The sequence below is a fragment of the Rhodococcus sp. C3V genome (assembly GCF_029269915.1).
In the GTDB taxonomy this organism is placed as follows: Bacteria; Actinomycetota; Actinomycetes; order Mycobacteriales; family Mycobacteriaceae; genus Rhodococcus_F; species Rhodococcus_F qingshengii.
Window position 1 is genome coordinate 1 of sequence record NZ_JARJBE010000012.1, and the last position, 115343, is coordinate 115343.

Annotated in this window: 87 protein-coding genes and 2 riboswitches (1 of these 89 running past the window's edge); of the genes, 40 read left to right on the top strand and 47 right to left on the bottom strand. The window is 60.5% G+C overall.

Annotated elements, in window-relative coordinates; all coding sequences use genetic code 11:
• The first annotated feature begins 558 nt into the window (after positions 1-558).
• Complete coding sequence (locus P3G66_RS25770) at positions 559-1848, top strand: plasmid pRiA4b ORF-3 family protein (RefSeq protein ID WP_276117303.1); 1290 nt, start codon at positions 559-561, stop codon at positions 1846-1848.
• A gap of 81 nt (positions 1849-1929) precedes the next feature.
• On the opposite strand, the gene P3G66_RS25775 is transcribed toward P3G66_RS25770, so the two are convergent.
• Together P3G66_RS25775 and P3G66_RS25780 are read right to left on the bottom strand one after the other, a co-directional pair.
• Positions 1930-2505: a TerD family protein gene (locus P3G66_RS25775; protein ID WP_003940660.1), complete on the bottom strand. Its 576-nt coding sequence runs from the start codon at positions 2503-2505 to the stop codon at positions 1930-1932.
• A gap of 113 nt (positions 2506-2618) precedes the next feature.
• Entirely contained in the window at positions 2619-5801 is a 3183-nt protein-coding gene (locus P3G66_RS25780; protein WP_276117304.1) for a DEAD/DEAH box helicase, read from the bottom strand.
• Positions 5802-5913: 112 nt separating this feature from the next.
• On the opposite strand from P3G66_RS25780, the gene P3G66_RS25785 reads away from it, so the two are divergent.
• Positions 5914-7032, top strand: a complete 1119-nt coding sequence (locus P3G66_RS25785) for an alpha/beta hydrolase family protein (RefSeq protein ID WP_007729245.1) — start codon at positions 5914-5916, stop codon at positions 7030-7032.
• 52 nt (positions 7033-7084) lie between these two features.
• Here the strand turns inward: P3G66_RS25785 and P3G66_RS25790 are convergent, their stop codons facing one another.
• Together P3G66_RS25790 and P3G66_RS25795 are read right to left on the bottom strand one after the other, a co-directional pair.
• Positions 7085-7444, bottom strand: coding sequence for an excalibur calcium-binding domain-containing protein (locus P3G66_RS25790; protein ID WP_003940648.1), 360 nt, complete (start codon positions 7442-7444; stop codon positions 7085-7087).
• 172 nt (positions 7445-7616) lie between these two features.
• Positions 7617-8990, bottom strand: a complete 1374-nt coding sequence (locus P3G66_RS25795; protein WP_003940669.1) for a dicarboxylate/amino acid:cation symporter — start codon at positions 8988-8990, stop codon at positions 7617-7619.
• 339 nt (positions 8991-9329) lie between these two features.
• Between P3G66_RS25795 and P3G66_RS25800 the strand changes: the two genes are divergently transcribed.
• The 3 genes from P3G66_RS25800 to P3G66_RS25810 all read left to right on the top strand — a co-directional run bounded on the left by P3G66_RS25800 (position 9330) and on the right by P3G66_RS25810 (position 13144).
• Complete coding sequence (locus P3G66_RS25800; RefSeq protein ID WP_276117305.1) at positions 9330-10235, top strand: phosphodiesterase; 906 nt, start codon at positions 9330-9332, stop codon at positions 10233-10235.
• Between the two features lie 78 nt (positions 10236-10313).
• Positions 10314-10427: riboswitch (SAM riboswitch) on the top strand.
• On the top strand, positions 10410-11756 hold the full coding sequence (locus tag P3G66_RS25805; protein ID WP_276117306.1) for an LLM class flavin-dependent oxidoreductase: 1347 nt from the start codon (positions 10410-10412) through the stop codon (positions 11754-11756). It overlaps the preceding riboswitch by 18 nt.
• Before the next feature lie 20 nt (positions 11757-11776).
• Positions 11777-13144 (top strand): NtaA/DmoA family FMN-dependent monooxygenase, encoded by a 1368-nt coding sequence (locus P3G66_RS25810; RefSeq protein WP_058227731.1) that lies wholly within the window; start codon positions 11777-11779, stop codon positions 13142-13144.
• A 51-nt stretch (positions 13145-13195) separates the two neighbouring features.
• Here the strand turns inward: P3G66_RS25810 and P3G66_RS25815 are convergent, their stop codons facing one another.
• Positions 13196-14689 (bottom strand): stealth family protein, encoded by a 1494-nt coding sequence (locus P3G66_RS25815; protein ID WP_020970156.1) that lies wholly within the window; start codon positions 14687-14689, stop codon positions 13196-13198.
• A gap of 279 nt (positions 14690-14968) precedes the next feature.
• On the opposite strand from P3G66_RS25815, the gene P3G66_RS25820 reads away from it, so the two are divergent.
• Entirely contained in the window at positions 14969-15202 is a 234-nt protein-coding gene (locus P3G66_RS25820) for a hypothetical protein (RefSeq protein WP_007729258.1), read from the top strand.
• 3 nt (positions 15203-15205) lie between these two features.
• Here the strand turns inward: P3G66_RS25820 and P3G66_RS25825 are convergent, their stop codons facing one another.
• Positions 15206-15631, bottom strand: a complete 426-nt coding sequence (locus P3G66_RS25825; RefSeq protein WP_031333638.1) for a nuclear transport factor 2 family protein — start codon at positions 15629-15631, stop codon at positions 15206-15208.
• A 234-nt stretch (positions 15632-15865) separates the two neighbouring features.
• On the opposite strand from P3G66_RS25825, the gene P3G66_RS25830 reads away from it, so the two are divergent.
• Positions 15866-16840: a TauD/TfdA family dioxygenase gene (locus P3G66_RS25830; RefSeq protein ID WP_134999875.1), complete on the top strand. Its 975-nt coding sequence runs from the start codon at positions 15866-15868 to the stop codon at positions 16838-16840.
• Here the strand turns inward: P3G66_RS25830 and P3G66_RS25835 are convergent, their stop codons facing one another.
• Together P3G66_RS25835 and P3G66_RS25840 are read right to left on the bottom strand one after the other, a co-directional pair.
• Positions 16841-17683 (bottom strand): hypothetical protein, encoded by an 843-nt coding sequence (locus P3G66_RS25835; protein WP_276117307.1) that lies wholly within the window; start codon positions 17681-17683, stop codon positions 16841-16843. It lies immediately after the preceding gene.
• Positions 17684-17714: 31 nt separating this feature from the next.
• Positions 17715-19508 (bottom strand): alanine racemase, encoded by a 1794-nt coding sequence (locus P3G66_RS25840; RefSeq protein WP_276117308.1) that lies wholly within the window; start codon positions 19506-19508, stop codon positions 17715-17717.
• Positions 19509-19668: 160 nt separating this feature from the next.
• On the opposite strand from P3G66_RS25840, the gene P3G66_RS25845 reads away from it, so the two are divergent.
• Together P3G66_RS25845 and P3G66_RS25850 are read left to right on the top strand one after the other, a co-directional pair.
• Entirely contained in the window at positions 19669-21114 is a 1446-nt protein-coding gene (locus P3G66_RS25845) for an amino acid permease (protein ID WP_042447958.1), read from the top strand.
• Positions 21111-22031 carry a universal stress protein gene (locus P3G66_RS25850; RefSeq protein WP_276117309.1) on the top strand — a complete coding sequence of 307 codons (921 nt, stop codon included), beginning with the start codon at positions 21111-21113 and terminating at the stop codon, positions 22029-22031. The genes P3G66_RS25845 and P3G66_RS25850 overlap by 4 nt, the downstream gene beginning before the upstream one ends.
• Before the next feature lie 42 nt (positions 22032-22073).
• On the opposite strand, the gene P3G66_RS25855 is transcribed toward P3G66_RS25850, so the two are convergent.
• On the bottom strand, positions 22074-23075 hold the full coding sequence (locus tag P3G66_RS25855) for an MBL fold metallo-hydrolase (protein WP_276117310.1): 1002 nt from the start codon (positions 23073-23075) through the stop codon (positions 22074-22076).
• 296 nt (positions 23076-23371) lie between these two features.
• On the opposite strand from P3G66_RS25855, the gene P3G66_RS25860 reads away from it, so the two are divergent.
• Together P3G66_RS25860 and P3G66_RS25865 are read left to right on the top strand one after the other, a co-directional pair.
• Positions 23372-24472, top strand: a complete 1101-nt coding sequence (locus P3G66_RS25860; protein WP_276117311.1) for an LLM class flavin-dependent oxidoreductase — start codon at positions 23372-23374, stop codon at positions 24470-24472.
• A 460-nt stretch (positions 24473-24932) separates the two neighbouring features.
• Positions 24933-26849, top strand: coding sequence for a TerD family protein (locus P3G66_RS25865; protein WP_276117312.1), 1917 nt, complete (start codon positions 24933-24935; stop codon positions 26847-26849).
• On the opposite strand, the gene P3G66_RS25870 is transcribed toward P3G66_RS25865, so the two are convergent.
• From P3G66_RS25870 to P3G66_RS25900, 7 genes are all read right to left on the bottom strand, one after another.
• Complete coding sequence (locus P3G66_RS25870) at positions 26825-29968, bottom strand: helicase-related protein (RefSeq protein WP_276117313.1); 3144 nt, start codon at positions 29966-29968, stop codon at positions 26825-26827. The genes P3G66_RS25865 and P3G66_RS25870 overlap by 25 nt on opposite strands.
• Positions 29965-31731 carry a phospholipase D family protein gene (locus P3G66_RS25875; protein WP_276117314.1) on the bottom strand — a complete coding sequence of 589 codons (1767 nt, stop codon included), beginning with the start codon at positions 31729-31731 and terminating at the stop codon, positions 29965-29967. The genes P3G66_RS25870 and P3G66_RS25875 overlap by 4 nt, the downstream gene beginning before the upstream one ends.
• Positions 31718-32896: a DUF6361 family protein gene (locus P3G66_RS25880; RefSeq protein WP_276117315.1), complete on the bottom strand. Its 1179-nt coding sequence runs from the start codon at positions 32894-32896 to the stop codon at positions 31718-31720. Before P3G66_RS25880 ends, P3G66_RS25875 begins: the two co-directional genes overlap by 14 nt.
• Positions 32897-33457: 561 nt before the next feature.
• A complete protein-coding gene (locus tag P3G66_RS25885) occupies positions 33458-35698 on the bottom strand; it encodes a 3'-5' exonuclease (RefSeq protein ID WP_276117316.1) in 2241 nt (746 codons plus the stop codon).
• A 1-nt stretch (position 35699) separates the two neighbouring features.
• Complete coding sequence (locus P3G66_RS25890; protein ID WP_276117317.1) at positions 35700-42161, bottom strand: DEAD/DEAH box helicase; 6462 nt, start codon at positions 42159-42161, stop codon at positions 35700-35702.
• Between the two features lie 50 nt (positions 42162-42211).
• Positions 42212-46789, bottom strand: coding sequence for a DNA methyltransferase (locus P3G66_RS25895; RefSeq protein ID WP_276117318.1), 4578 nt, complete (start codon positions 46787-46789; stop codon positions 42212-42214).
• 2 nt (positions 46790-46791) lie between these two features.
• Positions 46792-49689 (bottom strand): SNF2-related protein, encoded by a 2898-nt coding sequence (locus P3G66_RS25900; protein WP_276117319.1) that lies wholly within the window; start codon positions 49687-49689, stop codon positions 46792-46794.
• Positions 49690-49939: 250 nt separating this feature from the next.
• Between P3G66_RS25900 and P3G66_RS25905 the strand changes: the two genes are divergently transcribed.
• Positions 49940-53356: a hypothetical protein gene (locus P3G66_RS25905; RefSeq protein WP_276117320.1), complete on the top strand. Its 3417-nt coding sequence runs from the start codon at positions 49940-49942 to the stop codon at positions 53354-53356.
• A complete protein-coding gene (locus P3G66_RS25910) occupies positions 53349-58283 on the top strand; it encodes a DEAD/DEAH box helicase (RefSeq protein ID WP_276117321.1) in 4935 nt (1644 codons plus the stop codon). Before P3G66_RS25905 ends, P3G66_RS25910 begins: the two co-directional genes overlap by 8 nt.
• On the opposite strand, the gene P3G66_RS25915 is transcribed toward P3G66_RS25910, so the two are convergent.
• Complete coding sequence (locus tag P3G66_RS25915) at positions 58280-58621, bottom strand: hypothetical protein (RefSeq protein ID WP_033236017.1); 342 nt, start codon at positions 58619-58621, stop codon at positions 58280-58282. The genes P3G66_RS25910 and P3G66_RS25915 overlap by 4 nt on opposite strands.
• Before the next feature lie 1188 nt (positions 58622-59809).
• Between P3G66_RS25915 and P3G66_RS25920 the strand changes: the two genes are divergently transcribed.
• Positions 59810-61633: an alpha/beta hydrolase gene (locus tag P3G66_RS25920; protein ID WP_197494226.1), complete on the top strand. Its 1824-nt coding sequence runs from the start codon at positions 59810-59812 to the stop codon at positions 61631-61633.
• Positions 61634-62968: 1335 nt separating this feature from the next.
• Complete coding sequence (locus P3G66_RS25925; protein WP_275232596.1) at positions 62969-63967, top strand: hypothetical protein; 999 nt, start codon at positions 62969-62971, stop codon at positions 63965-63967.
• A 756-nt stretch (positions 63968-64723) separates the two neighbouring features.
• Here P3G66_RS25925 and P3G66_RS25930 read toward each other — a convergent pair.
• Positions 64724-65326 carry a hypothetical protein gene (locus tag P3G66_RS25930; protein WP_275232597.1) on the bottom strand — a complete coding sequence of 201 codons (603 nt, stop codon included), beginning with the start codon at positions 65324-65326 and terminating at the stop codon, positions 64724-64726.
• Between the two features lie 203 nt (positions 65327-65529).
• Here P3G66_RS25930 and P3G66_RS25935 point away from each other — a divergent pair, with 203 nt between their 5' ends.
• On the top strand, positions 65530-65973 hold the full coding sequence (locus P3G66_RS25935) for a MarR family winged helix-turn-helix transcriptional regulator (RefSeq protein WP_020970117.1): 444 nt from the start codon (positions 65530-65532) through the stop codon (positions 65971-65973).
• Positions 65970-67763, top strand: a complete 1794-nt coding sequence (locus tag P3G66_RS25940) for a long-chain fatty acid--CoA ligase (RefSeq protein WP_276117322.1) — start codon at positions 65970-65972, stop codon at positions 67761-67763. The genes P3G66_RS25935 and P3G66_RS25940 overlap by 4 nt, the downstream gene beginning before the upstream one ends.
• Here P3G66_RS25940 and P3G66_RS25945 read toward each other — a convergent pair.
• A complete protein-coding gene (locus P3G66_RS25945; RefSeq protein ID WP_003941392.1) occupies positions 67760-68140 on the bottom strand; it encodes a helix-turn-helix domain-containing protein in 381 nt (126 codons plus the stop codon). The two genes, P3G66_RS25940 and P3G66_RS25945, sit on opposite strands and share 4 nt — an antisense overlap.
• A gap of 223 nt (positions 68141-68363) precedes the next feature.
• Between P3G66_RS25945 and P3G66_RS25950 the strand changes: the two genes are divergently transcribed.
• The 3 genes from P3G66_RS25950 (at position 68364) to P3G66_RS25960 (ending at position 70643) form a co-directional block, all read left to right on the top strand.
• Positions 68364-68609: a hypothetical protein gene (locus tag P3G66_RS25950; RefSeq protein ID WP_223257939.1), complete on the top strand. Its 246-nt coding sequence runs from the start codon at positions 68364-68366 to the stop codon at positions 68607-68609.
• A 124-nt stretch (positions 68610-68733) separates the two neighbouring features.
• The gene (locus P3G66_RS25955) at positions 68734-70323 is read left to right on the top strand and encodes an FAD-binding protein (RefSeq protein ID WP_161121644.1); all 1590 of its coding nucleotides are present in this window, start codon (positions 68734-68736) and stop codon (positions 70321-70323) included.
• Positions 70320-70643 (top strand): ferredoxin family protein, encoded by a 324-nt coding sequence (locus P3G66_RS25960; protein WP_007726052.1) that lies wholly within the window; start codon positions 70320-70322, stop codon positions 70641-70643. Before P3G66_RS25955 ends, P3G66_RS25960 begins: the two co-directional genes overlap by 4 nt.
• Here the strand turns inward: P3G66_RS25960 and P3G66_RS25965 are convergent.
• The gene (locus P3G66_RS25965) at positions 70633-71688 is read right to left on the bottom strand and encodes a 2,3-butanediol dehydrogenase (protein ID WP_276117323.1); all 1056 of its coding nucleotides are present in this window, start codon (positions 71686-71688) and stop codon (positions 70633-70635) included. The two genes, P3G66_RS25960 and P3G66_RS25965, sit on opposite strands and share 11 nt — an antisense overlap.
• 175 nt (positions 71689-71863) lie before the next feature.
• On the opposite strand from P3G66_RS25965, the gene P3G66_RS25970 reads away from it, so the two are divergent.
• From P3G66_RS25970 to P3G66_RS25985, 4 genes are all read left to right on the top strand, one after another.
• Entirely contained in the window at positions 71864-72358 is a 495-nt protein-coding gene (locus P3G66_RS25970; protein ID WP_065455820.1) for a DUF3558 domain-containing protein, read from the top strand.
• A 30-nt stretch (positions 72359-72388) separates the two neighbouring features.
• A complete protein-coding gene (locus P3G66_RS25975; RefSeq protein ID WP_232816907.1) occupies positions 72389-72742 on the top strand; it encodes a hypothetical protein in 354 nt (117 codons plus the stop codon).
• A gap of 68 nt (positions 72743-72810) precedes the next feature.
• Positions 72811-73302 carry a DUF3558 domain-containing protein gene (locus tag P3G66_RS25980; protein WP_257216585.1) on the top strand — a complete coding sequence of 164 codons (492 nt, stop codon included), beginning with the start codon at positions 72811-72813 and terminating at the stop codon, positions 73300-73302.
• 43 nt (positions 73303-73345) lie between these two features.
• A complete protein-coding gene (locus P3G66_RS25985) occupies positions 73346-73672 on the top strand; it encodes a hypothetical protein (protein ID WP_054827361.1) in 327 nt (108 codons plus the stop codon).
• A gap of 1 nt (position 73673) precedes the next feature.
• Here P3G66_RS25985 and P3G66_RS25990 read toward each other — a convergent pair whose 3' ends face one another.
• The 3 genes from P3G66_RS25990 to P3G66_RS26000 all read right to left on the bottom strand — a co-directional run bounded on the left by P3G66_RS25990 (position 73674) and on the right by P3G66_RS26000 (position 77219).
• Positions 73674-74027, bottom strand: coding sequence for a UBP-type zinc finger domain-containing protein (locus P3G66_RS25990; RefSeq protein ID WP_003941317.1), 354 nt, complete (start codon positions 74025-74027; stop codon positions 73674-73676).
• Between the two features lie 69 nt (positions 74028-74096).
• On the bottom strand, positions 74097-75533 hold the full coding sequence (locus P3G66_RS25995) for an ATP-binding protein (RefSeq protein ID WP_003941311.1): 1437 nt from the start codon (positions 75531-75533) through the stop codon (positions 74097-74099).
• Positions 75534-75542: 9 nt separating this feature from the next.
• The gene (locus P3G66_RS26000; protein ID WP_007726067.1) at positions 75543-77219 is read right to left on the bottom strand and encodes an FAD-dependent oxidoreductase; all 1677 of its coding nucleotides are present in this window, start codon (positions 77217-77219) and stop codon (positions 75543-75545) included.
• Positions 77220-77432: 213 nt separating this feature from the next.
• Here P3G66_RS26000 and P3G66_RS26005 point away from each other — a divergent pair, with 213 nt between their 5' ends.
• Both P3G66_RS26005 and P3G66_RS26010 read left to right on the top strand, forming a co-directional pair.
• The gene (locus tag P3G66_RS26005) at positions 77433-77927 is read left to right on the top strand and encodes a DUF3558 domain-containing protein (RefSeq protein ID WP_128637981.1); all 495 of its coding nucleotides are present in this window, start codon (positions 77433-77435) and stop codon (positions 77925-77927) included.
• A gap of 212 nt (positions 77928-78139) precedes the next feature.
• Positions 78140-78319, top strand: a complete 180-nt coding sequence (locus tag P3G66_RS26010; protein WP_238704732.1) for a hypothetical protein — start codon at positions 78140-78142, stop codon at positions 78317-78319.
• Positions 78320-78375: 56 nt separating this feature from the next.
• On the opposite strand, the gene P3G66_RS26015 is transcribed toward P3G66_RS26010, so the two are convergent.
• Entirely contained in the window at positions 78376-78837 is a 462-nt protein-coding gene (locus P3G66_RS26015) for a 6,7-dimethyl-8-ribityllumazine synthase (RefSeq protein WP_007726074.1), read from the bottom strand.
• A gap of 46 nt (positions 78838-78883) precedes the next feature.
• Positions 78884-79396, bottom strand: a complete 513-nt coding sequence (locus P3G66_RS26020) for an Lrp/AsnC family transcriptional regulator (protein WP_003941343.1) — start codon at positions 79394-79396, stop codon at positions 78884-78886.
• A 219-nt stretch (positions 79397-79615) separates the two neighbouring features.
• Between P3G66_RS26020 and P3G66_RS26025 the strand changes: the two genes are divergently transcribed.
• The 3 genes from P3G66_RS26025 (at position 79616) to P3G66_RS26035 (ending at position 83460) form a co-directional block, all read left to right on the top strand.
• Positions 79616-80731, top strand: a complete 1116-nt coding sequence (locus P3G66_RS26025; protein WP_276117324.1) for a Glu/Leu/Phe/Val dehydrogenase dimerization domain-containing protein — start codon at positions 79616-79618, stop codon at positions 80729-80731.
• 129 nt (positions 80732-80860) lie between these two features.
• Positions 80861-81979 carry a class I SAM-dependent methyltransferase gene (locus P3G66_RS26030; protein WP_042923118.1) on the top strand — a complete coding sequence of 373 codons (1119 nt, stop codon included), beginning with the start codon at positions 80861-80863 and terminating at the stop codon, positions 81977-81979.
• A 113-nt stretch (positions 81980-82092) separates the two neighbouring features.
• Positions 82093-83460: an acetamidase/formamidase family protein gene (locus P3G66_RS26035; RefSeq protein ID WP_215516006.1), complete on the top strand. Its 1368-nt coding sequence runs from the start codon at positions 82093-82095 to the stop codon at positions 83458-83460.
• Positions 83461-83481: 21 nt separating this feature from the next.
• Here the strand turns inward: P3G66_RS26035 and P3G66_RS26040 are convergent, their stop codons facing one another.
• The 7 genes from P3G66_RS26040 to P3G66_RS26070 form a co-directional block, all read right to left on the bottom strand.
• On the bottom strand, positions 83482-84828 hold the full coding sequence (locus P3G66_RS26040; RefSeq protein ID WP_003941353.1) for a hypothetical protein: 1347 nt from the start codon (positions 84826-84828) through the stop codon (positions 83482-83484).
• A 212-nt stretch (positions 84829-85040) separates the two neighbouring features.
• Positions 85041-85523: a hypothetical protein gene (locus tag P3G66_RS26045; protein WP_003941346.1), complete on the bottom strand. Its 483-nt coding sequence runs from the start codon at positions 85521-85523 to the stop codon at positions 85041-85043.
• A 165-nt stretch (positions 85524-85688) separates the two neighbouring features.
• Positions 85689-86246, bottom strand: coding sequence for a LysM peptidoglycan-binding domain-containing protein (locus P3G66_RS26050; RefSeq protein WP_030536825.1), 558 nt, complete (start codon positions 86244-86246; stop codon positions 85689-85691).
• 288 nt (positions 86247-86534) lie between these two features.
• Complete coding sequence (locus tag P3G66_RS26055) at positions 86535-87329, bottom strand: ABC transporter ATP-binding protein (RefSeq protein ID WP_030536826.1); 795 nt, start codon at positions 87327-87329, stop codon at positions 86535-86537.
• A gap of 8 nt (positions 87330-87337) precedes the next feature.
• Positions 87338-88141 carry an ABC transporter permease gene (locus P3G66_RS26060; RefSeq protein WP_003941393.1) on the bottom strand — a complete coding sequence of 268 codons (804 nt, stop codon included), beginning with the start codon at positions 88139-88141 and terminating at the stop codon, positions 87338-87340.
• A complete protein-coding gene (locus P3G66_RS26065; RefSeq protein ID WP_215516003.1) occupies positions 88119-89147 on the bottom strand; it encodes an ABC transporter substrate-binding protein in 1029 nt (342 codons plus the stop codon). The genes P3G66_RS26060 and P3G66_RS26065 overlap by 23 nt, the downstream gene beginning before the upstream one ends.
• A complete protein-coding gene (locus tag P3G66_RS26070; protein ID WP_275232604.1) occupies positions 89147-89890 on the bottom strand; it encodes a TenA family protein in 744 nt (247 codons plus the stop codon). The genes P3G66_RS26065 and P3G66_RS26070 overlap by 1 nt, the downstream gene beginning before the upstream one ends.
• Positions 89878-89973, bottom strand: a riboswitch (TPP riboswitch). Its footprint overlaps the gene before it by 13 nt.
• A gap of 104 nt (positions 89974-90077) precedes the next feature.
• Between P3G66_RS26070 and P3G66_RS26075 the strand changes: the two genes are divergently transcribed.
• The gene (locus P3G66_RS26075) at positions 90078-91646 is read left to right on the top strand and encodes a carboxylesterase/lipase family protein (RefSeq protein ID WP_030536828.1); all 1569 of its coding nucleotides are present in this window, start codon (positions 90078-90080) and stop codon (positions 91644-91646) included.
• Here the strand turns inward: P3G66_RS26075 and P3G66_RS26080 are convergent.
• Both P3G66_RS26080 and P3G66_RS26085 read right to left on the bottom strand, forming a co-directional pair.
• A complete protein-coding gene (locus P3G66_RS26080; protein WP_039972654.1) occupies positions 91639-92865 on the bottom strand; it encodes an MFS transporter in 1227 nt (408 codons plus the stop codon). The two genes, P3G66_RS26075 and P3G66_RS26080, sit on opposite strands and share 8 nt — an antisense overlap.
• A gap of 161 nt (positions 92866-93026) precedes the next feature.
• Entirely contained in the window at positions 93027-93296 is a 270-nt protein-coding gene (locus P3G66_RS26085) for a GNAT family N-acetyltransferase (RefSeq protein WP_007726096.1), read from the bottom strand.
• 574 nt (positions 93297-93870) lie between these two features.
• On the opposite strand from P3G66_RS26085, the gene P3G66_RS26090 reads away from it, so the two are divergent.
• Entirely contained in the window at positions 93871-94197 is a 327-nt protein-coding gene (locus P3G66_RS26090; protein ID WP_003941297.1) for a hypothetical protein, read from the top strand.
• A 57-nt stretch (positions 94198-94254) separates the two neighbouring features.
• Here P3G66_RS26090 and P3G66_RS26095 read toward each other — a convergent pair whose 3' ends face one another.
• Together P3G66_RS26095 and P3G66_RS26100 are read right to left on the bottom strand one after the other, a co-directional pair.
• The gene (locus P3G66_RS26095; RefSeq protein ID WP_050657071.1) at positions 94255-94878 is read right to left on the bottom strand and encodes a Type 1 glutamine amidotransferase-like domain-containing protein; all 624 of its coding nucleotides are present in this window, start codon (positions 94876-94878) and stop codon (positions 94255-94257) included.
• Positions 94879-94912: 34 nt separating this feature from the next.
• Entirely contained in the window at positions 94913-95731 is an 819-nt protein-coding gene (locus P3G66_RS26100) for a maleylpyruvate isomerase family mycothiol-dependent enzyme (protein WP_003941328.1), read from the bottom strand.
• Between the two features lie 191 nt (positions 95732-95922).
• Between P3G66_RS26100 and P3G66_RS26105 the strand changes: the two genes are divergently transcribed.
• The 4 genes from P3G66_RS26105 (at position 95923) to P3G66_RS26120 (ending at position 100851) form a co-directional block, all read left to right on the top strand.
• Positions 95923-97461, top strand: a complete 1539-nt coding sequence (locus P3G66_RS26105) for an AMP-binding protein (protein WP_276117325.1) — start codon at positions 95923-95925, stop codon at positions 97459-97461.
• A gap of 527 nt (positions 97462-97988) precedes the next feature.
• On the top strand, positions 97989-99098 hold the full coding sequence (locus P3G66_RS26110) for a Re/Si-specific NAD(P)(+) transhydrogenase subunit alpha (protein ID WP_003941381.1): 1110 nt from the start codon (positions 97989-97991) through the stop codon (positions 99096-99098).
• The gene (locus tag P3G66_RS26115) at positions 99098-99421 is read left to right on the top strand and encodes an NAD(P) transhydrogenase subunit alpha (RefSeq protein WP_003941319.1); all 324 of its coding nucleotides are present in this window, start codon (positions 99098-99100) and stop codon (positions 99419-99421) included. Before P3G66_RS26110 ends, P3G66_RS26115 begins: the two co-directional genes overlap by 1 nt.
• Positions 99421-100851, top strand: coding sequence for an NAD(P)(+) transhydrogenase (Re/Si-specific) subunit beta (locus tag P3G66_RS26120; RefSeq protein ID WP_003941368.1), 1431 nt, complete (start codon positions 99421-99423; stop codon positions 100849-100851). The genes P3G66_RS26115 and P3G66_RS26120 overlap by 1 nt, the downstream gene beginning before the upstream one ends.
• 389 nt (positions 100852-101240) lie before the next feature.
• Here the strand turns inward: P3G66_RS26120 and P3G66_RS26125 are convergent, their stop codons facing one another.
• Genes P3G66_RS26125 through pdhA form a run of 5 tightly spaced genes read right to left on the bottom strand, consistent with a single transcriptional unit; the run spans position 101241 to position 106407 of the window.
• Entirely contained in the window at positions 101241-101882 is a 642-nt protein-coding gene (locus P3G66_RS26125; RefSeq protein ID WP_003941332.1) for a hypothetical protein, read from the bottom strand.
• A 41-nt stretch (positions 101883-101923) separates the two neighbouring features.
• Positions 101924-103129 (bottom strand): MFS transporter, encoded by a 1206-nt coding sequence (locus P3G66_RS26130; protein WP_042447902.1) that lies wholly within the window; start codon positions 103127-103129, stop codon positions 101924-101926.
• 10 nt (positions 103130-103139) lie between these two features.
• Positions 103140-104348 (bottom strand): dihydrolipoamide acetyltransferase family protein, encoded by a 1209-nt coding sequence (locus P3G66_RS26135; protein ID WP_276117326.1) that lies wholly within the window; start codon positions 104346-104348, stop codon positions 103140-103142.
• Positions 104345-105322, bottom strand: a complete 978-nt coding sequence (locus P3G66_RS26140) for an alpha-ketoacid dehydrogenase subunit beta (protein WP_050655237.1) — start codon at positions 105320-105322, stop codon at positions 104345-104347. Before P3G66_RS26140 ends, P3G66_RS26135 begins: the two co-directional genes overlap by 4 nt.
• Positions 105319-106407 (bottom strand): pyruvate dehydrogenase (acetyl-transferring) E1 component subunit alpha, encoded by a 1089-nt coding sequence (pdhA, locus tag P3G66_RS26145; protein ID WP_276117327.1) that lies wholly within the window; start codon positions 106405-106407, stop codon positions 105319-105321. The genes P3G66_RS26140 and pdhA overlap by 4 nt, the downstream gene beginning before the upstream one ends.
• Before the next feature lie 221 nt (positions 106408-106628).
• On the opposite strand from pdhA, the gene P3G66_RS26150 reads away from it, so the two are divergent.
• Positions 106629-107657 carry a phosphotransferase family protein gene (locus P3G66_RS26150; protein ID WP_003941376.1) on the top strand — a complete coding sequence of 343 codons (1029 nt, stop codon included), beginning with the start codon at positions 106629-106631 and terminating at the stop codon, positions 107655-107657.
• Here the strand turns inward: P3G66_RS26150 and P3G66_RS26155 are convergent.
• Genes P3G66_RS26155 through P3G66_RS26165 form a run of 3 tightly spaced genes read right to left on the bottom strand, consistent with a single transcriptional unit; the run spans position 107654 to position 109848 of the window.
• On the bottom strand, positions 107654-108103 hold the full coding sequence (locus P3G66_RS26155; protein WP_007726113.1) for a thioesterase family protein: 450 nt from the start codon (positions 108101-108103) through the stop codon (positions 107654-107656). The genes P3G66_RS26150 and P3G66_RS26155 overlap by 4 nt on opposite strands.
• The gene (locus tag P3G66_RS26160; RefSeq protein ID WP_003941402.1) at positions 108100-109338 is read right to left on the bottom strand and encodes a benzoate/H(+) symporter BenE family transporter; all 1239 of its coding nucleotides are present in this window, start codon (positions 109336-109338) and stop codon (positions 108100-108102) included. Before P3G66_RS26160 ends, P3G66_RS26155 begins: the two co-directional genes overlap by 4 nt.
• A gap of 36 nt (positions 109339-109374) precedes the next feature.
• Entirely contained in the window at positions 109375-109848 is a 474-nt protein-coding gene (locus tag P3G66_RS26165; protein WP_003941284.1) for an Lrp/AsnC family transcriptional regulator, read from the bottom strand.
• Positions 109849-109950: 102 nt separating this feature from the next.
• Between P3G66_RS26165 and P3G66_RS26170 the strand changes: the two genes are divergently transcribed.
• On the top strand, positions 109951-110574 hold the full coding sequence (locus tag P3G66_RS26170; RefSeq protein WP_003941342.1) for a LysE family translocator: 624 nt from the start codon (positions 109951-109953) through the stop codon (positions 110572-110574).
• A gap of 22 nt (positions 110575-110596) precedes the next feature.
• Positions 110597-111433, top strand: coding sequence for a sulfurtransferase (locus tag P3G66_RS26175; protein ID WP_070160843.1), 837 nt, complete (start codon positions 110597-110599; stop codon positions 111431-111433).
• Position 111434: 1 nt separating this feature from the next.
• On the opposite strand, the gene P3G66_RS26180 is transcribed toward P3G66_RS26175, so the two are convergent.
• Together P3G66_RS26180 and P3G66_RS26185 are read right to left on the bottom strand one after the other, a co-directional pair.
• Complete coding sequence (locus tag P3G66_RS26180) at positions 111435-111896, bottom strand: DUF6328 family protein (protein ID WP_003941357.1); 462 nt, start codon at positions 111894-111896, stop codon at positions 111435-111437.
• Positions 111897-111909: 13 nt separating this feature from the next.
• A complete protein-coding gene (locus tag P3G66_RS26185) occupies positions 111910-112728 on the bottom strand; it encodes a shikimate 5-dehydrogenase (protein ID WP_042447990.1) in 819 nt (272 codons plus the stop codon).
• 127 nt (positions 112729-112855) lie between these two features.
• Between P3G66_RS26185 and P3G66_RS26190 the strand changes: the two genes are divergently transcribed.
• A complete protein-coding gene (locus tag P3G66_RS26190; protein WP_042447877.1) occupies positions 112856-114430 on the top strand; it encodes a molybdopterin-dependent oxidoreductase in 1575 nt (524 codons plus the stop codon).
• On the opposite strand, the gene P3G66_RS26195 is transcribed toward P3G66_RS26190, so the two are convergent.
• Positions 114417-115052, bottom strand: coding sequence for a TetR/AcrR family transcriptional regulator C-terminal domain-containing protein (locus tag P3G66_RS26195; protein ID WP_054187324.1), 636 nt, complete (start codon positions 115050-115052; stop codon positions 114417-114419). The two genes, P3G66_RS26190 and P3G66_RS26195, sit on opposite strands and share 14 nt — an antisense overlap.
• A 158-nt stretch (positions 115053-115210) precedes the next feature.
• Here P3G66_RS26195 and P3G66_RS26200 point away from each other — a divergent pair, with 158 nt between their 5' ends.
• Positions 115211-115343, top strand: the 5' end (the start) of a protein-coding gene (locus P3G66_RS26200; RefSeq protein WP_054187325.1) for an amidohydrolase family protein. It continues 1100 nt past the right edge of the window; 133 of the gene's 1233 nt are visible here — the first part of the coding sequence; its start codon is at positions 115211-115213; the stop codon falls past the right edge of the window.

Consider the following 115343-nt stretch of genomic DNA (forward strand, 5'->3'; position numbering starts at 1 on the left):
ACTCGACAGGGTGTGGGAGAGTAGGACACCGCCGAACACACATTAGAGAAGCCCCCCAACCAGTACTGGTTGGGGGGCTTTCTCGTACCCAAAACACCCCACCACCACCAACACCCGAAAGCACCGCCGCCGGCACCCCCGACTTCGAGCGAACAGCACTTTCGTCGCCTCAGATCGACCCAACGTACCGTTCGCACCATCAAGGGCGGGCACGCCGCCGGCACCCCGGCATGGAGTGAACGGCACTCTCACCCTCCTCAACGAGGGGAACGGTACGTTCACTCCATCAGGGCAGGGATTGGGCGAGGACGATGCCGTCGCCGACGCACATAGCGACTTGTTAGCCAAGGTATAGATTGTGAACCGTCTCATAAGTCCGAAGTACTCTCCGATTTTGTGCCTTCGTCCCTAGCACTTTGGCCTAGGCTGAGTCTCATGGTGGGGTTGAGCAGCTCGAGGGTGTCGCATTTGCGACTCGTTCCGACGGAACCTGAAGAACTGCAAAGGTTTGTACAAGAAGCTGGCGGAGGGCGTGGGGGCATTCAGATTGCGCGATCGTTGCGTTCGAAGAGGCGCGCGGTACCGGCGCAATACGCGATACGTATCAGTGTCGACAATGTTTCCACTCAGATCTGGCGACGAATCCTCGTCGCGTCGGATCTGAATCTGGATGACCTGCATTCGGTGGTTCAACGGGCAATGGGGTGGAGTGACCGTCAATCGCACGCGTGGTCCAAGTCCGGCAGCCGATTTCCCGGCGAGGTCGAAGAGTACGTAGCTTCCGGGAGCAACGCCGAGCAGCGTCGGGCCGGCCGAGCGGCGATCGTAGAGTCCGCGGTACGCCTGGACGAGGTCATGGTCTCGCCTGGCGATGAAATCAGTTATCGCTACGGACGCTTCGGGAACTGGCGCCACACGCTGACACTTGAATCTTCCGAAGTACTGCCCGAAGGGTTCCAAGTTGTGTGTGCCGCGGGTCGCGGTGCTTGTCCGCCGGAGGAATGCGTCGGACCTGACGAGTACGAGCAACTCCTCGGTGTTCTCGCTTCGGAGAAGCTGCGCTCCCATGAATGGACCCTCGAATGGCCACAAACTGATTTCGAGCCGACACGATTCGAGATCGCTGAGGTCAATAATCGACTGCATAGTCCTAGACCGGACGAGATCGCTGCGTCGTACGACATTGCGAAGCTCGTCGAATGCCTGGGACCTTCGCGAGTCCCGGAACTGCATGCGGTCCTCGCCCGCGCTGGCATTGACGATCAGTCGGCAATCGGGGAGTTGGTCCACGTCGAGGCGGGCCAACGCATTCAAGCGGTTCTGGCTCTGATCGGTGTCGAAGGGATCGGTGCCGATGATTTCTTCACGACGGTCGACGCGATGCTCGACGAACCTGAACTGGGACCTGTAAACCTTCCCCAAGGGCGATCACTCTTCGCAGTGCTCAAGAAGTTCGGCCTGGTGCGAAAGCACAAAGGGCAGATTGTTCTGACGAAGCGGGGACAGTCGGCAGAGCGGGACACGTCAATGACGTGGTCGGTGATCGTCGAGGGAGTTCCGGTTGCGCCCGGCGGCTCGCAGAGGGCGGTGGAACTCCTTGTCCTCCTTGCCGTAGCCGCCGGCATGTCGCCGGCGGATCGTCATCGTTTCGTCGCGGGAGCGCTGGAGTCGATTCGGTCGTCGAGCATCCTGATGGCTGGAGCTCAGACTTCCAGACGTGACACGTCCGGGAGCACCGTAGAGGTGCTCGGATTGATCGGCGCTACGGGGTACGAGCTGGGGAAGTTCGGCAGCAAAGCGGACTCGCCCTGGGCTGTTCACCTCGCGAGGGCGATCTTGCGGCGTTAACTCGCGCGTCGACACAGACAACCGAAACGGGATTCGATCCGGCAATGCCGAATCGAACCCCGTTTCGTGTACCGGTAGAGATCAGATGTTCACGCCGTAGTCGCGGGCGATTCCGGCGAGTCCGGATGCGTATCCCTGTCCGACTGCACGGAACTTCCATTCGCCATTGTGGCGGTAGAGCTCACCGAAAAGCATGGCTGTCTCGGTGGATGCATCTTCGGAGAGGTCGTAGCGTGCCAGTTCGGAGCCGTTCGACAGATCTACGACGCGGATGTAGGCGTTGGTGACCTGTCCGAAGGACTGGAGTCGCGCATCGGCGTCGTGAATCGAGACGGGGAAGAAGATGTTGGTGACGTTGGGCGGTACAGCCGGGAGGTCGACGTTGATGACCTCGTCGTCGCCGTCACCTTCACCGGTGAGGTTGTCGCCGGTGTGCTCGATGGATCCGTCGGGCGAGCGAAGGTTGTTGTAGAAGACGAAGTGAAGGTCGGAAAGGACCTTGCGTTCCGGGCCGGTGACCAACGCGCTGGCGTCGAGGTCGAAGTCGGCACCACTGGTGCTGCGTGCATCCCAGCCGAGACCGACTGCGACCTTGGTCAGATTGGGTGCGGCCTTCGACAGAGATACGTTGCCGCCCTTGGCAAGTGTGACGCCCATTCAGGTTCCTCTCGTTCGAACGAAGTGGATTTCTTCGTTCGGGAGTTCTGTGTTGTCCGTTCGCGACTCACATTACCGTGAGCGGGTAGGTGCGGTTCGACCGAATAGGCACCTCACTCGAACAGCGCGCGAAGATCCTCGGCGTCGAGTCCGGTGCCCAGTGTGCCTTCGGCGTCCATGACATTCGAGAACAATGCCGACTTCTTGGCTTTGAGTGCCATGACCTTCTCTTCGATGGTGTCTTTGGCAATGAGGCGGTAGACCATGACGTTTCGTGTCTGCCCGATGCGGTGAGTACGGTCGACCGCTTGTGCCTCGGCGGCCGGGTTCCACCAGGGGTCGAGAATGAAGCAGTAGTCGGCCTCGGTGAGATTGAGGCCGAAGCCACCAGCCTTGAGGCTGATCAGGAAGACGGGGACTGCACCAGACTTGAACTCCTCCAACACTTCACCGCGATTGCGCGTCGAACCGTCGAGATAGCTGTACGCAGTTTTTTCCGCGTCGAGTCGGTTGCGGACAGAACCAAGGAACCCGGTGAATTGGCTGAAGATCAACGCGCGGTGTCCGCCCGCAACGACGTCGTCCAGTTGCTCGACGAGAGCGTCGACCTTGGCCGATGGGACGGGTCCGCTTTCCTCGTCGACCAGCGAGACGTCGAGACTGAGTTGGCGTAGTAGCGTCAGCGATTGCAGGATCGTGAACCGATTCTTGTCGACGTCGTCGAGCAGTCCGAGAATCTTCTGCCGTTCGCGTTGCAGGTGGGTGTCGTAGATCGCGCGATGGCTCGGATGCAACTCGATCTCGAGTACCTGCTCCTGCTTGGGCGGCAAGTCCGCAGCCACCTGTTCCTTGGTGCGCCGCACCATCAGCGGTTTGACGCGTCGTCGCAGTTGCGCCAATCGTTCTGCATCACCGTCTTTTTCGATGGGAGTGCGGTAGAAATCGGTGAAGGTGGTGGGGCTGGGAAACAGTCCTGGTGCAGTGATCGCGAGCAGCGACCACAACTCCAGAAGATTGTTCTCCATGGGTGTTCCGGTGATCGCGAGTTTGAACGGTGCGTTCACCGCCCTCGCACACTGGTGGACCTTGGACTTGTGGTTCTTGGCGAATTGGGCTTCGTCGAGTACCAGTCCGGACCAGCGGCCGGCGGAATACGCATCGGTGTCGAGGCGAAAGAGAGCGTACGACGTCACGACGATGTCCGCCCCGCCGACGAGTGCGGCCAGATCGGTTTTTCTGCGGCGCAGCGTGTCCGTGATGACAGCAGTGTGGAGGGTCGGTGCGAACTTCGCCACTTCGGACTTCCAGTTGGATACGACGCTGGTGGGTGCGACGATCAGAAAGGGAGGCGCGGCTGGATTCGATTGCCTTGCAGCGCAGATCATTGCGAGGGTCTGCAGGGTCTTGCCCAGGCCCATGTCGTCGGCGAGTATGCCGCCCAAGTTGTGCAGTCGGAGGAAATTGAGCCAACGGAATCCGTCGACCTGATAGGGACGTAGCGTTGCCGTCAACGTGTCCGGGACTTCGACGGGATCGATGCCCGAACTGCCGAGCAATCCTGCGATCTGCTTCTTCCAAGCTGCTGCTTGATGTTCGACCCTTCCGAGCGCCGTCAATTCTTCCCACAGTCCGGCCTGAAATTTGCTGATCCCGAGTTTGCCGGTAGGCCGATCGAGTAGCGACCGCGCTTCGGTGATGAGACGGTGCAGGCCGAGTAGTTCAGGTGCGTCGAGCCGAAAGAAGGCGCCGTCCGGTAGCAGTATGTGAGTCTCGCCCTTGCTCAGAGCAGAGAACAGTGTTGTGAACGGAACGCTTTGTCCCGCAACATCGACGGTGACATCGAGGTCGAACCAGTCGGATCCGCTGTCCCCGTCGGGGGCTGATGTGCTGAGGCCGATCACGACAGCGTCGTCTGCAGGCCGGTAGTCGGCGGGGGTTCCTGCAACCGTGAGGTCGATGGCGTCGTGCGCTTCGAGTTGGGGCAGGAGGTCGAGTGTGAACTGCATGGAATCGAGGCCGGTCAAAGTTCCCGCGAGAGTGGCCTTCGCCGCGGCCGCACCGAGGCTCTTGGCAATGGCATCTTCGGCAACGTGGTTGCGGATCTCGGACTCGTCGGTGGTTGTGTCTGCGGTAGAAATGATCAGTTCGTCGGCATCGACGGTGTACTTCCATGCCGATTCGATGTCGATGCGGTGGTTGTCCGCGTAAGTGGCCATCAGTTGTAGCCGAGGACCGGACACAGTCGGTGGGTTGTAAGCACCGTCGGAAGATATGACGGGAGCGAGGTTTCCGAGTTTGAACACGAACCGCGACGTGAATGCATCCCGATGCTCGGCGGGTATGTCGACCGATTTTCCGGAGTCGATCAACTGCCTCAATTGGTGAGTTATCGGCGTGTGCAGTGGTGCGAGAGTGATCGCGTTGGCGGCGTCGAGCGCGAAGACGCCATGTGCCGGCGTGCCGACCAGTCCCCAGTCGGAATGAGTCACGATGTGCCCATCGGTCTGAATTCGGGGAGTGAGACGGAGGTTGTTGTCTTCCGCTCCGTGGACGTCGAGGCAGATGTTGGCGTCGTAGAGTAGGGAGATGTTGCCGAGGCCGGCTTTCGAGTGAACGAGTGAAACGCCGACGCTGATGGCCTCACGAAGAAGCGACCAGAGTTGCGGGCTCGCGAACCCGGCAAGATCGATTTCCGCGGCATTTTGATTTCGGTAGTAGTTGCCGGCGCTGTGGAGGAGATGTATGTCGCGTAGAACCCGGAGGTGATCTGCGGGGAACTGAAAAGTGCTTCCGAGTTTGTTCCAGGCGAGCCCGCCGGAGATCCACCCTCTCGCTCCTGGTTGTACGGGTTTGATGATGAGCCTTGTCGATGCGCCCTTGGTTCGGGTGGTGAATTGAATGCCAAGTCCACGTGTAGTGCGGCCGGCCAGGTCTGGTCGGAGCAACTCCTCGAGCGCGCGGTCCCATCCGAGTTGTCGTGGCGTCGTGTTCGCCTCGGCCACCGCTGCGAGTACCAACGCGGCCACGTGTTTGCAGTTCATCCGCACGGGGCACGTGCAGATGCCACGCGTGAATGTGGCAGCACCGGCCGCGCTGTGACTTATCGAGATTGTGCAGGTGTACGGCTCCCGCGCGGTCCCCGCCACGGCGCCGGTCAAGGTGTCAGGGGTGTCGTTCCATGCGATGGATTCGACTGCATTCTGCCGCAGGTAGGTAAGTCCGCGTTCGTAGGTGGTTGTGCCCACGACAGCGCGAATTCGGTCGAGGTCGAGGGCCCTGACTGAATCCGGTTGCACGGGGGCCAGCCTAGTAGCGGCGACCGACAGATCTTGTCGTGGTCGTTTGTCCAAGAAAGTCCGAACTGCACGGTATGTTCACGGAATCATCTTTGACTGGTTTGGGAGTTTCATGAGGACTGAGCGGCGTGCGTGGATTCGATCTGCGCGCACAGGTGCGGTGTGTTTGGCCGTCTGTGCACTTTCTTTGCAATTGGGCGGACTGTCGACGGCAGCGCCGAGTTCCGGAAGCTCGGGTAGTTCGGGAAGTCTGGGCAGCGTCGAGGGAAGCGTGAGCTCGGGGTCGACGATCCCGGGACCACTTCAGGAGGATCCGGGCCCCAAACCGGACCTGCGCGACGACATCGTCGTCCCGGCCATCGTCGGCGAGAAGGTGACCGCACCACAGGCGATCAGGCTGACGGTGGCGTCGCCTGCACTTCGACGCGAGGTCGGCGTCGAGATTTTGCTACCCGCTGACAATTCGGTTCCGCGCCCAGCGCTGTACATGCTCGAGGGTGTCGACGCCGGAGAGAAAAGCAGCGGATGGATGACGATCGGCGGCGCCCCGGCGTTCTTCGCCGACAAGAACGTCAACGTCGTGATGCTCAATGGCGGAATCGCGAGCCTGTACTCGGACTGGGAGAATCCGGATCCGCGGCTGGGACTGCACAAGTGGGAAACCTTCATCACCGAGGAGTTGCCACCGCTGATCGACGCGCGACTCGAGACCAACGGAATCAACGCGATTGCCGGCAATTCCATGGGCGCGATGGGCGCAATGATGCTCGCCCAACGCTTTCCGGACATGTACCGCGGCGTTGCCGTATTCAGCGGCTGCTATTCCACGATGGATCCGCTCGGCCGAACTGCCGTCCAGGCCACGATATCGTCTCGAAGCGGAGATCCGGCCAACATCTGGGGTGTGCCAGGGGGACCGGAGTGGGAGGCACACGATTCGTTGATCAACGCAGAGAAGTTGCGTGGCAAGGAAATCTACGTGTCGACTGCAAACGGTCGTCCCGGGTCCGACGAGACGCTGCAGACTCCTGAACTGCTCGAGCGTCTGGTGATCGGCGGCGGCATCGAGGTTGCCGCCCACGCCTGCACCAAGATGTTCGACGCGCGGTTGCAGGAGCTGAAGATTCCGGCGCAGGTGGATTACGAGCCGAACGGCACGCACGCGTGGGCGTATTGGCGTGAACGACTGCCGAAGGCGTGGCCGACTCTGTCCCGAGCATTGGGCGTCTGACGGTTCGACAACAGTGCTCGGGTTGTGGATGCACCACAACCCGAGCGTTGGATCACTCGCAGGCGATGCCGTCGTTGTCGCGGTCGAGATGCGGGGCGTATCCGTTCTGGCCCCGGTACAACGGAGCTGCGCCGGCATTACGAACGGCTGTGCAGTTCTGGTAGTACCGCGCTGGTGCGGGAGTGTTCTGCGGCGCCGGCTGGTTCTGGGGCGCTTGCGGAGCGGGCGGCGCCGGCGGTGCGAAGACCGGGGGAAGGAACGGCTGGACTGCGTCGGCAGAGCCAGTCGGAATCATGCGTGCGATCTCGATCGGTAGGAAATCGAAAACCGTGGATGCCTGAGCGGCGGGCGCGGCAACCAGAGTGATTGCGGCGCAACCTGCGACGCTGAATGCCAGACGGCGGAGCTTCATGTGACCTCGTGTTCAACTGGGCAGCCCTTCCACTTCGGAGGGCTGTGCCGGCTGAGCATACTGGTCATAACGACCAAATGGTTTATTTCGGTAAGGGTGAAATCTGGGGTGAAAAGCAGCGTCCCCGCACCGTATTGCTCAGGTGCGAGGACGCTGCTGTAGTCATCGAGGGTTACGCGTCGACAAGTTCCTCGGCGAAGGGGTCACCGTTGCGGGGAGCGTCGAAGCGCTCCTTGTCGAGGATTCCCTCACGCTTTGCGACGATGACCGGGACCAGTGCCTGGCCGGTGACGTTGACTGCGGTACGGCCCATGTCGACGATCGGTTCGACTGCGAGGAGCAGTCCGACGCCGGCCAGGGGAAGACCAAGGGTGGAGAGTGTGAGTGTGAGCATGACTGTCGCACCGGTGGTTCCGGCCGTTGCCGCTGAGCCGATGACCGAGACGACGACGATCAACAGGTAGTCGGTGAAGGTCAGCGGAACGTCGTAGAAGCCTGCGACGAAAATCGCCGCGATCGCGGGATAGATTGCGGCGCAACCGTCCATCTTCGTGGTGGCACCGAGCGGAACGGCGAACGAGGCGTACTCACGCGGAACGCCGAGGTTGCGTTCGGTGACGCGTTCGGTCAACGGCAGGGTGCCGATCGACGAGCGCGAGACGAATCCGAGCTGAGTTGCGGGCCAGACGCCGGAGAAGAAGCTTCGAACCGAGAGGCCGTGTGCGGCAATCAGGATGGGGTAGACCACGAAGAACACGATCGCCAGACCGATGTAGATGGCGGCGGTGAAGACGCCCAGCGACCCGATCGCATCCCATCCGTAGGTGGCGACAGCGTTGGCGATCAGCGCAGCGGTGCCGATCGGGGCAAGGCGGATGATCCACCACAGGACCTTCTGGACGATCGCGAGCAGCGACGCGTTGAACTCGAGGAACGGCGCAGCCTTGGGGCCGATCTTCAGTGCAGCAATGCCGATTGCGCCGGCGATGACGAGCAGCTGCAGGACGTTGAAGCTCAGCGATGTAGTCGCCACGCCTTCGGCGACGGAAGTCTTTGCGCCCAGCCCCAGGAAGTTGTTCGGAACCAGTCCGGTGATGAACGCCCACCACGAGCCGGAGCTCTTGGGTTCCTTTGCTGCTTCGGCGGCGACATCGGTCCGTGAACCGGGATCGGTGATCAGGCCGACGATGATGCCGATGATCACAGCAATGAAAGCGGTGATCGCGAACCAGAGCAAGGTCTGCACGGCCAGGCGAGCTGCATTGGCGACCTGGCGCAGGTTGGCGATGGAGCTGACAATGGCGGTGAACACCAGCGGGATAACCGCAACGGTGAGCAGCTTGACGTAACTCGAACCGATGGTCTGCACGGTGCCGACCAACCAGTTGACGTTGCCGTCGGCTGCATCAGGCATTGCCCGGGCGACGAGACCGATGATGACACCGAGTACGAGACCGGCGACGATCTGCGGTCCGAATGCCGTCGCCCAGGACGGAAAACGGGACGTGGACTTTTCCGGCACGCCGGTGGAGGTGGAGCTGGGCATGACTATGCCTTTCGAAAATCAAGGGAGCGAAACGCAGCGCGGCACCAGAGGCCGGGCAGATTCGAAGAAATGTTTCCTGGTACGCGTCAGGTCAGAGCGAGCGCGTACACATTGCGCTCGCCTGCAGGCGAAGGTCGACGTAACGCCGACTGGTCAGGAACAACACTGTCCACACACTACTCGCAGCTTCAACTACTCGATCCCGAGGGTCGCCGCGGGAGTTCGCTTCGTGTTCGTCGGGTGTGCCCCGATCAGTCACTGTTGGTCGGTTGACTAGTCTCGACGATCAGTAGGTGCCGCACCGGCGCCTACGCGTCGGCAAGCGGAAGCGAGAGACCGATGAGCGTTCGGAATGCCGAGTACCCGCGTCCGAAGCATTTCCTGGTGCACCTCAGTGACACGCATCTGGTGGCTCAGGGGGAGTTGTACGACGCCGTGGATGCGTCGACGAGATTGCGGGAAGTGCTCAGCGGGATCGTGGCCTCGGGCGCACGCCCGGATGGACTGATATTCACCGGCGACCTGACCGACCAGGGACACCCCGACGCATACGCGGAATTGAAAGCCATCGTGGAACCCGTGGCGGCCGAGATCGATGCGCAGGTCGTCTGGGCGATGGGCAACCACGACGACCGCCCTACGTTCAGATCTCTGCTGTTGGGCGAGGACGCCACCGATCATCCCGTCGACAACGTCTACGACCTTGACGGACTGCGGGTGATCACCCTGGATTCGTCGGTTCCCGGTCATCACTACGGTGAGATCTCGGATCGTCAATTAGACTGGCTACGAACAGAATTGACGGTGCCGGCGCCCGACGGAACAATTCTGGCGCTGCATCATCCGCCGGTTCCGTGCATTCAGGATCTCGCGGTTCTGGTGGAGTTGCGCGATCAGTCCCGGTTGGCAGACGTCTTGCGTGGCAGCGACGTCCGGGCGATTCTTGCCGGGCACCTGCACTATTCGACGACGGCGACGTTCGCCGGCATTCCGGTTTCCGTGGCGTCGTCGACGTGTTACACCCAGGACTTGAACGTGGAAGTCGGTGGTCAGCGTGGTCGTGACGGGGCTCAGGGGTGCAATCTGGTGCACGTGTACGACGAGACAATTGTTCATTCGGTCGTTCCACTCGGTGCGCACGTGACGGTCGGTGAGCCCGTCGACGCGGCCGAGGGTGCCCGGAGGCTCAGTGCTGCCGGCATTCGAATCCTCGAGAGCGAAAAGGCGGCACGCTCGATCATCTGAGGTCGCAGGCGGTTTCCGGCACCCACGCGCAGTTCCGGGTGATTGCCGGGCGGTCGCGTACTCACTACCGTCGAGGTAGGTGCAGAGCTCCAGCAACAAGGACCGGCTAGCTGGACGGCAACCCTTCATGCCGATGGGGTGCCCCGGAATCACACCTGGCGATACGCGCGGTGCGTGTCGCAAGCGGCAGTCGCCACGAGAACCGTCAGTCGGGTGCTGACGGTTTCTGCGGTCGGCACTGTGCGCTCCCGAGTAGTTCTCGAACAGGAGTATGCGCCGATGACCTCCACCCCTTCTTCTCATCTTGCTCCGTTGCATCTCGCCGTAGCGCTGGACGGTACCGGTTGGCACCCAGCGGCCTGGCGAGAGCCGCACTCGCGCCCGAGTGAGCTGTTCAGCGCGTCGTATTGGACTGACGTGGTGACGATCGCCGAGCGTGGTCTGCTCGATTTCGTCACCATCGAGGACAGTCTCTCGGTGCCGGCCAACCCACTCGAGCCTGTCGACGACGCGGTTGACCGGGTGCGCGCTCGGCTCGACGCACATCTCGTGGCCGCCCGACTGGCACCGATCACGAGCAACATCGGCTTGATCCCGACCATCACCACCATTCACACTGAGCCGTTTCACGTGTCCAAAGCCGTTGCCACGCTGGACTACACCTCGCGCGGTCGCGCCGGATGGCAGGTGAAGGTTTCGGCGTCGGAATCCGAGGCAGCACAGTTCGGGCGCCGCGACATCCCAGCGCTCACCGATGCCGACCGTCAGTCGATCGTTTCAGGCGTCCTCCCGGACTTCGTGCGCGCGCTGTTCGACGAAGCTGCGGAGGCAGCCGACGTCGTCCGGAGACTCTGGGACAGTTGGGAGGACGACGCCGAGATCCGTGATGTGGAGCAGCGCCGATTCATCGACCGGGACAAGCTGCACTACATCGACTTCGAGGGAAAGTACCTCTCGGTCCGTGGACCGTCGGTGACTCCGCGCCCGCCGCAGGGGCATCCCGTCGTCACCGCATTGGCTCATCAGCGGGTCGCGTACGAGCTGGCGGCGCGGACGGCCGATCTGGTGTTCGTGACGCCGTTCGACGACGAGCAGGTCACGGCAATCCTGGGTGAAGTGCGAGCAGCCGAAGAACACGTGCAGCGCACCGGCGAACCGCTTCGGGTCTTCACCGACATCGTCGTATTCTTCGATGCTCCGGAAGAAACCGGAAAGGAACGGCTCGCTCGCCTCGACGCGCAGGCCGGCGCCGAATACCGTTCGGACGCGCTGACCTTCACCGGCACCGCGGCTGAGTTGGCAGATCTTCTGCTCCGGTGGCAGCAGTTGGGAATCGACGGCTTCCGGTTGCGGCCGGGCGTCGTCGTGGACGACCTCGACGCCATCGCCGGTGAGCTGGTGCCTGAATTGCAGCGACGCAACGTATTCCGCACCGAATATCCGCAGACGAATCTTCGCGGACTCCTTGGCCTACCCATCGACGTTCCCAACCGCTACGCCGCCGGTACTCCGGCCGCCTGACAGACGAGGAATACATTTTCATGAGTTCTCAGAAGCGTAAGCAGGTCATCCTGGGTGCCTACCTCGGCGGCGTCAACCATCACACTGCATGGTGGGATCCGCAGGCGGGCAGCCAGATCGAGTTCGATTCCTTCGAACACACCGCTCGAACCGCCGAGCGTGGGAAGTTCGACTTCTTCTTCCTCGCCGAAGGCCTTGCCCTTCGTGAGCGTGCAGGACAGATTTTCGATCAGGACATCATCGGTAGGCCGGACACCTTCACCGTGCTCGCATCGTTGGCGGCAGTGACCGAACACCTCGGTTTGGCAGGCACCATCAACGCCACGTTCAACGAGCCTTACGAGCTGGCAAGACAATTCGCGACGCTCGATCAGTTGTCCGGAGGACGTGCCGCCTGGAACGTCGTCACCTCGTTCGACGCATTCACCGGCCAGAACTTTCGTCGCGGCGGATACCTGGATCGTGCGCAACGATACGAGCGTGCGGAGGAGACCGTAGCGCTGGTGCGTCAACTCTGGGATTCGTGGCGCAATGACGACATCGTGGCCGACAAGGCATCAGGGCGCTTTCTCGCGCGACCGGATGCCGGTGAATTCGCTTTTCATGGATCGCATTTCGACGTGAACGGCCGATTCACAGTGCCGCGTAGCCCGCAAGGGCGCCCGGTTATTCTGCAGGCCGGGGTGTCGCCGCAGGGGCGCGATTTTGCTGCCGGCAATGCCGACGCGATCTTCTCACCGTACGGTCAGTTGCCCGAGGCGGCCGATTTCTATCGCGATATCAAAGCACGTGCCGTTGCGGCCGGACGTGACCCGGGTGACATCAAGATCCTGCCGTCGGCGAGTTTTGTTCTCGGCACCTCGGAGGCAGATGCGATCGAGAAGTACCGAGAGATTCGCGACCAGCAGGTCACCGGCCAGACCGCTTTGGTTCTGCTCGAACAGATCTGGAATCTCGATCTGTCGAAGTACGACCCCGAAGGACCACTACCCGATATCGCTCCGGATCCCGAGGCTCCGCCGATCATCCAGGGCCGCGCCTTCATTCACCAAGATCGTTTCGCGACCGTCGCAAAACTGCGCGCGGTAGCGGAGAGCAAGAAGTTGAATCTGCGCGAAGTGGTGATCGATCAGTTCGAGCGTGGACCGATCGTCGGTACACCGCAGCAGGTTGCCGAGAAAATAGATTCGTTTGTCAGCAACGACGGTTCGGATGGGTTCATCCTCGGGTCGCACCTTGTGCCGACCGGCCTCGACGAGTTCGTCGACGACGTGGTGCCGCTGCTGCAGGATCGAGGTGTTCTCCGCAGTGACTACGAAGGAACGACGTTGCGTGACAATCTCGGTCTGCCCATTCCGGTGCAACGGGAGCATGTGACAGCACGCTGATCGACCGAAGTAGCAAGGGCCCAGCCGAAATCGGCTGGGCCCTTGTTTCGTCTAGGCTTCCCAGGGCGCCGGGATGGGGTAGTAGCTCTCCAGGAACTCCGTGATCTTGCGTGTCCGAAGTTCCAGATCGATCTCCGGAGCGCTGCCGTCGTTGAGGCAGAAGAAGTCCATGGAGCGCTTGGCGAGCAGTGAGTCCATGTCGCGCAAACCGGCCTTGACCGTCGTGTCGACGTATTTGACGGCGGCGGACTTCTGCACCACCGACCGTCCACTCATGAGCGTGTAGTAGTGGTACAGCGAATTGGTCACCGAGATATTGGAACTCGCGCGGAAGGTGCTTGCTGCAGTGGCCGCGAAGTCTTCGGCGAACTCGCGTTCCATCTCGGCCATCACGCTCTTGCGTAGTGGCGTCGCTGCGTGCTCCAGATGTCTGGTGGTCATCAGACCGAAGCGGTCCTGCAGCAGACGGCGGTTGACGCGGGCCGCATTCTCGAACCCGCTGCGGTCGTTGTCGTTGTGTCCCAATCCGATTCTGGTGTCGGCCTCGATGAACATGCTGATCCCACCGGGGGAGAAGAACATGTCAGGGCCGACGGGGCGACCGAAGAACATGTCGTCATTGGAGTAGAGGAAATGCTCTGCCAGACCCGGAATATGGTGCAGCTGGCACTCGACAGCTTGAGAATTGTGGGTGGGCAACACACTTGGATCGGCGAAGAACTTTTCGCTGGGCATGAACGTGACTCGCGGATCGTCGGCAAGCCAGTCCGGACGATCGGAATCGGTTGCGACGAAGATCCGCCGGATCCACGGCGCGTACATGTGGATAGATCTAAGTGCGTATTTGAGCTCGTCGATCTGACGGAAGCGCGCTTCTGATTCGTCGCCCTCGCCGACGATGTAGTTCTGCATGCGCTTGGCGCGCTGAGCCTGAAACTCTTTGGAAGAACCGTCGACCCAGGAAAAGACAAGATCGATATCGAAGCTGATATCGGAGGCATGATCGGCGAACATGTTCTCGATGGTCGGCCAGATCCGGCCGAATCGCTCGACGGTTCCTCGGACAGCTTCTTCGGGGAGGACGGTTCGTCGTGTCAGTGAGTTCTCGACGGGTAGGACGATTTCTTCGTCGGAAATCGACCACAATTCGATCTGAACGCCGATGTTCGCGCCGTAGTTCATACCGCTTGCGACGTGAACCCTCGGACGGAACAAGCGGAAGATCCGTGACTTGTTGGTTTTCGACAGGGCACCGTCCGCGACAAGGAGCGCTGGACTCTTCTTCGCGTCGACGGTTTTGGAATAGAAGGGTGCGTTTGCGCATCCCTCGACAAGTGCCTGCCGCAGGTTCTTGCGTTCCGTCCAGCTGACCGCGATGACCGGGCGCTCGTCGTTTCCGCGGACGAGTAGATACTCGATTCCTGCGGCGTCGAGGATGTCGCGGATGAAGAGGAGATCTTCGACCATCGCTTCGAGCGGCGTGGTGGTCGTGATCGCGAGGGCAAAACGATTCTTGAATCGGACGGTCTCGGGTAGCTCGCCCATCCGTGCGCGTGACGCGGCCGACGCCGGTTCCACGGGATTGGGGCTGTCCTGCTCCGGGGGTACGAAGTAGATGTCGTGCGGAGCGGGAGATTCTGTAATGGGATGCCTTCCGATTCTGATCCAACTGTGTATCTGTCGCCCCGACGCTGCGAGAGCGTGGTGGCGACGAGCTCAGTCTATGCCGTCGGCGCCGAAAGTCGGACATGAGTGACGGGGATGGGTAGGGCGGGGCGAGTCGGGTACCCCGAGGACCGAAGCGAGAGTGAAGGAGGAGAACCGATGCGTGTGAAAGCGATGGTCGGAACAGGCGCGATGGCTGTTGCGCTGGCCGCCGGCCCAGTTGCGACAGCGTCTGCGGAGCGAACCGAGGCAGCGGGGTCGGAGGGTTCACCAGAGATGCTGACCTGCGAGGTGGTCTTCGATGCACTCGAAGACATGAGCCCGGAATGGACGGAAGAGGGGATCGATCAGGTCGAAGACTGGTGTGAGGCGATCACCGGCGAAGAAGACTGACCGTCAGCCGCGCGAGATCACTCGTCGCGACAGTCGCCACCGCCCGTCTTCGAGTTCGAACTCGTCCGCGTAGCTCCCGACGCCGCTGAGTTCGGGCGACGTGGCTGTGTCGACGTAGAACGTCCACACCGCATCCGCGCGGGCTGTCGTTTCCGAGGTCACGTCCACGGCGATCGCCGTGGTGACGTGGCGTGTGAATGTGCCCGGGCCTTGTATGCCGGCGGCTCGACGCTCGACTACTCCAGCAGCAATTTCTTCGCGGCCACGTCGTACCTGTGCGGGGATACCGCGATCGGGGTTGGCCGGCATGTTCCATTCCGCCTCGCGGGTGAACTGCTCCACGTAATCCTCGACCGAGCCGGTATCGGCAAGATGCGCGATGCGAGCGAGCGTTGAACGAATCTGTTCGGCAGGGCCCTCGGGTTGCATGCTGTCCTCCGTAGACGTTGGTGCGGCAGATCGCACGCTACAGCTCATGACGACAACGACGACGGCCTCGTCCCAGTGAGCGGCAATATTCTCCGACGAGGGAGCGGTGAACTTTGAGATCACCTCGAGTTCAACCGTATTCGAGCCCGCAGCGTAAATGATTGAGTGTTCACAGTAGGCAGCGCCATGACGACTGCCGCGCCCGTAGGCTTGACCGACTCACAGGAGATCGCCATGTCCGTCACCGAACTCGAACGTGTCACCCAGACCCCGGAGCAGATCTACGCTGCCGGCGGAATCACCGTCCACAAAGTAGGCGAGCTGATCGGCGCCCGCATCGACGGCGTCCATCTCTCCGGCGACTTGTCCGAAGAGACCGCCTACGCGATCAACTATGCGCTGGCAGCGCACAAGGTTGTGTTCTTCCGTGGGCAGCAGCATCTCGACGACACGTCGCAGTACGAATTCGCCGGAACCCTCGGCACCCAGACCACCCCGCATCCGACGGTGAAGTCCAGGGGCGACAAGCTGTTGGTGCTCGACCGAGCCGCCAACAGTTGGCACACGGACGTGACGTTCGTCGACCGCATCCCGAAAGCCTCGATTCTGCGAGCGACGACCATTCCCGAGTACGGCGGAGCGACCACGTGGGCGTCGACTACCGCCGCGTACGACCAACTGCCGTCTTCACTCAAGGTCTTGGTCGAGAATTTGCGGGCCGTTCACACCAATGCCTACGACTATGCCGAGGTTGTCGATCAGGCGAACCCGGTAGACGCGCAGCGCCAGGCCTACTACGCCGAATTCACCCGTGAGATCTACGAGACCGAACACCCGGTGGTGCGTATCCATCCGGCGACGGGGGAGAAGACCCTCCTGCTCGGTCACTTCTTCAAGGAGTTCGTCGGGCTCAAACCGTCGGAGTCGGTAGCTCTTTACCAGATCCTGCAGGCACGAATCATCAAGTTGGAAAACACTGTTCGATGGAACTGGTCGGCCGGCGACCTGGCGATCTGGGACAACCAGGCGACTCAGCATTACGGTATCGCCGACTACGGGACTCAGGCGCGCAGTGTGCACCGAGTGACATTGGCCGGCGACGTCCCCGTCGACGTCCACGGCGAGCAGAGTCGAATCCTCCAGGGTGACGCCGCGGAGTATTCGATCATCGCGGACATCGATCGGCTTCCCGGCTTCGCCGCGAACTGATCAGTCGTGCTGCGGGTGATCCGGCGGGAACATCTGTCCCCATGAGTGACTGCACGCTCGGCACGTCCATTCCGGGGTGTCCGGTCCCACGACGCAGCCAGTTACGGCGAGCCACGGTAGGTGATCGAACGGATGGACCGGCATCCCCGGGGCACACTGAGCGGTTCTGTGTGCACCGCAGTGTGGGCACGGTGGATTTTTCGCCAGCATGTAGTCGATGAAGTTGGTGTGCCCAGACGTGGCCATCCTTCCGGTGCACTTGCGGCACAGGACGGCTGGGTAGTCGTCACCAGGTTCAGCCTGCCTGAAGATCCGTGATGCGGAATGAAAGTGAAGGCGATCGCTGCTGTTGAACTTTCGCAACGGCATCGGTGAGCCGCAACCTGTGCAGTTTCCCCGCTCGTTCATCAACGTTCGGGCGTGGGCAGCTGTGGACGTCGGATCCAGCGTGTCGATGTCGCCGAAGTAGTGCGCATAGTGTGACTGGCCGGCCGTGAGAATCCCGTCGGCCAGTGCGTCGTCGACCGGCCCAGGATCCGTGGGAAACGTGATGGACCATCGTTGTTCGAGTTCTGGAACGGTGGGCAAACCGTGGAGTTCGTACGGGCGTTCATCGACTTCCATCCGCGACGTGCCGTCGAAGGGCGCAGCCACGGTCTCGATGCAGAGCAGCGTGCGAGGAGTGGTGTCGAGAACAGTGATCAGCAGGTCGCCGATGGCCATCTTTCCGCGCATGATCCAGGGATCGACACGGGCACGGGGTTCGAGAAACGCGACCACGGCATCGAGCCACGGCGTGCCGAGTGCGATGAATACGTGCTGACCGGAGCTCCGCGTGATCATCGAACGATTCTCGCAAGGGCTGCCGACAACGTCAGGCTTTGACCACCTTGCGCCCGAGCAGCGATGCAACCAGTCCGTCGACGAAGGTCGCCTGACGGCCGAGAGGATCGGAATCCGCTCCCGCAACGCTGCCGATCGAAATCGATCTCGTCAGGCCGGTCTCGCTGATGAATTCGGCGGCGAGGTGCGCTTCTCGGAATGTGAGGCCGCCCAGATGTGTCGTGTCGTCGACGCCGAGAACACGCCCGTCGATGATGTCCAGATCGAAGTGGACGTGGACGCCGTTCACACCCTGGCCCGCCGCGGCGAGAACGCGAGGCATCAAGGCCGCCATGCCATGGCGATCGATCTCGTCGATCGTCACCAGCAATACCCCGTACTCGTCGAGTGCGCGCTTGTGATCGACCGTGGCGTTCTTGACGCCCACCAGGACGGTGTTCTCCAAACTGGGGCCGTGCAGATCCGCCGCCGACGACAGCAATTGTTCGATGTCACCGTGGGAGGCGAAAATGATTGCACCCAAATCGGTTCCAGGTTCGGTGGCGATCGGAATTCTGGTGTTCTGCCAGGCTTCGGCAGTGAGCCACAGCGGCAGCGTTGTGAGATCCGCAGCGGCATTCTCGGCTTGAATGCAGTCGAAACCGATTCCGGACATGTCTTCACGTAGACCGTGATCGAGGAGATGGCTTGCCAGGCTGGTAGTTTCGAGGTCGATCAATTCGACGGTCGCATTGGCATCGATCGGTTCGGTGCCCAGAACGTAGCGCTTTTCGACGTAGGGCGATGTCATTGCCATCAAGAGCGCGCCGTAGTCGATCGTGAAGTCGACCGTGCCACCCAGTCGGTATTCGTCACCTGTTTCTCCGGCGTCGACGAGGAGGTGATCGCTGCTGGCGCTGATCACTTTCAGGCGCGGATCTATCGGGGTCAAGCCTTCCGGCGAGATGTCTTCGCGGCCGATGGACAAGATCAGGCGTCGGCTCGGCTTGTCCTCGTTGTCGAAGACGGGGCGTCGGCCGAACGCGTCTTCCCCTGAGACTCCATACGGCCGCGACGGCTTGATCTTGGCCTCGATGATGTCCGCGGTGAGAGTGAAGGCGTCGTTGTTCAGCAGTTCGTACAGTCCGGGGGGAGTAGGTGATTCGGCCAGAACGATGCTGGCACCCAAACGCAGATGGTTGATCCCCTCGGGCATCGTTCCGGTCTCGAGGAGTGGCAGAGAGAACGTATTGCCGCCGGAAACGATCGGCAGTTCGATCGAGAACCGCTTCGTGATTTCGTCGGCAAGGTAGACCAGATTCGACAGGTTGTCGACGGTTGGCTGGATGCCGCCGACGCACGCGAGATTCGCGCCGATTCCGATCAGTCTGATGCCCTCGATGGGAAGGATTTCGGCGACTACATCCAACGCCTCCGCCGGCAGGATCCCTTCGCGGAGATCTCCGAGGTCGATCATCAGCACGATGTCGTGGATTACTCCTCGCGCCCGTGCTGCTCTGCCCAGAGCAACAATCGTCGTCAACTCCGAGTTGAGGCTGATGTCCGCGTAGCGGATCGTGTCGTCGATCTCGTTCAACGACGGTGCGCGGATCAGCATCAGGGGAACGGTGATGCCGTCGCGGCGGATGCGGGCCAGGTTGTCCAGGCGGGAGTCGGCGATCTGTGCGACGCCGCCGCGGACCATTGCTCGCGCCACCTTGGGGGAGCCACATGTAGATTTGCTGACGCCCGCCACCGCAATACCCTTGGCATTGGACGCTTCGACGAGGACGCGCGCATTCTGTTCGATACGACGCAGGTCGACGGTGATGGTCGGTCCGGTCATGATCTCCCCGTTTTCTCCGAAGGTGGTTCACGATCCGGGCATTCCAGACCGGACGGTTGGCGTGAGCTGTGCAACTTTGCTCCAACTGTTGTGTCGCAGGACACTTACGTGCAGTATGAGGATACAACAGTTTCCTACCAGGCACTCTAGAGGAGCGTCGATGGCTACTCTCGTCAAACACGTACTTCGGCGCAAGCCGGCTTTGCAGATAGACCAGGAGACCGGCGCAGATACCAACGGCGGTGAGCTGACCCGCAGTATCGGTTTGGCGCAGTTGTCCATGTTCGGCATCGGCGCCACGATCGGCACCGGTATTTTCTTCGTCCTCTCGCAGGCGGTCCCGGTTGCCGGTCCGGCAGTGATCATCTCCTTCGTTGTTGCCGGTATCGTCGCGGGACTCACGGCGATCTGTTACGCGGAATTGGCCGGAGCTGTCCCAGCGTCGGGCTCGTCGTATTCCTACGCTTACGCGACGCTCGGAGAGCTTCCGGCCATGGCCGTCGGCGCGTGTCTGCTTCTCGAGTACGGAGTCTCGGCCGCGGCGGTGTCCGTCGGATGGTCGCAATACTTGAACCAGCTGCTTGGCAACCTCTTCGGGTTCCAGATTCCCGACGCGTTGTCACAAGCGCCGGAGCAGGGCGGCATCATCAATCTGCCCGCAGTGATCCTGGTGTGCCTGTGCGGTATTCTGCTCATTCGCGGCGCCAGTGAATCGGCCAAGGCCAACGCCATCATGGTCTCGATCAAACTCGCGATTCTGCTGCTCTTCATCGTGGTCGGCATCGCCGGATGGAACAGCAATCACTTCGCCGACTTCGCACCGTTCGGATTCAGCGGCGTCATGTCCGCCGCCGGAATCATCTTCTTCTCGTACATCGGCCTCGACGCTGTGTCCACCGCCGGCGAAGAAGTGAAGAACCCTCGTCGCAATCTCCCTCTCGCGATCCTCATTGCACTTGTGTCCGTCACCGCGATCTACATCGCCGTTGTCGCCGTCGCGATCGGTGCACAGGATTCCGCATCGTTCGAAGGTCAGGAAGCCGGACTGTCCGCGATCCTCGAACAGGTGACCGGATCTACTTGGCCGGGAACGCTTCTGGCCGCCGGTGCGGTGATCTCGATCTGCAGCGTCACGCTCGTGGTCATCTACGGTCAGACCCGCATCCTGTTCGCGATGTCACGCGACGGCATGATTCCGTCGATCTTCCACAAGGTGAACCCGCGGACTCTGACGCCGGTGCCCAACACCATCATCGTCTGCGTCGTCATCAGCATTCTGGCCGGTTTCATTCCGATCAACTTCCTCGCCGAAATGACCAGCATCGGAACCCTGGTGGCGTTCCTCGTGGTTTCGGTCGGGGTCATCATCCTGCGGCGCAGTGACCCGGACCTGCCGCGCAGCTTCAAAGTTCCCGGCTATCCGGTGACACCGATCCTCTCGATCCTGGGCTGCCTGTGGATCATCAAGGACCTCCGAACCGTCACGATCTACGTGTTCCTCGTCTGGGTGACCGTCGCGATCATCTGGTATTTCGCCTACGGTATGAAGCACTCGCGCCTCGGGGCGAAGAACCGCGCCGAACTGGGATCGGAGTCCGAGTCATGACGCTGCTCGCGGGATACGCACCCGACGGTGACAGCTCCGGAACCGTCCATCTGGCAACGCTGTTGGCGCGCTCGTCCGGTGAACCGTTGGTGATCTGCGCGGTGATACCCTCGCCGCCACCGCCCGGAATGGCGCGTGTCGACGCCGAATACCACCAGCAATTGCGAGCCGAAGCCGAAGCGGCGCTGGCGAAAGCGCGGGCCGACATGCCCTCGGACGTCGACGTGACCTATGTCGTGCATGAGGCGCAGTCGACGTCGAGTGGCCTGCTCGATCTTGTTCACGAGCACGAAGCCAAGATGATCGTCCTGGATTCGTCTACGGCCGGGGTGTTCGGTCACGTGGCTCTCGGCAGTGTCACCTCCCGCTTGCTGCATAGCTCCGACGTTCCGGTCGCGCTGGCGCCGAGGGGATTTCGAAGCAAGCCCGGTGAGGTGGTTCGCCGCGTCACCGCCGCGTACTCGGGCACACCCGATCAGGACGATCTGGTGCTCGCCGCCGCGACTGTGGCTGCGCGTGTCGATGCCGGACTCAGATTGGCGGCGTTTGCAGTTCGTGCGAACGCGCAGTACACGACCACGCTCGGGACCGAGGGAGATTCGCCGATCATCTCCGAGTGGGCCGAGGTGGTCGAGCGCGAGACCAACGCTGCCTTCGAGCGCGTGCGTGCACTGCCCGAAATTCCCGACGTCATGGAATCGGTTATCAGCCATGGTCGTAACTGGGCCGAGGCGCTCGAGGGCGTCGAGTGGGACCGAGGTGACGTTCTGACTGTCGGCTCGAGCAAGGCAGGTCCACTGGCGCGGGTGTTCCTCGGCAGTCAGGCGGCGAAGATCGTGCGGTACTCACCGGTTCCGGTGGTGGTGGTCCCGCGATCGGCGTCGACCCGAATAGTCGATCAGGCCGAAGCGGAATAGAGATCAGGGCCGACGAGCGGAGTGCTTGTCGGCCCTGATCTTTCAGATCGAGCGGGCGAAGAGCGCGGGCTCGGAGCCGGGGACCTGAGAGACCTGCTCTCGGGCAACCAGATGGCGAAGGTGAGCTGCGCCCTCGGAGAGCGCCATCGTCTTTCCCATCGGGGAGATCTCGGCCCACGGCTTGTACCACTTCATCTTTGCCGCGACGTCCCACACGGTGAGCTTGTCGTCGGCGAACTCCTGGAGCAGGTGATCGAGTCGTTCCTGGTGGTGCTCGATCAGCTCGCCGGCGCGACCTCCGACGTCGTCGATCGGAATGCCGTGAGCGCCGAGACCGCGGGTGATGTTCATGTTCTGCACTCGTGCGAGCGAGTCGAGGAAGTCGGCGAGGGCGTCACGCTCGTCGAGGGGGTACACGAAGTTGCCGACGTGCGGTGTCGTCTTCTGCAGGACGTGGTCGCCGGTGAACATGACGTCGGCGTCGTCGAGGTAGAAGCAGACGTGACCAGGCGTGTGGCCGGGGGTGTAGACAACGCGGAGGCCTCGGCCGGTGAGTGCGATGATCTCGTCGTCCGCGAGAAGGCGGTCGGGAGCCGACTCGGGGCCCACCGGAGACTCACCCGCGGCAGCCAGTCGGAAGGCATCACGGTCAGCTGCGGGCGCTCCGGCACGTTCCATGTTGTCGAGCTGGTACGTCATCCACTCCTCGTTACGCGCAGTGGCCATCTGATCGAACAGGTAGTGGTCGTCCTCGTGCATGGCGATCCAGGCGCCGGATGCCTCGCGGACCCGTCCACACAGTCCGGTGTGGTCCGGATGGAAGTGCGTGACCACAACGCCCTCGATGTCGGTCACCGAATGTCCGATCTCGGCGAGCCCCGCGTTGAGGCCCTGCCAGCCGTTGTCGTCAGCCCAACCAGCGTCGACCAAGATCAGTCCGCCGGGGGATTCCATGGCGTAGACGAGCGTGTGCCCGAGCGGGTTGTCCGTGATCGGGACAGGAATCTGAAATATGCCATCACCGATGGCTGCCGCACCGTTCATATCAAGTACCTCTTAACGATAAGGGAACGCACTCTTAGTACTTCATGTTTACCGTGCGCTCGTTTGGTTGGTGACACAGGTCCTGCCTGGCGGGAGTTCGGCATGTTTTCGGGCGACTTCGGATCGGGGAGAGTTTTATCGACCGAGTGGTCTCTTTGGGTCGAAAGATGTTGCTGATTAAAAGATTTCACACGTTGGTTGCGTTGGGAGCGTCGTCGGTTGGCTGATCCGTCGAGCAGTCACGCACTAGCCTCCGAGGGACAGGCGCGCTGTGCGGTTATCGAGAAAGACGGGTCATGCGTTTTCAGGTTCTGGACATCATTTTCAACCCACCCCATCCAGTGACCGGCGAGGAAGTTGCCCCGTCCGATCGGCTCAACCGCGTCGTCGAACTGGCGGTTCTCGCCGAAGAACTGGGTATCGATTCGTTCTCGGTGGGTGAGCGCCATGCCGGGCCGGTTCTTTCGTCGGCGCCAACCGTCGTTTTGGGGGCGATTGCGCAGGCCACGGACAGAATCCTGCTGTCGACAGGTGTCACGGTCCTTTCGCTACTTGATCCGATCCGAGTCGCCGAAGATTTCGGAACCATCGATCAACTCAGCCGGGGACGCCTCGAGATCGTGATCGGCAAGGGCAACGAGGTTCTTCAATACCCGCTCCTCGGTCTCGACATCGCCAAGCAGTACGAGTACCTCACCGAGAACTACGAACTCCTCAAACTGCTGATCAGCGAGGAAAACGTCAAGTGGGTGGGAACGCACCGGCCTTCGCTCGAGGACGCGACGACGCTACCGCGTCCTTTCGACGGCCCGTTCCGTATCTGGCACGGATCGGCTACCTCGTTCGAGGCCGTCGAACTCGCGGCGAAGTGGGGCGACCCCATCGTCACCGCCAACGCCTTCCAGCCTCGTGAGAACTACAAAGTGCTGATCGACCACTACCGCGAGCAGTACCTGGCGTACGGACATGACCCGGCCAAGGCGTATGTCGGTTCGGGTTCGGGCGGATTGTTCCTCGCCGACACGACCGAGCAGGCCATCGAAGAGTTCCGTCCGATCTACGAAGGCGCCGTTGCGCAGGCCGACAAACGCAAGCACGATCCCAAAGCTGTCGGGAAGTCGACGAGTTTCCGGACCATCGAAGAGGCCGTCGACCGCGGGCCGGCGTTGGTCGGGTCTTCGGAGCGGGTCGCCGAGAAGATCATCGATTACCACCAGAGCTACGGCCACGATTTCCAATCGGTGTCGGTCAATCACGTGCTCGACTTCGAGCATCAGAAGGACACCCTGCGCCGATTTGCGGAAGAGGTTATCCCGCTGGTGAAGGCCGAACTGTCGACGACGCTGTGGACGTCGGTCGACAAAGATCGGGCGAAGGGTTTCACCGCCGTCGATTGAGCGGCCAGATCCCGGTTGCACCAACTTTTACTGGATGTTTGGGCGGGTTGCTCTCATTGTGTCATTTAGGGGTGTGCTGAGCGCACCCCTCCTGTGCTCATAGTTGGTGAGCAGTAGTTGATCTATGTGTCAGCAGCCGATTCGACACCGGCGAGCCGGATATGGCTGGGTCAATTCGTGTTTCTTGTACGCGGGCCGAGGAGCAAGACCCTTGCACCGAACCTGTCGAGCTCCGAAATCGGACCGCTATCTGAATCGGCGTCCGACAAATCGCCTGAATCCGAGCTCAGTAAGAAGCTCGGAGACCTTGCCGTGCGGATGCTCTTGTCAAATTGTCATTCCCGACGGAGGCAAATCGTTTGGGTGTTGCGTAATAGGATCTGTCGGACGGTTCAGGGATGATGTCGATGAGAATCGACGCATTGTCAATCGGTTCGCTCTTTCCGACGGAGGTATTTCAGTGACAAGCGCGATACGCCTAGCAGGGGGCCATCGGCTGCCTGCTGATCACAGCTGGGTTGTTCTGGATGTCGAGACGTCGGGAATGCGGGCTGCGTCGCATCGCGTACTGAGTATTGCCGCGCTGGTATTGCGCGAAGACGGATCGGTCGAGCGGGAATTTTCAACGCTGCTTGATCCCGGTTGCGATCCCGGACCTGTCCACGTACATAATCTCACTCCAGACCGCCTGGCTGGCGCGCCTCGTTTCGAGGACATCGCTGACGAGTTCGGCGAACTGTTGTCCGGCCGAACAATGGTGGCGCACAATGCGTCATTCGACTATGGGTTCCTCGACGCAGAGTTTCAACGCGCAGGTTTTGGCACCCCGATCGAGAAGCGGCTGTGTACTTTGGCGCTCTCGCGACGCCTGGAGCTCGACGTACCCAATCACAGGCTCGCAACACTGGCCGAGTATTGGAAGATAGAACAGGTCAATGCGCACGACGCCTACGACGATGCACGGGTACTCGTCGAGGTCTTCGGCAGGAGCGCATCTCTCGCGGAAACGCTGCAACTTCCGCTTCCAGTGGTGGGGTGTAAGGACCGCCGGGCCACGGTCCACTCTCGCGAGATCAAGCGAGTGCCGTCGTCATTCACCAACCCCGGACGCCTCGATCTGACTCACGGCCTGGTCCAAGGAATGAAGATAGCGATCAGTGGTCCGACATCCGCACCCCGGGCTACGCTGGCTGCCCGCCTCACCGACGCGGGATTCGAGTTCACAAATACCGTGAGCCGACAGACGAGTGTTCTGGTGTGTGACAACACTGCATCTCAAAGCTCGAAAGTACGTAAGGCCGAGTCGGATGGAATTCCCGTGATCTCGGAGCAGCAGTTGGAGCACTTGTTGGAACGTGCAGTGCCGGGTGAGATCAAGATTGAGGGCGCTTCCGTGGGAGTGAGCACTGTTGAACCCGTGCCTGACACGACGACAGCGCCGGAAGTCGAGGTCCAGCGCGAGGTGGTTCTGGTGCCGGAGATGATCGTATCTGCGCAACCTCGTCCCGACGAATCGACCTCCGGGGTACGGCCATCATCGATCGCGACTGCATCCCCGCTCGCGAATCGCAAGGCGAAGGCGTGGCAGGGGCGTCGCGTTCTGATTCTCGGCGGTACCCATCTCGACGGTGTGATCATGCGGTCGCGCATCCTGCAGCTCGGTGCTCGTCCGTCTCTCAACTTCACAACCGCGGTCACCGAGGTTTTAGTGTTGGAAGGCGGTGAATCCGACAAGCGGATGGCGAGGGTCACGGATCGAGGGCTTCCTAAGATCACGGAATCCGACGTCAACGAGGCGTTGGTCTCGGGTGTAGTTCCCGCCCACATGAGGCTCGAATCACGCTTGTCTGCACCGATTTTGATGCGTGGCGAGGTCGTCGATCTTCCTGCCGCTCAGTCGTCGTGGTCGATCAATGTTGCGTGGCGGGCAGAAAACGTTGGAGACGAATTCGACGTCGATGTGGTTGCCTTTCTCCTTGACGGAACCAACAAGGTCGATTCGGATCAAGATTTCGTCTTCTACAACAACACCGTGGATGAGGACGGCGCAGTCGAGCTCTCCGTCGACGGTGACAGTGAGCAGAGTGTCCGTGCAGATCTCGACTCTTTACCTGCGGAATGTCAACGTGTTGTCATCGCAGCAGCAGTCGATGGTGACAAGACGTTCGGCGACTTAGGAGCAGTCTCGGTCAGCATTGATGGTTCCGACGGAACATTTGCCACATTTGTGCTCGATCTCGGAACGGTCGAGCGGACCATGGTTCTCGCCGAGATCTACCGCCGCGGAAATGTTTGGCGGCTTCGGGCAGTAGGTCAGGGGCATAACCACGGACTCGGTGCTATGGCTGTCGGCTACGGTGTCGAAGTGGATGATTGACCTCGATTTGTTTCTCGAGACGGTGGAGTGAGGTCCAGTCGCATTGCGGCGGCTGCTTCGGCGTCTACATCCCGATGCTGGAGTAGTTCGATCAGGTCTTCTTGTCGCGGTTGCCCAAATGCCAGGCGGTAGAGGGCAACTCCGGCTTTGGATTTCTCCAGTCGAGGGCCGTCGATGCTCAACTCATAGGGCATCAGTTCGCGAATCACCTTGTGAGATCCAGAGTAGATCCAATCCGGTACCAGTCCGCCGAGTTCTTCGTCCGGGATGGCGTATGCGGCCGTCCAGGGGTGGACGTCGTGAGCACCCAAAATGCTGATCCGGTGGCGCTCGACTAGGTTGCGCCGCACAGCATGGCCGCGGAACCGGTTGACGCGACCGTCGCGTTGTTCGAAGTCAACGGGGTTCGACGGTGTATTCCAATGCACCACATGATGACACCAAGGGTGGAAGTCGATTCCCTCTTGGCCGGCGCTGGTTGAGATGACGATGAACGGCCAGAACGGACTGTTGAATGCATGGCGAATAAGGGCCGGTCGAAACGACTCGTCGCTCTCGGATTTACCGCCGTACTGTACGGCAAGGTGAGTTCGGAAGCGGATGTTATCGGCTTCGTCTATGGGGTCGTGCGACAGGCTCTGACCCACTCGAAGTGACATCGCTTCGGCTGCAGAATTAGCGATGGCGTAGATCTGATCGACGTCGAGAGGCTCACTGTCGTGGGTCGGCATCAATTGTCCGAGAAATTCGTCGAGGACTGCTTGGAGATTACCGTCGGCGCAGTACTGCAGAACCTGTCGCCAATACGGTAAGTCCGGATAGAGCCGCCGCAGAAGCACTGCGGATTGCCAACGATTGAACGTTGATCGGAGTCCTGACGCGATAGTGGCAGCAGCTCCCCAGATGTCGCCTTCTGCAACGCCTGGGGCAATCCGTAATCGTTTCAGCGACCGCCACGCGCAGTTCGCCGGAGAGTGCGCCGCCAGTTTGGCAGTAACCTCGACGAGATCGGGCGGTATCCGACCGTCGGTCAGCGTTGTGGTGCTCTCGGCGAGGGTCAGGAATGGATCGAGTTTAGTTGCCTCGTCAGTTGCCTCGGCATCTGAGTCATGGTGCGACTGTAAGACATTGCGGAGCCATCCTTGATCGTCCGAGCTGAAATCGAACACGTCGAATTGCTCTCGATCGATATGCATCGGCCACGACCAATAGAAGTGTTGTGCCCCAGTCGCAGTCGATGTTTCGCGACCACGCGGAATAATCGGCTGAAGTCGCTCCGCCACAGTGGCTTCGAATGACACGGTATCAACCGGGTCGACGTGGTCTCGAGCAAGGGTCAGTGGATCCGACATTGTTGCGAGGTGTGGCATCGGCCAGAACAGGGCAAGCGTGGTCATCTGTGGATTGGATCCGCGGTATTCGAGTGGTGAACCGATGGCCCGCAGACTATCTGGATCATTGGGAACTACCGAGGAATATCCTTGCATCAAGCGATGTTCCGCGTGATAACTCAGAATTGATGCGAGGGCGGGAGGAGTTGACGACCAGCTGGAGAACACCAGTCGCTTCGTTATCTGTGCCAGATTGGGATCAGCAAACGGACCGCCGGGGGTCAGGTACGGAAGGCTGGGCGGGATCCACAGCAGTTTTTCCCAGCCCGTATCGACGGTATCGTCGCGGAAATTTCGAGTCCGAGCGTTGCCCGCTTCGATCTCAGCGAACTGTCTGACAGCAGCGGCGTCGACTCTGCTGATGTCGAGTAAACGCGACTCGCTACTGCCGACGGTTGTAGCGTACTTCCGACCGAACTGATAGTTGCTCATGAAGTTGACGAAGTAGGGAACGGACTTCCAGTAGTCCACGCTGAACTGGGCGTCGAGTTCCCTGGCGAGGCGGCGCAGGGCCGCGTACCCGAGTAATTCTCGAGGTTCGATTCCAGAGATCGTGGACCTGCGTTCCCGAACCATTGTGTTGGCTGAATTCGCCGGGCGTTCCACGCGACACATCAAGGACAAGAGGAGGTTTCGTAGGTTTGACATCGTTTGCGTGGCTTCGCGATCCTCGATAACGGCATTGCGGAACTGCTCTAGCAGCGCCATGACGTCACTGGATTTCACCAGCTTCGAACCATCAGCGAGGAAATCAATCGTCTTGGTGAAATCGGAGTAGTGATCGGCACCGGAATCGTCGGCCTCGGTATAAGGCTTGTATGGCGTTGCAGACAGAAGAAGTACCCGTGTCCCGTGGTGACCGAACAGATGGCGCGCAAGTTCGCCGGCGGACGTCGTCTCGTCCATCAACTCTGTGAACCGCTGAAACTCGTCCATGATCACAAGATCGGGCGCCAGTGAATTTACGCTGGCATGAGCAAGTTCGTACCGCAAATCTGCAATGAGGGTCGTGATGGCGGAGTTTCGACCGGGATCGTTGATCGGCTTTTTCATCAGGTCGAACAACCTGTCGGCGATGGACGGTTCGCCGGCGTTAATCGTGGCAACAAACGCTTCCAAGATCGACGGATCAATCGAATCGCCGAATTTCTCCTCGAAAACTGCGACGTCCCTTTCGAAGGTATCGAAGGAAGCGACGGAACCCTGCAGGATCGTCAGCGCAGCCACGCGTTGGGTGGCTGAGAACTGGAACTCGCGATCGAGCAACAGAAACAGCAGTTGCCTCTCATCGGAACGGCCGGTCCTTAGTCCCGTCTTGAATGATGTATCCGGAGTCAGTGAAACAAGATTGACGGGTACGCGCAGGTTGTCTTCTACGGAGTCCAGTCTGCGGTTGTGAGTGGCGAGCAGTGTCAACCGGCTGGTGTGTGTGATGTCTTTGTTGTCGGTGACATTGAGACGTTCGAGATTCTGTCGCGCGAGGTCGATGTTGGAGCAGATGTACACGATGTTGATCTCGGTACCGGGCGGGCCTTGTTGAAGGTGTTCAATTGTGCGCGCAATGATTCCGCGCGCCACCATCGACTTGCCGAGTCCAGTTTCGTCTGCGACGAGGAAGTGGCGACTGGGATCCGGTTTGTAGAACTGCTCGAATACATGGTCAACGGTGTCCCGCTGAAAGTCGCGTAGTCCGGAGAGTATTGTTTCGGCGCGGAATTCCTTGTTCATGCGTTTCTCCGATTCAGAACCGTTGCGGCAGAGTAAATATCCGTCCAAAGTGCGGAGAATCCTGGAGGCAGCAGGTCGCGACGTGTGTCGTCGCGATGGAGTCGGCGAATGAAGCCGTCCATATCGGTGAGGACGGCCGGGGCCGTCGCCAGAGCGAGTAGGAGTGATTCGAGAATGCCGGGGAGCGGTCCGGATTGGGAGTCTTGACCGCGGATCATCTGGTCGAATGCTCCGCCTGCACTGTCCCCGCCATTGGAGATGGACAGCATTAGCGCAATAAAGCGCAAAACATCCTCGGGCTTCTTCAGCTGCGATGCAAGGATTTCGTCGAGGCGCTCGTCGGGCTCGTTGATCAGGTTGGCAACAACCACTGTGCCGCCGCTCGATCCGCCAGGTTCGGTGACACGAACTGCGAGGAACTGCGTGATGTCGACCAGCGTCAGCCCGGGACTGATGAAGTCAACGGGTTTGTCGGCCGTCATGGTAACTGCCGATCCGGGGCGGGTGGTCAGTTCGATCGTGGCGGTGTAACCATCGGGAAGTTGTATGGCTACAGCAGTTTCGATCAGCAAATCGAAGAATTCTCCGGCCGGTTGGACCGTCGCGGTGAACGGAGTTGATGCAACAGCTCGTAAGGTCTTGTCGAGTTCACGGCGAACGGCATCGGCTTCATCCGGTTCTGCGCCACCGGTGGCTTCGTACGGGCTGATGATGGGTCCGAGTCCGCCGCTGCTAAGCATGGCATTGATCCCGAATTTCTTTTTTGCGCCGGTCATTTCGACCAGAATCTCGACGTTTTTGCTGAATGCCGCAGCGGTTGCATTTGCAGAACCGATGAAAAGTCTTGCCGAGTGGTTGTATTCAACTACAAAGGCCTTAGCGTGTAAACCGCCCAGGACATTTGCCGAGTCTGATTCGGGATCAGGAATTCCTGCGTCAGAGTTGAGCACGTACGACGCCTCGAACCAGCTCAGGGTGTCTGGGCGGAGCTGTTCCAAGGATTCTGCGCGGCTGATGACATTCGCGAGTACCCGTTCACCCGGAATCACAGTGTCGAAGCCGTCGTCGCCCAGGAACGGTGAAATGGCGAGGTGCCGTGTGCCTTCGAAGTTTGGTGATGGTTTATGGCCTGGCACGCCGAACAGGTGGAAGGCGATATCCGAGAGTCCCTCCGGCGCAGTCCACTCGGCAAACCTGACGTCGTCGGCCAATGCATGCACACGTCCGCGTCGAGTCGGCTCCAACGGCGAGACAGTGGCATCGTCAGCTAGGTATTGAAGCAATGCCCTCAGCGGCCTGTTGGTCTTGTTTCGCGCGCTCCCCATAGTGCCGTCGAGTGCCACAACCATGTCCCAGGAATTGTCCCGCGTCAGGTTTCGGCTCTGAACGAGGAGTCGGAAACTGACCGCGTCTTCGTCATCAATGTACTTGGCCAACCAGATCTTGGGGTGAAAGAGTGTCCCTGGTCTGCTGCGCACAGCATGGACTGCGGGCTCGAGGAAGGCCATGAGTGCATTCGTTCGCTCAGGAACTCGAATGTGTCCGGCTTGATGGAATATGTCGATAGCGTTGGCGCAGATGCGGATAGACGCCAGCATTGCAAGGGGATCCGTCGCATGGGACGGTGACGCAAAGGCGAGTGCAGGTACTAGTGCGGACTGTAGATCGAGGGTGAATGTGGTTCCCACCAAATGATCGAGCCGCGAGCCGGCCGGTGGCCGCAGTTGATCGACCAGAGTGGCTCGTTCGTCAGGCGCCAGCATTGTTCAGTCCTTCGGAAATATCGCTGAGTATTTGTGATGCTTGTGGCCAACGGAATTGGAGTCGGCTTGCCCCGGACGCACCCTGCCAGAGTCGCAGTTGTTTCTCATTGGTCAGACGTGACTGCGCGCCCTTGTTCTGAAACTCGCGATCGCTGACTAGTCTTCGCAGATCGACGGAATCTGCCGGAGTTCCCGCTCCAAGATCGTTGATACCGTTGATCCAGGTTTCGACAAATTGCCGCGTTCGCGGTGATATTGCCGGGAAACGGCTCCACAACCGTGACCGGTCCCATTTCGGTGCAAGCGGATGATTCCAGTACTGCTCGCTCCACTGAGAGAGTTCGCTACGGTATCGCTGCGCGGGTGCCTCCACGCTTGTCAACTCATGACGCTCATACGCTTCGCCAACCATCAAGTTGTAGAGCAGTGACGCACCGTGCAGGGCCAGCGAGAACAGCTCGGTGTCTTCAACGAGGTCGTGAAGTTCTTGCGGTGCTGATTCCAGATCGAGATCCCAGAGGTAGTCGACGTCGAGGTCAGGCATCGTCGGTTGGCTCAGTAAATGCGCGAGCAAGGAACTGTCGCAGGTCACGACGATCCGCTCGCGAAGCCAGTTGGCCTCCGCCACAGAGAGATCAAAGCCCTGGTCTGTCACATCCGCGGGGAATGACTCAGGCAGAGGGAGCGTCGACCACGGTGAGGTGTCGTGCATCTCGTCGTCATTTGGCTCCCCCTTGCGCGACTGTGGCAGGTGCTGTGGGCGGGTGTCGTGGCGAAGGATCCTGTAGGTCTGCAGTGCATTCCAGTAGATCGCGGAGGGGAGTACCCGCACCGCTGCGCCGGCGACCCGTCCGATCAGCCCCTGAGTGTGGCCGGCCTCGCGGAGTGCGAGCAGTACCTCGCGTTGTTCCCGGTCTGCAGCTTTGACCAGCGCTGCACCTGATTTGCGCAGCGCTGCTCGTTGGAATGTCCACGGAATCAGGACCAGATAGCGGGCCCGCGTCTGGACTGTGGAGATTCCGGGGAACAGGAGGTCTGCGAGTCCGTCTCGGATCTGACCGATACCGAGATTGTCGAGGGTTCCGGGTTCGCTGAAGAGCGCAACCAGTTCACGCATGCGTCGTTCTTCTTCAGCGGACGTATCGAGCCAGGCGATCAGGGACATGGGTGATGCACAGCTGCTTTCACTTCACTGGGGATACTGGATGATTGCTGTCAGATTACTGCAGGTACTTCGGTTGCGGAACATTCCGCTTGCGGTTCGGGTTCTTCCGTTTCTTGGCTTTTGGTTGGATGCTTTGCTTCGCCGGTTTTTTCGCCGGAGACTTCTTGGCGGCATTGAGTTGACGCTGAGCGCTCAGCGCATTCCGGCGAACCTTGAGCTCTTCGTCGCTCTCCGACTCCTCTGACGCGTTGAGCGGTCGGAGTGCATGTTCAGCTAAGTAACGATGTGCATTCGCGATGACAGATTCGAAGTTGAGGCAACGTACGCACCGCAGCGGTTCTCGCCTCCCGACATTGCTGGTCGATCCGCACCATGCGCACACTTTTGCAGGGGCATGTTGTCTGCGTGTGGATCGTCGGAAAGTGGGATCTGATGGGTTGGCGACGGCAACGTCGCTGGCACCCCACTTGGGGGTTCGTGCATCCGCAGTCGGGTTACCGGTATGAAGATTCACCCCGCGTCGTGCACGAACCATCCGGTTGCCTCTATCAGACCAAAGAACTACTTCTTCGTCTTGCCCAACAGCTCGGACCTCTTACCGCTCCAAGTGACGATCAGTTCGTCTCGGGCCCGGCTCGAAGCAACGTAGAGCAATGAACGCTCCCGCAGCATCGCTTCGTCACGATCCTCCGGCGCTACCGCGCGCAGCGATGCGGCAGACGGCACGTGGGCATCATCGACACTCGCGAGTACCACCCGTGAGAACTCCATGCCTTTGGATCGGTGCATGGTTAGAACCTGAACGAACCCTGGCGTAGGGGGATTGTTGTCCAAGGCGCGCGCCTCAACGCTTCGCTCGCCCAACGCGCGGACGAAGCGTGCTCGATCGTCCTGGCTTCGGGTGAGCACAGCAATGGTCTCGGGATCGAGTCCGTCTTCGATCCACTCATAGACGTGCTGGGCGACTTTGTCGAGTTCCTCTGTCTGGTCGTTGCATTCGATCAGCTGCGGTACCGGTCCGCTGCGAGCCGAGCGGTATTCGGCAGTTGACTCGGCACCTGTCTCGAGGTCCTTGTATTCAGCGCCAGCCAGGATGCCGACAGCAAAATTCAAGTTCTGCGCCGTAGTGCGGTAGTTGAGAGTCAGTCGTCGCGAGCGGCCGACAATCTTGATTCCGAGTCGACCCAGAACTACCGGGCGTCCATAGATTCGCTGATGTGAATCTTCTGCAATGAAGAGATCATTCGGTCCTTCGTCGACCAATGCGCGGAGCAGTGCCCAGTGTGTGGCATGGAGATCCTGGGCCTCGTCAACGAGGACGTGGTCGGCGAGTCGACGTTTGCCAGCTTCGTGAGAGAGGCGCAAGGATTCTGCGGCGAGTGCCAAGACTTCGGGGAAACTGATGGCCCCTTCCATCCGGTTGTGGCGGCGGTACCCCTCGACCAGCTTCCAGACTGCGATGCGTTGCGGACGAGTGAGGCGCACACCGCGTCCCGGCCGCGCTACCTTTGCGTACTGCTCGAGTGTCGTGACTTTGTTTGCGAGTACAACCGCTACGTACTCGTCTTCGAGGAACGAGGGAGTCGCCAGGTTAGCGTCGAGGCCACTGTCGACAGTCTCGATAACTTCGCGCCAAACTTTGTCAGAGCGGTTACGTCCGCGCGTATCGACGCTGGCACCAAGAACTGCCTCGCACGCCTCGTCTACGTTGTCGGCCTGATCGAGTACCGCCTTGGCGAGTGCATCGACGCCTTTCACGTAAACACCGACTGCACCGGGCTTCGTCGCAATGTCGACGCCGGGATCAAGCGCCTTGAGATCGCTTTCGAGTCCCATCGCCAATGTCTTGTTGTACGTAGTGAGGATGATCCTGGCTTTGGGGTTCTGCCGTGCCAGCTTCCGTGCTCGGTGGATGGCGACGACGGTCTTGCCGGTGCCGGCGCCGCCGGACAGACGGAACGAGCCATTCTGGTTCGCGTCCGCGTACTTTCGCTGTTCCGGGTGGAGGAAGGTTCGCCAAGCACCGAAGTCACCACTCTCGATGACCCGACGCAGCTCCTCGTTGTCTTCGATGAATGCGAACTGCAGCTGAGACGCCGGGTGCTTAAGAGCTTCGAGGATCTGCTCGTCTTCGTCGAGGTTCTCGTCAGGTAGTGCAGCTTCGTCGAGGCCGTGCTTTGCACGGATGTCTTCGATACTGATGCCGGTGATGAGGTCGGTGAGAGCGCTGCCCTGCCAGGCCACTGCGTTTTGTGCGATTTCGAATACGGCATCTTGGCTGGATGCTTCGAATGCGAGTTCTGAGATTTCCGGGTCGAGGCCCAAGCGTGTTTTGAGATCGTCGAGGGCGAAACCGAGACCCTCGAGGTACCTCGCCAGCGGCGCAGCGGGCTTGATCTTCTTGAGGGTGCCATCTGGGTCGGGGACAGCGACCAGCTTCTTCCGGTCATCCACGCCGTCGAGTTCGCCAATGATGCCTTCGAGCACACCGTTGACGGGATTGACCCGTAGGACTGACCGCTCGGCAAGGCCATTCGCCTCATCATGCGGCCAAGTGCCCATGTAGATGTAGGTGGTGTCGCCGAGTTTGTCCTCCACCTTGAACAAGATTGCGCGGTAGTGCTTGTCGACGCGGGCCGTGCGCACGCGAGGATCTTTGGAGGCCTGGATCGGTTCGATGTGCAGGCCCGAGCCGGTGTCGTCTGTGTTGAGCTTCTCGATGAAGTCCATCACCTTGGCTTTGACGGACCGGTCGAGCTTTCGCATCGCCTTGTTGTTCGATGCGATAACCAGATGTGCCACGTCAGAACTCCCCGCTCGTCTTCAATGCTTCCAAGATGGATGCCACCTCGGGTGAGCACAGTGTCCACCCTGCTTCGGTAATCGTATTGGCCACGTCGTCGTCATGCTCGAACACCACGCCGACTCGGCTGGAATGCCACGCGAGGTCGAGTACCTCGCCCTCATCTGTCTCGTACCCGAGTTCAGGTGGTGTCAGGGTCGGAGCTGCAGTGCCGAGGGCGTGAACCAAACTGCGCTCAGCTTCGGAAACCGCGTTGTGCAAGGCCTTCTGCCAGATCGGTGACAACTGCTCGGGCTCCGGTGCCGATGTAATCGGTGCTGCGATAGGTGCACCGTCCAGCAATGTGCGAGTCGTGATCTGGTGCCGGCCTGCTAGTCCGAGCCAGTTCGAGAGACGCAGCCATTCTTTCCACGCACGACCTTCATGGGCTTCGAGCGCGTCGTTACGGTCGTCCAAAGCAAGAACTGCAGTCGCAGATTTGTCGGCACGCGACGTCACTGCGACTGTCACAGCCAACGGGCCTTCGGTCAACGACCAGCAGATATCCGTGCCCGAGATCGAGAAGGGTTTCCCTCCGTCAAGTGCAGCGAGCGCAGAAGCCAGCATCGATTCTGCGGTCGACTGAACCCGATTGTCAGTCCGCAGAAACAGGTACGGCATGGATCGGCTCAACGCAGTCCACGAATCGAGGTCAGGGTCGGCGACAAACGCCAGTAGCTGAGAAATGGGGTCTTTGGTGAGGAGTCGCAGTAGTCCGGGCTTCAAATTGAAGCTCTTCGTCGCGAACTGTGTCGACTTGCTGTTCAACCATGAGGGCTCGTACTCGTCGTTGTTCTTGAACCGTTGTAGATCCTCGTGCCCGAACGACCAGACGATGTGTCCTGATTCGCGGAGCCCGGCGCGTTTACCGGCGTCGTCGGTCACGCGGTTGTGTTGAGGCGATGCGTGATAGCGGCGACCGTCAGCGAAAAGAGCGATCTCCGGGATAGATGTGTCGGAAGAGGTCAGCATGAAGTCAGGCAGGACAAATCCCTTCTGCACCTGCGGGGTCAACGACCACCGGCGAACAGGCTTGCCTTGCAACGTGATTGTTGCAGACGGCCCGTAGGTACCAGGCTTTTCGACCACTGTTGCGCCCATCCCGCGAAGGCGTCCGATGAAGGAAGTGTAGAAGTCCTTTTCGAGGTGCGACTCGTCGCTGGCGGGAGGCGGGGGTGGTGCATTCTCAGTGAGCGAGGTCAGCCAGTCGTCGATGTCGGGCTGGGCGCGTCGGCCCTCCACATCGAGGATCTTGTCGAGGACCGTCAGAGCCGTCATGCGCGAGACCTTGTCCATCTCGTACGGCGCTGCGAAGGGGAGCAAACAGCGGTGGCAAGCGAGACGATCTTCCTCGCGGCAAGGGCATTCGCGCACCACCTTTCGGGCTGCGACCAGAACTTCCCATACTTTGTTCGGATCGGCGAACTCCGCGAGATAGCCTGTGCCTCCGGGAACCGTGTCGTGAATCAGAAGCGCTCGGCGGTCTGGCGCGCGGAGAGCGTCGCTGATGGTGACCACGTCAAGGTGTTCGGGAGAACCGCCAATGACCTGTCGGAGTCCGAGAAGCATTGCGGCACTCAAGCTTGGGTGCGCGAAGGTGTCGTATTCGAGCTCCGGAGGCAAGTGCAGCAGCACACCCTGAGTTCGCAAAGTACGCGACAGCGCGATCTCGCGAACGTCCTCGTTCTTTGCCTTCCTCAACCGGCACCAGGTGCGATGCTCGAACTGGTTGTTGGTTCCGGCCTTGCCGTCGAGCTGCCCGCATGCCGCGCACACACGGAAAAGGCCGGTGTGTGATTCTTGTCCAGCGATGATGCGCTGCTTGCCCTGTGAGGTACGTTTGCCGAGGTTGAGCCAACGAATATCCATGCGGCGCAGATACTCTGCGCCGAAATCTCGGTCGGTGACGTACCAAGATCGACCAACCTGAGCGGGGTCGATATCGGCCGCCACAGTGACGGTGAACGGTTCCTGATGACGATTGTCCCGACCGTCGTTGATTGTGGCTTCGTCACGACGCACTTCCGCAGATACACGCGTCATCTCGACCACTTGCAAGCGTTGACTGACGTCAACGATTGCAGTGCTCTGACAACGAAGGCACGACGCGATAGGGGCGAGAGTAGCCCCCGCCGGTGTAATTGCAACCCACCCGCACTGCGGACAGACCTGCCAAGTGTTGATATTGGATTCGCCGGTACCAAGATCGACGGCATCGATCTTGACGGCTAATCCCTGCGCGTAGAAGGTGGCGCCGGGGGCAAGCTCGGTGAGTGCGACGCGGGAGCCGCGCTGGTAACTGAGTTCGTCACTCATAAATGCCGAGCTGTCGGCGTCGATCCATGTGACGCCGACGTCCAAAGTGACGCTGTCGTCGAGGAGTGTGTAGTTGGGGAGAACCCCGTAGCGCTCGAGTACCGAGATCCAGTAGTCGAGGGTCATGGACACAATCTGTGCACTCAGCAACTTGATCGACCCTTGCGCAGTGCGCAGTGCGCGGCGGTCGTCCTCTGTGGCGGCTGGAGAATTGAACCTGCGCTCGAACTCTGGCAGCTGCTCGGTGACGGTGTCGCGCCGAGTAGTCAGCTCGGCCAGATCCCGGTTCCACCGATGGACAGTTTGTTGAAGGTGCAGAGCCAATTCGCTGTGACCGCCGTCGGCTGCCGGCGTTGCCCACGTCTGCAGGGCGCTGATGGCGTCGTCGCTGAGCAGCCCGTCGAATTGTCCGAGGAATTCTGCAGTCAGCGCGGGTGCTTCGCTGTCTGCGATAGCGATGAGGTTAGCCATCCAAGTGCCGTCGTCGAAGCTGCCGAGGACAGCTCGCGCTTCTTTGAGTGCCACGGTCTGCGGATCGCGGGCAAACCGGTCGATGATGTGTGCGACGTACTGACGCTGCAGGATCTCTTCAGCACGCAGGAAGGTGGCGGGTGGGCGGACGTCGCCCTGAATGACAGACAGCGGATCGAACAGCTTGGGTAGGTGTTCCCCTCGACCGCGTATGTATGCCAGGACAAGTGAGTTTCCGGTCAGACGGCCGGCGCGGCCGACTCGCTGAAGGTACGACGAGACTGTTCGGGGCATTGACCCGAGCATGACGGTCGACAGGTCGCCGATGTCAATACCCATTTCCAACGTTGGTGTAGCGACCAGAACGTTCGGTGCTTGAGGATCTGCCCCGCCATTTTTGAATGCGGTTTCATACGCGAGGCGCGTAGCGGTGGGTAGGAGCGACGTGTGCTCGCGCGCGACGACGCGTTTCATCTTGGTTGAGCTGTAGAGGCGTCGGTAGAAGTTGTCGGTTCGTGCTGAGCGGCGCAATGTTCCGGGGCAGCGCACCAATAGGCAAGGTGCACCCGTCATTTCCTTGGTTGTTGTGGTGCTGCCGGGGACTGGTGCTTGGCATACGTCGCAGACGAGAAGGTGCTGTCCGTCAAGGAGCGCTTCGATATCGGGAGCCGATACCTGCACCATTGTTGGCTGCAGCCCATAGACGGTGAGGCCGGTTTCGCTGGTGATGGTATCCAGGATGCGCTGCTCGGTCAGGAGTGTGAACAGCGATTTGGCGAGATGCGTTCCGTCATAGGGAGACACACCAAGGCACTGGGAAGCCCACTTTGCGTACCACGAAGACGGTGCGGTGATCGAGTCGAACCCCTCGGGAAGGGAACCTGGCCCTGATCCGGAGGCTGGAAAGGTAGGCGCTGGACGGCCTTTCGGGAACGCTGGCATTCCTTCACCCTTGGGTCGGCCGCCCCAGACGTGATATCGATTGGCGTTCTTCTCCAGGTAGCTGCGCAGCCACTCGTGTCGGATACCACCCTGGGTTCGGATGCGCTCGACGGTTCCGCGTACCCATCGGGCCAAGGCGACCGGGTCGATTTCTGGTTGTCCTGCTTCGCCTAGACGCCCTTGTTCACCGCGGGGATCGACGAACATTCCGCCTTGTTCGCCTGGAATTGCAGCGTCAGTGAGTGCGAGTTGCAGATGCTCGGTGTTTTCGACAGCCAGACGACCGAGTGTTTCAGCCCGCCCAGGCAGACCTAGATAGACCTCAGCGACCACGCTTCCGGTGAGCTCGAGTGTTCGACCGGTTCGGGACTGCAAGCCGAATTCAAGATCGATGTCGAACTGCAAGCGGCGCTTGGCTTTTTGTTCTGCAGCGCGGCGGGAACTGTGGTGTGCATCGGACTTCCAGAACGCTGTGAAGTCATCGCGATCGACGATGTCCGGTGGAAGCAGCTGGTAGCGACGGGTGGGATCGTTCTCGGCCCGTGCAACCACCGACTGAGTAAGCTCCGTCAGATCGATCGGTGTGGGGCCGAGGGCTCCGCGCAGAGTTGAACGCAGGCTCAGGCTGTGTGAGCGGGATTGCACGAATCCGGCGCGGTGGGCTGCATCTTGGACGCTGTCGGTGAACATCAGCGCCTTCTTCTCGCCGGCGTCGAGATCCTTGTTACCGAACATGTTCGACAGGGTCACCGAGAGTTGTGTTGCGACAGCGCTACCGAGGAATCGGATACCGTCGTCGACGCCGCAGGACGGGCACGCATCCTTCTTCGACAGCTCATCTGCGTCAGGTCCAGTGAGGGTCAGGATCGGAAGTGCGCGGGCGTCGAGGGCATCGTCACTGTCGGCGTCGGGTGCAGCGTCGAGGATTTCGCGATCATCGATGTGAAACCAGCGGAGCCCTTCGATCTTGTTTTTGTCGGTGTGGAGCTGCGCCTCGGCAGGTGCGGAGATCAATGCGCGGAAGCGAGAAGCGCCAGCTGCGTGGTCGGCGCGTATTGCCTCGTCGGTGACGTCGAGGGCCGTACCTGTCGGCGCGAGACGTGCACCCCATCCGGAGCGCCCACAGTGTCGGCAATAGACGGCGGGCAGGAACAATTCATGTTGATCGGCGACAGTGCCGTCGTCTGACCAGCGGTAGCCGGCAGTGGCGTGAACGAGGCGGTCGACTCTGCTGAGTTCTCGTACCCAGAGGTGGACATCAATATTCAGTGCGCTGGGACCGACCTCGGCCCGAATATGAGACAGCAATGCGAAGAAATAGTCGAGGAACTTCTGCTGAGCCGCCGCGACCCGGTGAGCATCGCGCTCGAGTGTTGGCGCGGTGAAGACTCGCGTTGCCAGATCTGCGAGTGAGATTGCGTCGGTGGCATGTTCGAGGACTGCCGCAAGTAGCGGGTGCGATTTGACTAGCTGGAGAACGTCCTCCTTGTTGCTCATCACCTTCAAATCCGCATCGGTCAGGCCATGGTCTGAATCGGAACCGTCAGTCCGTTCGAACAATTCGGCCAGGACTGCGCGGGCGATCACAGGATTGATATCGGGGACGGTGTCGCGACCCTCTTCAACTGCCTTGGCGATCTTGTCAACTGCATCGCCGACAAGAGGGTCGATCGGTCTGAAGAGTCGATCCAGATCGGGGCGCCGATCTGAGAGCCATTGCTTGGCAGTCGTGCGGGTTTCGCCGATGACGGAATCGCTGTCGAACTCTTCCCCGAAGACGGTGTGCGCGAAGCTGAACATCGACGTGGGATCAGACTTGGATCCCAGGGTCGCCGACGTCGCGACGGGAGTGATCTTGCCAAGCGGACGCGCTCGGTCGGCATCGGTGGCCTTCGACGCTTCGGTCCAGTAACTCTTGACTGTGAGGCCGAGTCGGCGAAGCAGCATCGCGACGTCCGTGCCTTGAGCACCGTCGTATGTGTGGAACTCGTCAAGGACGATGTACTGCAAGGATTCTGCCGATTTCCGCCACATTGCTGCGTCCTCGGGGCGGAGCAGCAACTGGTCGAGCATCTTGTAGTTGGTGAGCAGAATATCCGGTGGGGTGTCACGCATGATCGATCGATCGGTGATCAGGCCGTGTTCCGATACCTGTGTTCGGCCGGTCTTCTGCTCGCCGGTGTAGAGACCGGCCGTGACGGCTCCCAACTCCGGATTGCTCGTGATGAGTCGAGCCAGACGTTCAGACTGGTCATTCGCCAGTGCATTCATGGGATACAGAATCAAGGCCTTGGTGCCAGTGATCCCGGCCTGCTTGGCGCGCAATATATGGTCGACTATCGGGTACAAGAAGGCTTCAGTTTTGCCGGATCCTGTTCCGGTGGTGACCATGGTGGGCAATGGCCGATCCTGGAACTTGGTTGACAGCCGTTCAAAGGCCTTGGCCTGGTGACCGTATGGCGTGAACCCGTCTGGTCGCCAATCGAGCGGCAGTCCCCAGTTGCCGCCAGCAGGAGCAAATGGTAGCCGCAGCCGCGTATAGGGGCCCTTGAACATGCCGCCTTCGGGATCACCGATGAAGTCCGTCAGCGCTCCCTGCGCGTCAGGATCGGTGAGCGCGAATGTGGTCGCGAGGTAGTCGGTGAGACCCTCGCGCAGATGCTCGGCCTGCAGGGTTGGTAGCAGTGCCCCCATGATTGGTTCCTTCGAGTATGCGATGCGGCGTGAGGTGGTGGATCAGGCTGTTACAGAAGGAGATCGCTGAAGTGCTTATGTGCCAATGCCATGTCGTGCTCGCGGTCAACACCGACAAACGGTTCTTGGTAGGTCACGCCATCGACGGTGAGATCTGCGGACTTGAGGAAGCCCTTCTTTCGGTACTCCGATGCGAGTTTTCCGGGAAGCTGGCGTCCAGTTGCGTCATAGAGGGCGTCGCGCTCGTACTTCTGAAGGACCGGGAATTGTGTGCGATAGATCGTCAGCAGTTCCTCGATTGTGATGCCGAGCATGATGGCGACAATTGCGTCAATCTCGACCAGAGCCTGCCGGCGGTCGGCCGCCCGACGAAGAGGTGTCGTCAATTCCCATTCTGGCACGATTGAGCTGATCGGCGCTCGACCCGAGTAGTCGACACCGGTATGCGGCACCCATGAATCTTGTTGCCACAGTGGGGTATATAGGTGTTCCCATAGTTCTGCGTGAGGGCGTACTTGACAGTTCAATCTGAGAGTGCGCAGGACTAGCTGATTTTCGAGTGGGTGATTTCGAACATGAGGAATGTTCGAAAGGACTCCAATCTTGATATTGGCGACTCCTGTAACTTTCATGAGAAAATCTGAAACCAATGATGAACTGAAAGCTGAAGCGAGAGCAAGGTCTCGTAGATTTGGCGTCGTGAGTGAGAAAAGGCCGAGAACGTGCGCAGGACCTGGCGGGAGCAGCGCAGCATGAAGCGTACGCACCGTCGCGGAGTCAGCCATCGCTCGCCAGGCGAGCCGGAAGTAGCTTGAGCTAGGAGACTCGTTCCACTTTGGATATGCGGAGAGGTACTCATCGTGTGGTTTAGCCACTTGATAATTGGTGCGAGGAATGTAGTTTGCAGCAATCGTATCGAAGTTGAGTGGAACGTAGAGGTGCTCTCGTCCCGGACTTGCGTCTGGTTCCTGATTGAGGGGTGTCGCGACCGTCAGGTGAGGGCCTTGCAATATGACGTCCTCCCAACGGGAAGGAACGAGCGATGCGGATTCGAAAAAGCCCCGCTTGCGGTCAGTAGTTTCATTCCAGCCAGATGTCCATACGAAGTCAATGTCGCCTAGTCGTGTTGTAGAGGCGATCTTGTTTAGCACCTCGGCGCTGGCTGCATTTACTGGATAGAGCATTCTCGCGTCGGTGGCATTGGTGCCGGATTCATCGATAAGTGCTGCCCAAGTTGCCAACTCGCTGATGGTCACCGCAATGATGCGTTCGGAATGCGGTCGCAGATCCCAATTGTCATTGTCGTCCTTTACGCCAGGTGTTGCGCCCGATCCGTCGTGCAGAAGGGACCGCGTGACAGTTTCTGGGTGGTATAGCGAAGAACCCTGAAGGAATGAAATGTCGGAAGGAGGTCCGTACACGTGTACCGCATATGGTCGAGTGTGCTGAATTTCGCTAAATAGCTTTAGTTCATTCCGAAATTGCCAGTGCCGACGCAGGCGTTTATATGTTTCTCGCCTTAACCAGTTCGCCCGGACTTCGGTGAAATGACTATCGGGATGTATGAACCCGACTATTCCGCGGTCAGACATGGTCCTCCACGAATGCTCCATAAAACAGCGGTAAAGGTCAGTGCGTAGCCCCGTGAGTATCTGGCGGTCGGCTGCTGAACCAAGATTTTCTGTGATCCCAGATTGCCTGGCCCGTTCGTTCAGGTACTCAGTCATCGCCCCGGGTATCGCAAGAGTTTGTACACGCTTGCTGTTTTTGATGATCTCGGCGGGCCGTTCGGATAGCTGCCACCAAGGATCGAACTCAGCGAGTGTCCCTGCTTCGTCCCAGTCGGGTCTTACCCAAGGCGGATTACCCACTTGTAGGTCGAAGCCGCCATTCAAGAACACCGGCGCGAAGTCGAGTTCCCAGTGGAAGAAACCTTGGCTCTTCGAGGTCGCGTCAGCGACGGTCAGCCACGGAAACTCACGCGTTGCATCATCAAACTTCTTCGCCCCGCTGAATAGCAGTTCATTGGATTCGGCTGCATCCAGCTCGACCCAGCTCATCTCGGCAAAGACATTGAGCTGGCCAGCCTTCTCCTTCGCTGATTCCCTAATGGGCGTACCCAGGATCGCTTCAAGGCCACCGATCCACTGATCCCAGTCTGGTGCTTCGATTTCCGACGTTAGCGGCCAGGACCAGAGCGCAGACCATGCGTCCATCACTCGACGAAGTCGCCGGTACGCGCCGTTCGGATCCTTCAAGACCGTCTCAATTTGTTCGCGCGTCACAGCAGGATTGCGCTCGGTCTTTGCGGCACCCCAGATCTCGATGTCGCGGCGAATCTCGGCCTCGGCGATTTCCAAGCGCCTCGCCGTGAAGTCCCACAGCGTTTCGACGCGTTGGGCGAGCGCGCCGAGACGTTTCACGAGCGTCTTGCTGGGGTTTCCTCGAATAGCATTGCGCCACAGGCGCAGTTCTTCACGCTTCTCTGATGCATAGGTTTTGGCTTCTGCAGTGTCGACTACGGCGCCCCAGCCTTGTGATGGGACCAGAAAGTGATGGATTCCTGCCCCGATTTCCTCACCAAGTGGCACGTCTTTCGGGACAGTCGTCAGCCAGGCCTTTTTGGTAAGGTGGCTCGGTGAATAGACCGCTCGTCTTGCACCGATCAGGGAGTTGCCTCGGCGTAGGTGCAGACCGAACCAAGGCGCTTGCAACCCGGCCACCATTGTGTCGAGCCAGAGGGAGATCTCGGCCAGCTCCACGGCCGTAGCATTGAGGTCCACCCCATACACCTGGTGGAGCGCGATGTGTGCCTTGACTTTTTGCAGCTCAAACGGAACTTTATCGGCATCGATCCGCTTGCCAAGGTCCTCCTGCTTACGTTTGAGGTATTCAGCTGCTAGCTGGCGCACCGCTTCGATGGCGAATGCTCCGGAACCGAGAGCAGGCTCGCAGATGGTGAACTGCAGGATCTGCTCGGGGGTAGTGCGGGTGTCGTTCTGATCCAGCAATTCTTCGAGGGCCTGCGACACAACAAATTTCGTCAACACCTCGGGGGTGTAATACGAGGCTGACTGCTGGCGTTCGCGACCAGCCAGACGGAAGACGAAGCTGCCTTCTTTGTGTACGACAGGGGTTGGTTCTTCCCCAGGTTCACTGGTCAGTACGAAATCAGACTTCGATAAGTGGTCTGCTTTCGTAACTGGCACTACCCACGATCCCTTTTCAGAATCGCCGTTCTTGGCGACCTCGTAAAGATCTTCCCCAGCGAAGAAGCCGGTGTAGGACATCAAACCCTCATACACAGCGCCGAGCTGGTTGATACCTAGTTCGGCATAGCTGATGAAGCCACGATCGGCGCCCTTGCGGCCTTTCGACTCTTTGGAGAGAAGTAGGTGCTCAAGCACTTTCTGTGTGGCCTCGTTACCCAAGCCGACATCATCGATCAGCGCGGTCGCCTTGGGGGAGAAGAGATCAGCGCGCAGGCTGTTGAACTCCAGTCCTGGAGCTGGGTCATCGGCGACGTGGTCGGGAGCATGCGGGGTATGGCCACGGTCTACTAGACGGAATAGTGTCGCGAGAGACTCATACAGGTGGGTTCCGGACTGCGCCTGAGGTGAGACCAATTCCGTGAGGGTCAGCTCGCGCAAACGATCCAGGCCATAGCCTTCGCCATACTCGGGTGCGCCGGTAGGCAGCACACGCATCTCGGGTGATGCCTCTGCGTACAGCAGGAACAGAATTCGGTAAAGGAAGCGAAGCGAGTGCTTCGCGAGTTCCTGCCCGTTGATGCCGTCGAGCGTCAGCTTCTGCTCGGCGCGACGGTTCACCACGTCGTTGGCGATCAATTCGATGGACAGTCGAATGCCCTCGCGAAGATCCTTTGATACTCCAACCGTGTGCTTGACGGAATCTTCGAGAACGCCGGTCCACCAGATATTTCCGTCAGCGTCGGGGACGAGTGACTGCCGGCCGAATATTGCTAGTGCTCGGTCGATTTCGCCGCCGCGCGCTTCGTGACGCCGTTCTGCGACGACGAGGAGATCCACTGCGAGGTAGCGACCTTCCGCCCACCGTTCAGCTTCGGCGAGTAGTAGCCACTGGCCGGCTTGCACTACTACGAATGCTGGCGGTTCGTCGGTATGGAACACCTCTGATACGGCCTTGGATACGGCGCGAAGCTGCTTGTTTTCAACGATTGCCGGATCGATAAGCTGACCGGTCGTGGGATCGAGTAGATCGTTGATCGATTCGACAGGACGGGCCTGCAAGAACAGGACCTGGTCGACGCCAGCCAGTGCGGCGTTGGGGACATCAACTTCTGTTCCGGCCCGCTCGCCGTGAAAGGGAACGAGAGTGCCTGCAAAGCCAAGTGATTCGCGAATCAGGGCGTGCGCTGCTGTAGCGGCATCAGGATCTTCGGCCAACGCAGCGATTCGAGTATGGAGATCTCGGCATGTGGCGAGGAAAGCCTGCCGCACTGTGTTGCGGCCTTCCTTGGCCTCCGCATCCCAATACTTGCGGAGTTCGAGGACCTTGCCCTGAAACGACTCTTTGACAGAATCGGTCGTGAAGTAGTGCTCGCTGATCCAGTCTTCGCCGACGACGATGGAATCGAATGTAGCCACGGTTACTGGTCCTTCTCGGTGGAAACCGCAGCGGAGGTATCTGCGGGAACGATTACGAGCAGTGGGCGCACCAGCTGCTGGGTGGGGGCCATCATCTCGGCGAGGCGTTGCTCTTCCTCGATGCGTCGAGCAAGGCGGCTGATCTCGGACTTCTGAGTACCAAACAATGCGAGTTGTTCAGCGTCGAGGTTCCATCGATCGGCGCGAATACGCCATTCGGCGAGGCGCTTCTCTGCGCTGGTTTGCTGGGCCGACAAGGTCAGCGACATTGCATTCTGTGCCTCGGTGACCGCGGTGGGTATCAGCAACTTGTATTGCTCAGCATTCTCGACGCCACCGGGGTTCGATGAACCGGGTCGAAGCCCGGTCTCCTCTGTGAGGAAACCTAGATCCGCGTGTGTCTGGACCACACAGGACGAAGGATTGTCTTGATGACGGAAGACTGCCGTCGAGAACACCCTGGAGATGAGTTGTCCACGACGGTTCATCAGCGTGCCCATAAGCAGCACCGTCGGGGCTTCCACATCGCCGCGGATCACGAAAATTTGATTGCGCCCCAACGCACTCAGTGCGCGGTCGCTGGCCCAATCGAGGACTGGGTGCAACGGGCCGAGGAAATGGGCTTCGGGCCACGTCGTGTTGTTGACGCCCTTGCCTTCCTTGGCTATCCGCAATTGTGTGTTGCCGACTGTTGTCGATGTGGCGAGCTTGAGTCGTTCGAGAATGCGACCATGTTGCAGATAGTTCTGCGGCAACTGGCCGAGCCGCTGACGAAGATCCTTGGGAGGTATCAGCTCAGCGATCTGGTGCGTGCTGTTGATCGTCCAGCCCACACCACCCTCGTCAGGGTGATGTCCCGGTGCATCGTGAAACGCGGCGTGCAGAGCTTCATCCAGGAAAGTGATGTCGTCCTTGTACAGGCTTTGCCTAGGAGCATCGGAGATCTGAGTAGGGGAGGCGTCTTCGGCGTCGAACTGCGCGAAAAACGCATCCAGATCATCTCCGTCGGCAACGTCCTCGGCGCTACGGACAACTGCGTCGATGTTGGTGCCCGTGGCCAGAACTTTTCGAATTTCTGATTCTTCTTCTCCGACAGTGTGTTTACCCATGAGAGAAGCGACGTCACCGAGGGCTGAATGCGCTTCGTTTTCACGTTCGAGAAGTCGGGACAGGATTCGGAGATCACCAGAGAAGTCGGGATCGGATGGCTCGAGAATCAGCGAGGAGATTACGGGAGGAAACTTCTGCCCATACCTGTCGACACGGCCGTTACGCTGCTCAATCCGGATGAGGCTCCACGGAATGTCGTAGTGAATCAGGTTGTGGCACTGGGCATGTAGATTCACGCCCTCCGATGCGACGTCACCTGTGACGAGAACGCGGATAGGTGAAGTTGCCAGCTTGAAGCTGTCGACGATTGCCTGTTGTTCTACGTCGGAGAGACCGCCGTGCAACATAGCGATGTTCTCAGGCTTGAGTTTCAATGCTGTCGGCAAATTTTCGGTGAGCCAATGCAATGAGGCAACCCGTTCGGCGAAAACCACCGCTCGCATTTCCGACTTGGGTCCAACTCCGATCTCGCGGAGACGATCGACTAGCGCGGAAAACTTCCCGGCTTTTTCATTGAGGGCTTCGGCGTTCAACGCATTCAGAGTGACCAGTGCGTCGAGCTCGAGTCGCTGTTTTGCGTCGTGCTGATCGAGTTTGGCGCAACGCTGCTTGATCGTTTCGGCGAGAGCGGCGGGGGAGGAGAGAAATGCCTTTGCCAACGTCCACCCGAAAAGAGCCTTGGTATCACCTGAGTAGGGAGACGAAGTACCGGCTTTGGGATGTAGCCACGTGCGCGAAAGCTCTGCTGCAACGTCGTCTTCCGCCGCCGACGGTGAAATTAACTTGTGTACTGGCGCCGCGCGTTCAGCCCAGTCGCTTCCGACTTCTGCAGCCACCTCAGGGTGGTGGCGGTGACGTCGGATCAGTAGCGTGTCGACGTCCTGCTTCGTGAACGAACCGTCAGGGGCAACCATCGTTGGGTCGAGCAACCGCAACAATTCAACGAACTGTTCTTTGCGTCCATTGTGAGGAGTGGCTGAGGCAAGGATTAAGGCCTCTGTGTTGGGCGCCAACACCCGCGCCAATGCATTGTTCTGGCTGGTCGCGTTGGTTAGGTTGTGAGACTCGTCGATGACGATAGCATCCCAATGCTGGCGCTCCAGATGAGCTTTGTACCGTGGGCTTTTCAATGTATCGATGGAGATTATGGCGCGCTTGAAGTAAGTAAAGGGGTTGCGAGTTGCAGGCAGTTTCTGACGGACCTTTTGAATGCCGGCAGAGTCGAGCCGAACGAATGGCAACGCGAATCGGCACCACAGTTCATGCTGCATCTGCTCCAGTACATGTTTTGGCGTCACAATGAGGATCCGCTCGCCACGCCCCCGCCGGACCAACTCCGACAGAATCATTCCGATCTCGAGAGTCTTTCCCAAACCGACCGCATCGGCGAGCAGAATTCGAGGTCGAATGTGTCGCGGGTCGAGGGCTTTCGCCACGGCGGCGCGCTGGTAGCCGAGGGAATCGGCAAGCATGTGGTTCGAGACGGTCAACGACTGCTCGCCGCACGGTACCGGCGTTTTGCGAGTAAGCGCTTCGAGCCACAATCGACTGTTTCGGTATCCATCCGAGTCGTCCGCGACTACCTGAACGTGCTTGGGGTCCTGGACCTCGATCTTGTCGAGACTTGAATAGAACGCAGCGGTGGTGTCCGCGACCAGCTCGGACAGGCCTCGCACTCGGATCAACCAGCCGTCAGAACCCTGCTCGGCGGAGGTGACGAGCCACTCCTCGTCGCGCACCACGACAATCGATCCGGGTGCGACATTGAGTTCTGCAGCAGTGGACGTCATCTGCGACCGCTCCGTTCGTTTGACCACCATGTAGGTGCTATCCAACCACTCGGGCAAAATGGTATCCGTATCAGGGATGTACGGACGGTTTCTGTCGGACCGGGGTGTAATACTCGATATCGATTTAACGACAATACGAAGAACGTCTTCGAGGCATCGTCCAAACAAATCCGGCTTCAATCGTGGTGATTGTCGGTAGGTGGTGGCCTTGTGCGTCTGCTCGACTGAATTGGGAAAGAGGTGAGAACCGGTGGGGGACCCGTCGTTTCTGGAAAACTGGCTGAGTGACGAGGAATTTCGCCTCAGTCGTTTACTGGAGAAGGTTTCCCTCGTTATCGAAACCAACCTCAGTGAAGATGAAGTCCGGCGTGCTCAAGGCTTCTACGGTAAGCGCGCCGAGGGCATGCTTCGGCGAGGTTTTTCGCACGCTGACGTCATCAAGAAGTACCCCGCACTCACCCTCACGATTCTGGTCGGACATGCCGCGCTGGCATACGAGCAGGGGCGCTACTGGGAGGATTTCTGGGACGAACTCGGCCTCGATCGTGACCCGAACTTCGAGAATGTGCTTCGTGGTCAGCTTCGCACACTCTTGAAGCGCTACCAGCTTGCCGAGTTCGAGGATCTAGGGAACGACTACGTTCGGTTACTCACCCTGCATGCCGGAGTGCCGACGTATTGCCTGGGGGACTTGGTCGGAATCATCGGGTCCCACCTGGTGGGCGGCAGGGATGCATCGGGAGCGTCCCTAGTCGAATGGCTCAATGAACCCGGCAAGCAGTCACGAATGAATCCGTTGGACGTTCCTGTCCGGAACTTCATTCTTCGCGGCGGTGATTTTTCGCTCGATATATTGGACCGGATCTTCGAGTTCGTCGAATACACCATTTCCCAACCGGATTCGTGGGACGAGCTGATACTCGATACGTCGACAACAGGCTTACCTACGATGATGCTGGACGGGCTCATCGATCATCTGCGAGACCACCCCATTGGCGGCGTTTCATCTGGGAACGCATCGTCGATACGGCGTCGCCGCAAACCGACACTGGTGTACGACCTGCAGGACGATCAGGTCTTTGTGTCCATCCCATACCCCACAGATGAACCTGAGGTGGCGTGGCGCGTGTCCTTCGACGGTGACACACGCGAGGTTTACGCGGAGCGTGGTTGGGGCGTAAGCGGGGATCAGGAACACCCCCCGACGTTGGTGCCGGTAGGTTCTCCGATTCGTACTATTCAGCTGCAGCACCATCCGAGCAATGAAAGTCACCGGCTGCCAGTCGTGGACAAACGGGATCCGTTGATTCTGTTCGCGGCGGATGGTCGTTGGATCCAGCAACGCGCAACGCTACCCAAGGGGCAGGTGATCGCGCTCTTTCCCCGAGACGCTCAGCTTGTTGATGCGGTTACTGACAGCCCGATCGAATCAGGGGTCGAACCGAGTTCACCCGTCGGCTGGCGAGGTTGGACCACGGCTTTCGTTGACCTGACCGAACATCACTCCATTCGCCTTGCGCGGACGCAGACGGCCGAAACTGGAGTCGCACGAAGTGTGAGGAACTCCGCCTCGCCGACCTTCGCATTCGGTGAGTCCATTCTCGGGTTGAAGGCACTCAACGGTTTGACCGTCTACTCAACCCGTCCCGAAGTCACATTGCCTGCCCACCACAATGCAGCTGCAGTTTCCTGGCGGGTGCGCGTTCGTAGAGAAGGCGAGACTGCTTGGTTGGTGGACGAGGAATGGGTTACGGAGTCTGAGACAACCTCGCTGGATCCGTTCTCCGACGAGACATCCTCGCTGTTAGGGCTTTTCGAGATCGTTGTGACCGGCCCACTCGGATCAGACATTCGTCAGAAGGTATTCCTGGCAGAAGATCTCGCTATTTCATTCGACCGAGATTTCCGGTACCCAGTGGTGGGTGGCCTGTCGCCGATAACCGCCACGGCTGACAGCGTCGGAAAACTCGAAGTCGATCGGGTACGAGTGAGCTTCGACGTCGCGACGCGAGACGCCGAGATTCGTGTGAGCGATGAGAGCCGCAACTTCCGTTTGGTGATGACACCTCCCTACGTGGAGATGCGGTTGGACCCAGTCGGGAAGCCGGCACAGTGGCGTACTTCCGTGCAGGTCCTCACCCCGGGCGACTTGGAAGACTACTCCGTAATCGCTGCCCGAATCCCTGGAGATGTCTCTGTCTCCTTCGCGCTGCTCGCGCGCAATGGTGACTTGCTTCAAGAGGTCACTCCGGATGTACCGTCCGACAACACGTTCCAAGTCCTCTCGCGTACATTTGTCGACGCGGTTCGGACGGCTGCGGGAGACTGTCGTATCGCGGCACTGGTAGACGATTCCGACGGCACGACAACGAGTGTGGCACTTGCCAATATTCGGCCGGCGGAACTGTGCAGCGGAATCGCCGTCGTCGATGGAACGTTGATCTTCGAGGATCTTGCAGCCGAGGACGACCTCGCGATCTATTTGTGGTCGACAACAGCGCCCTGGCTACCGATGCGAACGCTCGAAATCAGTGAAGGCCGAGTTGTGCTGCCGGAGGATCTCGTAGATGCGGGGCCTCTCCTGGGACAGGTCTTTGTCGATGATCCGTGGGTGACGATCACTCCGCCGCGCTGGCCGGATTCCTCAGCAATCAGAATCGAACAGCGTGGGTGGGTTCGTGACGCCAACGGAACCCGGGACAAGTTGGCTCGGTTCCTTGCTGGGGAAGGCTCGCCGCCCACCTCAGGATTAGCGATGCCGGAGACCTGGGCTGCACTTGCGATGCTGCGCGAAGATGCAGAAGACGTCGCAACGCAGAGATTGCGTGCGGCACTTGTTCGCATTCTCGCGATCCACCCTCGGTCGGCCTTGGAAGCGTTGGGTAGCAGCACCATTCCTGCCGAGGAGATGGTGGCACTGCTGATTCGGACAGGTCTCGTGAATCGAAGCTTCAGCGCCGAGTACACGCTCAATGATCTCCACACCAACCCTTGGGTCGGTTCGATGGTTGAAATCGCTGACCTTCCGTCCTTGTACGAACGGCGTGATGCTGTCGGGGAGGAGCGGGCCGAAACAATCTCCTATCTCTCCGAGCAGTGCGGTCCGGTGCTGTTCGAGGTATTGCGAGGCAGCTCAGAGGCTCTGAATTCGGGGTACTTCGATCTGAATGTCGCACGCGTACACTCGCTTTCCAAGCCCACGGTCGACAAGATGTTCGAACACTTCCGGCTAGTTCCCGGAGCTCTGCTCGATCTCGATACCCGTGTGGACGCAACAATCGATGCCTTTCACCGCCGAGGCGAGTGGATGTCATCTGGAGCGCATCAGATGCTCGCCTCGGAATCGTTGAAGTCGCTGCGTTTGGTTCGACAATCGTCGAAGGCGATCTACAACGTCATCTCATCCCGAAGTGAGGCATTGGACGGAGTCGACACAGTGACGCATCCGTGGATGCTGTTGTCGATGCAATCTTTGACCCTCGCAGCACTTGCACGGCTGGATGCCCACGGAATGCTCGCATACTCCCCATTGACGACGGGGTTGATGGAAGCCTGGGCACGTATGGCATGGCTGTGCCCGAAACTCGTTATGACTGACCTGCTGATCGCTGAAGCGCTGGTGACTTATGCCCATTACGGGGACTTGATCGGAGTGGAAAATGAGTGATCGTCTAGACCCGCTGGAAACAGGGCACCAGATCGAAGACGGGTACAAACGCTATCTCAAGACGCTCTTAGCGCCGAGTGATCCTGCGATCGCGCACGCGTTCTCCGGCGCTATCGACAACACAGATCTGTTGACCAAGGGGCCATTGCTCGAGCTGACACCGCCGTACGCGGCCGGCAGCACTTTGCAGGAGATGGTCAACGACGGCGTACTGCACCCGGAATTCGTGGGGATCAACAGCCGCGTCGTCCCTTTGGATCGACCTCTGTACGTGCATCAGGAGACAGCGATCCGCAAAGTTGTGGCTGGGCGCAACCTCGTCGTCGCGACCGGTACGGGTTCTGGCAAGACAGAGAGTTTTCTGCTTCCCATCCTGAATTCGCTGATTGCGGAGCGTGCGGCAGGGACATTGGGACCAGGAGTGCGGGCATTGCTGCTCTACCCGATGAACGCGCTCGCGAATGACCAGCTCGGGCGTCTCCGCGAGATGTTGAAGGTGCTGCCAGACATCACTTTCGGACGTTATACCGGCGAGACGCAGGAAACTGCAGCAAGAGCGGAATCCCTGTACAAAGCCACGAACCCAGGGCAGGAGCGACTGCCCAACGAACTGCTCAGCCGTCAGGAAATGCGCGAGAACCCGCCCAACATCCTGCTGACCAACTACGCGATGCTCGAATACCTGTTGCTGCGTCCGACCGATCTTGATCTATTCGACGGTCCGCACGCGGGAACGTGGCGATTCATCGCACTCGACGAGGCGCACGTATACGACGGTGCACAAGGCTCGGAAATCGCGTTGCTCTTGCGGCGGCTCCGCCAACGAGTATCTGCAGGAAATGATTTGCAGTGCATCGCCACCTCAGCATCTCTGGACGGTGATCCAGCGGAAGCAATGACGTTTGCACGCAATCTGTTTGACGCCCCATTCGAGTTTGTCGACGGAGATGTCAACCGTCAAGATTTAGTCCGAGCGACGCGTCAAGCGCGAGCGGCCACGCCAACATGGAAGATGACAGACGAAGAGCTCTTCGAATGGGCTGCCGCTGACGGTGACCTCACGAAACTCGAGACCAAGACGTCTTCAGGCGATGCTGCGGACGCATTGCATAGTGAATACCGGATCGCTGAGCTTCAAACGCACCTACGGGCTGAAGACGGTGAAGCGATTGGCTTACCTGTCGCCGCACAGGACTTGAAAAGTCGCCTCTGGCCGCATGATTCTGCGGCCGAAGCGAAGCTGGAAGCGCTTGTTGCGCTTGGAAGCAAAGTTCACGACGCCTCTGGCAATCCTGTGTTGTCGGCCCGGTATCACATGTTTGTGCGTGCTACTGAAGGCGCTTTCATCAGCTTTGCTGACGAAGGTCCGAAGGTGATGCTTGGCCGTCACGAAATCGATCCGGAAACCAGCCGTGCAGTATTCGAGTTCGGTACCTGCCAACGTTGTGGTGCTGTCCACTTGGCGGGTGAAGTGGAGAACCGACAGCGCCAGCAGTTCTTCATCCCGCCAATGGACGATTCATCTGTGCGCTGGCTTGTGCTGGCAGATGGAGACTCCGACAGCACAGTGGACGAGGACGAAGCGACCTTGTCCGACGAGGAGGCCAAGGAAGAGCCGGGTATTCGGTACCTGTGTACGGGATGCGGTCATCTCGGTGATACCGACGCAGGCTGCGGTCATTTGGACTGCGCCGGGGGCGCGGTGCGTCGTGTACGAGAACACAAGTTTGCGACCAGAGTAATGAGTCAATGTACCGAGTGCGGTGCCCGCGCAAGGCAAGTGATTCGCCGTCTGCGAACTGACACAAATGCTGCTCCGGCTGTGATCACCACCGCGCTGTATCAACAGCTACCACCAGCAACGGATTCGACGGTCGAAGAGGTTGGTGAGGGTCGCAAGCTGCTGATGTTCTCGGACTCGCGGCAGTCTGCAGCCTTTGCGGCGCCGTATCTCGAACGAACCTACGGACGATTGCTTGAACGTCGGTATCTCACTCAAGCATTGCAAGATAAGAAGTACGAGGACGACGATCTCACGGTCGAAGACTTGGCGTTGGTGGTCCGCAAGAAGGCTAAGGACGCCAGCCACTTTCCCGAGAATGCCGGTCGTGTGGCCATGGAGAAAGCCGCCAACGAGTGGGTGGTCGGCGAACTCATGACTATGGACCAACGACAGTCGTTGGAAGGGCTCGGACTCATGCGTGTCTCGCTGGCACGTTCGAAGAAGATAGCGCTTCCAAAGGCATTCGGTCGACTCGGACTCACAGAGGATGAGAGCTGGGGCCTACTCGATGAACTGGTAAAGACTGCCAGGCTTCAGGGCGTCATGAACCTGCTCGACGAGGTCGATATAAAGAGCGAGCGATTCGAGCCGCGGAATATGCGGATTCGCATGCGGCTGATGGAGTCCGACCGAACGAGGAAGGTCCTCAGTTGGCTGCCCAGCGGCCGTGCAGGCACGACGAACAACCGTGTGAAGTTTGTCGACAAGGTTCTTCGTGCTGTGGGCGTCGATGCGCCTGTTGACAAGGTTCTTGATGGATGTTGGCGTTTCTTGCTCGATGCCGGCTACATCTCGTCTGAGAGCGACAAGTTCGCGGCAGACGTCTATCAGATCAATCACGCCAAACTGTGCGTCCATAACGGTGTCGATGTGGATTGGTATCGCTGCGATGCATGCCGCCGCGTGACGGCGTTCAATGTGCGGGGTGTGTGCTCCAACAGCAGTTGCCCAGGGACGTTGGAGCCGTATCTGATCCCGTCTGTCGAAGCTGACAGTAACCACTACCGCAACATCTACCGGACTCTCAATGCCGCGCCGATGTCGGCGATGGAGCACACCGCACAGTGGGATGCCAAGGAAGCAGCCACTATCCAGAAAGACTTCATCGACGGCAGAGTCAACGTTCTGTCATGTTCGACGACATTCGAGCTCGGTGTCGATGTGGGCGACCTTCAATCTGTCGTCATGCGGAACATGCCGCCGAAGACCGCCAATTATGTCCAACGGGCCGGTCGAGCTGGTCGACGTGCGGCGTCGGCGGCACTGGTCGTTACGTATGCCAACCGCAATTCCCATGACCTGGCGAAATACCAGAGCCCTGAATCCATGATCGCAGGGAAGATGCGTATCCCGTGGGTGCCTATCGAGAACGAACGAATCGGCCGTCGGCATGCGCATTCAGTTGCTCTGTCCGCATTCTTCCGGTATGCGTTCCAATCGGCCGGGACTACGTGGAAGTATGCCGGAGAGTTCTTTACCCCACCTGAGGCGCAACAGGATTCGCCCGCATCGACTGTGCGCGCATTCCTCACTCCTGTCCCCGCGGAAATCAAAGATGCATTGCGACAGATCTTGCCGCTGGAAATCCAGGAGGAGATCGGCGTCGAGACCGGCGCGTGGGTAGAGTACTTGGACAAGCTGCTTACGTTGGCCGAGGAAGACGTTCGAGAAGACCTGAAGGTCTTCCGGCAACTGATCGACGATGCGAAAGAGATTGACCAACTTGGCTTGGCCAACAAGCTGTTGAAAACCCTTCGGACAATCGAGAATCGTCAGTTGCTGGGATTTCTCGCGAACAAGAACATCTTGCCGAAGTACGGATTCCCTGTTGACACAGTCGAACTGCGAACCCTGCACTGCCAGGAGCCGATCGGCAGCAAGCTGGAGCTGTCGCGCGACCTGAGCCAGGCGATCTACGACTACGCGCCTGGCAACCAAGTTGTTGCAGGCGGCAAAGTCTGGACGTCACGTGGGTTACATAAGCTGCCCAAGAGGGAACTCGACGAGCTCAAGTACAGGGTGTGTCGCAACTGTGCCCGATTCCAATGCGGTCGCGAACTCGATGTCGATGAGAGGTGCCCGAGCTGCGATGCTCAGTTCGACAAGATCCGTTCCTTCGTGATTCCCGAGTACGGGTTTGTTGCGGATCGCGAAGCGCACGATGTTGGTACGGTGCCCCCTGAACGGCGTTGGCACGGAGCAAGTTACGTCGAAAATGTAGGCGACCAAATCGACATCTTCACATGGAACTCTACGGGCGGAATGGAAGTATCCGCACGGGCTGGAACGAGAGCCACGTTGGCAGTCATCTCAGACGGTGATGGCGGCGGCTTCTACATCTGTGATTGGTGCGGGTGGGGTAAACCGGTTGGCGGAAAGCTCTCGAGTCGGAAGCATGAACGGCCGCATACTGGTCAAGCGTGTGATGGCCCACTTCGAGTTGTTTCGCTTGCACATCGATACCAGACCGACGTTGCCGAGTTCACGTTCGCGGACGTTGCCTACAGCAAGGAAAGCGAAGCACAGTGGATGTCGGTGCTGTACGCGCTATTGGAAGGTGCGTCGGAAGCCCTCGAGATCAGCCGAGACGATATTGACGGAACGTTGTCGTGGAGCGCCGACGGGCGACGAAGCATCGTACTGTTCGACACCGTCCCGGCAGGTGCGGGTGCAGCGAAGAAGATCGCCGAGAACCTCGGTTCTGTTCTGGAAGGAGCCGTTGAACGCGTCCAGTCATGCGAATGTGGCGAAGAAACTTCTTGCTACGGATGTCTTCGTTCGTACAGAAACGCACGACACCATGAAAAGCTCTCGAGGAGAGGCGCTCTGGCGATCTTCCGACACCTACAGATCGACGGTGCGGATTCCACTGGCGCATGGGGGCAGGATCTAGAAGGGACTTCAGCGTCAGTTTCCGAGTTGTTGTTGGCACTCGCTTTGCTCGGGGTTCATAAGCCGGAGATGGGAATCGAAATGGGCGACATCGGGTGGCCTGTCGAAGCAGTATGGCGCCAACCTGCCGTCGTCTTGGTTGAGGGAAACGATGGAGAGCGTGACACCTGGCTCAAGGACGATGGCTTTGTAGTGGTTCATGCGGAGGAAACGAACGCAGACCTGCTGGTCGGCATGCTCGCGCGAAACTAGGTGGGACCGAGCTCTCGCGACAATTGGTCGTAGATGAGCGTGCTTCCTGATGACTGCGTAATCGGGAGTGGAGGTTCGGCGATCGGGGTTGGCACAGGCGCCCCGATCGCCGGGAACGATTCGAGCAACACAGCGATCAAGCGTTCTGCCATCTGCTGATCCAACTGAATGGACTGGCTGCTCTTCGGTGAAGACTTGCGATGGTCCGAACCGAACGTGCTGAGATGGACCAACCGCGCTCCAGACTCGTCGTCAACCAGGTTGTAGAAGCAGTCAACCTCGCTACTGTGTGCGCGAATCGACTGTGTCCCGGGCTCGATGGTGCGGATGCGTGCCATGTCCGAATCGTATAGAGCGTCCCGGGCTGCAATCAATTGAGCACCGGAATGCGCAGAAGTGCCGTCGATGCCTCGGGGAAATTCTGCTTCGTTGAGTGGCAGGTTACGTAGCGGATTTCATTACTGCTAGGGAGGTATATATCTTCTCCGCGGTGGATCCAGGCGGATTCGCTGCGCCAGGAAGTAAGCGCAATGACTGGCTGCCTGAATCCCTCGATTCGCGACTTTTCCATCGACGAATCCAGGCGAATGCACGCAAAGCATCGACCTTTGGCCGTAACCTACGCACAATGCCGAATGCCCGATTGGGGCAACTTCTGGAGAGACGCAATGACCATCACGAAGATAGCCGCATGTGCGGCTGCGACGCTTAGCGTAGCGGCGCTAGCCTTGACCGCGTGCACATCCGCTGACAATGCATCGACCGCAGTTAAGACAACGATGACGACTGCGAAGCCCGCGACAACACCCAAAACTTCGGCACCCAAAGTTACATCCAAGCCAGCGCCGGTGTCGTTGGGTCTCGGTGAGCAGGCTCAGAGCAGTTCCGGAGCGGTCACGTTGCATGGAGTCGATTACCCGGTTACTGCCAGTGGCACCGCAAGCCGGATACAAACAGCCGGTAAACAATTCGCCGTTGCTGATCTCGAGGTTTGCCCGAGTTCGAGTACCGGAATTTCTGCATCGAACTTCAGGCTCGCCGCATCGGACGCTGTCACATATACGTTCTGGAATGTTCAGGTCGGAGCGCAGGACCCGAACCTCACCAATCAGCTCCACAGTCCAGCAGTCGGCGTCTGCGCTCGGGGATTCTTGACATTCGAGGTAGACCCGGGAAAGACATTGTCGCAATTCATGCTTGTGGATGGTTCGCGATCCCCGATCATTTGGTCGTTGACGTAGCCGTACGACAGACACCGGTGCGGTGACGTATACCCGCAAAAAGTCTCGAGCACCTCATTCGAGCAAAATGATCTCGATAATTGGTGATCCTATGCTTTGTGGTCGTGACCGAGATTTGGCCAGCTGGTCGCGGAGGTGTCGGTCCTCCTCTGTACGGTATTGCGAAGTTAGCGCAGAGAATCCGTTCGAGATTTTCGGCGGTGCTCATCTTTTTCGAATCTTTGTAGCGAACAACAGTAGTGGTTTAGGTGATACCAGGGTTCGACCTTCGAGAGGGACATGGTTGTGAAGATTGTATTTCTGCACGGAATCGGTGACGGCGATCCGAAATCGAGTTGGCTCGAAGGTCTCGACCGCGGTCTCGAACAGGCCGGTTTCGGCGCGGTCAATCGGGATATGGTCATCGCACCTCACTACAGTTCGTTCCTCACAACAAACGGTATTGGTGCGAAGCTGCCCCCGGTGACGTACAAACCGCGCGACGACTCGGCCAGTCGCCGCGGCTTTGAGCGGCGCCAGGCGAGAGTCCAGCGGATTCTGGGTCTCGAGGGCGGGGTCCGTACCTTCGGTTTCCATCGTGTGCCCGGGCAGGTTCTCGCTCCACTGCAGCAGGCCGCGATCGGATCGCTATCACTCTTGGATCTGCAGCAAGTACGCAAGTACGTTCGGGAGGAACCGGTCCGCGGAGCGATCCTGCGGCACATCCTTGACCATCTGCCCACCTCTGGCGAGATCATTCTGATCGGCCACAGCCTGGGCAGCGTCATCGCGATCGATCTTCTCGACCACCTTCCTGAAAATGTCCATGTCCGCAGGTTCATCACCATCGGTAGCCCGGCGAATGTGCAGGCCGTTCACGACAGCAGCGAGCGATTGCTCAAGAAGTTTCCGTACGGCCGGGTCGATGACTGGTCGAACTTCCTCGATGTCGGCGACGTCGTCACCGGCGGCAGGGGGCTGGCGACCACCTTTCCCGGCGCCCAGGATTTCGTCATCGACAACGGCGCATCCCATGCCTCTGGGGCGTATCTCGGACATCGCGCCCTCGCCATGCTGGTTGCAGATCTTCTGTACCCCTCGAAGGAAATCGCCATCCGCACATCGGATATCGCGGTTCGTCTCAATGACAACGAGGCCTCGGTGTTGTTGATGCTGCACTACGCGCATGCGGTCCACCGCAACCTCAAAGACAAAGCGCTGGCCGAACGCTACCGACATGCACTCGACATCGTCCAGGACAACATCGTCGCTCAAATAGAGCAGGCCGCGTCAGTGAGTGGACAGCCCGTCGCAGTCGAACTACAGCAACTGAGCAATGGTCAATTGCCGATGATTCCGCATCGATGGGAGATCCACGAAGTGGTCGGCGAGTTGGTGGTGCTCGCGCTGACGAACATCATCGATCCGTATGAACTCGAAATTGGCAACGCCCCCCGCGACGCACTCGCCGACATCGCCGTCGAATTGGGGTTCGTGCGTCAGCTCGGAAAGACAGTGAGCACCGCCCTCGAAGACGTCCAGAAATGCTTGGACAGTCGCGGTGGCGTCCCCTGGGGCAGGGTAATTACAGCCGCAGTCGGTCTCGCCTTGGTCGCGGCCGGACCTGTCGGGCTTATGCTCGCAGCGCCGGCTGCCGCGGCAGGTGGCGCCGCTATCGTCGGCGGGCTTGCAGCATTCGGGCCGGGAGGGATGATCGGTGGTCTCGGAATGCTTGGTGGTTTGGCCGGAGCGGGCGCCGCGGTGGCCGCGGGCGCGGCGGTAGGCGGCGGTGCCCCCGATCAGCCGATCACGGATTCGACAACGTTGATCCTGCGGGTATCGACCGAGCATGCACGCAAGATGCTCGGCCTTCCTCATGACGAAGCGCTCTGGTACCAGTTGGCGGATGTGGAGACGAAACTCTCCGCCCGAATCAACCGCCTGACGGCGTTCAGCGATCCGAAGTCGGGGCAGTTGACTCAGCTGCAGGCAGCCAAGTCGACAATCACGAAACTGATGGCATTCATGCTCGATCGAGGATTGGCGCCGCGAGCCATCGAAGCAGCAACTGGAGAGAAGCCCTTAGCTGACATTGAAAAGGAACTCGTCGACTTCACAGCGCTGACGTAACGCGTTTCAGTGGCTGGTGAACGTCATTTAAGTCGCGAAGGTACTTGCCTCACTTACTAGTGATACGGAATTGACCACACTCTTGCTTCGATTACCGGCGGACAGGTTGCGGAGCCAGTGTCGGTCTGCGCAAAGATCAATGAAGCGCACTGGGCCATTGGTCAGTACGGATACGCAGTAACGCGCAACTCGCTTCCTCCTGTCAAGGCTCTCGATCGGTCAATCAGCGTCGGAACTAGTCGATACGCCGACCACTGTCGCGAGTGCCGCCAACACAAAGGAGTGCTACCGAAAACTGGTGAACGCCGAATCCGAAGCGGGAAAGCTGGCTGCGCTCAACTTCTCGTTTGGGCGGTCGTTCGGGGGCTCGGTGCTGGCGCGATGTTGTCGATCACAGGCGAGAGAACTCGCAACTCCGTAACGAGTTTTCTCGTCTGCCGATTATCAATGTGAGTCGAATCGCTACCGCGTGAAGGCGGCACGATGCGGAGAATGCTCACGGCGATGATCGCCGGAATTGCTCGTTCGACACAACAGCGTGCGGGAACACACAGGAGACTGACATGAAGAGAGCGTTTATCCTCGCTGTTGGCACATTGCTCTCGTCGTTCAGTCTTTCTGCTTGCGGCGGCCCAGGCACAGACTTGCCGTCGACAACCCCATCAAGCTCATCGTCAACAGCCGTCCCGGCAACTGAGTCCGTAGTACCTCCCCCAAGTAGCACACCCGAGGTCGCGCCGATCACCTTCGTATGCGGCGATCTCTCCCTGTACCAGTCGGGTACCGCGTTGTACTCCGATGGCACCACTGGCTACGAGGCATCCTGCGACACCTATGTGCCTCCGGCAACTACACAAGCTTCGGAAAGGGTTCTCCGGTACTGCGATTACCCGGGAACTGCGGTGTACACCGATGGCTCGTACTCCACGACCGATCCGGCCTGTGCGGAGATGCGTGCGGAGGCGAACACGAATCCCGGAGGTGGTTACCCATATGACCCTGACGAAGACCGGAACGGTGATGGTGTCGTAAACGGATACGAACGCTGCGGTGTTAAGTGTGGCAAAGAGCCGACCAGCGGTGATATCCAAACGCAGCACGGCTGCGAGCAGGGCTACATCACCGGACCTGCTTGCGAGCCGTACCCAGGCTGATCTTGGGGCGGCCTCGCCCGCAATCCCAGTCGTCTGGTTGGTACAGCGACATCTAGGGGGGGCGTTGCGTCGTTGAATTACGCCGACGAAAGTAGCTGTAGGCGAGGGATTTTCGCGATTCAGGCGCGTTGCACCATTGAGGTGACTGAATATCGTCGGGGGGTAAGGCTATGGTGCTGCCATGACCGAAGCCCAGCACGAGTCGATCACGCGGACCAATGCCGCGGGCGTGGCGATAGTTGAACTGTGGAGGTCGATGCGCGCGGCGATGCTTCATTTTGAGGGTCCGGTCTATCTGGCCCTCACGGCGGCCTCGTTCCTCGGCGTTGCGTTGTGCGTCACGTGGCGTGGGTTTTCATTGGAGATGCTGGTTGTAGTAGCGGCGGTACTGATGGGTGGTGTCGGATGCTTCTTCATCGCTCTCATGTCAGACGACACTCGGTGGAAACAGTTGGTGCGTAGGTTTGCAGAACTACGCAGACTTTGCTTTGGTGCTTTCTCGGAAAGCTGGTTTCGTACTCCAGTCCTCACATACGTTCGACCATTTCCGGTGGCGGTGTGCGCACTTGCAGCGAATATTGTTGCCGAATGGCGATGGCGAAGTCCATTTTTCGCCGATCTGATAAGTGAATCGGGCCCCACAGAGTTTTTCACTTCAGTCGTCGTCTTGGTGGCTGTCTACGTCATGATGTTGTCGTTTGCTTTAGTGCTCACGCTCGGAGTGTTGGACGCGTTTCGGTGGATGTGGAGAGGAATCGTCCGGCCGGTTTGGAGGGATATTGCGACAAGCGCCGGGTCGTCCAACGGTGAGAGCGAGCAAGTGGAGGTCTGGCTCTTTTCGGTCAAATTTTTCGGCTTAACCGGAGGAGTGAGCTTCAGTGTCTGGCTTTTGATTTGGCTGACTCGGTGGCCCTGGATCGCCTGGCCCGTGGGTCTGATTATATTCACGTGCGCAGTTGCTGCGGTATTGACGAGTTTGAGGATGGATCAGAGTCACGGTCCCTTGGCTCTAGTGGCTATTTCCGCTGGTGCGTGGCTCGTCGAGTTCTTGATTCTTGGTGATGGCCTGCCCACAGACGTTCTGTCATGGGCGATATTGATGCTGAATATTGTTTTGGCGATGTTCTTCGTTCTCCGTCTGATCGCCCATTCTCATCGTTCAATCAGATGTGCGAATTAGTCTCTCCGTGTTGCTGGACTTCCGATCACACTCCACGTCTCGAGGTCTTGGCGGAAGCCCGGTGCAGCTTGCTAATTCGATGTTGGCTAGCGGATGTCCAGTGCCTGGTCCGCCCACATCTCGATTAGCTCGGGGCGTGTTTGCGCCGTTGTCGCCCAGGAGTTGAGCGACTCGTCGTAGCGGTGATATCGCAGCAGGTTAAAACAGCTGACCGAAGGATCTTCCAGCCAGCCTTCGTGCATGAGGGTCGAGACGCGTACTGATCCTTCAACTGTGCGCGGCCGCCGGCCTCGGAGACTCCGGCAGCCCACATGAATGCCGCGATGAGAGACACCCCGATGCCGGGGCTTACAGGCCATCCCGATCAGGTGTCACGATGGATTGCCAGCAGAGTGCGACTCTTCACACAGTAATCGAGGACGGACTTGATTGTCCTTGAGGGTCTTCGCCCTCGGGAGCTTGCACGGCAGAACACATTGGGGAATCGGCGTCCAAATCGGCGACTGCGATGAGCACTCTGCCAAGCCGCATAAAGGAATAGCAGGCCAACCTGTCGTGGTCTGATTGATGAGTTCGCTGCCAGGCCGAAGGTCATTGCGCCGGCAGTGTCGATCTTTCCGTCGTCGTTCCTACCGCGCAGTCGAATTTCATTCGGTCGCTTTCGGTCGTCCCCGAGAAGCGACGACAAACGTAAGCGTGCGTGCATCTCAGCAATCGCAGAGATGCACGCACGCAATATGAGTCGCTGCTTGTTGCCTACTTGCTGGACGTCGAGGTGACTGCCCTGATGGCGAGTTCGCCGTCGGCGGCGTCTGCATCATCGCCGCAGGCGCAGTCACAGTCTCCGCCGCAACCTCCGGGATTGCAGTCTCCGGCGTAGCTGTCGTCATCCGCGTCGCAGTCGAGGGACCCGCCGAAGGATTCAGCAAAATCGTCGTCGAGTTCGTGAGTGAAGTCGTGAATTTCGTCGATCAGGTTGAGCAGATGCTGCGGCGCGAAGGGGTCGGCGTCGAGCATTGTGGAGACCAGTAGGTGGTCGCCACTGAAGGCGAAACGCAGGCGCGGCCATTCCTGCGCGAGTTCGATCAACCGTGTTGCAGCGTGAGAGGGATTACCGAGGCCGGTCAGGACCGAGGACCAGACGTTGATCTGAGGGCCGTCCTCGGCGACGGTCACGTAGACGACAAATCCGTGAACCGGCACGACGATGTCGCCGTCGTCATCGGTGGCAGGCTCGCTGCCCAGCAGTTCAGCGAGAGTCTGAACGCACAGGCGAACCAATTCGTCGCGCTCGTCCGTCACCAGGGCAAGCTTGCCGTCGATGTGAAGCGGCTGATCGGCTGTGTCTTGCTCGCTCATGGATCCTCGTCTCCTGTGTCCGAACCCCGTACGGGCGGACACTGTTTACTGCGGTTGTTGTCGTGACCAGGATAGTCGGGGCCCCGATGCTTATCCGCCCCGGCGAGCGGGCCTTACCCCTTCGGCCGCCAGGGTGGCGGCGGTCATATTGCAATCGGGACTGGGGGCAGCGTTATAGTTGCCCAGTGCAACACGACGGAGCAATGGCGCTCACCGGTCCACCAGCCGTTCATGACGAGCTGGTGCACCTGACGCGGCAGTTGATGACGGGGGATCGGCATTCCGATGACCACCCGTCGATCGCCCAGCATTCGTTCCTCTCCTTCATCGGCCGCAATGACGGATGCAAGGCCACGGAGATCTCCGAAGTCTTCGGCGTCAACCGCTCGACCATCTCGCGCCAAGTGCGCGGGTGCATCGAGGCTGGCTGGGTGTATGCCGATCCGGGATCCGTTCGTCAGGGCAATCCGCTGCATCTCACGGCGGCTGGCCGCAAATACCTCGACGCCGCCGACGCGCGTCGGCTCGACCAAGTCGCCGGCAGGCTGCACGATTGGACCGAGTCCGAGGTCGCAGACTTCGCCCGCGCACTCCACCGCTTCAGAATCAGCATCGAATCGCAGACCAACGGAGATGACACCCTGTGAGTGAGTACAGCGCCAAAGCCCAGTTCACCATCTCCGACAATGAGTCTGTGGTGCACACCGTCTTCACTCACGCCGAGCGCACGCCAGATCTGACGGTGTTCTCCCGACCCAAGGGCGAGGGTTGGGTAGATGTAACGGCTAAAGAGTTCGCCGAGCAGGTCACCGGCGTCGCAAACGGGCTCATCGCCGCTGGCGTGCAGGCAGGCGACCGCGTCGCACTCCTCTCTGCGACCCGATACGAGTGGACGCTGTTCGACTTCGCCATCTGGGCCGCCGGCGCGGCTACCGTTCCGATCTACGACTCGTCGTCTCAGGGGCAGGTCAGCTGGATCCTCGAAGACTCCGAGGCCGTCATCGCGATCGTCGAAACCGGCGCGCACGAGCAGCTGTTCCAGGACGCGCCAAGCACTCTCAAAGCAGTCATGCAGATCGACGACGGCGCTGTGGAGAAGCTGACCGCACAGGGTGCCGACGTTGACGACACCGAGCTGAAGAAGCGACTCGCGGGCATCAAGGCCGACGATCTTGCGTCACTCGTCTACACCTCCGGCACGACAGGCCGTCCCAAGGGATGCATCCTCACGCACCGCAACTTCCTGTCCGAGGTGCGCGGGATTCTCACGGCATCGATCGGCAAGGTGGCGGTTCCGGGAAACCGAGTCCTGACCTTCCTGCCGCTCGCTCACGTGCTGGCTCGCGCGGTGTCCCTCGCGACGTTCGAAGCTGGCGCTTCGCAGGCACACTGGTCCGACTTCGCCACCATTACAACTCAATTCGAGCGCTACAAGCCCAACACCATCCTCGGTGTTCCGCGTGTCTTCGAAAAGGTTCGCGACGGCGCAGCACGCAAGGCGGAGTCCGGTGGAAAGATGCCCGGCGCGATCTTCGCCTTCGCGGAAGCCACCGCCAAGGAGTACAGCCAAGCTCTCGACAAGGGCGGTCCCTCGCTGATCTTGAAGGCGAAGCACGCAGTCGCAGACAAGCTCGTGTATTCGAAGCTTCGTGCGGCTCTCGGCGGCGAGTGCTGGTTCGCGATCTCCGGCGGCGGCGCCCTCACTCCTGAACTGGGGCACTTCTTCCGTGGGCTCGGAGTTCCGATTTACGAGGGCTATGGCCTCACGGAAACCACAGCGGCGCACTGCGTCAACGTCCCGGGTGCTCAGAAGATCGGAACCGTCGGACAGCCGATGGGCGGCAACGGGGTACGCATCGCCGAGGATGGCGAGATCGAACTCAACGGCGGGGTTGTCTTCAAGGGCTACTGGAAGAACGACAAGGCCACCGAAGAGACATTCGTCAACGGCTGGATGCGAACCGGTGATCTCGGTGAACTCGACAGCGACGGTTACCTTTCCATCACCGGACGCAAGAAGGATCTTCTGGTGACGGCGGGCGGCAAGAACGTCTCGCCCGGCCCGATGGAAGACCGTATCCGTTCGCATTCCATCGTCTCGCAGGCAGTTGTCGTCGGCGACGGGAAGACCTACATCACGGCGCTGTTGACCGTCGACCCTGAGGTGTTCGAGAAGTGGAAGTCGGAGAACGGCAAGCCTTCCGGCGCCACCGTCGCCGAACTACGTGATGACAAGGACCTTCGAGCGGAGCTGCAGAAGGCCGTCGACGACGCCAATGCCGCTGTTTCGCATGCGGAGTCGATCAAGAAGTTCGTCATTCTCGATCGCGATCTGACCGAGGAAGATGGTGAGATGACAGCGACGCTCAAAATCAAGCGCAATGTCGTCGTCGATCGGTTCTCGAAGGAAATCGAAGGAATGTACGCGAAGAGCTAGGCGCGTTTGGGGAACTGCTCGCGGTACGCCATCACGTCGTCGAGGCGGAACCTGCGGTGGGTGCCGCGTAGTTCGATCGGGAGTTTCCCGGCGTCGGCGAGTTTGCGCACATACGTGTCCGAAACGCCGAGGATCTCTGCTGCCTGCGAGGTGGTGAGGAGTTCTGCAACTGGCCCGAGGGCGACGCTGTCCCCGGCAGCGAGGTAGGTCAGGAGCTGCACGACGGCGTCGCCGACCGACGGAGGAATCTCGATGCTCACGCCGTCGAACACCAGCGTGGTCGTGTCCGTCGAGGTTGCGGCTCTCTCGGCCAGAGCTGTCTTGATTCGCTCGGCAGCGTCACCGTCGACTGCGGAAACGATGTGGTCGATGCTCACGCGTTGTATCTCCGATCGAAGGCAGTGTGTCGCAAGCATAGACAGCGGTAGTGTCCGTCGGCACGCTGGATGGCGCTGTGTGCGTTGCATTACATGAGTGTCACGGGTGGAAAACTATTTACCCACGTAGATCGGAATTCGAAGGGTTTGGCGCGCAAAGATATTCGACTCGACGCATATGTAACTCACCAATCTTGGTGTACCCGCAAGTAACATCCTGAGCGTGGCTAGACGATCGGTAACGGTGAGATTCGACGTAGAGGAACTGAGGGCCCTAGAGACCCTCCAAGAGCTCACGGGGGCGGACATTTCCAGCGTCATACGTGAAGCTGTGATCGAACATGCGCGTCGATGTGTTGTGCAGGGAAAGCCCCGCGACATCACCGAGCGACGCAAATCGCTGACCTTGCAGGAAGCCTTCGCCAAGTACTCCGCGTTGTGCACCGACGAGGAGCGGGAAGCGTCGTAGCGCTCTGTCGATGCGGCGGTGAGCGGTTGAGTTCACAGTGATTCTGACTGTGGCGCTGGGTAGTTCGTTCGAGGAATATTGCGGCAACAGAAGTGTTGCGTAGACCTCTGACAGGAGCTGGCCAGTGACGGACGTCCTCGAACTCTCCACCGATGTATTGGTGATCGGTGGTGGCCCCGCCGGCGCGTGGGCGGCGTTGCGTGCGGCCAAGGCCGGTGCAGACGTCGTCCTGGTCGACAAGGGATACTGCGGAACGAGTGGCGCGACGGCCCCATCCGGAACGGGTGTTTGGTACGTCGAGCCGGATTTGACAGCCCGTGAGCTGGCCAAGGCCGGACGCGAGGCGCTCGGCGGATATCTGGCCGACCACCATTGGATGGACCGCGTCCTCGAGCAGACCTACTCCAACATGGATCTCCTCGCGGTGGAGGGTAGATATCCGTTCCCTGTCGACCCGAGCACGGGCAAGCAGATCCGTACCGGCTTGCAGGGACCTGAATACATGCGACGGATGCGCACCTGGATTCGTCGAGCCGGCGTGCGGATCCTCGACCATTCGCCGGCACTGGAGTTGTTGGTGGACGGCGAGGGCCGAGTTCGCGGAGTCGCCGGATACCAGCGTCACGAACACCAGGACTACCGCGTCTCGGCAGGCGCGGTAGTGGTCGCCAGCGGAGGTTGTGCGTTTCTGTCCGGTGCGCTGGGCACCAACGTCGATACCGGTGACGGTGCATTGATGGCAGCCGAAGTCGGAGCCGAGTTCTCCGGCATGGAGTTCTCGAACGCGTACGGGATCGCGGCGGCCGGATCGACGATCACCAAGACGGCTTACTACGCGTACGCGACGTTCTTTCACGCAGACGGAAGCGTGCTCGAAGGTGCCGGTTCGGCGAAGGGGAGGTCCGTCATCGCCAGCACGTTGCGGAACGAGCCGGTCTTCGCGCAGATCGATCGGGCCGACGCTGAGGTGCAGCGTCGAATGAGGCTGGGGCAACCCAACTTCTTCCTGCAATTCGATCGCCGCGGAATCGATCCCTTCACCGACAAATTCGAGGTCGGCATGCTCGCTGAAGGCACGGTGCGCGGCACTGGGGGAATCAACGTCGTCGATGACGATTGCGCGTCATCCGTTCCAGGACTGTTTGCCGCCGGGGACGCTGCGACCCGCGAGCGAATCTGCGGAGGGTTTACCGGCGGGGGAAGTCACAACGCCGCGTGGGCGATGTCTTCTGGTTCGTGGGCGGGAACCGGTGCTGCGCGCTATGCGCTGTCGGTCGGACGTGGGTCTACCAGTGGTCTTCGCGGAGCCGGAACCGTCGGATTGCGTAATCCGGTACGAACCGGGTTTGCTGCCGACGATGTGGTGAAAGCTGCTCAGGCGCAGCTGATTCCCTTCGACAAGAACTACCTCCGCAGCGGTGATCGAGTATCCGCAGCGCTCGGTGAGCTCGAATCGCTGTGGGGTGCAGTGAGTGCGGATCTGGGCGCGGATCCAGCAGGTCGGATGGCGGCGCGGCAGGCTGCCGCGATCACGGCCGTCGGTCGCTGGATGTACCACTCGACGTTGGCGCGGACCGAGACTCGGGGAATGAGCAAGCGTGACGATTATCCCGAACTCGATGGAACGCAGCATCATCACGTTCTCACCGGAGGTTTGGATTCGGTGTGGACCCGAACGTCGGAACCTGTCGGGTCTGCATTGGTGGCGTCATGATCGAGCTGGTGTCCGCGCCTGACTGCATCGGTTGCGACAAGTGCGTAGACGTTTGTCCTACAGATGTTTTCGACCGGACGCCCTCGGGCGTCCCGGTGATTGCGCGCCAATCGGATTGCCAGACCTGCTTCATGTGTGAGGCATATTGCCCGACGGATGCGCTGTATGTGCATCCGCAATCCACACCATTGGAAACGGCCGATGTGATCGAGGACGATCACATCGGCCGCTACCGAGAGAAGATCGGATGGGGCAAGGGGCGGGCACCTGGGTCGCTGACTGCGGTGGGCCCGGAGGTGCCCCGTCCGGTCACGACCTGACGAGAATCTTGACTGCAGTGTCGTTGTGCTCGATCAGAGTGGTGAATCCTTCGGAGATCAATTCTTCGAGCTGAATACGACCGGTGATGAATGGCGCCAGATCGACGACACCGTCCTGGACCATCTTGATGACCGCTTCATGGTCGCGTACGTACGCGATGGTTCCGCGTAGGTCGATTTCCTTGAGGACCAGCTTCTGCATGTCAATGGTCGCGGGCTTGCCCCAAATCGACACGTTGACAACAACTCCAGCAGGCCTGACCGTGTCGAGCATGGTGTCGAGTACTGCGTTGACGCCTGCGCACTCGAAACCGATGTCTGCGCCGATGCCTCCGCTGAGTTCGAGGACGCGCGCTTTGACGTCTTCGGTGGTGGGATCGATGACGTAGTCGGCGACTCCACTGGAGAGGGCCTTGGCTTTGCGGGCCTCGCTGAGTTCGGTGACGATCGTCGTGACACCCAGACCCTTGAGGACTGCCGCAACGAGGAGTCCGATCGGTCCGGTTCCGCCCACGATGGCGACGTTGCCGCTTTCGGCTCCACTGCGTACGACGGCGTGATGGGCGACGCTCAACGGTTCGATGAGAGCTGCCTCGTCGAGCGGGATGTTGCCGATCTTGTGGATCCAGCGACGGTCGACGACGACCTTCTCGCTGAGTCCGCCACCGCCGCCGGCCAAGCCGATGAACCCCATCTTCGTACACAGGTGGTAGTTGCCCGCCTTGCACGGGGCGCACTCGTTGCAGACGAAGTACGGCTCGACGACAACACTTTCACCGACCTCGACGTCCGTGACACCTTCGCCGACCTCTTCGACGGTGCCGGAGAACTCGTGGCCCATCGTGACCGGCGCATTCTCGTGTGAGAGAGGATGCGGGTGTCCGGGTGCGGAGATGAAGATCGGTCCCTCGAGGTACTCGTGGAGATCGGTGCCGCAGATTCCGCACCATGCGACCTTCAGCTTGACTGTTCCTGGCCGCAATTCGGGCTCAGGGATCTCTTCGATCCGGATGTCTTTCTGCCCGTGGAACCGTGCTGCCTTCATTGATCCGCACCTCACTTCGTTGTGAATCCCCTGGTAGATCGACGTTAGGCCGATTGTTGGCGTGGGTGAAGGGTTGCAACGGAATGCAATGGGGTGGAACCGATCGGTCCTGGGGAGCGTCCAATACTGTGAGCGGGCCGCGAATGAGGGGAGTGCTGTGGGAGTGAGGGGTGCAGTGGTCTTGGTCGCGGCCGCGCTGTTGGTTGGGGGTTGTTCCTCGACGGTCGAGGGGCATGCAGTACGAGCCGACGAGGCTGTTGGGCTATTTGACCCTTGTAGCGGCATTAGCGACAGCGCCTTGCGGTATGTCGGCGTTGATCCGGCGACTGAGGAACGCGGGATTCTTGGAGTTCAGATTCCACGATTTGAAATCTGCTCATGGGATGGGACGGGAATTTCGCTGAGCGTCTGGTCAACAGACCACACTCTCGACGAAGTCGAAGCGAACACCAACAATGCCGATGTAAGGGCTGCGAATGTTCATGGCGGCCCTGCTATCAAGTTCGGGCAGCGTGACGATGCGACCGGACAGATTTGCTCAGTAGCTTGGACGACCAATCAGGGGGTGCTGATCGTTCGGATCGCCCCAGATTTCGGTGAGACGCCGATCGACCCGTGTGGCCTCGCGTCGACGATTACCGACAAACTCTTCCCGGAGCTCCCCAGATGAATCGCTCGCTTGATGAAGGTGGTGCTACGCATGAGTTCAAATGAGGACTCCGGGGCCGAGGTTTCGTTCTCGCTGGATCCGGACACGGCGCGATTGCTAGTTACGGCATGCGGCGAATACCAAATGACGTTGGAGCATTTGTCTGTTGCTGCTGCGAAACTGAGTTGGGTTGGTGGTTTAGGGACGCTCGCATCAGGTCGAGCGCTTCAGACGAAGTTCGAGGAGAAGGCCGTCGGTGGCCACGATGCGCTCGTCGATGTGTTGGCGAGTCATATCGCGGTCGTGGAGGCAATGCAGGCTCAGTTTCAAGCCTGCATCGACAACGCATTGGATCAGGAGTCGTCGAACGTCTCGACTTTGAGGTCGGTCGACCTGCCAAATTGAGGCAGCGAAGTGTCGCTGGAGTGTCCGGGCAGCGAATGAGGGGGAGTGCTGTGGGAGTGAGGGGTGCAGTGGTCTTGGTCGCGGCCGCGCTGTTGGTTGGGGGTTGTTCGTCGACGGTCGACGGTGAGGCTTTCCCTGTCGATGTGATTGGGATGTTTGATCCGTGTGAGGTTCTCGGCAATGAGGAATTGGAGAAAGTCGGAGTCGACCCGGCAACAAAAGAGGTTGACATCGTTGACACGCATATCGATGGTTTCAACATTTGCTCGTGGAACGGTGGGTGGTACTTCTTGTCTCTGACATCGACCGATCATCCGCTCGTAGAGGTCGAACAGAATCCAGTCATGCGCGACCTTCATCGAGCCCAAATCGCCGGGCGCGAAGTCCTGATATACCAGGAACGCAATGACAAAACAGATTCTGCTTGCAACGTCGCGTTCGCGACCTCTCAATCCACCGCGATGATCCGCGTCGGCGCCAAGGTCGGTGCGGCGCGCGCCGAGACGCCGTGCACGCTGGTGGAACGAATTGCCGAGACAGTGATTCCATTGCTCCCGTGACAGCGGTCCTGATTGCAGCTACACCCTCGAACACAGGAGTCACATGTCGAATTTGTATCTTGATGCCAAAGTCGCCGGCGAGCTGATCACGGCTTGCGCTGAACTCCGCGCGCAGTTCGAGGCAGCACTGAACTCCGCCGCACTACTCGGTCAATTGACAGGGTTCGGAACCCTAGGATCCGCACAGGCACTACAGGCTAAGTTCGAGGAGAAGGCCGTCGGTGGCCACGATGCGCTCGTCGATGTGTTGGCGAGTCATATCGCGGTCGTGGAGGCAATGCAGGCTCAGTTTCAAGCCTGCATCGACAACGCATTGGATCAGGAGTCGTCGAACGTCTCGACTTTGAGGTCGATCGACCAACCGAACTGAGTCAGTGGATGTGTTGCTGCCAATCGGCCGGGACACGACCCTTAGGCCCCGGCGTCGGCTGATCTACGGGATGTGAAGTGGGCGCAGCCAATTCAGGTCCGTCGTACGCCTCGTTGGTTTCGAAGCTCCAGAACCAATCCTCACCGGGTTCGTAGCTCTGCATGAACGGATGCTTTGTCGAGGCCGCATGCTTGCTCGCGTGCTGTGACGGTGAGGAGTCGCAACACCCCACGTGACCGCATTGCGCGCATCGACGCAGGTGCACCCACCAACCGCCGCTCGCATCGCATTCAACGCATCCCGCGCCACTGGGCGGCACACTCGGATCGATCCCCGCTGGAAGTCCGTCGGTCATGGTCCACCCTCTCGCTGACTGAAGTCGGTCATTTCATCGTGCGCTTTGCCTACCGGCCGTGCAAGGTGGCTAGTCGTCGCGCGTATCCCGCGGTGGGCCCGCGATGGGCAGCAAAACTCTGAACCGGGTGTTACCGGGCTCCGACGTGACCCGAAGCTCACCACGATGCTTGCCGACCACAATTCGCCACGAAATATCAAGGCCGAGACCGGTTCCCTCACCAACAGGCTTAGTCGTGAAGAAGGGTTCGAAGATCCTGTCGATGACGTCATCGGGAATCCCGGCGCCGGTGTCGCAGATCTCGATGCACACGCGGTCGCCATCGCGGCTTGTCCGAACGGTGAGTGTTCCCGATCCGTCCATGGCAGACACCGCATTGTCGATCAGGTTGGTCCACACCTGATTGAGTTCGGCGGCGTAGGCGTCGATCGGTGGCAGCGCGAGGTCGTATTCCTTGACGACTTCGATTCCGCTTCCGATCTTTTGCCCCAACATGATCAACGTGCTGTCGAGCAATTCGTGGACATCGATGGTCTGGAAGGGAGCGCGGTCCATCTGAGAATACTGTTTCGCCGCACCGACGAGCGTCGAGATTCTCGTTGTGGAGTCGGCGATCTCGTTCATCAGGAGTTCGGATTCGATGGTGTAATTCAGCCAGCGAATTGCGCCTTCTAGCACCGACTCGTCTACGGCTGCAGCAACATTCTCGAGCCAAGCGGTGTCGAGACCAGCCTGCACGAAGGTCGGAGCCAGATCCCAACCCTCTCGAATCGAATGATCTTCGAACCATTCACCCAACGAATCCTCTCGATCCGAGGCTTCGAGGGGAGTGAGCGTCGGCGCCTTGGCGACAACCTCTGCAACTTCCTCTTGAAGTCGCATGAGAGTGACGAGGGCATCGCGGTCGTAGGTGCCCGATGCGACCATTCCCAGTTTGTGACGCATGCCTGCGACACGCTCGCGCAAAGAGGCTGTCGCTCGAACCGCCGCGGCTGCAGGGTTATTGAGCTCGTGAGTCAACCCGGCCGACAGTGATCCGAGTGCAAGGAGTCGCTCTCGCTGATCGATGATCTGCTGAGTGTTCTTCTTGCCGAAGAAAACACCTTCGAGTAGATGAACCGCCATTGGAAACCACTCGCGCATCGCGTTGCCGAACTTGTCGGCGTCCAGGACGAAAAACGTCGAAGGAGTCGTCACTCGCATCGACCCCGCGTAGACCTGCGGTACACGATCGCCGAGATACGCCGTCCAGCCTCCCGAGTAGACGCCGCGCTGGGTGGTCCTGTTGATCTCGATGTCTTCGCCGCCCGACAGCTTGGACAGCACCACCTCGCCCTCGATGAGGACGTAGAAGCAGGTGGCAGGCTCACCTTCGAGGTAGACCTGACCTCGATCGATCTCGGTGATATGGCCTGCCTGGCACAGTGATTCGAGCTGATCGTCGGTGAGCTTCTCGAACAGGAACAGGGTGCGAAGCAAGTCTGGGCTGCATTCAGGAATGGACATCGAATCTCCCTATTGTTGAGCGAGATAGCGGTGGACGAACATCACGGCCATCGCGCCCTCTCCGACGGCCGACGCGACGCGCTTGGCCGATTCGGCGTGTACGTCCCCGGCGACAAACACTCCGGGGACACTGGTTTCGAGATGATGTGGTGCGCGGTCGAGCGGCCACCCGTCCGGGGTGACGCCTTCGGACGGAAGGTCCGGGCCGGCAAGAACGAAGCCATTCCCATCGCGGACCACCACGTCGCCGAGCCAGTCGGTGAGGGGAGCGGCTCCGATGAAGATGAACAACCACTGAGCATCGACGGTGTCTTCTTCTCCGGTGGCTCTGTTACGCAGTGTGATTCGTTCGAGGTGATCGTCACCCTCAGCGCCGACTACCTCCGTGCACGTGCGCACGGTGATCTTCGGATTCTTTTCGATCTGCTGAATCAGGTAGTAGGACATCGAGGCTTCGAGCGAGTTGCCGCGAATGAGAATGGTGACGGACCTAGCTCCGCGGGAGAGATAGACCGCAGCTTGGCCTGCCGAATTGGCGCCGCCGACTATGTACACATCTTGTTCGCTGCACCGAGCGGCTTCGGTGACGGCTGACCCGTAGTAGACCCCTCGGCCGGTGTATGTATCGAGCCCCGGCGCCGACAGTTGGCGATAGGAAACACCTGTCGCCAAGATGACCGAATGGGCGTCGACCGACGAACCGTCGTCGAAACGCACGGTGCGGGCCGAGCCGTTGATTTCCAAACCGGTGACGTCTCGCGCGGTGATGACCTCGGCGCCGAACTTGGTTGCCTGGCGTCTTGCGCGATCGGCCAACTGTGCGCCGGAAACTCCGTCGGGGAAGCCGAGGTAGTTCTCGATTCGTGAACTCTGGCCGGCCTGACCGCCGGTCGCTCGCCGTTCGATGAGGACCGTCCGAAGTCCCTCCGAAGCGCCGTACAGGGCAGCTCCCAGACCCGCAGGGCCGCCGCCGATGACAACGAGATCGTAAAAGTCTTCGGAGAGAGTAGTACTCAACCCGAGCTTGTCGGCGAGTTCGGCGTCGGTGGGCTCGACGAGTACATCTCCATTGGGTGCGATGACGACGGGAAGCCGCAGTTCGTCGGTACCGGCAGCCGAGAGCAGTCGTTGGCCTTCCGGCTCGTCCGACATGTACCAGCGATAGGCAAGTTGGTTGCGTGCCAAGAACTCTCGAACGTCGGAGGATCGCTCGGACCAACGATGGCCGATCACCTTTGTTTCCTCGGCGGGGTGATGACTCGAGCTTGCCCAGGCATCGAGCAGCGCATCGATGACGGGGTACAGCTTCTCTTCCGGGGGATCCCACGGCTTGAGGAGGTAGTGGTCGAGGTCAACGACGTTGATGGCGTCGATCGCAGCATCAGTATCGGCGTACGCGGTCAGTAGAACGCGCCGAGCTACGGGATACAGGTCCATTGCCTGTTCGAGGAACTCGATTCCACTCAAACCAGGCATGCGGTAATCGGCGACGATCACAGCGACTGCATCGCCGCGAAGTTTCATTTCACGCAAGGTTTCGAGAGCCTGGTCGCCGGACTCCGCGCGAATGATTCGGTACTTCTCGCCGTACCGTTTGCGAAGGTCTCGAACGACGGCACGCGAAACACCAGGATCGTCGTCGACGCTGAGGATCGCTGGTTTGGCCGGGGCTTTCGGTGCGCTCACTCGGTGCCTTCCCGAAGTCGTAGTCAACCTCTCCAGTATGCGACTGCTGAGCTGAGCGTCAATCGCTGACGATGCGCTCTGAGTGAACCGGCGAACCTGAACTGGGAATTTCAAGATTGCGGGAACCGATCGAGCCTCCGGTGCATCCAATACAGTGGGTCCACATCAACGGGGGGTGTCATGCGGGGGTCGGTGGGGGTTGGGCGACTGCTCATGGCTGGGGTGTTGGTGTGGGCTGCGGCAGGATGCAGCTCAGTCGTGGAGGGGGCGGCTGAGCCTGCATCCGGCCAAGAGGGTTTGTTCGATCCGTGCAACGACATTCCAGACTCGGTTCTGGAAGAAGTGGGGCTTGATCCGGCGACCGAGGAAGTTGATATCGCCGGCGTCGAGCAGCCGGGTTGGAAAATCTGTTCGTGGACTGAGTCCTGGTATTACTTGTCGATTTTTTCGACCGAAAGTTCCATCGAGACCACCAAACAGAATCCGAACTACGTGGGATTCAAGCCCGTGACGATCGGCCAGCGAGACGGCGTCGAGTTCCATCTTCAGGCGGATGCCGACCTTGTCAGATGTTTCGTCGCCTTGCCTGCTGCGCAGGGGGCGATTTGGCTCAGCGTCGATACCAAACTTGCTCTTAAGCCCGAAGGGTCGACATGCGAGCTCACGCAACATTACGCGAACCTGCTCGATCAACGTCTCCCCAGTTAAACACGTGTTCTATCGGCCGAATTGAGGATCTAATGTCTGAGACCCATACCTGGCGAACTCCAAGTGCCCACAGCATTGACCTCGACCCAAATGTTGCAGCACAGCTTGCCGTCGCGTGTGAGGGGTTTCTTGCCGAGTTGCAAGACATGGCAGGCAACTTGAACAGACTTACTGCCTTGGACTGCTTTGGGACACTTCAGTCGGGAAAAGACATGGCTGGCAAGTTTGCCCAAAAGGCCACCGGTGGTGCCGATTCACTCGAAAAGTCTCTTCTCAGTCATGCGCTTGTAATCACCGAGATGCGGGACTTCTTCCAGCAATGCGTCGACCGCTACGGCGAAGTCGACGACTCGAATGCCTCCGCACTGGCAAGCGTCGAGACCCCTCGATAGACACAAAAAATCTCGCTGAGCCGATGGCATTCGACTCAGCGAGACTTGGGTAACGACTAGTTGGTGGGCAGGGCCTTCAACGACTTGACGGTGGCGTCGACCGCACGCGCAGCCTCGGCGCCCTTCTTCACGAAATGCGTGCTGAAGTAGTCGACGTGCTCGGCGTGCTCGTGGAAGTGATGCGGCGTCAAGACCACCGAGAAAACCGGAACGTCGGTGTCGAGCTGCACGCGCATCAGACCGTCGATGACAGCCGTCGCCACGAAGTCATGCCGGTAGATACCGCCGTCGACGACCAGACCTGCGGCAACGATCGCCTGGTAGCGGCCGGTCTTGGCCAACCGCCGGGCGTGCAGCGGGATCTCGAAAGCTCCCGGTACCTCGAAGAAATCAACCGTGTCCTTGGGGTAGCCGAGCTCGACGATCGCGTCGGTGAATCCGTCGCGTGCACGGTCGACGATGTTGCGATGCCACGTCGCCTGAATGAACGCGATGCGCTGTCCCTGGATCTCACTCATAACCATGAAACTAGCGCACTGGGAAGCATCGACGCGACCACCCGTCCTAGTCCTGCTGACGGGGGAAGGCGGTCGAACGACCCCAGCCGGCGTCATTGGTGAGGTGCTCGAGGAGAGGCTGAATTCGATACGGAAGGGGATTGGTCAGAGCGATGGTCGTGGTCGAATGCGTGACGCCTGGAAGTGACACGATCTGCTCGGCCAACTTCTGCAGGGCCGCGTGCGTCGAGGTGGCGACGCGAACGAGCAAATCCTCGCGACCGGTCGTGGCGTGAATTTCGATCACCTCGGGCAACTCGGTCAGACTCCGAGCGACTGCACTGATCTTGCCCTGCTCGAGTTCCAGACCGACAAATGCCTGAATCGGGATACCGACCTCGGGGAGATTGAGATTCGGCCGAAACCCGGTGAGAAGTCCGTTGGATTCCATGCGCTTCATTCGCGACTGGACGGTGTTGCGGGCGACGCCCAACGAGTTGGCCAACTCGGCCACACTCATCCTCGAGTCCTTGCTGAGCAGACCGAGCAACTGGACGTCGAGCTTGTCGATGCTGAGCACTTTGTGAACCTCTCCTCAGTGATATGAGTCACTGGATGATCGAATTGACTAGTTCAAGAGATTTGCATTGACCAAATCGTAACTCAGGCAGAGCATTGGTTCCACGAATTGCTCAGCGGGATTCTCTTTGGGTTATTTGTCCCCAATAGTACCCAACGGCCAATTCGTCCCAATATTTCGACTGCGCCCCGTTTATCCTTCGGAAAGGTCTATCCCACAATGACTCTCACCGCCGAGCCCGTGAACTCCGTTGTTTCCCATGACGACACTGCGGGCGTGTTCGATCGCGCCGACTACCTGCGCGATTACCCCCACGAGCAGGTGAGCTTCTTCCAGGATCCCGCGAGCGGCCTCAAGGCCATCGTCGCCATCCACTCCACGACGCTCGGTCCCGCGCTCGGCGGAACGCGCTTCTACCCGTACTCCGACGAATCTGCCGCAGTCACAGACGTTTTGCGCCTCTCGCGCGGCATGACCTACAAGGCTGCGGTTGCCGGCGTCGACCTCGGCGGCGGCAAGGCTGTCATCATCGGCGACCCCGCAACGGCCAAGACCGACGAATTGCTCGGCGCCTACGCAAAATTCGTCCAGACCCTCGGCGGTCGCTACATCACCGCTGGTGATGTCGGAACCAACTCCAACGATCTCGACATCATCGGTCGTAACACCGACTACGTCGTCGGCCGCAACGCTATGGTCGGCGGTTCCGGCGACAGCGCTCCGATGACGGCCCTCGGCGTATTCCAGTCGATGCGCGCCGCGGCACAGTCGCATTGGGGCACTCCGTCGCTCGCAGGCAAGACTGTTGGTGTCGAGGGCACAGGCAAGGTCGGCTACGAGCTGATCAAGCTTCTCCTCGCAGACGGCGCAACCGTGTTGGCGACTGACGTCAACGCCGGAGCGCTCGATCGCGTCAAGGCGGACTTCCCGCAGGTGAGCATCGTCGACAGCATCATCGACGCTGATCTCGACGTTTACGCACCGTGTGCGATGGGCGCAACACTCACCGACACGACCGCACGCTCGATCAAGGCCGAGGTTGTCTGCGGCGCTGCCAACAACCAGCTCACCGTGCCCGAGGTCGAGAACATCCTCCGCGACCGCGGCATCACCTGGACCCCCGATTACGTCGCCAACGGCGGCGGCCTCATCCAGGTTGCCGGCGAGCTGAAGGGCAACTCGGCCGAAGAGGTCAAGCTCAAGGTCGAGAAGATCTTCGACACGGTCACCGAGATCTTCGCGAAGTCGAAGAACGACGGAATCCTCGCCGGCGAGGCTGCTGACGCGGTCGCCGAGGCTCGGATCGCCGAGGTAGCTCGCGTAGCCAAGGGCTGACATCCCTCTCGCAGTCATGTAGCGCGGCCGGTCCCGACTAGTGTGGACACCAGACGAGCAGATTTTGCAGATCTGGACCACATCAGCCGGTAGACCGGCCGCTATGCGTCGGACGCCGGAAGGGCTTACATGACTGAACAATTCGCAGTGTGGACCGAGAACGACGTCGAGCAATCGGCCCGTTGGGGTTCGACGAGCAACGCCCCGGTGCCCAAGCGCATCGTTGTCGCCGACGACACGATGAAGGCCGACGACGCCTATCGCTTGGCATGCGAAGGCACGGCGTTGTTGTGGCGCGGAGATTTTCAGAACGCTCGCCAACTGTCGAAGGCCGTCGCGTCGCGCATCGACCGCAAGCCGCGCCGAGCGTCCGACGACCCAGCCAAAGCCTTCCATCTCCACCGGCAGACCCAAGGACGCCGCGCGCAGATCCTCGGCATGCTGCTCATTCCCTTGGATGCAGATCTGTCGATTCCACTCCGGCGAGCCCCGGACGCGCAAGTCGCGTTGACCGAAGCTTTCGGGATTACCGGTGAGCCTTCGGTTCGCTCGTTGCGTGACATCCTCGGCGCGATCGGCGCTCACGAGTGGCACCGCAAAGGTGTTTTCATCGAGGCTCTCGACGCACGAGTGCATCCCGCCTTCGGAGTGTTCTCACCCGTCCGCGGGGAGTATGTCGATCTTGTCGCGTCTGCGCCACTGCCGTCGACGGAATCGGCTTTCGACATCGGCACCGGCACCGGCGTTCTTGCTGCCGTCCTGGCGCGGCGTGGAGTTCAGACGGTGACGGCCACCGACCAGGACCCCCGGGCACTGCAATGCGCTCGTAGCAACCTCTCGCGGCTTGGCTACGGCGATCAGGTGACCGTGGTGGAAGCAGACCTCTTTCCCGAAGGCACCGCTCCGTTGGTGGTCTGCAATCCTCCCTGGATTCCGGCCAAGGCCACCTCGCCCATCGAATACGCCGTCTACGACCCCGCTGGAGCGATGCTGAAGGGCTTCCTGACTGGTGTCGCAGCGCATCTGGACGACGGGGGAGAAGCGTGGCTGATCCTCTCGGACATTGCCGAACACCTCGGTCTCCGAACGCGATCCGAACTACACGACCTGATTGCGGCCGGTGGGCTCACTGTTGTCGATCGCATGGACGTCAAGCCGACGCACGCAAAGGTCAGTGACCGAACCGATGCGCTTCACGCTGCCCGGGCACGAGAGACGACCTCGCTCTGGCGGCTTCGCCGTCGCTGAATTCATTCTCAGTCAACGGTATTTCCTTGCCATGAAATGGTAATGAACGAGTAACAAATCGGGTCTAGCTTTCTTCGCAGTCGCACATCGTCACGCACTCCGGAGGAATCTCGATGGAAAACACTCTTGCCCGCAACGCAGCCGAAGATCTGACGAAAGGTCTTGGCCGACGCGGATTCATGAGGGCAGTCGCTGCCCTCGGTGCGGGCGTAGGAGTTGCCGGTGTGGCTTCGGGATGCGCGCACTCGAACGCGTCACCGGCTGGATCGTCCTCCTCTGCACTACCGTTCGCCGATGGCATTCCGATTCTGCAACCGGGCAGCGGAAACGTCAGTGGCGATCACTATCTGAGTTCGGATCCGTCGGACGTCATGTGGGGTTATGTGCCCAACATCCACACCCGCGAGGTGATGCGGATGAAGTCGGGCCAGACCGTCACGATCGACGCCCTCTCGCACGAGGGAATTCTCGAGGATCAAGGGCGCAATCCTCTCGAATACTTCGGTAGCAAAGGCGTTTCCGAGAAGGACGTGCTCGAGGATGCGATTGCCGTTGCGGCCGAATACAACCGAACCGAACGAAACTTCGACAAGGACGGACCGCACGTCGTCACCGGCCCGGTCTTCGTCGAAGGCGCCCAGCCTGGAGACGTACTCAAGATCGAGACTCTCGAAGCCATTCCCCGCGTGCCGTACGGCGTTGTGTCGAGCAGACACGGCAAGGGCGCTCTCGCCGTCACAGCAGACGGAACCGCTCCAGCGGGAATCACTCTGGACGAAGTCATGCCGCCGGTCGCCACAGACGGGCGCGCAACAAAGGACCCGTTGAAGTACGGCGGTGTTTCCACTTTCACGGCGATCGAAGACGGCAAGGGCGTGATGCCTTTCGGACAGTCGAAGGTGCGGTTTCCCCTGCGGCCCTTCATGGGAATGATGGGAGTTGCCTATTCTGCGGATGCAGACCCGACATCCCCGTCGTCGAACTCCATTCCTCCGACCCTGGGCGGCGGAAACATCGACATCAGGCATCTCGGTGTCGGATCAACCTTCTATTTGCCGGTATTCGCTGAAGGCGCCCTCTTCTACGTCGGTGACCCCCACATGGCCATGGGTGACGGTGAGGCGGCGCTGACGGCGATGGAAGGATCGCTGCGCGGCACGTTCCGACTCAGCGTGTGCAAGAAGGATTCCGGTGACGCTCCATCGGTGGCTTTCGGATACCCGTTCGCCGAGACCGAGGAGGCCTGGATTCCGATCGGCCTGTCCGACCCCAACGGTTCGGTCGATGGGCAGAACAGTGACCTCAACGGCGCCATGCGGCGCGCGGTGGTCAACGCGCTCGACTTCCTCGAGCATGATCGCGGAATGGATCGAGCGACGGCCTACGCCTATCTTTCTGCCGCAGCCGATTTCACGGTCTCGCAGGTTGTCGATCGAACCGTGGGCGTCCACGGACAGATCTTCAAATCCCACTTCGAATAGCGGGAAAGGCGATCCGTGTTGTCAGGACGGATCGTCGAAGAGGCTCTGTTGCAAGGGATCGGCAAACAAGCCCATTTGCTCAGGTTGCGGCTTTGCCGGCGTCTCGGTTCGAGAATTGGGTAGGACCACCAGTCGCAAGGCCCCCCGCAGACGGTCGACCATGAGTTCCCACCCGCCGACCTGATCCTCGTATCCCGCAGCCTCTTCGGCGTCTCCGCGACTGTGGGCGTCCACAGCCTGACTACGCAGCTGAATCTGCCATTCGTTGCTGATGTGGAGGAGCTGAAGAATCAGATCGCGATCACGACCACAGACATCGGCTACCGCGTCGAGATCCTCGGCCACGTCCAGATCGAGGTGCAGCAGGGTCTCGAGTTCGGGAGGAAGGTCCTCGGCCGTCAGATCGGGCTGCAGCGAGGAGGAGTCACCGCTCTTGTTCGCGAAGAAGAGGTCTCCGCCGACGCGTGCGGCGAACTCGTCGTCCACGGTACGCAGGAACGACGTCAGGGCGGCGCACGTATCGGTGAGTTGCTTGGGAACGAATGGCGAACCCGCCACCTCGAGGAACACCGACAGACGGTCGTCGATCAAGACGAACTTGATGCGCGACCACTTGCGGTTGAGATCGGCGATGACCTCGGCTGCACGGGTGCGGTTGCTGATGTCCTGAACGAGTGGGGAGAACAACTGCACGTCCATGGACTCGGAAAGCGGACCGACGAACATGACAGTCGAACCGACACGAATGGGTATGTCGCCGTCGCTGTCTCGCTCGGGAAGAGTGCCGAGCATGGGAAGCAAAGCGAGAGTGACCAACTCCTTGAGGTGGTCGATGTCGTTGGGCATGTAGGCCGCGGTGGGGTCGAGTGTCGGAAGTTCTGTCGACTCGACGACCGACGGATCGAAATCCGGAGTCTGCTCGTTGCCGGTGAGATCGCTGGATAGAAAAGCCGGGTGGTGCACACCGAACACATCACGGAATGCAGCGACAGTCATCGCTGCGAGCTGATCGGCCCAGTTCTGCGCCTTGTCGACGCAGAAGGCGGGGGAGTTGTTCGGATCCTCGAGATTCTCGGAAGGCGGATTCCAGCCGAGTGCGATCAACTTTTGTTCGTCGGCATCTTCGAGTCGATAGCGCGGATGAAGGAAGTCGTTGGAAGGAACCTCGCAGCGGACTGTGTTCTCGTCCCACACGAGGAACTGAACGCATGGCGCTGCGCCGTCAGCTGGATCGAAGTCGCCGGTGGACGATTCCACGGCAAGAACGTCGCCGTCGACCATGATGGAAATGTGATCGCCGAGGCGACGTTGAAATTCTGCCCACGCCCGGTCGACACTGACATCGAGATCGAAGCCCATTGCGCTCATCAGCCACCTCCTTCCGCAAAAGCTCAGACCTATACGGTATCGCGAGGCTCCGACAATGCTGCTGTCCTTTTCCGGTCGACCGGATTGCAGCGGACCACGAACCGTGACGACGAGGAAGGTAGTTGCAGGTAGATCGGTTATTCGAGAGCGGCGACTGAAGTGTGCCTGTAACCGCCGTCACGCCAGGCGGTGTGCGGGCGAAAGAGCGAGGGTTATCCGGCGAGAACGGGCGAGACCTCGACGACGGGCGGCGTGGACCCGGTCGTGACAACGGGGGTGGTGCTGGTCTTGGTGGTTGTGGCCGTCGCGGTCGGTGACGAGGTCGCGGTAGCCGACGCAGTTGTGGTGGATGAGACGGGTGTTGTCGTACTGGTGGCCGTCGTAGTCGAGGTGGCGGAGCTCGTGCTTGTCGCGGTCACCACAAGCGGCTGATTACGAGGAGCAGTCGTCTCGTCGGCGATTCGCCAGGTCGGCGTCGGCGGGATGACAACCGTGGGGACTGCAACCGAGCTGTAGAACGCGGCCGGTTCGATCCCGGCGACGGACTCCACGGAAACCGACGAGACCAGAGTGGGAGGCTTCACCACAGGGCCGCCGGCACCGAATGCGCCGGCTGCTCCGCCGAAAACGAGGCCTGATGTCAGAGAAAGAGCGGCCACTGCGACAGCGCCGATCATGACTGTTCTGTCTTTCATGCACACCTGTCCTTCGGGAGCAGTACGGAAGTACTGTAGGCGAAAAGATGCCGCAATGGAGTATCAGGGTCTGCTGGGCGGGACGCGAATCTGTGTGGCGTAGAACACAAAAGGCCCTGGGTGCCGACGCGGACGTCGGCACCCAGGGCCAGGTCAAGCAGTGAATCAGGCGGGGATCGTCAGTACCTGACCGGCGTTGATGAGATCCGGGTTCGGGATGCCGTTTGCATCCGCGATGCGCTGGTACTGGTTGCCGTCACCGTAGAAACGCTCTGCGATCGCCCACAGGGTGTCGCCGCTTTCGACGGTGTAGCTCTGCGCTGCCGGAGCGGCGGGGGCAGGCTCGGGCTCGGGTGCCGGAGCGGGCTCCGGGGCAGCCTCGGCGGCCGGCGCTGCGATTGCAGTGTCCGAAGACCACAGAGCATTTCCGCCGACGGACAGAACGACGTTGCGATCGTCCTGAACCGAGAGGGAGGCACCGTCGTTGCCTGCGGTCTGCGATGCCCACACGGCGTCGGAGTCCTTGTAGATGACGAAGTTTCCGTCAGCCTGCACCTCGGCGCGGTTGGCGCCGGATCCGTTGGTGCCTGCGGCCCAAACAGCCTGTCCGCCCTCGGACAGAACCAGGTTGCCGTCGTCCTGCAAGGTGAGGGTGTATGCGCCGTTGTCGGACTTGAGTTCCTGGCCGACTCCGAGGCTCTGACCTGACTGCAGTGTGCTCACGCTGTCCCTTTCCAAATCTGTTGCGCTGACTGTGCCTCCACGATTCCGCTTTACCGTCCAGTTACCTTCTGGCCGTTGGTCTCGTAGGCGACCGAGTGTACGTTACCGAAGAGTACAGAGAATTGTGCAGCGTTGGCGGATTGCGTGTCGAGCGTTCGGATCTTGCTGATATTAAGGCGTTTTGGGCGAACGCGCCGCGACATCCTACGCGAAGTTGCACCGTTGCGATGCACTTTCTCTTGAACGGCAGGTGAAATCGGCGCGCTCTCAGCGCATTGTCAGTAACCGCTAGGGGTGTAGCGACTTGCGCGTCTCGTCGTGGAGTACGGCAAGCAGTTCACGCTCGACGTCGGCGAACTCGGGCGAGGTGATCATGTCCAGTTCGCGTGGCCTCGGCAAGGGAACGTCGACGACGCACCTGACCGTTGCCGGCCTCGCCGACAGAACGACCACGCGATCGGACAGATAGATCGCTTCACGAATATCGTGGGTGATCATCAGCACGGTCCACCGGTACTGCTGCCACACGTCTTGTAGCCAGGCCTGCATCTCGGTGCGGGTCAACGAGTCCAGTGCGCCGAACGGCTCGTCGAGCAGCAGGACAGGTTTGCCCTGAACAACGGTGCGCAGCATCGCCGCTCGCTGGCGCATGCCGCCGGACAGTTGTGACGGCCGGGCGTCCTCGAATCCGGACAGTCCGAACGCCGGGAACAACTCGCGAGCGCGCTCGCGTGCTTCCTTCTTGCCGACTCCCTGCACTTCCAAACCGAGGGCCGTGTTGTCCAATACCGAACGCCAAGGGAACAGAAGATCTTTCTGCGGCATGTACGCGGTATGCACCTCGGTGGCTGGTTCGGATTCCGTTGCGCGCGTGCCCACACGGACCGAACCCGCGGTCGGGGATTCGAGCCCGGCCAGGACGTTGAAGATCGTGCTCTTGCCGCAGCCGCTCGGCCCGATCACCGACACGAATTCGCCCGCGTCGGCACCAAAGGACACCGAATCGAGCACGAGACGCGATTCTCCGGCCGTGTCGAACCTCTTGGTCAGGTCCTGGATTTCGACCATTGCATCCTCGACCATCGGGTCAGTCATGTCCGCGACCTTTCGTTCATCGCCCATGGTGCAACGATGCGCTCGATGGCGAACGTCAGCAAGTACAGCGTGACGCTGATCAACGCGGTCACAAGTACGGCCGCCAACACCAGGTCGGTGCGGAAGGAGTTCTTCTGGGTGCTCATGTAGATACCCAAACCGGAAGTAGCGCCGACGTATTCGGAGAACACCGCACCCACGACCGCATACGTGATGCCGATGCGGAGGGCAGTGAAGAATCGCGGAATTGCCGAAGGAAGGCGAACGTATCTGAACTCCTGCCAGCGAGTGCTGCCCATACTGCGCAGGAGAGCGCCCGCTTCCCGGTCGGCTGCGGCAAATCCCTCGATGAGTCCGATGGTCATGGGGAAGAACGTCGCAAGGGCGATCACCAACACCTTCGGCAACAACCCGAAGCCGAACCAGATGATCATCAGCGGCGCGATGGCGATGATCGGCAGCGTCTGCGAGACGACAAAAAGTGGTACCAGCGCGCGTGACAACCACGGCGAAAAGTCCACGACCACGGCAAGAATCCAGGCCAACACCAATGAAACAGTGAAGCCGACCAACGTGACCTGCAATGTCGACCAGGCGTGGCCGGAGATGATCTCGCGGTTGTCCCACCCCTGGGACAGAACGCGCCCCGGAGACGGAAGTACTTGCGGCCGAATCCCACTGATCTCGACGTAGATCTGCCACGCCGCCACGAGGAGCACCACCACGGCGAGCGCGGGAAGCGCCCGCCGCATGGTCGAGACCAACCGTCCGCTCACGTCAGGACGCGTCGAGATACTCATTGGTGAAGTACTCCGACCAGTCCGGCTTCTGGGTCAACGGCTTCCCGTCGGGTCCGGCGAGCAATCCGTTCTCGAAGAGGAATCCCGAGTAGCCCGACCAGGTTTCGAGATTCTGGGCGCCCACGACGCCGTTGGCGTCTTTCATGTAGTCGGCGGCGAGCATCCGCTGACTCTCACGCACGAGGTCTTCGTCGGTGAAAGCTCCGGGGTTCGCGTCGATGAGATCCTGCGCGGCCCGGTCCGGGTTGTCGGCAGCAGTCTGATATCCGCGTTGAACGGCTTTGACGAACTTGCGTGCCTCGTCGGGATGGTCTTTCAACCACTGCTGGTTGCCGTTGATCACGATCGAATATGCATCGGGGAAGCCGTAATCGGTGTACTGGAAGTACCGCATCGGAGTTCCGTTTCGCTCCGCTTCGAGGCCTTCCCACGCAAAGTAGGAGACGGTGAAGTCTGCCTGGCCCGAGTACACGGCTTCGTACGCGGAAGTTCCGAGCGTGACCGTCGTGAAGTTCCCGGTCCCGCCGTCGTTGCGGATGATCTGCTGCAGCGTTTCGACTTCGCCGGGATCGCCGAACCCGGCGTACGTCTTCCCGTCGAGATCACGTGGGCGCGTGATGTCCGCACGATCCGCCTTCACGCCGATGCCGGTGGCGCGGTGCTGAAGTGGCGCGATGACGGACGTCGTGGCGGCGCCGGCTGCACGGGCGAACGTGGCCTGACTCTGTGTGCTGATGCCGAACTCGGCATTGCCGGCATCGACCAGGGTGTCGGGCGAGGTGTTGTTGTACGGCAGGATCGAGACGTCCAGGCCGGCGTCCTCGAAGTAGCCCTCTTGGAGTGCTACGTACAAACCGGTGTGGTTCGTGTTCGGTGTCCAGTCGAGTGCGAACCGAATGGTCCCGTCGGAAGAGCCGGTGTCAGAGGCGCATCCGGTCAGAACTGTGAACGCGGCTGCGATCGCGGCAGACGTGGCAAGCGTGCGGCGCAGCGCCGCAAACGACATCACGACGCCGGCCAAGGCTGCTGGTGGAGTGCGGAATCCCAGAACATCAGCTCATAGCGGCTGGCGATGCGGAATGCTTCACTCATCGCCTCACGCTCTGTCTCGGTGGCAGCTTCGGCCGCAGCATCGACCAGTACGCGGGCCTGCGCCACCGACTCGTGGAATTCGGGTGCGTCGTAGGTCGTGACCCACTGTGCGTACGGATGCGACGGATCGGCGTCGAGTACCTCGCGCGCTGAAGCGGCAAGATCGCGGCCGACCTCGGCGTAGATCCAGAAGCAGGGGAGTACTGCCGCTGCGGAGACCGGGTAAGGCGCAGTTGCTGCAGTCGCCGTCAGATACGAGACGTATCCCAGGCAGGCCTGCGAATGCTTGAGCCTTCCCGATCCCGCTGGAAGAATTCCACCGGTGAGAAGTCCGTCGTGAAGCGCAGATTCCACTGTCGCTGCCGTGGACGCGGAATTCGACCAGAAGCCCGCGGACTGCGGATCCGGGGCATGGGCCGCGACCAGGGACAACGCTTTCGAATACCCCTCGAGATAAAGCTTGTCCTGCTCGATGTACGTGCGGAACGCGTCGAGAGGCAATGTTCCGTCGCCGAGGCGGCGGAGGAACTCCAGTGAGTCGATCGACTCGCGGAGGGCCTTCGTCTCGGCCCAGAGTCGATCTGTGAACCGATCCGTCGACGGCGCTGTGGCCACCGAGTTTTCGGCAGAATTGTATGCAGGCTGCGTAGTAGCCATGACATCCCTTCGTCAGCATTACCTGATCAGGTTCCCGGGTGTGTTCTCAGCCCCGCCCATGCGGAGCACCCCGTGTCAGAACTAGGCGACCTTAACACCGAGGGGTTGCGTACTCGGCGCACACCCGTCCGAGATTGGTAGGTTTGGTCTTGATTGCCACACGCGCGGGTCGGGAGGGGATTCAGACATGGAGACCGACGTTCGACCAAATCTCGGCGAGGACGGAACTCTGGTGATCCGGGCGCGAGGCGGAGAAGCCCGCGGGTATCCGGATGGCGGTGTATTCGCGTGGAAGGGCATGCCCTACGCAGCGGCGCCGGTGGGTGAGCGGAGGTTCCGAGCGCCACAACCCGCACAGCCGTGGGACGGGGTGCGCGACTGTCGTGAGTTCGGGCCGATCGCGCCGCAAGGCCAGAGTCCGGCGGTTCCGATCGATCGGGCCTTCAAAATCGACGAGGACTGCCTGTCGATCAACGTCTGGGCCCCGCGACCCGACGCCACGCCGCGACCGGTGATGGTGTGGATTCACGGCGGCGCCTACTGCCTCGGGTCCGCCGCCCAAACGATCTACGACGGCCGTCATCTGGCTGAAACCGGTGACGTCGTTCTCGTCTCCTTCAACTATCGCGTCGGCGCACTCGGATTCCTGGACCTGTCTGCATTCTCCACCGCGGATACTGTTTTCGAATCGAACTGTGGTCTGCGAGACCAGATTGCGGCACTCGAATGGGTTCGAGACAACATCGACGCCTTCGGTGGTGACCCGAGTGCGGTGACCGTGTTCGGTGAGTCCTCCGGCGCAGGATCCATCACGACGCTCATGACCTGTCCGAGCGCCGAAGGCCTGTTCCATCGTGCGATTGCCCAGAGTCCGCCCGCGACCTCCGTCTACGGGGCCGAGCGCGCCAAGACCGTGGCGGAGCGGTTTCTCGAACTGCTCTCGATCGACCCCGAAGACGCAGGCGATCTGCTGACCACGGATCTGGAACTGCTCGTCAAGGCAAGCGATGATTTGGTCAACGAAATTCCGACCCGGATTCCGGGAACTTTGGCGATGGCACCCGTTGTCGATCGCGATCTGGTGCCGCACTACCCGGTTGCGGCTTTCCAGAAGGGTTACGCGCACCGAATCCCACTGATCATCGGTTCCAACAAGGACGAGGCGTCGATCTTCAAGTTCATGAAGTCTCCGCTGATGCCGGTGAGTGCGCAGTCCGTCGAGGCAATGCTCCAATTACTGGCCGACGATCACCCCGACATCTCCGCGACCAAACTTGCCGAGATCATGTCGGCTTACCCTGACCATGCGAAACCGAGTGGCGCGCTGGCACTGTCACGGGACGCTGCGTTTCGCATGCCGACCCTCTGGATCGCAGACGCGCACTGCAGGCATTCCCCTACATGGGTCTACCGCTTCGATCACGCGACGCCGATGCTCAAGGCGGCGCGGATCGGCGCGGGCCACGCGACCGAATTACCTTATGTATTCGGCAATTTCGGAACCCTGAACGTCGACCCCACGTTTTGGCTCGGCGGTCGGAAGGCCGCGATGGAGGTGGCCGGCCGTATCCAACGGCGATGGTTGGCCTTCGCCAGGCATGCCGTGCCGGCGGCCCTCGACGGCTCGAAGCACTGGGCGCCGTACGAGGAAGAGAAGCGGTCGACGCTGTTGATCGACTCCGCCGACACCCTCGTCAGCGACCCCGATCACGGATTGCGCGTCGCCTGGGGCAACGACGTGATGGGGTTCAACTGACGTCGGTCGAGTGCCGCGGACGATCCAGTTCGCGAAGCACCGGCAGAGAGGCACAGACTGCGGCGATCAGGATGATCGGAATCGACAGGGCCACAAAGGTCGACGCGATTCCGAGTTGATCGAGCAGCGGGCCGACCGCGAGGTAGCCGAGCGGGCCGGCGGCGTAGGCCGTCGACGTCATGACACCGACGACGCGTCCACGCATGTGCTCCGGGCTGTGCGTCTGCATGGCGTAGTTGGCGATCGGGCCGACTGGTCCGTAGACGAGGCCCTGCAGTCCGGCAAGTACGAGGATCACCCACAGTGGAGGTAGGAGCGCCATGGCCAGCATCGCTATGCCGAGAACGGCGACGGCAAAAATCATGATCAGCCGCCGGGACATGATCGGCGCCAGTGGGGCGTACGCGAGAGAGCCGATGATGCCGCCGATCGCCAAGGCCATCAACACCGATCCGAGTTGGGCCGGTTGATCCAACTCTGTGAAGTACACCGGGAATACGACACTCTCCACAGGCATGTAGAGCGCGACGACTGCCATGTCGATCAGCGCCAGGGTGCGCAGCAGTTTGTTGTTCCAGACGAACCGAAGACCGTCGAGTGTGCCGTGCCAGATCGATTTCGGACGGTGTTCGTGTTCGGGCACTCCGGCGCCGGGAAGCCGGATGAAGGCGACCACGACTATCGAGAACACAAAACCTGCCGCCGTGACCCAGAGCGTGTTCACCGCTCCGATCGTTGCGATGAGGACACCGCCGATGCCAGGGCCGATCAGATACGCGACGTTGAAGTTGGCCTCGTACACACTGTTGGTTCGATCGAGCTTCCACTTGGCGGTCCGAGTCGCTGCAGGCAGCATGGACTCCCTCGCCGCCATTCCGGCGGGGTCGAACACGGCGCCGAGTGCGGCCAACGCCGCAATCACCGGGATCGTCAAGCCCGCGGTGGCCGCGATGATCGGAATCGCTGCAACGGACATCGCAGAGAGAGCGTCGGAAATCATCGACGTTCGACGGCGTCCGAACTTGTCGACGAATGTCCCCGAAAACAGGCTCGACACGAGTAGCGGAATGGCTGCTGCGCCGGCAACTATCGCCGCGTCGGTAGCCTTACCGGTTCGTTCGAGAACCAGCCAGGGGAGCACGACGATGGCGATACCGTTGCCGATCGCCGAGAACAGCGTCGCGAGATTGACCAGTACGAGAGGGAGATAGCTGGGGATAGCTACGTCCGTGGACGCAGGTGGACGCCGATCTGCTGAGGCGACCACGTTCTTTCCTTCCCCGAGATGGTGCCGCCCAGGATTTCGACGACGGCACCATCGACGCTAGCAGCGGGGTCTGCAGGTTCGCGACTGGTTTTTCGCCGGCCGTTCTCGTTCGGTTATGCCTGGTAGACGGGGTTCTCCGCAACAAACTTCTCGACGTACGAGCACGTCGGAAGGATCTTCAATCCCTCGTTCCGGGTCTGATCGAGCGCTTCACGCACCACGATGGCGGCAAGCCCGCGCCCACGAAACTGCGGATAGGTCACCGTGTGGTGGAAATCACGGACGCCGGAATGGTCCGAGTACTCGGCGAAACCGGCGAGTTCGCCGTCGACTCGGATCTCGAAACGCGTTTCCGCGGGATTGTGCGCCACTGTCTCGGTCATCTTCGGGCTCCGTTTCGAAAGGGCGGCCGGTTGCGCCGCGCCGCGTCTACGTTCTCTGGAGCACGCTACCTGGCAGGCCGTCCGCAATATCGGTTGCCGACGTGGGATCCGTTACTTAGCGCAACTACAACTGGACGACCGTTCAAGGGGCCTTCGTCGCCATGGAGAACGAACAAAACTGGTCTGTACGTGCCGATTTGCCCGTACTTTTGTGCCCACAACGGGTGATACATATGCATCACGATCGTAACTATCCCAATATGTGGGACCGGTCACAAAGTTTTTTGTCGTCTGTTCGGATGGATTAAGTGGAGGGCCTGAAACGGGCAAATTGCAGGTCAGCGGCGCGCTGGTTGCGTGTCGATGATGGGTGCGAGTGGCCGGAAACCCCAGGGGTATTGCGTTGGTCATCAGATCGTTTCTCGGACGTGATCCCAAAGACCCGCTCGGGGGGTTAGCGTTTGAATCGTCGGGGATAGAAGAAGCGTTACAACTTCGCCAAAAAAACTTTGGCGTCGCTGCTCAACGGTTCGATTTCGAGTCTTCGTCGGACAACTTCGAGGAAGGAACGCACATGATTTTCGGGCAGCGTGAGTCGAACAGTTACTTTGCCGCAATTTTTTCGTACGACTTCCTTGACGAAGGTCTGGGATACGAGACCATCGCACGGATTCACCGAGGCGAGATCTGCGAATGGATTCGTGATCTCGAGGCTTCCGGGTTGTTCTCGGCTGCGGAAGTCCATGCCGCTGAACTGGCATGGCGCGAAAATCCACGCCTGCTCCTCGACGCCCTTCTCGAGGACGCTGACGAGGTCTCTGTCAAGCGCTGGGAGATCGCGTGGACGAGGCTCGAGCGTCAGTCGCCGGCAGCCGGAACCGCGGTGGCAGAGCACGGCTGATCCGGTCGGGCCGAGTCGACTGCTCAGTCTGCGTCAAGATCAACCGTCTGCGTTACATCAACGGTCGACGAGTATCACCTCGTGATCTGTAAGCACGGTGAATTGCGCGCCCGCCGTGGTCAGGGTCGCAACCGTCCGCGCAGTCACCTGTGGATCTTCGAGTAGCGAATCGCCGCCGTGCGGCACTATCGCGAAGTCGATCAGCGCGAGCCCGGACCAGATCGGGTCGATACCGCACGTTGGCATGACTTCAGCGGGGTCGTCCGACGCGTCCAGCCCGATCAGAGTCGGAGTCGCCAGGCACGCTCCGGCGCTGTATCCCGCATAGGCCACGACGCCTGAACGAACCAGCATCTCGATGACCCTGTCAGCGCCACTTCGAGCTAGCTGAGCTCGCAGGACGAACGTGTTTCCGCCGCGAACCCACAGGCAGTCGAATTCGCGGAGCCGGAGTTCCAGTGCTTCCGATGCACCCAGGAAGTCTCGGACATCCACTTCCTCTGCGGTGAAGCCCGCTGCCCGTAGCGGAGTCAATTCGCTGGTGACGGCTGAACTGCGGGCATTGGCGGGCCACGAATCTGCAGCCGCGGCGATGACCGCGATGCGAGCGCCGCGGCCTACGAGATCGACAAAAGCCTCGCGGTGGTCGCCGAATCGGTAGGACGAGAGAAACAGTTTCACTTCTCAGTACCTTCGCGACCTACCCACCCAGCCCTCAAATCGTGAACGCCAGATTGTCGACGACGCGTGTGCCCACCGTGGTGTCACCGCGAAGCGAGATGTCGGTTCGGTGATCCGACGCGTGGACGCGGCCACCGGCAATTCGGGTGAAGAGCGGTGAGCTCATCGAGATGGTCGTGGTCGCCGGACCGTCCAACTCCGGGACGAGTGTTGCTCGCGCGTCGACCGAGACGTGAAGTGAACGGGCAAGTGGCCCTTCGAGTTCGAAAGTGATCCGTGCTCCCTCTGGCGCCTTTCCTCGTTTTCCGACGACGAATCCGAGCGCGCTGGTGATTTCGCCGAATGCAGTCTCCGCGCGCAATCCGCCTTCCTCACCCGGAATGCCAACTGCATCTCTGATGTCGAGTTCGTGCATCCAACAGTCGAAGGTCCGAATACGCATGAACCGGCCATAGGGCGCAAGACCGACCGGTGTTTGTGTCTCGGCGTCCCAGTCCGCGCTGGTCATCGAGCGCAGCGCTTCGGTTCGTTCGGCGGTGATCTCGCGATATCGGGTCAGCAGGTCCGAGTGCGGTGTCCGCCGCAGGCCTTCGACCCAGCGCTCGTTGAACGCCGCAATCTCGTTGTGGACGTGGGGCAATGCGTGCACGTCCAGATTGATCGACGGCGGATTGATGCCCGAGAGCAGTGATTCCGTACCGATCAGATGGGACACGATGTCGTGAACCGTCCACCCCGGAAGGTTCGACGGTGCCAACCACTGATCGCCGTCGAGTTCGGCCAGCAGTGCGTCGATGACTCTCCATTCCTCGGTCAATGCGTCGACTACTGAGTCCTGGGGCCAACCACTCATGTGGACATCTCCTGTTTCGGACGGTGCGGTTCTCCTCACTGTATGTCCCGGCGGATAAGTGAGCGGGCATTCCCATGCTTCGAGTCGGTGTCGCCAAACCTCCGAGGGTGGCAGAGTTCCTGTGGTAGACCAGGATTGTCGACGCCGAATCAGGCTCACGCGGCGTTGTCGTCACCGACAGAGGAGTCTTCGTGTTTCCAGGAAATTTTGTCCAGTCCACACCGGACAAGCCCGCCGTCATTCGCCCTGCGACGGGTGAGTCCATCACCTATCGGGAACTCGACGAACGGTCGACGCAGTTGGCGCGATACTTCCGAAGTGTCGGTGCCAAGCCTGGGGACCACGTCGCTCTCATCTCGAACAACGATCTCCGGGCGTTCGAGGTGTACTGGGCAGCGTTGAGATCCGGCCTCTACATCACCGCGGTGAACTGGCATCTCACGGCTGCGGAGGCTGCCTACATCGTCGACGACTGCGAGGCGACAATTCTGGTGGCGTCGGGGCAGGCGTCCGCAGCAGTTCCGTTGGACGAGAAGCTGATTCCACGCGTGCGGCACCGATTGGTGTACGGCGGCGCCCTCGAGGGCTTCGACGACTACGAAGACGCGGTCGATGCGCAGTCCGCTGCTCCACTCGACTCGCAGCCGCGTGGGGCTGACATGCTGTATTCGTCGGGAACGACCGGCAGGCCGAAGGGGATCAAAGGAGATCTCCCGGAGGGTGAGGTGAACACCACCATGGATCCGTACACCGCGGTGTTCGCACCGATGTACGGGTTCGATTCCGACACAGTCTATTTGTGCCCGGCTCCGGTCTATCACGCGGCGCCCCTGCGTTTTTGCGGCGTGATCAATTCGGTCGGCGGAACCGTGATCTTGATGGATGCATTCGAAGCCGAAACCGCGCTGGAGTTGATCGGTAAATACGCTGTGACGCACAGTCAGTGGGTACCGACGATGTTCGTTCGAATGTTGAAACTTCCGAAGGAGACCCGTGATCGTTACGACGTCTCGACGGTGAAGGTCGCCATTCACGCTGCTGCTCCCTGCCCGCCCGAAGTGAAGACGGCAATGATCGACTGGTGGGGGCCGGTGATCTACGAGTACTACGCCTCGACCGAGGGTTCGGGCGCTACCTTCATCAACAGTGAGCAGGCCTTGTCGCATCCGGGTTCCGTCGGGCGTGACGGAGTGATGGGGATCGTGCACATCTGTGACGACGCCGGGCGCGATCTTCCGGTCGGCGAGATCGGTACCGTGTTCTGGGAGCGGGAGACTTTGCCGTTCCGGTATCACAATGATCCCGAGAAAACGGCTGCCGCGCAGCATCCGGATCATCCGACGTGGACGACGAGTGGAGATATCGGCTATATCGACTCCGAGCGTTTCCTTTATCTGACCGACCGCGCCGCGTTCACGATTATCTCCGGTGGTGTGAATATCTACCCACAGGAGTCCGAGAACATCCTTACTTTGCACCCGAAGGTGTTCGACGTGGCGGTCATCGGTGTTCCCGACGAGGAAATGGGTGAGCAGGTCAAGGCGGTTGTCCAACTAGCGGAGGGAATCGAGCCTGGTGCCCATGTCGCCGAGGAATTGCTGGAATACGTTCGCAGTCAGGTCGCACATTTCAAAGCTCCGAGAAGCATTGACTTTGCCGACGAATTGCCTAGGACCGCTACAGGAAAGCTCGTCAAGCACAAGTTGCGGTCTCAATATGTGAGCAATTGATGCTCTAGTGAAATACTAGGACATCAGAGTAATTCTGCGAGATAGTCGGCAAGGACCTGCGCGTGACCGTACGGCAGGTCCTTGCTTGCTGTCAGTAGAACAACGGGTCGAGCATCCGAGGACGGTGCGAGGCGTACTGCAGGTTTTCGCGTTTGAGGCCGCGTGGCCGGAGTCGGTCTACGCGGAGTCGGACGGCGTTACATTCGGAAGCCGGTTCGTAAACTCGCTCGACGGTGATTATTCGGCGCGTCATTCTGATGCCTTTACGTCTTTCGGCCGTTTCAAATAGTGGAATAGTCCGCCATTCCGGTGTGATCGGCCTCACAGTAGGCTTCTTCAGGTATGTCCAAACATACTGTTCGGACTCGATTCAGATGGAGAAAGTGCGTCGTCGGTTTCCCTACGCCGCGTTAACTCTGGCTACTATCAGTCACCATTCACCCAAAAGCGGGTCATCTTCCGCTCATCACATGCTGGTTGCCGCTCGTCGCAGCAGGCGAACCACCAACCGCAGAAGGTAATGGAAAATGGAAACATCGAAGAGCGCACAAGTGCGTCCGTCGGTCGGCGTCCCTCGAGAATCGAGTGATGGTGAGCGTCGGGTCGCATTGGTGCCGAAAATTGTGTCCGCTTTGATCGGCAAGGGTGTCGACGTGGTCGTCGAGTCCGGGGCCGGTCTCGGGGCGTTGATTCCCGACGAGTTGTACACCGCTGCCGGCGCGAAGATCGGCGATCCGTGGACTGCTGACGTGGTCGTCAAGGTTGCGCCTCCGTCGACAGAAGAGATCGCCCGGATCAGTACCGGCGCGAAGCTCATCGGTTTCCTGAATCCGCGTAATGCGGACAACCGCATCGCCGAGTTGAAGGCCGCCGGCATCGAGGGATACGCCGTGGAGGCGATTCCTCGTATCTCCCGCGCGCAGGTGATGGACGCGTTGTCCTCGCAGGCGAACGTGTCCGGGTACAAGGCTGTTCTGTTGGCAGCATCGGAGTCGACGCGGTTCTTCCCGATGCTCACCACCGCTGCGGGCACGGTGAAGCCTGCGACGGTTCTGGTCCTCGGAGTGGGTGTGGCAGGTCTGCAGGCGCTGGCGACAGCCAAGCGTCTCGGTGGCCGCGCTACCGGGTACGACGTGCGTCCTGAGGTCGCCGACCAGGTGCGTTCGGTGGGTGCACAGTGGCTCGACCTCGGAATCGATGCGGCGGGCGAGGGTGGATACGCCCGCGAGTTGACCGACGACGAGCGAGCGAAGCAGCAGCAGGCACTCGAAGATGCGATCAAGGGCTTCGACGTTGTGATCACCACAGCTCTGGTTCCGGGTCGTCCCGCGCCGCGCCTGGTGACCGCTGCCGCGGTCGAAGGCATGAAGCCGGGCAGTGTCGTGGTCGACCTCGCGGGTGAAACCGGTGGTAACTGCGAGCTGACCGAGCCGGGTCAAACCGTCGTCAAGCACGGCGTGACCATTTGCTCTCCGCTGAATTTGCCGGCGTCCATGCCGGAGCATGCGTCCGAGTTGTACTCGAAGAACATTTCCGCGCTGATCGAACTCATGTTGGTGGAAGGTGCCTTGGCGCCTGATTTCTCCGACGAGGTTCTGGCCGGTGCGTGCGTCACCCGTGAAGAGAAGGGCGCCTGATGTACACATCACTACTGGCGAACATCGCGATCCTGGTGTTGTCCGGGTTCGTCGGTTTCGCTGTGATCTCCAAAGTTCCGAACACCCTGCACACCCCGTTGATGTCCGGTACGAACGCCATCCACGGCATCGTCGTCCTGGGCGCGTTGGTCGTCCTGGGCAAGGTGCACGATCCCTCGATCGGGCTGCAGATCATCTTGTTCGTCGCGCTCGTCTTCGGAACCGTGAACGTTGTCGGTGGTTTTGTCGTCACGGACCGCATGTTGGCGATGTTCAAGGCCAAGCCGGCCGCCAAGTCTGTGTCGAAGGATGGTGACCAGTAATGGAATACCTGGTCAATGCGCTCTACATTGTCGCGTTCTCGATGTTCATCTACGGCCTCATGGGTCTTACCGGCCCGAAGACCGCAGTCCGCGGCAACCAGATCGCCGCGGTCGGCATGCTCATCGCCGTCGTTGCAACTCTGATCTCCATTCGTGATGCGGAGATGGGGAACTGGATCCTCATCGCTGCCGGCCTTGTCATCGGTGTCGTGCTCGGCGTTCCGCCGGCGCTCCGGACGAAGATGACGGCCATGCCGCAGTTGGTGGCACTGTTCAACGGTGTCGGCGGCGGCACGGTCGCGTTGATCGCGTACGCGGAGTTCCTGGACTCGGACGGTTTCACCGCATTCCAGCACGGCGAGTCGCCGACGGTACACATCGTCATCGCGTCGCTCTTTGCCGCGGTGATCGGATCGATCTCCTTCTGGGGCAGCGTGATCGCGTTTCTGAAGCTGCAGGAAACTCTGCCTGGTCGTCCGATCGGAATCGGCAAGCTCCAGCAGCCGCTCAATGCTCTGCTGCTCATTGCCGCCGTCGCGTTCTCGGTGATCATCGGTATCAAGGCGATCTCACCGGAAGGCCCGACCAGCTCACTGTGGATCGTCGGCGTGCTCGTGCTCTCGGGCATCCTCGGACTGATGGTCGTGCTGCCCATCGGCGGCGCGGACATGCCCGTCGTCATCTCGCTGCTCAACGCTCTGACCGGTTTGTCAGCTGCTGCTGCAGGTTTGGCGCTCAACAACCAGGCGATGATCGTCGCCGGCATGATCGTCGGTGCTTCGGGCACCATCTTGACCAACCTCATGGCCAAGGCCATGAACCGGTCCATCCCGGCCATCGTTGCCGGCGGCTTCGGTGGTGGTGGCGGTGAAGCCGCATCCTCCGACGGTGTCGTGCGCACGGCAAAGGCGACCTCGGCCGCCGACGCGGCCATCCAGATGGCCTACGCCAACCAGGTCATCGTCGTACCCGGATACGGACTTGCCGTCGCGCAGGCTCAGCATGCCGTCAAGGACATGGCGAAACTGCTCGAGTCGAAGGGCGTCGAAGTCAAGTACGCCATTCACCCGGTCGCCGGCCGTATGCCCGGTCACATGAACGTTCTTCTCGCAGAGGCGGATGTCTCGTACGACGCGATGAAGGAAATGGACGACATCAACGACGAGTTCTCTCGTACCGATGTCACCTTGGTGATCGGTGCGAACGACGTCACCAACCCGGCGGCGCGCAACGATCCGAGCTCACCGATTCACGGAATGCCGATCCTCAACGTCGACCAGTCGAAGTCCGTCATCGTGCTCAAGCGCTCGATGAACTCCGGTTTCGCCGGTATCGAGAACCCGCTCTTCTTCGCCGAGGGCACCTCGATGCTCTTCGGTGACGCCAAGAAGTCGGTCTCCGAAGTAACCGAGGAACTCAAGGCGCTCTAGCGCTGGTACTCGGAAGGGGCGTCCACTCGCAGCTGCGAGTGGACGCCTTTTTTCGTGGCCGTGTGTTGCAAAGATGTCGTGTGTTGCAACGACTTCTTGTGCTGAAACGACTTCTTGAAACGACAAAGGCGCCTGGTCCGAGACGAAACTCGGAACAGGCGCCTCTGGCGACGTTTTACGGAACCTCGGGGGTTTCGGGGTCGGAAGAGAAGCCGGAAAGTAGTTCGATCAACTTCTGGATCAGTTCGAGCGGGTTCAGATCTTCGAGGCTCACGGTAAAGACTCCTTCGCTGTGGAACTACTTGATTCGGACATTTCAGAACATACGTCATGCCCAACCGTGGCGGGAGGGCTATCGGCGAAAATCTCTGAATCCCAAAGATTTAGGACTAAAGTCGGATGCTCCGGTGCCTGGAGAACGCGATGGCTGCCGTATCCGGGCGTAGCTCTTCACGTTTCGCGGCGATGGGCGATCGTGCCATCAAAATGGCTGCGGCACAGGCCCATACCAGGGTGATCAGAATGCCAGCTATCACTCCGAAAAGGCCGCTCAGCTCGGCGGCGAGCGCGCTGGCACCGATCGCAGCAACTCCGACGAATCCGAGTCCGGCGACCACCGGACGCCACTGCGGGGCGGAGATCAAGATCGCCGAGCAGTACAGCGCGGTCGCCGCTGCGACGTGACCGCTGGGCAGTAGGTCCTGGGGCACATCGGGGAGCCAGGAACCGAATGCCGCGTTGGTGAGATTGGCGCCCATTCCGAGGAGCAGGATCGCGCCGATGCCGTATGGCAGTCCGCGGACCATCGAGACGACCGCCAGAGCGGTAGTGGCTGCGAGTACGGCGGTGACGTCGAATCGGCCTACCGTCCACTCGGCAAGTGCGCGCACCTGTTCCGGGACGCTCAAACCGGGCGAGGTGGGTCGCACGAAATACAAGACGCCCAGCGCTACGACGGCAATCGCGGCAAGGACGAGGAAGCGAGTGGTTGTGGAGGGCGCGGGGTGCTGGGTGGAGGTCGAGACGGTCACGAGTACCAGCATCCCTGTTGAGTCTGTGCCGATCGTGAGGATCAGCTGTGAGGTCTGTAGGCGGTCGGAGAATCGCGCCGAACGACACCCGCACAACCCGCTGCGACCAGGACGCATGCAAACGGGATCAACATTGCTGTGGTGAGAGGCACAAGCTTGGTGACCCACCCGATGGTTGCCGGCCCGGCGAGGAATCCGATGTATCCCATGCCGACGACGCGAGACATGTTGGTGCCGGCCGAACCTGAGCCCAGATTTCCGGCCGTGGTGAAGATCTGCGGAATGCATCCCGACAGGCCGGCGCCGAACAGGGCCCAACCGAGCAACGTCAGTGGTAGCCAGCCGGATACCACGACGGTCAGCATTCCGATGGACGACAGCAACGCACCGTAGCGAACCACTGCCACCGGGCCTACCGCCGCGCTGATCCGATCCGCGGTGAACCGGCCGACGGTCATCATGGCGGAGAATGCGCCGAACGACAGTGCGGCAACGGCATTCGAAACACCGAGATCCTCCTTGACCTGCAGCGCGCTCCAGTCGTTTGCCACTCCCTCGGCCAGCATCAGAACAAAGGCGAGGGTTCCGAGGGCAAGTACGCGAGCCGAGAATCTGCCGTGTGTCTTTCCGGTAGTCGACGCGGTTTCGGCATGCACGTCGACGTGAGGGAGAAGGGGTCGCGAGCACAACCAGACTGCCAGCAAGCCGATTGCCGACGCGATGCTGAGCGTGACATACGGCGGAAGATCCAGTGCGAGAGTGCCGAATCCGATGACAGAGCCCAATACGCCACCGACCGAGAACATGCCGTGAAAGGCCGCCATGATCGGGCGTCGGTACAACTGTTCGGCCTCGACGGCCTGCGAGTTCATCGACACGTCCAACGCGCCGTTCGCAAAGCCGAACACGACAAGTGCAGCGCCCAGTTGCCAGGTGTTCGTGGCAAACCCCGGGCCGAGAGTGGCGAATGCCAGCCCGCTACCCGCCAGGACGACCATGCGTCTGCTGCCGTATCGATCTGCGAGCGGGCCGCTCAACTGCATGCCGGCAATGGCTCCGACTGCAAGAAGGAGAAGAAGTGAGCCGAGCGTCGAGTGACTGATCCCCACTCGGTGTTCGATGGACGGGATGTGGACGACCCACATCGCGAGGAGAAATCCGTTGATGCCGAAAATGCCGAAGATGCCGGCGCGGGCGCGCACCAGGGCGGAGGTGGGGACTGCGCGGTCGGTGGGGTTGACGCTCACTCGTTCCTTTCTACAGGTGAGTCAGCAACAGGTCCGGGTTCGCGAGCATCTCTGCGACAAATGAGAGGAATCTCGCGGCCTGCTCACCGGTCAGCACGCGGTGGTCGAACGTCAACGTCAGTGTCACGACGCTCCGCACTTCGATCTTGCGCTCGATCACCCACGGACGCTCGCTCACCGAGCCCAGACAGAGAATGACGGCTTCTCCCGGATTGAGAAGCGGAATGCCGCCGTCGACGCCGAAGACTCCGACATTGGTGATCGTGACGGTGCCACCCGTCAGGTGACGGACGTCCGTCTTTCCCTCACGGGCAGCAACGGTCAGTTCGGTCACCGCGCGTGCGAGTTGGACCAGGCTCAGTGTCTCGGCGCTCTTGATGTTGGGCACGGACAGTCCACGTTCGGAGGCGACGGCGATGCCGAGATTCACGTCATCGTCGACGGCGGCGTCGCCGCGGGCCTCGTCCCAATGCGCGTTCACCATCGGGTGCGAGGCGATGGCGGCCACCATTGCCTTGGCAGCGAGTGTCAGCGGAGTGAGAGACAGTCCGGTGAACGCCTCCGAGGAACGGAGCCTGCCGAGCAGTTCCATCGAAGGCGTGACATCGGCGGTGAGGAAGACGCTGGCCTGCGGAGCGCGGGTGCTGGCAACCATCGCCGACGCCATCTGTTTTCGTATGCCGGACGAGGCCAGGCGTGTCGCGTTATCCGAAGGCGACTGCACGGTAAGCGCGTCTGCGACGTCAGCCGCGGTGACGGCACCGTCGAATCCGCTGCCGGTGATTTCGCTCAAATCGATGCCGGCTTCGCGGGCCGCGCGCCGCGCCGCGGGGGTTGCGGGCCGACGCTCGGTACTCGCCGCGGATTGCGAGTACGGCGTGATCTTGCTCCGTCGGCGGCTCGGTCTCTCGGTCGCGGGTCCGTATCCGACCAGCACGCTCGGAGACTGAGAATTACTTGGAGACGGAGAATTTGAAGACTCCTCGATACGGATGATCGGGGTACCCACCGGAACGGTAGTGCCAGGTTCGACGAGGAGTTCTCTGACAACACCGACGTAGGGCGACGGCAGTTCGACAAGAGCTTTGGCTGTCTCTACCTGGGCGAGAACTTGATTGAGTGCCACAGTGTCGCCGACGCCGACCGCCCACTCGACCAGATCGGCGGAAGTCAGGCCCTCGCCGAGATCCGGTAACCGGAATTCGTGCGCCGTGCTCATGCTGCCAGCGTTCGGTCGAGCGCCGCGAGGATCCGGTCGGCGTCCGGAAGGTGAAAACGCTCGAGCTTGGCGGGCGGGTAGGGGATGTCGAATCCGGTGACCCGCAGGATCGGTGACTCCAACTGATAGAAGCAGTGTTCCGCGACGTGTGCTGCGATTTCGGCGCCGACGCCGAGAAACTTCTGCGCCTCATGGACGACGACAAGCCGGCCTGTCTTGTTCACCGACGCCTCGACCGTGTCGAAGTCGATGGGGGAGAGTGAACGCAGATCCACGACCTCCAGATCGTGGCCTTCTTCTTCGGCAATCCGCGCGGCCTCGAGTGCGGTGGCGACCATGGATCCGTACGCAACCACCGTCGCGTCGTCTCCAGGGCGAGCGACGCGGGCACGGTGGAGCGGAAGCTCGGGCGCGGCATCGGTATCCACGTCGGCGGTGTCCCAGTAGCGCCGTTTGGGTTCGAGGAATATCACCGGGTCGTCGCCGGCAATGGATTGGCGGATCATGTGAAAACCGTCGATCGGATTGCTCGGGTACACCACCCGCAGTCCCGCGGTGTGAGCGAAGTACGCTTCCGGCGACTCCGAATGATGTTCCACCGCACCGATTCCGCCGCCACTGGGAATCCGAATCGTCAGTGGCGCAGAGGCAGCGCCTCGGGTGCGGTACTGGATCTTGGCCACCTGCGAGACGATCTGATCGAAAGCCGGGTAGACAAACCCGTCGAATTGAATTTCGCAGACAGGCCGATATCCGCGCAAGGCAAGACCGAAAGCTGTTCCCACGATCCCTGATTCGGCGAGGGGCATGTCGATCACCCGGGTGTCGCCGAAGTCCTTCTGCAGGGCGTCGGTAACCCGGAATACGCCGCCGAGACGGCCGACGTCCTCGCCCATGATGACAACGCGACGATCGTCTTCGAGTGCGCGTCGAAGGCCGGTGTTGAGCGCGGTCACCAGATTCATGACGGTCATGACGAAGCCCCTTCCAGGCTACGGAGATGCGCGCGATGCTCTTCGCGTTCAGCGTCGATCAGTGGGTGTGCCTCGGCGTAGACGTGATCGAAGAGCGCTGACGGGGGCGGATCGGCGAGCGCGATGGTTGCGCGTCGCAGTCCAGCGGCGACGTCGTCGGCGGCTGCCGCGATGGTGCTGAGTTCGTTTTCTCCGAGAAGATCGCGACGACCGAGGAGCAGACGCATTCGCTCGAGCGGATCGCGGCTTCTCCACTCCGACATATCCGTATCGGTGCGGTACCTGCTCGGATCGTCGGAGGTCGTGTGCGGGCCCATTCTGCAGGTGATCGCCTCGATGAACGTCGGGCCGCTGCCTTCGCGTGCGCGATTGAGCGCCGAGCGCGTCACGGCGAGCACGGCAAGGACGTCGTTACCGTCGACGCGGATCGCCGGAATACCGTAACCGATCGCCCGATGCGAGATGGGTGTACGGGACTGCAGGGATACCGGTTCACTGATGGCCCACTGGTTGTTCTGGCAGAAGAAGACAACGCCGACACGGAAACTGGCGGCAAATCCCATCGCCTCGGCGATGTCACCCTGACTTGTTGCGCCGTCACCGAAGTAGGCGATCGTTGCGATCTCGGCGCCGTCCAGGTGGGCGCCGAGCGCATATCCGGTGGCGTGCAGACCTTGGGAGCCGACGACGATCGCCGGGTTGGTGACGCTGAATTGTTCTGGATCCCAACCGGAATGGGAGATTCCGCGCCACATGGTGGTCAGCAATTCGGGGGGAACTCCGCGGCAGTACGCGACGGCATGTTCGCGATAGCTGGTGAAGGCGAAGTCGCCCGGGGCGAGCGCTCTCGCGGAACCGACCTGCGCGGCTTCCTGACCGAGCATCGGAGCCCACAACCCGATTTCACCTTGACGCTGCAGGGCAACAACTTCGGTGTCGATGCGGCGACTCACGACGAGATCGCGATACAACGACAGCAGTTCGTCAGGCCCGATGTCCGTTATCAGGCGGTCGAATTCGGGACGGCACACCCGTGCGCCGTTCGGTTGGATGAGTTGGACCGGATAATCGAGGTTGTCGACCATCTTCGCTCACCTCGGTTTCTGCTCATGCCCGGCGCGCCTCGTGAGTACGCCGCACAATCCCGATGTGTCGTATGCAGTTGTCGCTCTACCATCAGGATCCCCCTGATTGGGAAATCCGCAAGTATTTTCACTGCCGTATCAAGACCTGAGCTGCGAACTGACGAGTAACAAACGTGTCGGTACGGCCAACCGATCGGACTTCAACCGCTAGCATCGGTGCGGTGACTGCAGTCGGTTTGAACGAAGAAGCTGTTTCCGCGTGGATCGCCGAACTGGGGGTCGGCGCCACGACACCACTGACTTTCGAGAGGATCGGTAACGGGCAATCGAACCTGACCTACTCCGTGACGGATGCGGGCGGAGGACGGTGGGTACTGCGCAGACCTCCACTCGGCACGTTGTTGGCGTCCGCGCACGACGTCGTTCGCGAGCACCGCATCCTGTCCTCGCTCCAGGGAACCAAAGTGCCGGTTCCGAAGATCCTCGGCATCACGGAAGATCCGGAGATCACGGACGCTCCGCTGGTCCTCATGAGCTACATCGACGGCGTTGTGATCGACGGCGTCCCGGTGGCTCAGAAGTTGACCGAGGACGAGCGTCGCGCGGTCGGCTTGGCGATGCCCAAAACCCTCGCCAGCATCCACGGAGTTGACCTGGAAGAGACCGGGCTGGACGACCTGGCCAGCCGCAAGCCCTTTGCCGAGCGTCAGCTCAAGCGGTGGTCGGCGCAGTGGGAGAAGTCGAAGACCCGCGATGTTCCGGATGTCGACCGATTGGCCGAGATTCTGCACCGAAACATTCCGGAACAGAACGAAGTGACGTTGGTTCACGGCGACTTCCACCTCAACAACGTCATCACCGATCCGGCCGAGGGGCGCATCGTTGCCGTCGTCGACTGGGAGCTGTGCACGTTGGGGGAGCCGCTCGCGGACCTCGGTGCGCTACTCGCGTACTGGCCGGAAGCCGGTGACAAGGTTGCCGGTCCGTTCATGGCGTCCACGCTGGAAGGCTTCCCGAACCGTGACGAGCTGGTCGCTGCCTACGTCGAGGCGACTGGCCGCGACGTGTCAGCGGTCGGATACTGGCACGTACTCGCTCTGTGGAAGCTCTCGATCATCGCGGAGGGCGTGCTGCGACGCATCCTCGACGATCCGCGCAACAAGGCCGAGCACGGCGGCCCGACCGTCGCGCTGATCGACGGAATCGTTGCACGCGCCGTCTTGACGGCAGATCAGCTCGGCCTGAGCTAGTTTTCGGTCAAGGTCCCGGCTGCCGATCTGATGGCCGCCGGGATCTCCACCGGCTTACGGGTGTCGGCGTCGACGTAGACGTGCACGAAGCGCCCGGTCGCGGCAGGTTCCCAATGGCCGCTTTCGACCTCGTGGAATATCGCCAGCGCGTAGACGATGCTCTTGGTGCCGAGCTTCTCGACGGAGATACCCACCTGCAACTGCTCGGGGAACGACAGCTCGCTCAGGTACCGGCACGACGTCTCGGCGACGACGCCGATGGCAGGCAGGGTGCGGATGTCGGTTCCAGTGGAAGACATCAGCCAGGCGTTGACCGCGGTGTCGAAGTACGAGTAGTAGGTCACGTTGTTGACGTGGCCGTAGTGATCGTTGTCGTCCCACCGCGTCGGGACGGGCCAGAGAACGGGAAACTCGCTGATCGACGGGGGCGTCTGCGCTGTGCTCACGGCTTCGACTGTAGTGAGGACTTTCGCGAGAGTGAGGGCAGGGTGGTGCCCTGTAGGACTGCACGCACGATCAGCCCCACCAACAGTGCCCAGAATGCCGAACCGATTCCCAGGATACTGACCCCGGATGCGGCGATCAGAAACGTGACCACGGCGCCTTCACGTTCACTCGCCTCGCTCAGCGCCGACGTGAGGGCGCCGGCAAGCGTTGCCAGGAGCGCCAGTCCGGCAACAGTTTCCACGACTCCGGCCGGTGCGGCGGCTACCAGAGCGGCCACCGCGGCCGCGCCGGCAGCGAGAACGAGATACGCCCAGCCTGCGGTGAAGGCAGCGATCCATCGACGTTTGGGATCCGGATGTGCGGTGGGGGCGGCGGCCAGGGCTGCGCTGATCGCCGCGAGGTTGATCGCATGGCCACCGGCCGGTGCGCCGACGATGGTGCCGATACCCGTCACGATCATCGACGGTCGCCAGGGAACGGTGTATCCGAACGAATTCATCACGGCCACACCGGGAATGTTCTGCGAAGCCATCGTGACGATGTAGAGGGGAATCGCAATGCCGATCATTGCCTGCCAGGTCCACGACGGCGCGGTGAGATCGATGCGGGGAATCATGGCGCCGGCGTCGAGCACTCGATCCGACGTGACGAGGCTGATCCCGATCACGACCGCTGCTGTGAGAAACGCGAGCGGAACCGCCCATCGCTTGGAGAAGCGCTGCGCGGCAAGCCAAACCAGGATGACGGGCGCGACCGCTGCCGGTGCGTCCCGGACGGCGATGATCGGCGCCAGGCACAACGGCATCAGAACCCCGGCGAGCATCGCTTGCGCGAGGGGCGTCGGGATTGCCGAGATGATCCTTCCGAGCGTCGGCCACAGTCCGGTCAGCACGATCGCGATTCCGACGACGATGAATGCTCCGACCGCGGCCGGCCACCCACCCTCGACCGCTCCGGCGCCGGCGAGCAGAGCGGCACCGGGCGTCGACCAGGCCAGGGTGATCGGCATCCGATACCGGCGTGAGAGCCAGAGCATTCCCAACGCTTGGGTCACACACAGAACCAGCAGTCCGGACGCCGCCTCGGTCGCATCCGCACCGACAGCGGCGAGGCCGGTGAGCACCACCGCGAACGAACTGGTGAAGCCGACGAGGGCCGTGACGATGCCTGCGCTCATCGGTTGCGAGTTGCTGCGAACGGCTTCCGGTTCGGTGGTATCTGTGGAGTCCGACATGGTCAGTGATTCTGCCCGACCCGCCCCAGACCCGATTTACCTGTCCGGTCGGATGGGTGAGGTGACCGCTTTGCCGTAGATGAGGTGCGTTTGGGCGTGCCAGACCTCGGGATGTGCGGCGAGGTGGTCGATCAATACCCGTTGTAGATGAGCGCTGTCACGGACCGCGACGTGTAGGAAGAAGTCCTCGGGCCCCGAGACGTTGAAGAGCGCAAGCGTTTCCGGCAGCGCTAGCGCGTCGGCGGTGAACCGGTCGACGAGGTCGCGGCGGTGTGGTCGCAATTGAACGGCGATGATCGCCTGCATCGACCGGCCAACGGCTGCCGGATCGACAACCGCATGGATGCCGCTGATCGTGCCGTTGGCGCGTAGGCGTCGTACGCGCTCGTGGCACGAGGACGTCGCCAAACCGACTCGATCGGCCAACACCTTGTTGGTGATCGACGCGTCGTTCTGCAATTCGGCCAAAATCTTCCAGTCCACCGGATCCAGAGGCTCATTCTTCGTCATCTGCCGAACTATATCCGGAGTCGTTTTGAACTTCCCGGATCCAGTTGCACACTCCTGGCATGAACATGTGTCTCGAATCAGCTCGGGTGTGAGGTATTTCGGATGAGTGTCGGTCAATGGCTCGCTTTCGGCTCCCTGCTATCCATCGTCCTGTTCACGCCGGGACCGGATTTTGTCCTGATCCTGCGTCATTCTCTAGCAGATCGTCGGACCGGCGCGGTGGTGGCCGCCGGTGTGATTTCCGGGCTCTTCGTTCACACCGCTGCCGCGTCACTGGGTCTCTCCGCACTTGTGGCGACACGGCCACAGTTGCTCTCCGCGCTCACCTACGCCGGGGCGGCATATCTGACCTGGCTCGGCATCTCCGCGATTCGAAGTGCTTTCAAAGCCCGCGCCTCGGACGAGGGAATTCCGGCAGCGAAAGAACCGATCGCGGTCACCACGGCATTTCGCTACGGCTTCCTCTCGAACCTGCTGAACCCGAAGGCGTTGTTGTTCTTTCTCGGGCTACTCCCGCAATTCATCGAGCCGGGTGAAGGCGCAGGGCTGCGGACGTTGATGTTGGCGGGCGCGACGGTGGTCGCCGCGGCACTGTGGTGGGCGATCGTGGTGGTGTTGGCGGCCGGAGCCGGCAAGAAGCTGCGTCGCCCTGGCGTCGGGAAGCGAATCGACGTGGTGACGGGAGTGTTGTTGGTGGGCCTCGGTGCCTTCTTCGGGGTTGCATGAGTGGTCGTGTCAGGATGGGCTCATGACACTTCCCGTGCTGATCGACGTCGAAGAACTGTCCGCTCTCATCGAGGCCGGCGCTGCGCCGCGATTGCTCGATGTCCGATGGGCGCTGGGTGATTCGAACGGCGAGCAGCATTTTCGCGACGGCCATATTCCCGGTGCGGTATTCGTGAACCTCGACGAGGAACTTGCCTCGCCGCCGTCGCCGGACGAGGGGAGGCATCCGCTGCCGAGTCTCGAAGACCTGCAGGCCGCTGCGCGTCGTTGGGGAATCGACGACGGTGATTCGGTGGTGCTCTACGACGCCACCGGCAACACGGCCGCGGCCCGTGGTTGGTGGCTGCTGCGGTGGGCCGGGCTCTCGGACGTCCGACTGCTCGACGGCGGGCTGCAGGCCTGGGAGTCCGCAGGACTGCCGTTGGCGGCCGGTATCGGCGAGTCCGTCAGCCCGGGCAACGTGACTGTCACCGGCGGCAACATGCCGACTGTCGACATCGACGGTGTCGGCAACTGGACGAGCGAGGGCGGTGTCCTTCTCGACGCCCGAGCCGGGGAGCGGTACCGCGGCGAGGTCGAGCCGATGGATCCCGTCGCAGGGCACATCCCCGGTGCGGTGAACGCGCCGACCGCCGAGAACATCACCGGCGACGGGCGATTCCTGGATACGACCCACCTGCGTGAGCGATTCGCCGGACTGGGCGTCGGAGACAAGGTGGCGGTGTACTGCGGATCCGGAGTGACTGCCGCGCACGAGATCGCGGCGCTCGCGATCGCTGGTTACGACGCGACGCTGTTCCCGGGCTCGTGGTCACAGTGGTCCAACGACAGCACTCGCGCCGTCGACACCGGAGCCTGAGTCAGCTCTTGGTGCGATCGATGAATGACGGCACGAGAAACCACAGTGCCGTGAACATGATCGCGGCGCACGCTGCCAAAACCTTTGCGGCAACTCCGCCGACGGCGACCTCGGCGATCAACAGGACCGTGCCGGTCATGGAGGCGGCCAGAAAGGCTATGCCGCACAGGGCGAATCGGTTGGCCACGGGCAATATGTTCTCGCGGTGCCCACGGCGGAAAAGCATGCGATGCCAGACCGCGGGTGCCATCAGGAACCCGAACGAGATGGCAACAAGGATCACCGTCACCAAGTGGATGCCGCGGATGTACGCCGACGCTTCCTCGTAGCGTTCGGTGAATGCCACGGCTAGCAGGAAGGCAAACAGGATCTGCACACCAGAGAGCGCGACGCGCAGCTCTTGCAACAACTCGTTGAAGTTCCGCGCGAGTTGTTGAGGTGGAGTCTCCCCGGTCTCGTTCACGGCGACGTGGTTCCTACGCCCGTGAGTATTCCGACGCTCGCTGGATCTGCTCCGCGCTCGGACGCACACCGGTGTAGAGCACGAACTGCTCGGCGGCCTGAAGGGCAATGACTGACGCTCCTGTGATCGCCGTTTTGCCGAGTTCGGTCGCCAACGCGATCAGTGGCGTCTTCGCAGGCATCGCGACGACGTCGAAGACGACATCGGCGGCGCGCACTGCGTGCTCGGGGAACGACAGTGCATCTGCTTCTGCGCCGCCGGACATACCGATCGGGGTGGCGTTGATCAGCACACCGGGACGAAGCTCACCGAGTTCGGCCTGCCAGTCGAAGCCGTACTGCTTCGCAAGCGATGACCCCACTTGCTGGTTGCGGGCGATCACGGTGACGTCGGTGAATCCGGTGTCGCGCACCGCGGCGACGACTGCTTTTGCCATGCCACCGCTGCCGGCGACAGCGACGGACAGGCTCGTGTCGACGTTGTTGTCACGCAGTAGATCGGCCACCGCCTGATAGTCGGTGTTGTAGGCGTGCAGCACTCCGGACTCGTTGACGATCGTGTTGACGGAGTCGATGGCGCTGGCCGAATCATGCATGACGTCGATGTGCTCGATGACCTGTTCCTTGAACGGCATCGACACCCCACAGCCTCGAATCCCGAGTGCTCGTATGCCTGCGATCGCGGCTGGCACGTCTTCGGTGGTGAAGGCTTTGTAGACGAAGTTCAAGCCCAATTCTTCGTAGAGGTAATTGTGAAATCTGGTGCCGATGTTGCTCGGTCGCCCGGAGAGCGACATGCACAGGAGCGTGTCCTTGTTGAGGTCGACGGTCATCGTTCCCACTCTAATCGCGAGTTCGGAGTAGTTCTTGATGGAGGAGTGCACCCATCCGGATGGCCCGCAGCGCCGAATGTCGGGTATCCGATCGAAGCACCACTCGCACCGACAGAGCCGAGACGACATGGTCACACAGAACATCGACGAGCACCCGAGCACCGAATCTCGTCCACTGCGTCGTAGATGGGCTGCTCACGCGATCTCCGGGGTCTTGGCCGCGGCTGTCGTCCTGGGCGTCGGTGAACTGGTTGCGTTGCCGATCAACCCGGACGCGTCGCCCTTCTACGCGGTAGGTGCGACTACCGTCGACCGAACGCCGGCGTGGGCTCGCGAGTTCGCGATCGATACTTTCGGTACCAATGACAAGCCGGCGCTGTTCATCGGAATGTCGATCTTGATCGTTCTGCTCGGTGCGGTGGCCGGGCTCCTGGAACGGCGACGCCGCCCGATCGGCAGCGTCATTCTCGTTCTTCTGGGCGCGGTTGGTGTGTATGCGGCGATGCAGCGCCCGACTGCCGACGCGATGTACGTGTTCCCGACACTGGTCGGTGTGGTGGCGGGCGTCGCAACCTTGCGGTTGCTGATCACACAACTCGAAGTGCCGCTCTCGCCGGGCGTCGCCGACTCGTGGTTGCCTCGTCGTCAGTTCCTCCTGCTGGCAGGTGCGGCGTTGGCAGTGGCTGCGGCAGCGGGTGCGGCCGGGAAGTTCGTGGGGCAGAGAATCGCCGGAGCAGTAGCGAATCGTGAAGATTTTGTCGTGCCCACCGCCGCTGACCCGGCGCCGCCGATTCCGGCGGGTGCGGACATCGCGATTGCGGGTGCGTCGACATACATCACGCCCAACGACGACTTCTACCGAATCGACACGGCACTCCTCGTTCCGCAATTGACGACGGATTCGTGGGAACTGCGGATTCACGGAATGGTGGACCGCGAGATGACGTTGTCGTTCGACGATCTGGTGGCGCGAACGCCCATCGAGCGAGTCATCACGCTGACGTGTGTCTCGAACGAGGTGGGCGGCGTTCTGGCCGGGAACGCGAAGTGGATCGGTTATCCCATGAAGGACCTGCTCGACGAAGTCGGTGTCCATCCCGACGCCGACATGCTCCTCTCGACCAGCGTCGACGGCTTCACAGTCGGCACCCCGGTCGAGATAGTCACCGACGGCCGTGACGCGATTCTCGCCGTGGCGATGAACGGTGAGCCGTTGCCGTTCGAGCACGGCTATCCCGTTCGGCAGGTCGTTCCCGGTCTGTACGGTTTCGTCTCCGCCACCAAGTGGGTGACGGAGTGGGAACTCACGCGTTTCGACAAGGTCGAGGCCTATTGGACCCAGCGCGGTTGGGGTGCGCAGGCACCGATCAAGACGTCCTCGCGTATCGAGGTGCCGGCAGCTCTGGCTCCCATCGAGCCGGGCCAGGTGCTGGTGGCGGGAACGGCCTGGGCGCAGCATCGCGGGATCGAGAAGGTCGAGGTTCGCGTCGACAACGGTGAATGGCAACCGGCGACACTGGCGCAGGAGTACTCGATCGACACCTGGCGTCAATGGTCGTGGATGTGGGATGCAGGCTCGGGTTTGCACACGGTGCAGGTCAGAGCGACGGATTTGGACGGGAACGTTCAGGTGGAAGAGCGCACTCCGCCGATTCCCGGTGGTGCCACGGGATGGCACACCAGGTCGTTCACCGTGAAGTGACGTCGGAATCCGAATGAGGTTCGGTATACAGACGAACAACGCGTTGAGCCATCCATCCGGCGATCAGGGTTCGCAGGCCGAAGTCGAACGTGTCGTCGGTTCGCAGCGGGGTCGTAGCCTCGCGCGTGACCTCGCTCGGGTTCGAGGATTGAGTCCACGCGACATCCGGCGTCGAGAGTTTCACGACGGATCCGAGAACCAAACTGTCCAGCGTGGAGATTGCGTGACGAGTGTCGGTCGGATCGAAACCGCCGTCCGAAAATGCTTGAACCAGTGCAGTATCGATATCAAAAGTCACCTCGGTGCGGACGCTGCGTGTCATGAGTAGCGGGATGAGGCGCCAATGTTCGACGGCAGCTCGGCGATAGGCCCACCCCCACGCGCTGATCCGTTCGCTCCATCCTGGGGGTGGGTGGGGGACAGAGATCGACGACATCACGCGGATGCGCATGAGTTCGACGATCTCGGATCGACCCGAAATATGTGTGTAGAGCGAAGACGGAGTCACGTTCAATTGCTTGGCGATCCCGGGCATGGTGAAGTCGCCGGTCGCGTCGACAGCATCCAGAGCCGCGTCGGTGATGTTTCGCGTGGACAGTATCGGCTGGGTGGGACGCGGCATCGATTCTCCTGGTGAGGGATTCGTCAGCAATCTCGGACTTCATCGAGTGATGACAACTCCTTGATTTCGGGAGCCGATATGCATCATACTAACCGAACCCTATTCGGTATGTCGGCGGAATCTTCCGGCGATCGGTACACGTCGGAGGAACATTCAATATGTCTGTCGTATGGCTGACCGGTGCAACGATCATCGACGGGACGGGCGCCGACCCGATCGAGAACTGCGCTGTTGCTGTGGAAAACGGGCGCATCAGTGCACTCGGTGGCACGCCACCCACGGGGGCGGAGG

Coding starts and splice junctions, on each gene's coding strand:
- P3G66_RS25775 (WP_003940660.1), bottom strand. CDS start 2,505: ATGGGCGTCACACTTGCCAAGGGCGGCAACGTATCTCTGTCGAAGGCC.
- P3G66_RS25785 (WP_007729245.1), top strand. CDS start 5,914: ATGAGGACTGAGCGGCGTGCGTGGATTCGATCTGCGCGCACAGGTGCG.
- P3G66_RS25790 (WP_003940648.1), bottom strand. CDS start 7,444: ATGAAGCTCCGCCGTCTGGCATTCAGCGTCGCAGGTTGCGCCGCAATC.
- P3G66_RS25795 (WP_003940669.1), bottom strand. CDS start 8,990: ATGCCCAGCTCCACCTCCACCGGCGTGCCGGAAAAGTCCACGTCCCGT.
- P3G66_RS25800 (WP_276117305.1), top strand. CDS start 9,330: ATGAGCGTTCGGAATGCCGAGTACCCGCGTCCGAAGCATTTCCTGGTG.
- P3G66_RS25810 (WP_058227731.1), top strand. CDS start 11,777: ATGAGTTCTCAGAAGCGTAAGCAGGTCATCCTGGGTGCCTACCTCGGC.
- P3G66_RS25815 (WP_020970156.1), bottom strand. CDS start 14,689: ATGGGCGAGCTACCCGAGACCGTCCGATTCAAGAATCGTTTTGCCCTC.
- P3G66_RS25820 (WP_007729258.1), top strand. CDS start 14,969: ATGCGTGTGAAAGCGATGGTCGGAACAGGCGCGATGGCTGTTGCGCTG.
- P3G66_RS25825 (WP_031333638.1), bottom strand. CDS start 15,631: ATGCAACCCGAGGGCCCTGCCGAACAGATTCGTTCAACGCTCGCTCGC.
- P3G66_RS25830 (WP_134999875.1), top strand. CDS start 15,866: ATGTCCGTCACCGAACTCGAACGTGTCACCCAGACCCCGGAGCAGATC.
- P3G66_RS25835 (WP_276117307.1), bottom strand. CDS start 17,683: ATGATCACGCGGAGCTCCGGTCAGCACGTATTCATCGCACTCGGCACG.
- P3G66_RS25840 (WP_276117308.1), bottom strand. CDS start 19,508: ATGACCGGACCGACCATCACCGTCGACCTGCGTCGTATCGAACAGAAT.
- P3G66_RS25845 (WP_042447958.1), top strand. CDS start 19,669: ATGGCTACTCTCGTCAAACACGTACTTCGGCGCAAGCCGGCTTTGCAG.
- P3G66_RS25850 (WP_276117309.1), top strand. CDS start 21,111: ATGACGCTGCTCGCGGGATACGCACCCGACGGTGACAGCTCCGGAACC.
- P3G66_RS25855 (WP_276117310.1), bottom strand. CDS start 23,075: ATGAACGGTGCGGCAGCCATCGGTGATGGCATATTTCAGATTCCTGTC.
- P3G66_RS25860 (WP_276117311.1), top strand. CDS start 23,372: ATGCGTTTTCAGGTTCTGGACATCATTTTCAACCCACCCCATCCAGTG.
- P3G66_RS25870 (WP_276117313.1), bottom strand. CDS start 29,968: ATGAACAAGGAATTCCGCGCCGAAACAATACTCTCCGGACTACGCGAC.
- P3G66_RS25875 (WP_276117314.1), bottom strand. CDS start 31,731: ATGCTGGCGCCTGACGAACGAGCCACTCTGGTCGATCAACTGCGGCCA.
- P3G66_RS25880 (WP_276117315.1), bottom strand. CDS start 32,896: ATGTCCCTGATCGCCTGGCTCGATACGTCCGCTGAAGAAGAACGACGC.
- P3G66_RS25890 (WP_276117317.1), bottom strand. CDS start 42,161: ATGGGGGCACTGCTACCAACCCTGCAGGCCGAGCATCTGCGCGAGGGT.
- P3G66_RS25900 (WP_276117319.1), bottom strand. CDS start 49,689: ATGACGTCCACTGCTGCAGAACTCAATGTCGCACCCGGATCGATTGTC.
- P3G66_RS25910 (WP_276117321.1), top strand. CDS start 53,349: ATGAGTGATCGTCTAGACCCGCTGGAAACAGGGCACCAGATCGAAGAC.
- P3G66_RS25915 (WP_033236017.1), bottom strand. CDS start 58,621: ATGGCACGCATCCGCACCATCGAGCCCGGGACACAGTCGATTCGCGCA.
- P3G66_RS25925 (WP_275232596.1), top strand. CDS start 62,969: ATGACCGAAGCCCAGCACGAGTCGATCACGCGGACCAATGCCGCGGGC.
- P3G66_RS25930 (WP_275232597.1), bottom strand. CDS start 65,326: ATGAGCGAGCAAGACACAGCCGATCAGCCGCTTCACATCGACGGCAAG.
- P3G66_RS25935 (WP_020970117.1), top strand. CDS start 65,530: ATGGCGCTCACCGGTCCACCAGCCGTTCATGACGAGCTGGTGCACCTG.
- P3G66_RS25960 (WP_007726052.1), top strand. CDS start 70,320: ATGATCGAGCTGGTGTCCGCGCCTGACTGCATCGGTTGCGACAAGTGC.
- P3G66_RS25965 (WP_276117323.1), bottom strand. CDS start 71,688: ATGAAGGCAGCACGGTTCCACGGGCAGAAAGACATCCGGATCGAAGAG.
- P3G66_RS25975 (WP_232816907.1), top strand. CDS start 72,389: ATGAGTTCAAATGAGGACTCCGGGGCCGAGGTTTCGTTCTCGCTGGAT.
- P3G66_RS25985 (WP_054827361.1), top strand. CDS start 73,346: ATGTCGAATTTGTATCTTGATGCCAAAGTCGCCGGCGAGCTGATCACG.
- P3G66_RS25990 (WP_003941317.1), bottom strand. CDS start 74,027: ATGACCGACGGACTTCCAGCGGGGATCGATCCGAGTGTGCCGCCCAGT.
- P3G66_RS25995 (WP_003941311.1), bottom strand. CDS start 75,533: ATGTCCATTCCTGAATGCAGCCCAGACTTGCTTCGCACCCTGTTCCTG.
- P3G66_RS26005 (WP_128637981.1), top strand. CDS start 77,433: ATGGCTGGGGTGTTGGTGTGGGCTGCGGCAGGATGCAGCTCAGTCGTG.
- P3G66_RS26010 (WP_238704732.1), top strand. CDS start 78,140: ATGGCTGGCAAGTTTGCCCAAAAGGCCACCGGTGGTGCCGATTCACTC.
- P3G66_RS26015 (WP_007726074.1), bottom strand. CDS start 78,837: ATGAGTGAGATCCAGGGACAGCGCATCGCGTTCATTCAGGCGACGTGG.
- P3G66_RS26025 (WP_276117324.1), top strand. CDS start 79,616: ATGACTCTCACCGCCGAGCCCGTGAACTCCGTTGTTTCCCATGACGAC.
- P3G66_RS26030 (WP_042923118.1), top strand. CDS start 80,861: ATGACTGAACAATTCGCAGTGTGGACCGAGAACGACGTCGAGCAATCG.
- P3G66_RS26035 (WP_215516006.1), top strand. CDS start 82,093: ATGGAAAACACTCTTGCCCGCAACGCAGCCGAAGATCTGACGAAAGGT.
- P3G66_RS26040 (WP_003941353.1), bottom strand. CDS start 84,828: ATGAGCGCAATGGGCTTCGATCTCGATGTCAGTGTCGACCGGGCGTGG.
- P3G66_RS26045 (WP_003941346.1), bottom strand. CDS start 85,523: ATGAAAGACAGAACAGTCATGATCGGCGCTGTCGCAGTGGCCGCTCTT.
- P3G66_RS26055 (WP_030536826.1), bottom strand. CDS start 87,329: ATGGTCGAGGATGCAATGGTCGAAATCCAGGACCTGACCAAGAGGTTC.
- P3G66_RS26060 (WP_003941393.1), bottom strand. CDS start 88,141: ATGAGTATCTCGACGCGTCCTGACGTGAGCGGACGGTTGGTCTCGACC.
- P3G66_RS26065 (WP_215516003.1), bottom strand. CDS start 89,147: ATGTCGTTTGCGGCGCTGCGCCGCACGCTTGCCACGTCTGCCGCGATC.
- P3G66_RS26070 (WP_275232604.1), bottom strand. CDS start 89,890: ATGGCTACTACGCAGCCTGCATACAATTCTGCCGAAAACTCGGTGGCC.
- P3G66_RS26075 (WP_030536828.1), top strand. CDS start 90,078: ATGGAGACCGACGTTCGACCAAATCTCGGCGAGGACGGAACTCTGGTG.
- P3G66_RS26085 (WP_007726096.1), bottom strand. CDS start 93,296: ATGACCGAGACAGTGGCGCACAATCCCGCGGAAACGCGTTTCGAGATC.
- P3G66_RS26090 (WP_003941297.1), top strand. CDS start 93,871: ATGATTTTCGGGCAGCGTGAGTCGAACAGTTACTTTGCCGCAATTTTT.
- P3G66_RS26100 (WP_003941328.1), bottom strand. CDS start 95,731: ATGAGTGGTTGGCCCCAGGACTCAGTAGTCGACGCATTGACCGAGGAA.
- P3G66_RS26110 (WP_003941381.1), top strand. CDS start 97,989: ATGGAAACATCGAAGAGCGCACAAGTGCGTCCGTCGGTCGGCGTCCCT.
- P3G66_RS26115 (WP_003941319.1), top strand. CDS start 99,098: ATGTACACATCACTACTGGCGAACATCGCGATCCTGGTGTTGTCCGGG.
- P3G66_RS26120 (WP_003941368.1), top strand. CDS start 99,421: ATGGAATACCTGGTCAATGCGCTCTACATTGTCGCGTTCTCGATGTTC.
- P3G66_RS26135 (WP_276117326.1), bottom strand. CDS start 104,348: ATGAGCACGGCGCACGAATTCCGGTTACCGGATCTCGGCGAGGGCCTG.
- P3G66_RS26140 (WP_050655237.1), bottom strand. CDS start 105,322: ATGACCGTCATGAATCTGGTGACCGCGCTCAACACCGGCCTTCGACGC.
- pdhA (WP_276117327.1), bottom strand. CDS start 106,407: ATGGTCGACAACCTCGATTATCCGGTCCAACTCATCCAACCGAACGGC.
- P3G66_RS26160 (WP_003941402.1), bottom strand. CDS start 109,338: ATGTCGGACTCCACAGATACCACCGAACCGGAAGCCGTTCGCAGCAAC.
- P3G66_RS26165 (WP_003941284.1), bottom strand. CDS start 109,848: ATGACGAAGAATGAGCCTCTGGATCCGGTGGACTGGAAGATTTTGGCC.
- P3G66_RS26170 (WP_003941342.1), top strand. CDS start 109,951: ATGAGTGTCGGTCAATGGCTCGCTTTCGGCTCCCTGCTATCCATCGTC.
- P3G66_RS26175 (WP_070160843.1), top strand. CDS start 110,597: ATGACACTTCCCGTGCTGATCGACGTCGAAGAACTGTCCGCTCTCATC.
- P3G66_RS26185 (WP_042447990.1), bottom strand. CDS start 112,728: ATGACCGTCGACCTCAACAAGGACACGCTCCTGTGCATGTCGCTCTCC.
- P3G66_RS26190 (WP_042447877.1), top strand. CDS start 112,856: ATGGTCACACAGAACATCGACGAGCACCCGAGCACCGAATCTCGTCCA.
- P3G66_RS26195 (WP_054187324.1), bottom strand. CDS start 115,052: ATGCCGCGTCCCACCCAGCCGATACTGTCCACGCGAAACATCACCGAC.